Here is a 115,343-nt window from a genome sequence, read left to right as displayed (position 1 = left end):
CTTCGGTTACAGGTGGAAGGCTCGTTCAGCCTGGTTGATCTGATTCAAAGCGTCGAAGAAGAGCAGAATCAAATTATCCGGAACCAGAAATACCCTCTGGATCTCCTGATGGAGGATATCAGAGAAACGCATCCTACCGTTCAAATGTCGGATCTTTTCCGGGTGCTGATCTCCTATCAGAGCTTTGAGTTCTCCACTCAGTATGTCGATCAGTACGAGATGAGCTTTACGGGAAGTGAGCTGGATGACTTGTCCATTCACTTTAGCGATCGCGAACATAGCGGACAGCTTAAGGTAGATATCAACTATCGAACGAACCTCTTTACGGAGAATGAAATCCGGAGAATGTTCGAGGGTTTCTTGCAATTACTCACGGAAGCGTTGAAGAACCCAACCTTAACGATCTCAAAATTGAATATGCTCTCTCACCGGGAGCGCTCGATGTTGAAAGCATTTAATGCTACCGGAGTGGACTACCGGCAGGAGGCGACGGTCCTTCAATTGTTCGAGGAGCAGGCAAGAAGAACCCCCGGGCGTATCGCAGCAGTCTTCAAAGATACCGATGTCACGTATGCGGAACTGAATCAAAGAGCCGACAGACTGGCCGCCCTTCTGGCAGCGGAGGGGGTCAGGGAAGGAGGTATTGTAGGATTGCTGGTCCAACGTTCCCTGGACATGCTCGTATGTATCTTGGCGGTCTGGAAGGCGGGCGGCGCCTACTTGCCTCTTGATCCGGGGTATCCGCCGGAGCGCATCCAATATATTTTGCAAGACAGCGGGACAGACCTGCTGCTTGCGCAGAGCGGCCAGCCGGATAGGATCTCCGGTTATTCGGGCAGGATGCTGAAGGTGGACCATCTGCCATCCGGCCATTGGGAGAAAGCTCCCTGTATGGAGCATTCACCGAGTCAATTGGCTTATTTAATCTATACCTCAGGCTCCACAGGAAATCCAAAGGGAGTAATGATCGAGCATCGGTCTCTTCATAATTTTATCCGCGCGATGCTGGACCGGATCGCCTTTGATGAAAGCAAGACAATGCTATCCTTGACCACAGTATCTTTTGACATCTTCATACTGGAGAACATCGTTCCGCTAATCGCCGGAATGAAGGTGGTGATAGCGGATGAACAAGCACAGGTAGACCCGTCCTTGCTGGCCGATCTGATTACCCGGGAACAAGTGGACATGCTGCAGATCACACCAAGCCGACTGCGGTTGTTGCTGGATCACCGGGAGCATGCAGTCAGCATCAGCCGTCTGTCTGAAATTATGATCGGAGGCGAGGCGCTTACAGAGCAGATGCTGGCTCAGGTTCAACGGTTGACACAAGCAAAAATCTACAATATGTACGGACCCACGGAGACGACTGTCTGGTCTGCCATAGCCGATGTAACCGGCTGTAAGAAGGTTACAATCGGCCAACCGATTCACAATACTCAAATCCATATATTGGATGATTATGGCAACCGGATGGCCGTTGGAGCGGTGGGTGAAATCGGCATTTCCGGGGATGGACTGGCACGAGGGTATTGGAACAGACCGGAACTTACGCAGCAAAAGTTCATCTCATGTTCCTGGGAAGAGGGAGAACAGGAATCCGACCTGTATAGGACAAGAGTATACCGGACAGGTGACCTGGGACGAATCTCAAGGGACGGGGAACTCGAATGTCTGGGCCGAACCGACAATCAGGTGAAAATCAGGGGATTCCGAGTCGAGCTGGGGGAAATTGAAAATACCCTTCGAAGAATGCCCCAGATCAAGGAATGTGCGGTTATCTGCGGTGAACATCAGCCGGGCAAGCCAATGTTGATTGCCTACTTTGTTCCTGAAGGGGAAGGGACAGTCCCGGACTTGAGAGCCTATCTTGCCGAACATTTACCGGAGTATATGATACCCGGACAATATTACGCGCTGGACAGCTTCCCGCTAACGCCTAACGGGAAGTTGGACCGCAACTCGCTACCGTCGGTGGGGGAATTGGAGCCCCTTGAGACCTCGGTGTATGTGGCGCCTATGAACGAGATTGAAGAGAAACTGGTATCCGCGTGGCAGGAGGTGTTGGGAACATCCCGTATCGGCATCCATGACAATTTCTTTGAACTCGGGGGGAACTCGCTTCTGTTGATCCGGCTGCATGAGAAATTAAGCGGATTGTTTCCCGGAAGTGCCCTCAGAGTCGTCGATTTGTTTGATCAGCCCACGGTATCTAAAATAGCAAATTTTATAAAAAATGCAAATAAAAAATTCTGTGGTGCAGGAATGGAACGCATTCTATTCCCGAAGGAGTATTTTACGGAACCCGGAGAACGCAATGAAGAGCTGACGTTTCATTTTGTGCTCTCCGATCAGGACGCTGCACAACTGATAAGCAGAGCGAATCAGTACGGAGTACAGGTTGAGGATATCGCCTTGTCCCTTTATATGTATGTGATCTGCCATATTACGGAGAACCCGGTTGTCCCTATCCAGCTCTGTTCCGGGCAGAATTCCGACATTCGCCAGCTTGAACTGGATTTGAATACATATGGCGAGATCGGAGAGCTGATCTCATCCGTGGGCCATGCCGCGGGCAAGGAAATGCAGGAGGGGGCGTATCCGCTGGCTTGCTTAAAACGACACGCTCACACCGTGGACCGACCGTTCGTGCTGCCTTTGTTTGTTGCAGGGGAAGCTTGTCCATTCACGGTCCGGCAGCATTTTGAAATCATATTAAAGTTCCAGCCGCTTGCCGGAGGCTTTCGGTTTGATCTGTACTATCAGGCCGATAAAATTCGCAGGTCGTCCGCTGAGCATTTTTTTGAATTGTACGTTCAAGCCATGGAAATCGTGCTTCGTCCATCCTAAATGACTACAGAGAGGATCGATCAAAATGCAAAAAACCGCTTTATTGTTCCCGGGACAAGGGTCCCAGTATGTGGGAATGGGAAAATCCCTGCATGATCAATACGCTGTTGCAAGAGAGACCTTTGAAGAAGCCCAGGATGTTCTTGGATTCCATTTGGGTCAGTTATGCTTTGAAGGCGGTTTGGCCGAACTGACGAAGACGGAGAATACCCAGCCGGCCATTCTGACGGCGAGCGTGGCGGCTTACCGGGTATGCATGCAGGCCTTCAATTTGAAGCCGGACTTCGGGGCGGGTCATAGTCTGGGAGAGTTCTCCGCGCTGGTATGTGCCGGAGCGGTGAGTTTTGCAGATGCCCTGCGACTGGTCAGACAGCGCGGTCTGCTGATGCAGGAGGCTGCGATGCATGGAGCCGGAAGAATGGTCGCGGTAACCCGGGTAAGCGGGGAATTAGCCGAGCAGGTATGCGCGTCGATATCAAGACCGGATCATATCGTAGTGGTATCGAATTACAACGAGAAGCAGCAGACGGTCATATCCGGCCATACGGACGCCGTATCCGAAGCATGCCAAATTTTACAGGCCTATGATGCTGCTCTGATTCCCCTGGAGGTCAGCGCCGCTTTTCACAGTCCGCTGATGGAGAATGCCGCGTCCTCGTTTGAACCATTGCTCCGTACCTTTGCATTTCAGCCGACCGGGTATCCGGTTATCTCCAATGTAACTGCGCAGCCTTATGCGGGTACGGAGAATATAGCGGATCAATTGGCCATGCAGATGACCCATGCTGTCCAGTGGACCCGAACTATGGAGTACCTGGATCATGAGAGGGTCGGACTGGCGCTGGAGCTTGGACCCAAGCAGGTGCTGAAGAAAATGATGCTGAAGCATTCTCCTCAGGTCACTGCTCTCTCTCTCGACTTAAAAACGGACTGGTCCATTCTGGAGAAGTATCTTGCTTCGCAGGAAAAGGCGGTACAAGCCGGTAAACCGTCTTTTCTGGGGAAATGCCTTGCCATTGCCGTAAGTACCCAGAACCGGAATTGGAATCAGGAAGAGTACCAGAAGGGCGTTGTGGAGCCGTACAATCGGATCAAATGGCTGCAGGAGCAGATCGAATCCGGTGCAAGGGAGCTTACGGCAGACGATATGAAGGCGGGAATCGACATGCTGCGATCAGTGTTTGCCACCAAGGGGGTTCCCTCCGCCGAGCAAAACGGCCGTTTTCAGCAGTTGATGGATCAAACAGGGACGAGGGCGGCAGTGGAACCTTTCCTTGCGCCTGTTGAGGCGTTGTAAGGAGGCGAAACCGATTGAAGCCATTATTGGATTTGCAAAAGTTCGAGCTGTCCGGCGGACGGATTAAGACGCATATCAATACCGTAGACCATTCTCTCAAGGATATCGCCATTATCGGAATTCACGGGCAATTTGCCTCGGCGGGGAGTATCCAGGAATTTTGGGAAATGCTGCGGGAGGGCCGGGACGGGATAACCGATTTCCCCATGGAGCGCCAAGCGTACCTAAGCGAATATTTACAGGGCCAGGGACTAAGTGAGCGGATGCTGGAAGATTTGGAGTATCACGCCGGCGGCTACCTGAAGGATATCTCCAGCTTTGATTATGAATTGTTCGGTATCTCTCCCAAGGAAGCCGGGTTAATGGATCCGAATCAAAGGTTATTTCTTCAAGCTGCCTGGGCCGCTCTCGAGGATGCGGGCTACGGGGGGGACAAATGCTCAGGCAGCCAAACCGGGGTGTATGCAGGTCATAATAACGACTTTGGCGAGGATTATAAATCCTTCATTCAGGTTCTGGACCGGGACGCTATGGAAATTTCGGCCATAGGCAATCTGAAATCCATTATTCCGAGCCGGATTTCCTATCTCCTGGATTTGAAGGGACCCAGTTGTGTCGTGGATACGGCCTGTTCCTCTGCACTGGTGGCGGTACATCTGGCTTGCCGGGCCCTCCGCAGCGGGGAGTGCGACATGGCTCTGGCTGGAGGCGTGAAGCTGCATCTGCTCCCTATAAAAAGAACCAACGCCCAGGGAATAGGACTTCATATTGTGAACAATGTCGAGGCCCATGACGGAAAGGCCAAAACCTTTGACGATACCTCGGACGGAACGGGACTGGGAGAAGGTGCGGCGGTGATTGTATTAAAGCCTTTGACCAAGGCGCTGGAAGACAAGGATCACATCTACGCCGTTATCAAAGGAAGCGCAATGAACCAGGACGGCCGCTCAATGGGCATTACTGCGCCGAATTCTTCGGCTCAGGAACAATTAATTATGGAAGCCTGGAAAGATGCCGGGATTGATCCGGAATCGGTCAGTTATATTGAAGCGCACGGGACCGGAACGAAACTGGGCGACCCGATCGAGATTCACGGTATTGAACGAGCCTTTGCCCATTTTACGGACAAGAAACAATTTTGCGCGGTGGGATCGGTCAAAACGAATATCGGGCATCTCGACAATGCCGCCGGTATGGCCGGCTTGCTTAAAGCCGTTCTTGCGCTTAAGCATCGGCAGATCCCCCCGACTTTGCGCTTCAACCAACCGAATCGAAATATTTCGTTCGTGGACTCTCCGGTCTTTGTTGCGGATAAATTGCTCGATTGGGACAGCAGGGAAGGGGCGCGGAGATGCGGCGTCAGTTCCTTCGGCTTGAGCGGGACCAACTGCCATATCGTTCTGGAAGAAGCTCCTGCAAGAGAAGAGAGGATGACAGATAGACGGCCTGTGCCGCCGGTCGTTACGTTTTCCGCGAAATCCCGGGAATCGCTCCGGGAATGGATGGAGAGGTACATAGAGTTCGCCCGGGAGAGATCGGATACGGAGGATTATTCGGATTTTGTGTATTCGGCGAATACGGGCAGAGGCCACTATCGCTGCCGACTGGCCGTTATGTCCCGCGATTGGAGCGAGCTGTGCAGCAGGCTTGAGCTGATCCGTGAACACGGTCTGGTAAGTCAACCGGAAGCTGGCTTGTTCTATGGTGAACACAAAGTGATTCCGGCGCAAAAGACGGAGGCGGCCTCCGGCGAAATTACCAGCAGCCAAGCCGAAGAGCTTAGCGCCAAAGCCAGCCGTGCAGTTGGGACGCTGGCAGCTGACTCCGCTGCCGGGCCGGGCATGCTGCTTGAATTATGCGAAGCCTACGTGCAAGGGGCAGAGGTGGACTGGGAAAGCTTATACCTTCATGGCAGGTATCATAAGATTCCGCTGCCGGTGTATCCCTTCAAGCGAGAATCCTGCTGGGTAAGAGCTTCCCGGCCAGCAGTCCCCGCCCCTCTCTCCAAATCCGCGCTGCTGGATGCGTATCCGCTGCTGGATCATTGTCTGGCAGAATCAAACGGAATGGATATTTATTCAACAACCATTCATGTCAGCGCGCATTGGGTGGTCCGCGATCACAAAATCAAGGGGAACTACGTGCTTCCCGGCACGGCCTATCTGGAGATGGTAAAAGAAATCTGGTCTTACAGGTTTGGTGAACGCCCCTTGTATCTCGCCAATCTCACCTTTGTGTCACCGCTCATTCTGGGAGAGAACGAAAGCAGAGAAGTTCACACCTTATGGAAGACGACGGAGCGGCATATCGAGGTTATAATCTCCAGCCGTGCTGATGAGGAATGGACCGTTCATGCTGAAGGGGTAATCGAGCTTGAACCTTGGTCGCAGGCTGACAAGGCAGAGATTATGGCGAGAGCGGATGCGCAACGGTGGTCTCTTATAGCCCCCAAAGATCAGGCATCGGGAGCAACCGGCGAAATCGCGGTGGGAGGAAGATGGAAGAATGTCCGGGAGCTACGGTCAGACGGACAAGCGCATAAGCTGAATATTGAACTTCCCTCTGAATTCGAGGGGGATATGAAGGCCTACCATCTGCATCCGGCTTTGATCGATTGCGCTGTCAACGGAGCGAATGCCTGGCAGAGCGATGACCTCTATTTGCCCTACCGGTACGGAGCCACGCTTATTCGCGGCAACGCGCCGCAACGGTTTCACAGTTATTTGGTGAGAAAGGACAAACCGTCGGCCCATTCGGAGACGATGGTATTTGATATCGTACTGGCGGACGAGTCCGGTGCCCCCTTTATGACGGTTCAGGATTATACGGTGAAAAAGGTTCATCCGAAGGGGTGGACGTCATCGTCTTTGAGGGAGCCTTCTATGTATTATCGCACGGGATGGGTGCCGGCCCAGTTGGACCGGACAGTGTCTGTCCCTGTTCAGACCGGATATCTCGTATTTCTGGATCATAACGGTTTAGGACGGCAACTGTCCTCCAGACTTCAAGCTGAAGGCGCAGAGATTGTTGAAGTCAGCATCGGCCAGGAGAATCGGGAGATTTCCCGGAACCAGTACTTGATTGACGGCAGCCGGGAGAGTTATGAGCAGCTGATGGCCCGGTTGAAGACCCGGGGACTGCAGGCTATCCTCCATTGTCTGACCTTGGATAAGCTTCCTTGGGCGGAAACTGCACAGGACCTGGAGAAAAAACAGCAGGCCGGTCCGTTCAGCCTGTTCTATATCGCCCGTTCCCTCATTCATAACAAATGGCCCGGGGAGCTGGATTTGTTCCTGATTTCAAATCACGTCAATAACGTTACGGGCGAAGAAGCGGTGCTGAATCCTGCGGGTAAAAGCCTCTTTGCTGCAGGTAAAGTTCTCCAGCAGGAGCATTCCCACTTGAATTGCCGTTGCCTCGATATCGAGCTGGATACCTCGCCGGAGTTGATTCTGGCGGAGCTGGCGCCCCGGCAAAGAGAGCGCGAGGCTGCCTACCGGAGCGGATGCCGCTATGCGGAAGAATTAAGGGAGGCACCGCTTCCCGAAGGAGAAGGTGAACCGCTTCGCTATCATTCCGAAGGGGTCTACGTAATTACCGGAGGCACGGGCGGACTCGGGCTTGAGATCGGCAAGCATATGGCCCGGCAAGCGAATGTTCAATTGGCGCTCATTCACCGATCCTTTTTGCCTGAACCTTCGGAGTGGGAGACCCTCCTTCAGGCAAACAGAGACCGCAGGCTGTGCCCCAAAATTGCTTCGCTTCTGGAAATCCGGCAATATGGCGCTTCGGTTACCTGCATTCAGGCGGATGTTAACGACGAGGAAGCCGTTCAAGCGGCTATAAAGGAAATCAGGCATACGCTGGGACCGATACGCGGAGTGATTCATGCGGCCGGCGTTGCAGGGGACGGATTTCTCTTCAGAAAAGAAGAGCATGCCTTCCGGAGCGTGCATGATACGAAGGTGCAGGGCGCCTGGAACCTGTATCAGGCCACTGTCGACGATGATCTGGACTTCTTTGTCATGTTCTCATCCATTTCTTCTTTGGTGGCGACGCCCGGTCAAGCGGACTATACCGCAGCAAATGCCTATCTGGATACGTTGGCGGCCAATCTGAGGAAGCGGGGCAGGAAGGCCCTCAGCATCAACTGGGGGCCGTGGAAGGAAGTCGGAATGGCAGCCGATCACGAGGTCGATACCGATCAGGGGGCTTTTCGAGGAATCGGTACAAGCTTGGGGGTGTCTGCCTTTGACAAAGCCTTGGACTCCGGGTTGGACCGTCTGGCCGCCGCGGAGCTGAATGACAACCCGCTTGAATCCCTAAGTCAGGATCTGCGGATATCCGAACGGCTAAGCAAAAGACTGACCCGAATGAGAAAGCCGGCTTCCGGCACAAATCCCGGTTCTTCCGGATCGGGTCCGGCTCAAACCGCCATCATCCTCCACGGCAGGGATGCCAGGGATATCAATGAGACGGAACGCGGAATAGCCGAAGCGTGGTCCCGTGTACTAGGCGTATACGAGATGGATTTGTACGACAGCTTCTACAACCTGGGCGGCGATTCCATCATGGCTACCAAGCTGCTGAAGGAGCTGAATGCGCGGTTCTCCGGTGCGATTGATATTTCGGACATCTTCACCTACCCGACGATTGCGGAGCTGGCCCAACTGGTGGATGGAAAGAAGGCTACCCAACCCGCTGCCGCCGGCACACTGGCAGAGATTCTGGACAGACTCTCCAAGGGGGAAATAACCGAGGCAGAGGCCGACGAGTACATGAATCAATTGAATTTCTGAAATAACCATGCACACGAGAGAAAGCGGGGAACAGGCTGTGTCCAAATTAAAAAGCTACATATTAAAGCAAGTTGCCGAGCAGCGGATTCCAAGCGCGGACGCCGAAGCTCTGTTGAAGGAAATCCAGGGAACGCCGCGAAAAGCGGAGGAGGACAGCATCGCTATTATCGGGATGTCCGGTCAGTTCCCGAAAGCAAAGAACCTCGGAGAATTCTGGGAGCATATCAAGGAGGGGGAGAATTGCATCGGCGATTTGTCCGATGAGCGAAAACGCGATATTGAGCATATTATCGGCAATCCTTCTTACTTTGAATTCATTTTGGGCGACGAACCTCCGAAACTGGAGCATCCGGACGACCTGTTCGCAAAAGGAGGGTATCTGGATGAGGTGGACAAGTTTGACGCCGCCTTCTTTGGCATACCGCCCCGTGAAGCCAAATTTATGGACCCCCTGCAGCGCCTCTTTCTAGAGACCGCCTGGGCAGCAATCGAAGACGCCGGTTACGGAGGCAGGAGAATCGTAGGGACGCGAACCGGCGTGTTTGTCGGTAAAGACAACACCAGTACTGCGCTGTATAAATATATTACGGCTCCCGATCCGATGCATCTCACCGGCACCTGGGAAGGGATTCTGGCAAGCCGGATCGCTTATATCTTTAATCTGCAGGGTCCGAGCATGGTCATTGACACGGCTTGTTCCTCTGGTTTGGTGAGCATACATACGGCCTGCCAGTCGATCTTGAACCGAGAGTGCGATATGGCGATCGCCGGAGGAATTGCCCAGTCGTTTTTTTATGTGAAGAATGTTAAGGGGCCGATGGATCTGAGCTCGGTAGAGTCTACAGAGGGGCTGGTTCGGACTTTTGATAAAGATTCCAAGGGGACCTTGTGGGGCGAAGGCGTAGGGGCCGTATTGCTAAAGCCGCTCAAGAAAGCGCTGAAGGATGGCGATCAGATTCATGCCGTGATTAAGGGGAGCGCCATTAACAATGATGGAGCTTCCAACGGTATAACCGCGCCCAGCGCTGCGGCTCAGGAGGACGTTATCGTTCGGGCCTGGCAGCGGGCGGATATCGACCCGGAGACCATCAGCTACGTGGAAGCGCACGGAACCGGAACCACATTGGGGGACCCGATCGAGATTAAAGGGTTAACCAATGCCTTCAGTAAATATACGAATAAACGGCAGTTTTGCGGGATTGGGTCCGTGAAGACGAATGTAGGACATTTAGTCGCGGCTTCCGGCGTGGCTTCGCTTATGAAGGTGGTTTTGGCAATGAAACATCGGCAAATGCCGCCGACCATCCATTTTGACGAGCCCAATCCGTTTATTAACTTTGCGGAGACGCCGGTCTATGTCAGCGACAGACTGAAAGACTGGGAGAGCGACGGCACGCCGAGAAGAGCCGGCGTAAGCTCCTTCGGATTCAGCGGCACCAACTGTCATCTGGTTCTGGAAGAGGCCCCTGCGGCTAAACGGGAGCCGGAGTCCGAGGAGTGTGGGCTAACCCACTGCCTCACGATCTCCGCCAAAAGCCGGAATGTTCTGGAGGATTTCCTGCAGCGTTATCTCGATTTTGCACGGACGGAACCGGAGCTGGATCTAGGCGCTCTCTGCTATACGGCGAATACCGGCAGAGGACATTATGCTTACCGAATCGTGCTGATGTTCAAGGATCGTGAGGAATTGGAACAGATGCTCCAGGAACTTGTAGCCGACGGACTGGAGAGGGTCAGCAAAATAGGCGTTCTGTACGGTGCGCATAAGATCGTTCCGGAAATGAAGAAGAACAAACTGGCTCATGAAATCACCGAGGGGGAGAAGAACAAGCTCACCAAGCAGGCAGCCGCGCACCTAGAAGGCTTCAGCCAGCTGAAAGATGCGATCAAAGAGCGGGCGCTGAGTGAGATTGGCCGCCTGTATGTATCGGGAGCGGATGTGGATTGGGACAAGCTGTATGCGGACCGGAGCTGCCGCAGAATCAGTGTTCCCGTGTATCCGTTCGAACGGATCCGCTACTGGGCCGAGCCGAAATTGTCCAAGGTGAGTCTGTCCGCTGCTCCGGCCGGGAGGCTGCATCCGCTCATTCATACGCAGCTGGTGAACACCATGAATCAAAGCGTATACCAGACGCTGTTTACAACGGATACGCAGTGGGTGTTGTCCGACCATAGAATCAAGGGCAAATGCGTAATTCCGGGAACGACTTATCTCGAAATGGCCCGGGCTGTAGGCGAAATTCATTATCCGCAGTCGGCTCTGGAGCTTCGGGACGTCATCTATTTGACGCCGCTTATGGTCCAAGTGGAAGAGACCGCAGAAGTCCATACGATTGTGAGCAAAGAGAAGGGATACTTAGCATTTACTATTGCCAGCAAAACGACGGACGCTGTTCCCGCTTCCGGCGAGGCCCGCTGGTTGATCCATGCGGAAGGGAAGATCGCGTCTATCCGGTCTCATACGCGTACCCGGAGCGGACTGGAGCAAATCGCCACCGAAGCCAACCGGATGAAAGACCCCGGGACGTTGAATTCTTCCGACAACGTATTTACGTTCGGACCAAGATGGGATAATGTACAGGCCATTTACGAGAGCGGCAACGAGGTTCTTGTCGCTCTGAAGCTGGAGGACTCTCTCCACGGCGATCTGAAGGAGTATGGACTTCATCCCGGGCTGATGGACAATGCGGCCAACATGACCAGTCAGAGCATCGGAGAGGGAACGTATCTTCCTCTGAATTATAAGCGGCTCTCTCTCTACGGCAGAATGCCCGCCGAGTTCTACAGCAGCATTCGCCGAAAAGGCAACGAGGCCGGAAGTCTGGAAACCATCACCTTTGACATCTCCCTGATGGATACAAGCGGAAAGATATTTGCTGAAATTTCGGATTACACCATTAAGAAGGCGAAAGAATCCCAGCTTGTGTTCAAAGAGCCGACTGCCGAATCCCATTCTATGTACTGCATGGAATGGACCGAGGATTTGTCCCCTTCGATCGAACGGACCGGCCGGACCGGCGCTGTCGTCCTGCTTAAGGGAAATCAGCCGGTATGCGAAGAGCTTGCGGAGCAGTTCAGAAGCCGCTGTCAGCAACTGATTGAAGTGGAACCGGGATTGCGGTATGAGAAGGTAAGCGATAGCCATTACCGGGTCCCCTTCGATGCCGAGGAATTCGACAGGCTGATGAAGGAACTGGCAGATACGCCGGTAAGTCTGGTCGTTCATGCGTTCAGTCTGGACGGAAAAGAAAGCGGAACGGAGATCGAGGACCCCGACGAATGGCTGGGAAGGGAATTATACAGCCTGTTCCATATAACCAAGGGGATATTGAAGCATAAATGGAAGGGACGGGTTGAGATCGCCCTTCTTGCCCGGCACGTCAACCCGGTTACCGGCAATGAAGACGGTCTTCATCCCACCGCCAAGGCGATGTTCGGATTGGGAACAACCCTCAATCAGGAGTATTCCAACCTGTCCTGCAGATGCATTGATTTCGACCAGGCGACTACGGCGGAAGGGTTGTTCCGCGAACTGTGCCGGAGCGAAGCTCCTTATGAGATCGCGTGCCGGAACGGCAAGAGATACCGGGAAGAGCTGCGCGATTGCCCGGCAGACCCGGACGGACTGGCGGATCTGGAAATCCGGAACAGCGGCGTATACCTCATTACAGGCGGAACGGGCGGGCTCGGCCTGCAGGCTGCCCAATACCTGGCGGGCAAAGGAACAGCCCATATTGCCTTGTTGGCCAGAAGTCCATTGCCTGAACGGAGTCAATGGCAGGCTGTTCTGGATAAGCCGGGAGACGACCCGGCGCGCGCCAAAATTGCGATGCTGCAACATATCGAACAGACAGGATCGACGGTTGAGTTGTGCCAGGCTGATGTCTCGGATTGCGGCGCTTTGTTCCGGACGGTGGCGGAGTTGCGGAGCAAATACGGCCGGATCAACGGGGTTATACATACGGCGGGCGTTGCCGGGGATGGCTTTATTCTGCGCAAAGACATGGACGTATTCCGCAATGTCATCAAACCTAAAATACATGGAACCGTCTACCTGGACCAAGCTTGTGAGCAGGATGATCCGGATTTCTTCGTGCTGTATTCGTCCATTACTTCCGTTACGGGCGGGGTCGGACAGGGAGATTACACGGCGGCGAACGCCTTTCTGAATGCGTATGCGTATGCGATGAGACGGCGGGGACGTAAAGCCCAGTCCATCCTTTGGCCGGCTTGGAGAGAAGTTGGAATGGCCGCAGACTATCAGGTGACCGACGATTATACCTGCTTCGTCTCCATCTCTCCGGAGACCGGAGCCGATCGGTTGGATAAGCTGTTGAGAACTTCCGCTTTGCCGGCCGTTATCCCGGCCGAACTGAACCTTTCCGTGCTTCAGGCAAGCTTGAGCAGCCTAGCGTTGGCCGTCTCTTCCGAGATCCGCTCCAGCATAGACCGAATCGCGAAGGGGGCGGAGACTCGTGAGGTTGAAGAACAGCGGATGCTCGATTTTGCCGAAATTCACCTCGTTGGCAAGGACGCTGAGGAATACAGCCTGCTGGAACAGCAAGTGGGTCTGTTGTACGGCCAAGTTCTGGGGCTGAACGAAGTGGATGTATACGAGACCTTCCATGCGCTTGGAGGAGATTCGATTCTTGCGACACAATTGTTGAAGGCCATTGAGCGGTCCTTCCCGGGCATTGTGGATATATCCGATATCTTCACCTATCCAACGGTCACTCAGCTTGCAGGGTTCATGGAGAAAAGAACGGGACAATCCAGCGAGGCGGGCAGGAAAATGCAAAAGGACGAGAATCTGTCCGACGATGAACTTCTGGATATGCTGGATGGTTTGGAGAAGGGGAGCATTTCAGTTCAGGGAGTTCTTAAAAATCTGAATGGGTGAGGATTGGTGACCGTGAGTACCCTATCAAATCTTAAAGAATACATTCTCGGCAGAGTAAAAGACGGCGGGATCGACAAACAGGCAGCTTTTCGCTTGCTGAAGGATTTACAGGGTCTGAATGCCAAGGGCGGGGAAATCGCGGTGATCGGGATGGCCTGCCGGTACCCGGATGCCGATTCCCCGGAGCAATTCTGGAGTAATTTGCGGGCGGGATTGGACAGTGTAGGGGCCTTCCCCGAGAAGAGGAAGAACCAAATAGAACCTTTCCTCCCCCCGCGGGGAGAAGAGGCAGGCTCACCCTATTTCGAGGCCGGATTTCTGGAGCGAATCGATCAGTTCGATGCGGCTTTCTTTCGTATCGCACCACGCGAAGCTGAACGGATGGACCCTTATCAGAGATTGTTTCTCGAGACGGTGTATCACACTTTCGAGGATGCCGGTTACGGAGGGAACAAGCTGCACGGCTCCGATACGGGCATATTTGTTGGAACCGATCATACGAACAAGGTAAAAGCCGCCTATCTGAACTTCATTCCGCGCCATGACTTCAATGATCTGGTCGGGTCATGGACGAGCATTCTGGCCAGCCGGGTCTCTTATCTGTTGGATCTGAAAGGGCCGAGCATGGTCGTGGATACGGCCTGTTCGTCGGGACTCGTCTCGGTTCATCTGGCATGCAAGGCGCTGCAGAACAAGGAATGCTCCATGGCCGTTGCCGGAGGGATCAACCTGTTCCTGACCCCGATGAATTCGAATCTGGACGATGTCGAAGCGGGAGGAAGCGGTTCGGTTATCCGGGCCTTTGATAAGAGGGCGGAGGGAATCCTATGGGGAGAGGGGGTCAACGCCCTCTTACTTAAGCCTCTTGAACAAGCGCTGGCCGACGGGGACCATATATACGCTGTCGTCAAGGGAAGCGCAATCAACAACAACGGGGCGACGAACGGGATTACCGCCCCGAGCGCAGAGGCTCAGGAGGAGGTCATCGTCAAAGCGTGGGAGGATGCCGGCATCAATCCGGAAACGCTGAATTATGTGGAGACTTTTGCGGCAGGCACCTTATTGGGCGATTCCATTGAGATCAAGGGACTCTCCAATGCTTTTGCCCGATATACGGATAAGCGGCAGTTCTGCGGAGTGGGCTCCGTTAAACCGAATATCGGACACAATGTAGGGGCTTCCGGCATCAGTTCCGTCATGAAGGTTATTATGGCGATGCAGCACCGGCAGCTTCCGCCGTCGATTCATTTTGATGAACCGAATCCGTTTATTCATTTCTGCGAGTCCCCCCTGTATTTGAACGACAATCTGATTCCGTGGGACGTAGGAGCAATTCCGCGGAGAGCAGGCGTCAGCGCCTTCGGTTTTAGCGGGACCAACTGTCATGTCGTTCTGGAAGAGGCCCCCGGGTTGGAGACGGTTCAGCAGGCGGATGAACCGCACTTATTTACGATGTCCGCCCAGAAGGGCTCGCTCCTGATGAAACTGGCCGATACTTATCTGGAATGGCTGGCCGATGGACAGGACACCCCGATCGGAGATATCTGCTATACGGTAAATACGGGCAGAAAGCACAATGAATGCCGGGCCGCTCTGCTGGTTCGCAATATCGGCGAATTGACGAACGGTCTGCGGGAGCTGCTGCGAGCCGGAAACTGTGCCGAAAGCCATACCCGGCAAGCCGACAAGGCGGCGCAGTACCGTATGGGCCAAGAAGCGGACAAGCTGATTGCAGAGTATGTGAAAGGCGGGAAGAGCGACTCCGATAGGCTGGCACGGCTCGGGACCCTCTACGAGTCGGGAGCCGGTATTGACTGGGAGGCCCTCTATCAGGGAGAGAGCAGAAGAAAGGTAAGTCTTCCCGGCTATCCGTATGAGTCCGTGTCCTATTGGCTGCAGGCTCCGCAGCGGGGGAATGCGGAAGCTGCCGCAGCAAGGCCGTCATTGGAGCTCACCCCGGACATCGGCATGCCGGAGCCCGTCCGGTTGTACGGGGAGCCGGATGAGGCCTTTACGGAGACCCAACATCTTGCCGCCGCCGTATGGGGACAAGTGCTCGGCTACCGCGAGCTGAACATCGATGCGAATTACTATGAGCTGGGGGGGAATTCAATCCAGGCGATGAAGATTACCAATATCGCCGGCACCCGATTGGAGACGGAAATTGCAGCCGCCGATCTTGTTCAATATCCGACGGTTCGCTTGTTCGCTTCTTTGCTGGAGAGCAGACGGGCGGACGGACGAGTCTATACCCCGATTGAACCGGCGCCGTTCCAGGCGGTGTATGAGGTCTCTTCGGCGCAAAAACGAATATATTTGCAAGAGCTTCAGGAGCCGGGGAACACCAGGTACAACCTTCCTCTGGCCTTTATATTGCGGGGCAGCCTTGACGAGAAACGGCTTGAGCGGGCCTTCTCGGACGTAATCCGGCGCCATGAAACGCTGAGGACCTCTTTCCATTTGGAGAATGAAAGTCCGGTCCAGCGTATTCATGACGAATTCGATTTCCGCATTCAGCGTCTTCACGCCGAACCCGGATACGGGCAACCGGATGAAATGATTCGTGCCTTTGTACAACCGTTTGATCTCTCCCAGGCGCCGTTGTTTCGGGCGGCGCTGGCTCCATGGGGTGAGGAGGAACATTTGCTCCTTCTCGATATGCACCATATCGTATCCGACGGAGCTTCTATGGAAATCCTCGTCCGGGAGTTTGCCGGCCGGTATATAGGGAAGTCGGCTTGGCCCGAGCTGCGAGCTCAGTACAAAGATTTTAGCGAATGGCAGAACCGCTATCTCTCCTCGCCGGGGATGCAGGAGAAGGAGGCCTATTGGCTAAGCAAATTCGACGGCGAGCTCCCCGTATTGAATCTGCCGCTCGATTATTCCCGGCCTAAGCGTTTTTCCTTCGAGGGGGACCGCGTCCGCTTTCAGACGGACGGCAAGCTGGCCGGGAGGCTGAAACGTCTGGCCGCTGCGGAGAAGACGACTTTATACACGGTTTTGCTGACTGCATTCTATACCCTCCTTCACCGGTACACGGAGCAGGAAGATATCGTCGTCGGCTCTCCGACGGCGGGAAGGCAGCACCCGGATGCCGAGCATCTGATCGGGATGTTTGTCAATACCGTAGCCATTCGCAGCTATCCGTCTGCCCGGAAGACTTTCAGACAGCTGTTGGAGGAAGTAAAGACCAGCGTACGCGAGGCGTTTGAGCACCAGGACTACCAGTTTGAAGCCTTGGTCGATCGCCTGGGCCTCAAAAGGGAGCTGAGCCGCAGCCCTTTATTTGATGTTATGTTTGTTCAGCAGCAAGCGGAGAACCCGGCCTTTGAAGCGGAGAACCTGCGTTTTATCCCTTGTCCGGTTGACTCCCGCACGGCCAAATTCGACCTGGTTCTTCAGACATTAAGCGCGGCGGACGACATTAAGCTGGAACTGGAGTTCTGCAGTCAACTGTTCGCCAGAGAGACTGCCGAGAGAATGGCGGAACATTATCTCCAAATCCTGGAGCACATCGCAGCTGACCCGGATGCTGTTCTGTCCGAGATCAGGCTGTTAAGCAGCGGGGAAGAGAAGCAATTGATGGAGGAATTCGCGGGTTCGGCAGCAGGATACGATGGCGGCTTAACGATTCAGCGGCTCTTCGAGCAGCAGGCCGGGCAGGATCCCGGCAGAATCGCGGTCGTCTTCGGGGAACAGCAAATTGCTTATGGGGAGTTGAACGGCAGAGCAAACCGCTTGGCCCGGAGACTGCGGGAGAGAGGCGTGGCCCCGGATCAGATTGTAGCCCTTATGGTCCGCCCATCTATCGAGATGATTGTTGCCATACTGGGGGTTCTGAAGGCGGGGGGCGCTTATCTGCCCATTGATCCCGATTATCCGGATGACCGAATCCGCTATCTGCTGGAGGACAGCCGGGCCCAATGGATGGTTGCGGACGATGAGAAAGCCGGCACTCCGTTCTTTGCGGGAGACCGGATTCTTCTGCAGGATGCTTCTCTCGAAGAACTCGATGAGAGCAACTTGGACAACCTCTCGCAAGCGGGGGATCTGGCTTATATCATCTATACTTCAGGTTCGACGGGCCGGCCGAAGGGCGTAATGATTGAGCACCGCAATCTGGTTCGCCTTCTCTTCAACGACACGCCCGCTTATGACTTCCATCCGGACGATACATGGACTTTATTCCATTCCTATTGCTTTGATTTTTCGGTATGGGAGATCTTCGGGGCCGTGCTGAACGGAGGGAAGTTGGTCATTGTTCCTAAGGGGACGGCAAGAGATCCGAACCGATTTCTCAAATTGTTAGTCGACCAGCAAGTAACGGTGCTGAATCAGACTCCTACCGCTTTCTATCAGTTGACGGAACGGGCTTGCTCCGAGAATCTGCCCTTGAAGCTGAGATATGTTATCTTCGGCGGGGAAGCGCTGGCGCCTGTTCATTTGAGAAAGTGGAAGCAGAGTTATCCCTTTGTCCGGTATATCAACATGTACGGCATTACGGAAACCACGGTACACGTTACATACAAGGAAATCACGCAAGCGGACATCGACAAGAATATCAGCAATATCGGCAGACCGATCCCTACCCTGCGCTGCTACTTGCTGGACCGCAACCGGAAGCCTGTTCCGATTGGCGTTCCCGGCGAAATGTTCGTGGCGGGGGCCGGATTGGCCAGAGGGTACTTGAACCAACCCGATCTGACGAGCGGGCGGTTCGTTGCCGTCGAGGGAATTCCCGAAGAATTGCTCTATGCTTCCGGGGATTTAGCCCGGTGGACACCGGAGGGCAACCTCGAATATCTGGGCCGAATCGATCATCAGGTGAAAATCCGGGGTTACCGGATCGAGCTCGAAGAAATCCAATCCTGTCTTCTTGAGTACGAAGCTGTCATAGAAGCTTATGTGATGGACAGAAGAACGGAGGCCGGGCATCCTTATCTGTGCGCGTACCTGGTCACCGCCCCGGCATTTGAATTGGGAGAGCTTCGCCAATTCGTCTCCGGCAAGCTGCCGGAATATATGATTCCTGCCTATTGGGTCCCCATGGACAAACTGCCGCTGACCTCCAACGGCAAGCTGGATCGCAGCGCGTTGCCCGAACCTGTGGTCCAACCTACGGCGGGCAAGAATGAGCTTCCTTTACAAAATGAGGCCGAACGTCAGCTCGCTGCCGTCTGGAAATCTATTCTGCGCGTAGAGGATGTGGGCCGCAGCGATCATTTTTTTGAGCTTGGCGGAGATTCCATTCAGGCCATTCAAGTTGTCGCCCGTATGAATCGGGCGGGCTACAAGCTGGATACGGGCGATTTGTTCGCCCATCCGACCATTGAAGCGCTGGCGCTCCGCGTTACCCGGCTGGATCAACTGGCAGATCAAGACGCCGCCGCCGGAGACGTAACGCTGACACCGATCCAGCACTGGTTCTTTGAACAGCAGTTTCAAGAGCAGCATCATTGGAACCAGTCGTTTATGCTCTACCGCAGAGAAGGGTTTGATGAGCATGCGCTGAAGAAGGTTCTGCAGCGGATTGCCGAGCATCATGATTCCCTGAGACTTGTGTTCTTCCGATCCGAGGGAGCTTGGAAGGCCCGATACCGGGAGATCACAGAAACGTTATTCGGGTGGACGGCGATGGACATTTCGGATGTGGAGGCGGACACAGGCGCAGACCGGATTCGGGCGGCGATTGAAGAGCAGGCCAACCGGATTCAGCGAAGCAACGATTTGGGCAAGGGGCCACTGCTGCAAGCGGGATTATTCAAAACAGCTTCAGGCGATCATTTGCTTCTGTCGGTCCATCATCTTGTCGTTGACGGAGTCTCCTGGCGGATCCTTTTGGAAGACCTGGAACACGGTTATGAGCAGGCCGCGGCGGGCAAGGCCATCATTTTGGCGCCGAAGACCGATTCCTTTCAGAAGTGGGCCGAAACGCTTCGGCGCTATTCGGCGGAAGAAGAAGTCCGGACGCAGGCTGAGTATTGGCGGAGCGTCGAGCAAGCGGGTTGGGATTCCGTTCCTTTGGACAAGCCGGCCGCCGCTGCCGCCGTTCGGACCGGCGGAACAGTAAAGTGCGTACTCGATGAGATAATGACCGGTCAGCTGCTCAAGGAAATTCATCATGTCTACCGGACAGAAATCAACGATATCCTGCTCAGTGCGCTTGGTCTCGCCTTTCACCGGTGGGGCGGGATGAGTCGGATCGGGGTCTGCCTGGAGGGACACGGCAGAGAGGAGATCGGCGAAAGACTCAATATCAGCCGCACCGTAGGCTGGTTCACGACCTTGTATCCCGTAGTAATCGGGGTTGAAGAGGGCAGGGGGCTTCAGGATTATATCCTGGAGACCAGACGCACGCTGCGCAAGGTGCCGCAGCACGGAATCGGGTATGGCTTGTTAAAGTACTCCGGGCAAGATGTCGGTCCGAACGGCGAAGACCGGGGCCGGGAACTGCCGCCCATCGTATTTAATTACTTGGGCCAGTTCGATGACGGGTCCGGGGATTATCAATTATCGCCGTATTCCACCGGAAATTGGACCAGTCCCGAATCCCAACGAACCGCTGTGCTTGATATTCATGCAAGGGTCACACAGGGGAGCTTGCAGCTTGAGTTCGGATACAGCCGTGAACAGTACGAGGATTCCACCGTGGAGAAGCTGGCGCGGAATTTCGAGAACGCGATTCGAGAAATTGTGGAACACTGCCTGAGCCAGGAACCTTCGAAGCGGAGCAGCGCCGATTTATTATTCACGGGACTGACCGCGAGCGAGCTGGAGGACGTGAGCCGCCGGACTGCCGATCTAGGAGAGATCGAAAATATCTTTTCTCTGACTCCGATGCAGAAAGGCATTCTGTTCCATTCCCGTCTGAATCCCCGGAGCGCTGTTTATGTGGAACAGCTGACGTTTGATTTGTCCGGGCACATCGATCCGGTTCTTCTGGAGCTTTCGGTCAATCACTTCATCTCCCGGCATGACGCGCTTCGAACGGTCTTTATGAACAGCAAGGGAGGGGATTTCCTCCAGGTCGTGCTGAAATCCAGAGAGCTGAAGCTGAATATTCAGGATATCCGGGATTGTTCGGAAGAGGAGAGAACGAGACGGATCGAGGCGTTCAAAGCAAAGGACCGGGAACGGGGATTCTCGCTGGAGTCAGGTCCGTTAATGCGGCTGACGGGTTTTGTCAGGGAAGACTCGCTGCTTCATATGGTGTGGAGTTTCCATCACATTATTATGGATGGCTGGTGCATGCCTCTTCTGTTTCAGGAAGTGTTCTCCATTCTGGAGGCTCAGTCTTCTGGACAGACCCTGGAGATAGAGCAGGGGGCCTCCTATGGGAAATACCTGGAGTGGCTGGGACATCAGCACCTGGAACAGTCCGGCCGGTTCTGGAACGATTATTTAACCGGATTCGAACAGCCGACACTCCTTCCGTACACGACCGGCGGGTCGGGAAGCGGAGATTACCGGTTGGAGGAGCGAACCTTCCGGTTAGGTAAAGAGGAGTCAAGCCGGCTCTCACAATTCGCGGCAAGGAATCGTTCGACATTAAGCACCTTGATTCAGACGGCATGGGGGATCGTCCTGCAGAAGTACAACCAGACGGATGACTGCGTATTTGGGACTGTGGTATCGGGCAGAACGGCGGATGTAGCCGAAATCGGGCAAATGATCGGGTTGTTCATCAATACGATTCCGGTAAGAGTTCAAACGCGGCCGGAGGAGACTTTTGCCGAGTGCGTGGCCCGGCATCAGCAGCTTGCTCTGTCGGCGGTAGAACATCATCACTATCCGCTCTACGAAGTGCAGGCCGGCCACACGCTTAAGCAGGATTTGATTCAGCATCTGCTAGTGTTCGAGAACTATCCGATCAGCGAGATGGAGTTAGGAGGCGAAGCCGGCTCGTTAAGACTCGGCAACGTTCACGTTCGGGAGCAGACGAATTACGACTTCAATCTGGTGATCTTCCCGGGTACCGAATTAACCGTGAAATTCTGTTATAACGGGAATGTGTATACGGATGAAGCGATTGCGAGGATTCAGGGGCATTTTGAACAGGTCCTTATGCAGCTGATTCGGAACCCGTCCGTTCGTGTTGCGGAGGTGGAGCTCGCTTCCGCCGATGAGAAGCGGACCCTGTTGCAAGCGTTCAATCCCGCTCCTACAGCGTCGGGTCCGATTCAGACGCTTCACCGGCTATTTGAGAAGCAGGCGGAACAGTTCGCCGATAAGCCGGCCGTAGAAACCGGAGAGCAGCGGCTTACCTATGCGCAGCTGAACGCTCGGGCGAACCAGCTTGCCCGTGTGCTGCGGCATAAAGGCGTCGGTCAGGACCAGCTGGTAGGCCTGCTGGTGGAGAGATCGGTGGAGATGATGGTTGGCATCATGGCGATTCTCAAGGCTGGCGGAGCCTACCTGCCCATTGATCCGCACAATCCGGATGAACGGTTGTGTTATTTGCTGGAGGACAGCAAGACTCCAATTATACTGACCCAGACCCGCCACGTCCGGCGTCTGCAGAAGCTGTCATCCTTGAGCCTTATTGATCTGGAAGACGGAGGCCTTTATACCGGCGACAGCACGAACCTCCCGGGAGGAGCGGAACGTGAGAATCTGGCTTATGTGATCTACACCTCGGGTTCAACCGGAAATCCGAAGGGCGTCATGATTGAGCATCATTCCGTTATCAACCGGATCGAATGGATGCACAAGCAGTATCCGATCAGTGCAGATGACGTCATCCTGCAGAAGACACCCTATACTTTTGATGTCTCGGTATGGGAGCTGTTCTGGTGGTTCTTGGCCGGAGCCAAACTGTGCTTCCTGAATCCGGGAGGGGAGAAGAATCCGGCCGATATCGTGGGAGCCGTCAGTAAGCATCAGGTTACCGTGATGCATTTTGTTCCGTCGATGCTGACGCTCTTCCTGGAATATGTGCATGGCCGGGAACTTGGCGGCTTGCTCGCAAGCGTCCGCCGCGTCTTTGCCAGCGGAGAGGCGCTCCATATGCGGCAGGTTCAACAGTTTCACCGCATTCTGCATCAGACCAACGGCACACAGCTTCACAATCTGTACGGACCGACGGAAGCGACAGTCGATGTCTCCTATTATGATTGCACGGATCCGGCGCAGAAGGACCTCGTTCCGATCGGCCGACCGATCGACAATATCCGCCTCTATGTTGTGAACAGCCATTACCAGCTTCTTCCGGTCGGAGTAAGCGGTGAATTGTGCATTTCGGGCGCAGGCGTTGCCAGAGGATACCTCAATCGCCCGGAACTGACAGAAGAGAAGTTCGTCCCCGACCCCTTCTGTGAAGGAGAACGGATGTACCGGACCGGTGACTTAGCAAGGTGGATGCCGGATGGCAATATTGAATATTTAGGGCGCATCGATCACCAGGTGAAGATTAGAGGCTACCGGATCGAGCTTGGCGAAATTGAAGCGCAGCTGCTGAAGCATCCTGACATGACCGAAGCTCTGGTCACCGATCGAACGGATTCCGCAGGCGATAAATATCTATGTGCCTATGTCGTGTGCGGACGGGAGATTACCGTCAAGGAATTCAGGGAGTTCTTGGGCAGAAGCCTGATGGAATATATGATTCCCGCCTATTTCATCCGTTTGGAGCGGATGCCGCTAACGTCCAACGGGAAAATATCCAGAAGAGACCTGCCGGCCCCGGAGGCGGAACAAATCACGGGCTCGGAGTACGAGGAGGCCTCGAACCAGGTGGAAGAGAAACTGGTTGCCATCTGGAAAAGGCTGCTGAACCTGAAGAAGCTGAGCGTTCATGACGATTTCTTTGCGCTGGGCGGCAACTCACTGCAGTTAATCAGCCTGGAAGCGGAGATGAACCGAGAGCATTTATATGCTAATCTGACGGATGTCTATCAGCACCGAACGATTCGCAGACTGGCGGAATTCCTGGCTTCCAGCGTTCCGGTTGACCCGGAATCGCCGGCGGAGCCGGGGCGGTTCATTACGTATCGCGAGCTTCCGGCAATGGAGAACCCGGAACAGCCGGGCATAGAGATGGCGAGCGCGGAAGGCGTGAGCGATAACCGTCTTTTGCCGGCGGTAGAGAACGGCGGTATGAAGCGTCTGCGGATCCGCCTGCAGAACAAAATCATTTGCTATACGCACAACTCCTATCTGCTCTGTATCCTGCTCGGGTATGATAATATGCTCCCTTGGTTCTATGAGAATTATGTTCAGCTGTATTACAGCCCCAGCAAGCGGCTTCGGATCAAAGATTCCGAGGAAATTTGGCTCGATTTTTACGGAGGCTGGAATGAACCTCGGCGATTCTTCGATTATAAGTACTACCAGAGAGAGTTTCTTGCCGATCAGGATATCATTCGTTTTATCGAAGGACGAATCGACCGGAACCAGTATTTTCACACCTATCTGGACGAGTTCTATACGATTCAGCAAGGCAGGGAGCATTTTGTTCATGATATCTTCGTATACGGGTATGACCGAGAGAAGCGGCTCGTCCATGTTATCGGCTTCAATGCCAAGCGTGAATTTGTGGCCTACGAGCTGGATTACGACCGTTTCCGCATAGCCTTTGAGGAAGGGGTACGGCTATCCAGAACGCTGGACGAGAACGGCGGTGACTATTACGGTCTGGAGATCAAGTGCATCGTAGATGATTCGTATACGCACTCCTACCGGTTGGACCAGCTGCTGGATCAGCTCCACGACTACCTTCATTCGGTCAATACGGCCAGAAAGCGCAAGATTGATGAATATTTGTATTGTCTCAGCGACAATGTGTTCGGGAGGGATACCTACGCCTATATTCTGGATCACCTGAAGCATGTGCGGGAGCAGGAGGGGGTGCCGGATTACCGGGCCTTCCATACGCTCTATGAGCATAAGAAAGGGCTGTCCGAGAGAATCCAGTATTTGGCCGGACTCTATCCGGAACTGCCGCAGTTGAAGCCAATGGCCGAGCAGTTCGAGAAGCTGACACAGTCCTTCAATCTGGCCAGACTGTCTGCACTTCGGTATTTGGTTATTAAAGATATCGGGCTTGTGGACAGCATGATCGCTCTGGTCTCACGCGGCCAAGAGGAAGAAGGCGTTATTCTGACCGAGCTGTACCGTCTGCTGGACGCGTTCCACAAAGAAAGAGCCATAGCAGCGCTCTAACCCGCAGGAATGACAGCTGCCCCTGCGCCTCGAATACGACTGGAGGGGGGGGCAGCTCTCTTGTGTACAAGGAGGACGACCGGAATGATACCCGTTCACTTATTCTGCATTCCCTATGCCGGCGGCTCGGCCGCCAGCTATTACAAATGGAAGAGCCGATTATCGGATCGCCTTCGGCTTCACCCGCTGGAGATGGCAGGGAGGGGTCTGAAGAGCAAGCAGCCTTTCTATGAAAGCTTGGATCATGCGGCTACCGAGCTCTGTGAAGAAGTCATCCGAACGATCGGACAGGAAGAGGAGTATATCCTGTTTGGACACAGCATGGGAAGTTTGCTGGCTTTTGAGCTCTACTATAAGTTAAGGTCGGCTGGCTACAAAGAGCCCGTCCACCTGTTTGTATCGGGGGGCAAGGCTCCGCATTTTGATCGCCGTCCAATAGTTCACGACAAGCCGCTTGAGGAATTTAGAGAATATGTGCTTGGATATGACGAGGCTTCCCGGGTTGTATTTGAGGATGAACAGCTGCTGAAGTATTTCGAGCCTGTGCTGAGATCAGATTTCAAGCTGGTCGAGCTGTACCGTTTCTCGGCAAAAGCCCGCAGGGTAGGCTGCCCCATGACCGTGTTCACCGGAACCCGGGATCAGAGCTTGACGAGGGAGGAAGTGCTTGCCTGGAAGGAGCATGGCGGCTGTGGGGTCCGGATTCATTCGGTGGACGGCGGCCACTTCTTCATTAATGATCACAGTGACTCCATTATCCAACAGATTAATGAGGCGGCTAGTCCGCTCGACATCGGATAACGGCTGCTGCCGGCAAAATAAAGCCGCCTTCCCTGGCCGGGAGGCGGCTTTATTGGCGCGCTGCGCTAAGGGCGGCGCTTCAGCGAAGCGCCGTTCGTCCCGATGACTTCTCTGTACCAGTGGAACGATTTTTTGCGGTATCGTTCCAGGGTGCCGGAGCCGTCATCGTGCCGGTCAACATAAATGAAGCCGTAGCGCTTCTTGAGCTGGGCTGTCGAGAAGCTGACGCAGTCAATGCAGCCCCATGCCGTGTAACCCAGGACTTCCACGCCGTCCTGAATGGCTTCCCATACCTGAATCAAATGATCGTTCATGTATTCGATCCGGTAATCATCTTCTACCGTCGGCATCCCGTCCTGAACGATCAGCTTGTCGGCTGCTCCCAGTCCGTTCTCTACAATGAAGAGCGGCTTCTGGTAGCGGTCATAGAACTGGTTGAGCGCATACCGCAGACCCTGCGGATCGATCTGCCAGCCCCATTCGCTGGCTTCCAGATACGGATTGGCCACGCCGCCGAAGATGTTGCCTTCTCCCTTCCGGTGCTGGGAGGGGTCGGCGGCCTGACAGATACTCATGTAATAGCTGAACGACAGAAAGTCCACCGTATGCCGCAGCGTCTCTTCGTCGTCGGGCTCCATTGCGATGCGGATGCCGTTCTCGCGGAAGAAGCGCTGCATGTAGCCGGGATAGCGGCCGCGTAAGTGCACGTCGGCAAAGAATTGGTTCTTGTGCTCATATTCCATCGCGGCAATGACATCATCCGGAGCCGGAGTAATGGGGTAAGCAGGCAGGCTGAGCACCATGCAGCCGATCTTCGCATCCGGAATTATTTGGTGACAGAGCTGAACCGCACGGGCGCTGGCCACGAGTTCGTGATGGATAGCCTGGTAGAGATCCTGGCGGCTCAGCCGGTCCTTGGGCGTCGAGATGCCGCCGCTCATGAACGGCGCTTCCAGGATTGAATTGATCTCGTTGAAGGTCAGCCAGTATTTCACTTTCTCCCGGTAGCGAGTGAACACGGTCTCGGCATACCGGGTATAGAAACCGATCATCCTGCGGTTGACCCAGCCGTCATAGGTGCGGGACAGGTGCAGCGGGGTCTCGTAGTGGGAGAGGGTAACCATCGGCTGAATCCCGTATTTCAGACATTCATCGAACAGATCGTCATAGAATTGCAGGCCCGCCTCGTTAGGTTCGGCCTCGTCTCCCTTGGGGAAGATGCGCGACCAGGCGATGGAAGTGCGGAACACCTTGAATCCCATCTCCGCGAGCAGCCGGATGTCTTCCGGGTAACGGTGATAGAAGTCGATAGCAATCAGCTTCATATTCTTTGGGGTGGGCGCTTCGGTAACCGGACCGACAATCCCCTGCGGAGTTACGTCCTGGGTGGACAGTCCTTTGCCCCCTTCCTGATAAGCGCCTTCTACCTGATTCGCAGCGACGGCTCCGCCCCACAGGAAGCCTTCGGGAAAAGCATAAGAAGATTCATTCGCGTGCACAGCGTTCACTCCGTTTCTTAAGAGGATGGTTAGCTATAGACTGGACGAACGGCAAGAACTTCATACGGCCGGCAAGTGCGGCGGCTATTTCAGCAGACGCTTGATCCACTTCAGCTTCTTCGCGCTGTACGGAGGAAAGAGCAGCGGCAGCCCTACCCGGGTGCTTTTGCGCAGTACGCTTCTCTCCCGGGAGAATGTCAGGAAGCTGTAGCGTCCGTGGTATTGTCCCATTCCGGAAGGACCGACTCCGCCGAAGGGCAGCTTCGGATTGGCCAGGTGGGTAATCGTATCGTTGATGCTGACGCCTCCGGATGGCGCGGCGTCCAGAACCCGTTTCTCGGTCTGGCGATTCCCGGTGAAGAGGTAGAGAGCGAGCGGTTTCGGTCTTCGGCGGATTTCGGCCAGCAGCTGGTCCAGATCGGTATAGGTCAGCACAGGCAAAAGGGGGCCAAAAAGCTCGTCCTCCATGGAAGGCGAACGAAAGTCCGCTTCGATCAGGGTCGGACCGATATACCGGGCCTCCCGGTCCGTGTCTCCGCCTGCAAGCACGGCGGAGCGTTCCCGTTCCAGCAGGCCGTTTAGCCGGGTCCAGTGCCGGTCGTTCACAATCCGGCCGAAATCGGGGCTCTGCTCCGGCCGCTCGCCGTAGAATTCCCGGAGGGTCTGCTGAATCCGGGCGATCAATTCGTCCTTGACGGAAGCATGGACGGCAACGTAATCGGGAGCGACGCAGGTCTGGCCGGCGTTGGTCATCTTCCCCCAGACAATCCGCTTGGCGGCGGCATCGAGTCTGGCCGTCTCATCAACGATGGCCGGGCTCTTGCCGCCGAGCTCCAGGGCCACAGGAGTCAGGCGCTTCGCGGCCGCTTGCATGACCACCCGGCCCACCGGCACGCTGCCGGTGAAGAAGATAAAGTCGAACGGCGCATCCAGCAGGGCGGTCACGGTATCCACTCCGCCGCTGACAACCCGGATATAAGCCGGGTCGAACGTCTCTCCGATAAGAGAACCCAGGACCTGCTCGGTGCGGGGCGTCATCTCCGAAGGCTTGAGCACGGCGCAGTTGCCGGCGGCAATCGCTCCGATCAGCGGCTCGATGAGCAGTTGAAACGGATAATTGTAAGGGCCGATAATCAGCGCCGTGCCGTAAGGTTCGTGGCGAATCCGGCTGCTGGAGAGAAAGAGCCGGAGCGGGGTCGCGACCCGGCGGGTTCGGGCCCATTGGGGCAGATGGCGGATCGTATCTCGGATACTGCTTAAGGTAAAGCCGATCTCGGTGGTGTAGGCTTCGAACTCCGATTTGCCAAGGTCCAGCCGCAGCGCCTCCGCCAGATCCCGTTCATGCCGAAGGATGGCCTCGCGCAGCTTCTGAAGCTGCCGGACCCGGAACCCGACGGGCAGAGTCTGTCCCGATTCAAAATACTGCCGATGCTCCTGAAGCATCCGCCCGGTATCCGGGATGCCAATGCCGGCGGAATTCATATCCATCATTCTCCTTGGACGCTGATTCAGCGTCATCATTAGTCTTCACGCTTCAATATAATTCATGGGGGTTCCGGCGTCCAGCAAGGAAGAGAGCCGCTTTATCGTCCTGGGGGCGCCCCTTCAGGCCGACCCCGGTCCGGCTCCGCCCCCGCCTTAGGTCCAGTCGCAAAAACCGTCCTCGGTCTGTTTTGGAAGAGACGCCTTTCACCTAGAATAAAGACATAAGGAAGACAGCAACGAAAGGCGGTGAGAGACATGAACAAGAATAGAGGTAACGGATTTGCAGTGGTTCTGATCGCGATCGGCGCGATTCTGCTGCTGGGTGCGCTGGGGCCCTTGATTCACGGGTTGTTCCGGCTGGTGTTCCCGATCCTGCTCGTGCTGATTGGGTACTACGCCGTGAACAGAGGCCACAAGCTGATCGGATTCGCAGTGATGTTCGTCGGGATTCTGTCCCTGATTAACAAGCTGGCCTGGCTGATTGGCCCGCTGCTGGGCATTGCGCTGCTGGTATGGGGGATTTCGGTTCTCCGCGGCAGCCGTCCCCGCCGGTACTAAGCGTATACAAGGAAAGATGAATGGTCCCCGGCTCAGCCGGGAGAAGCAAGGAGGGAGCGGCAAAACATGAGCGTGTTTCGACGAATGCGGGATATCACCGTAGCTAATTTGAATGAACGGCTGGAGCAGGCGCAGGACCCGGTCAAGCTGATTGATCAGTTTCTGCATTCGACCCGTCAGGAGATCAGTGAGGTCGAAGCCCTGTACAATCAGTATTCCCAACATACGAAGCAGCTGCAGTCGCAGGTGAATCAGGCGGCGGCGATGCGGGACAAGCGCGAAGAGCAGGCGATGCTTGCCCTGAAGGCGGGCGAGGAGAATCTGGCCAAGCTGGCGCTTCAGGAGAAGATCATCCATGAGGAGAAGCTGGAGCAGTACAGCGGTCTGCTGGATCAGAGCCGACAGTCGCTGATGGAGCTGGAAGGACAATTAAGCGAGCTTAAGCTGGAATACCAGACCGTATACAGCAAGCGCCAATATTATGCGGCCCGGATGGAGAGTCTGCGGCTGCAGCAGCGGATGAATGCCCGCTCCGCCGCCCTCGGCGGGAACGGAGATGTGCCCAAGATGTTCGGCCAGCTGGAAGACCGGCTCGCCGATTGGGAACTGGAAGCCAAGAGCCTGCGCGATCTGCGCCGGATGGGCCAGGAATATGCGACCGCAGCCGGCGAGACGGTAGCGACGGTGCTGGAACGCGAGATGGCGAAGCTGAAGGAGAAACTGAACCGGAATGGAAAGGAGTAGCGCTATGACCCGATTGTACCGATCGAACCGGGACCGGGTAATGACCGGACTTGCCGGGGGATTGGCGGAAATCGTCGGCATGGACTCTACGCTGCTGCGAATTCTGCTGCTCATTGCGATTCCGTTCACGGGCGGCGCCGTCATCCCGGTCTACTTCATCGCCGCACTGATTATTCCGCGGGAGTATCATTACCCCGGCGATCCCTATGCAGGTCCGCCCAGAGGAGACCGTTACGGTTATCCCGGCGGCTACCCGGGCGGCTATCCCGGCGGTTACCCGCACAGCGGCCCCCGCAGCTGCGGAAGCCGCGGACCGGCGGCGCAGCCGGGACCGGGCGGCTACGGCTACAGCCATGCGGGCAGACCGGAGGCGGCCGATTCCACCCTGGATGAAATGATGAAAGACATTGAGAAGAAAGCCCTCCGCAAGGAAGTTGAAGACTTAAAACGCAGATTGGCCCAATATGAGAATTCGAAGGGAGAACGTTAATTATGGGAGTATTTCAACGCATTAAGGATATGACAAAGGCATCGGTCAACGATTTGCTGGATAAAGTGGAAGATCCGATTGTGATGCTGAATCAGTATCTGCGCGACATGGAGGCCGAGATTCATGAGGCCGAGGTGACGGTCGCCAAGCAGATGGCGAATGAGCGCCGGATGAAGCAGCGTGTGGAAGAAGCTGCGAAGCTGGCCGGACAGCGCACGTCGCAGGCCGAACTGGCACTGAAGAACGGCCAGGAGGAAGTCGCGCGGAAGCTGCTGGAAGAGAAGATTTATTTTGACCAGAAGTATGCGGAATACAGTGACCTGCACGTCCAGGCCGATACGCACGCCAAGGAATTGGTGCAGCAGCTTCATGATATGAAGGATGAATTCTACAAGCTGCGCAACAAGCGCAACGAGCTCGTATCCCGCGCCCAGATGGCCAAGGCCAAGAAGCAGATGTCGCAGATCAGCAGCGTGCACAGCATTGAGAGCGGCAGTGCGTCGCTTGGCTTCCACCGGATGGAAGAGAAGATCATGCAGATGGAAGCGGAAGCCGATGTCATGCGTGCCCCGTACCAACCGCAGAGCGCAGCGGCTTACAGCCCGCTGGATGCCCAGAAGCAGCTCAAGGTGGAAGAGCAGCTGAATGCGCTGAAGAATAAGCTCGGCGGCGGCTCCTCCGCTCCGGAAGCCGCTTCGGATAAAGCGGCGGAGTAATCGTCCGAAAGTCGGACGCCGTCCAAGCAATTCGGCAGCGCCGGCCACTAAGGTCCGGGAGCCTGCTGCAAAAAATCGGTTCCAAGCGGAACCCGGGATATGCTATTCTTAAACAGGGAAAGCCATGCGGTATGGACCACATATCGTAATGGCTTTTCCGGCTGTTTGGTCCGGTCGCCATTTGGGACGGGCGGCTATGCACACGACGCGAAGAGGAGGCGGGGGAAATGGAGAAACGGAACCGGATGCTGGCGATCCTGTTCATCGGGGCCGGGGTTCTGCTCATATTCGGCAGATGGCTCGGGTTCCTGTCCATTGTAGCGCTGCTTCTCCTGCTGGCGGGCGTGTACCGGACAACCAACGGCGATGTGAAGAAGGGATACCGGCTGCTTGGAGCAGGCGCTATTCTGCTCGTGCTGGACCATCTTGTCCTGGTTCTGGGCGTGGTGCTGCTCTCGCTTGGCCTGTTCATCGTCCGGTCCCGGCGGCTGATGCAGGGGAGAAGGCATGTCCAGAAGCAGAACTTCTCTTCAGGCTTCGACTGGGACCGCCATCCGTGGATGATGGGCAACCTCAGCGCCTGGCATGTGCTGGGCCAGACCGACATTGACCTGTCGCTGGCCATGGCGGAGGAACGCGAGACCGTGATGCTGTTCCAGGGCATCTTCGGCGATACCGATCTGCATCTGGCGGAAGGCTACGGAATCGAGATTGAGGCCTTCGTGCTGTTCGGTTCGATTGATCTGGGGACCCAGCGCGACACGGGGATGATGAACCGGCTGAACTGGAAATCCGCGAATTATGACACGAGCGAATACCGGGTCAAGATTTGTATTTCTTATCTGATGGGCGATCTGGATATTACACTGCCTTGAGACGGCAGGGCGGGAGAGGAGAGCGGTCTGGGATGAACGAACGCAAGCCTTCCAGCATCATATCGCGCAGTATGCGCGAGGGAGCTCTTCTGTCCTTCGCGCTGCTGCTCATTGTGCTGTATATGCTCTATACATACGGTTATTTCAAGCCCTTCGCCGATTGGGAGATCGGCGTCCGCACCGTGGCGGGGCTGCTCCTGCTGCCGCTCGCCCTCGGAGCCGGCTGGGGCTTCTATCAGGGCTTCCGCATGAAGCGGCGGCTGGACCGGCTGAGGGAGACGCTGCTTCTCTGGGAGAAGGGCAATCTGCGGCTATCCATGCCGCCGCTCGGCGACGATGAGCTGGGCCGGCTCGGCGAACAGCTGGAGACGATCAGCGGCAAATGGGAGGACCAGGTCACGACGCTGCAGCGGCTGTCGACGAACAACGCCCAGCTCGCCGAGCAGGCGCGGATGACGGCCATCGTCGAGGAACGGCAGCGGCTGGCGCGGGAGCTGCACGACGCCGTGTCGCAGCAGCTGTTCGCAATTTCGATGACGGCGACGGCCGTGGGCCGGACGCTGGAGAAGGATTTTGACAAGGCGCAGCGGCAGATTGCTCTGATTGAGGAGATGGCGGCGGTGGCGCAGTCGGAGATGCGGGCGCTGCTGCTGCATCTGCGGCCCGTCTATCTGGACGGGAAGGGGCTGGAGCAGGGCATCCGGGAGCTGATCAAGGAACTGAAGGTCAAGGTGCCGATGGATATTGTATTCGAGATGGATCCGGGCATTCAGCTGCTGAAGGGCGTGGAGAACCACCTGTTCCGGATTGTGCAGGAAGCCATCTCCAATACGCTCAGGCATGCGAAGGCCACCCGGATGGAGATTCGGATTCACCGGCGCGGGGACACGGTGCGGATGACGCTGCGCGACGACGGCGTCGGCTTCGAGCTGGATGAGGAGAAGCAGACTTCCTATGGGCTCTCCAACATGCGGGAGCGCATGACGGAGACCGGCGGCTCGATTCAGTTCATTACCGCGCCCGGACGCGGCACCCGCATCGAAGTCGTCGTTCCTCTGTTGGCCGAAGAGCCGGAGGGAACGGCAGCGCCCGCGGGGGGCGGACGGACGGAGGAACATGGAGCCCAATAGCAGAAGCGGGACGGACCGGCTGCGGTCAATCAGACAGGGAGGAGACGAGAGAGCGATGGAGAGCGACAAGCTCATCAAAGTGCTGCTGGTGGACGATCACGAGATGGTCCGCATTGGACTGGCGGCGGTGCTGGGCACGGAAGACGGCATCGAGGTGGTCGGCGAAGCGGGCAGCGGCGAGGAAGGCATCCGGCTGGCGCAGGAGTACAAGCCGGATGTGGTGCTGATGGACCTGGTGATGGAGGGCATGGACGGCATCGAAACGACGCGGCAGCTGATGAAGCTGTATCCCGAATGCAAGGTGATTGTGCTGACGAGCTATCTGGACGATGAGAAGATGTATCCGGTGATTGAAGCCGGCGCGTTCAGCTATCTGCTCAAAACCTCCCGCGCCGCCGAGGTGGCGGACGCCATCCGGGCCGCAGCACGGGGACAATCCGTGCTGGAATCGCAGGTGGCCTCGAAGATGATGAACCGGTTCCGGCATCATGCCCATGAGGAGATTCCGCTGCACCAGGAGCTGACGGACCGGGAGATGGAAGTGCTGAAGCTGCTGGCCCAGGGCAAGTCCAATCAGGACATTGCGGACCAGCTGATCATCGGCATCAAGACGGTGAAGTTCCATGTCACCAATATTTTGGCCAAACTGAATGTCGAGGACCGCACGCAGGCGGCGATCTACGCTTATAAGAACGGACTGGCGGAGTAAGGAGCCTGTCCGTTTTTCTTTGGACCCGTCTTACGCGTATGGGGAATAGAATCTCCCAATTCCGGGCATCCTGACTGATAGATTGATAGCAGCGGATGGGGGAGAAGAAGAATGAACAAGGCGGAGCGGAAGGGTACAGGACGGGAAGCAGGCAGAGGGAAGAACCGGGCGAAGCAGGACCGCAGAAGCGGCGCGGTCTCCGGAGCCGTCTGGCTGATGCTGGCGGTGCTGGTTGCCGCCGCCTTCTGGGGGATCGGCCCGGGAAGCCGGGCCGGGGCTGAATCCGGCGGGGCGGAGCGGGAAGCCGCGGGACTCCCGGCGGCTCTGGAGCGGCTTGCGGCGCTCGGCCGCAGCGCGGCGGCGGAGGGCGCTCCGCTCCGCCTCGTAGTGAAATGGCAGGGTGAGTACGATGGTCCGGCCGGGGACCGGGCCGCCGCTTCCCTGGCGGCGGCGCTGAACCTGCGGCTGGTGTCGCAGGGCGAAGAGGATGGACACCGGACGCTGCGCTGCGGAAGCGCGGAGGACGGCGTCCGGGTCAGCCTCTTCTGGAGCGAGCTTGCGGGCGGCAGCCACTACGCAATCGTGACGCTGGAGACCCGCGACCTGGCGGCAGCGCCCGGCCTGCCTGCGGCTGCCGCCGAAGCCGGGGCCGCCATGGCCGCAGCCGGCGTCCGGGCCGAGTGGAACGCCGCCATCCAGGGCGAGTCCCGGAAACAGGGGACTCCGGAAGAGGCGGCGGCCGGAGCCGAGGGCGTTCTGGCGAAGCTGCTGCCCGGCTCCGAGGCATTGGAACAGTATGAGGACGCCGCCACGGTCAGCCGTTCCTACCGCGTTCCGGGTCTCGAGCGGACGGTTCCCGGCAGCAAGGGCGAGCTTGCCGCCCAGATCGCCGTTCACCGGAGCAGCGGCGACGGACGGGAGCGCGTCACGATCGGGCTGCCGCTGATTACGGTGGAGTATTGAACCCGGCCGCGGCCGGAGTATCAGCCCAACTATAAGCCGCTATAAGAAAGAGTAATTGAAAAGTACTGAAATCCGACGCAAACTGTCAGGTATCCCATAGCATACACCGGATGATTATGATAAAATGACATCACGCCAGTATGGCGAATGAGAATGGATTTCAATACACTATATTACATAGAGAGATGAGGAGCCATGGCTGATAACGTAACCTTTGACGCACCGCAAGCGCCCGGTGCCGTATTTTTTATTTTTGGCGCCACCGGCGATTTGGCTCGCCGGAAGCTGTTTCCGGCTATTTACAGCCTGTATCGGGAAGGCAAGCTGACAGAGGACTTCGCCGTCATCGGCGTGGCCCGGCGTCCCCGCACTCCGTCCGAATTCCATGAGGATGTGATGGAGAGCATCCGCGAGTTCAGCCGCTACCCTGTGGCGGATGAAGAGGAATGGGCGCGCTTCGTCGATCATTTTGAATACAAATCGCTGGACATTAACAATATCGACGGCTTCCGCGAGCTGCGCGAGCAGACCGAAGCGATCGAGCGCAAGTTCGGAATTGCCGGAGGACGGCTGTTCTACCTGGCGCTGGCGCCGGAGCTGTTCGGCGGCGTCTCCTTCAATCTGAAGGCGGGCGGCATGCTCGACGGTCCGGGCTGGAACCGGCTCGTTATCGAGAAGCCGTTCGGCTACAACCTGGAATCGGCGCGGGAGCTCAACGAGCAGATCAACCAGGTGTTCAAGGAAGAGGAGATCTACCGGATCGACCACTACCTGGGCAAGGAAATGGTGCAGAATATCGAAGTGATCCGCTTCGCCAACGCGTTCTTCGAACCGCTCTGGAACAAGCAGCATATTGCGAACATCCAGATCACGCTAGGGGAGACGGTCGGCGTTGAAGAGCGCGGCGGGTATTACGACCATTCCGGAGCGCTGCGCGATATGGCCCAGAATCATATGCTCCAATTGCTGACCATGATCGCCATGGAGCCGCCGAGCCGTCTGCTGGCGGAGGACATCCGCGACGAGAAGGTGAAGGTGCTCCGTTCCCTGCGGCCGTTCTCGAGCAGCGATGAGGTGCGCAAGAACGTCGTTCGCGGCCAATACACCCAGGGGCTCTTCAAGGGCAAGACGCTGCCGGCTTACCGGCAGGAGGATAAGGTGAATCCGGAATCGACGACCGAGACGTATTTTGCGGCCCGTGTCTTCGTGGACAACTTCCGCTGGGCGGGCGTGCCGTTCTACATCCGCACCGGCAAGCGTCTTCCGGTCAAGACGACCGAGGTGGTCGTGGAGTTCAAACGGATGCCGACGAATGTGTACCTGGGCCAAAAGCATAATCTCGAGCCGAACCTGCTCGTCATTCGGGTCAACCCGATGGAAGGCATTTATGTGAAGATCAATGCCAAGAAGCCGGGCTCGGAATCCGAGATTCAGCCGCTGGCGATGGATTTCTGCCAGAGCTGCATGGTCGGCATTAACTCGCCGGAAGCCTATGAACGCCTGCTGCACGATGCCGTCCGCGGCGACTCGACCTACTTCACCCGCTGGGATGAAGTCTCATCGGCCTGGTCTTTCGTCGATAAGATCGCCGAGGCCTGGCAGGAGAGCGCCGGCGACCTGGCTTCCTATCCGGCAGGCACCTGGGGCCCTGTGGAAGCGGACCAGCTGCTTGCGCAGGACGGATTTCACTGGTGGCCGGTCAACGGTCAGGAAGAGGATAACGTCGTCTGGCGCGTGAACAGCTGACGGCAGGGCAGCAAGCGAGGATCAACAAGGATAGAAACCGGCACTCAGCAAGCGGAACCAATGACGAAATCAACAAGCGGCCATCTCCCGGAAGGGGGATGGTTTTTTTGCACAACAGGATTGAGAGAAGATTGACAACCTTTCTTAACCCGCTGCTCCCGGAAATCGCGTAATCTGAGAGAAACCCATATTACGGGAAGGAGAGGCGGCGCATGAAGAAGGGATGTCTGGCTGCGGCGGCGGTGATGCTGCTGACAAGCTGCGGACAAGGAGGGGCGGCGGAGCCCCGGAGGGGAGAAGCGCCGGCCACGCAGCAGGCGGTAAAAATCCGCCAGGCGGCGGCACCGCCAACCTCTGCGGCACCGTCGACCTCTGCGGCTCCGCCAACCTCTGCGGCACCGTCGACCTCTGCGGCTCCGCTGACCTCCGCGATTTCGCCAACCTCTGCGGCTTCCCCGGCACCGCGGTTCGAGGGAAGGAAGCCGGACGCGGAGTTGGCGGAAGCGGACGGCGGCGCGGGGGAGGGCGCTCTGCCGGAGACGGGGTCCGCAGACCCGGTCCGTTCCTTGCGCTGGTCGCTGCCGGACGAGACCGGCTGGCGGCTCGACTCGGCCGGACACGGCATGTTCAGCGCGGACAACAAGCTGTATCGGACCAAGGACGGCGGGGCCTCCTGGCGGCTGACCGCAGATTCGGCCGAAGGCAGTCTGCTGGGCGGACCGGCTTCCGGCCTGATGTTCGTCAGCCCGGATACAGGCTGGATGACGGTCGATACGCCCAGGGAAGGGGCGAGCGGCCTGTACGGCACGCAGGACGGCGGCATCCACTGGGAGCAGGCCAGTCTGGACCTGCCGGCCGGAACGGGCTATACGGAGGAGCTGCCGGTCTTTTTTGGATCAACATCCTATGGTCTGCTTCGGCTTAAGAACGACGGGACCGGGCAAGAGGCGAAGCTGTTCTACCTGACGGCGGACGGCGGAGCGCACTGGGAGGCAGAGACGGAGCGGGAAGGAAGCTTGCGCGAACTGCACTGGCGGGTGACGGACCAGGCTTCAGACAGCGGAGCTCCGGCCTCGGATGCAGAAGGGCAGGAGGGCCGAATATGGACGGTTCAAATTGGCGGGCAAAGCTGGAGCGGCAGCGGGTCAGGCTGGACAGCGGCTGACTGAACTTTTGAATGTTACCGGAAGGTCTCCGGGCGCCCTCCGGGGGGTAGCTAATCCCGGCAAGGATTTGCTATACTGAAAAGGATGCCCGCCTAAGCCGATTAACGGCCGAAGGCAGGGCCAACGTTAACGGCGCCTTGGCCGCCGGAAAGGAACCAGGCGATGAACCGCAGACCGATCTGATAGAGGGCGCCCAAGAACCGGATGTTATCGTACCTGCGCCGCTCTACATTGTTGCCAATACATGAAATGAAGGGAAATGTACAATGAGCCAAGGAATGGACTCCCTGCTGCAGAAGGAAGTGGATAAGCGCAGAACGTTCGCGATTATCTCCCATCCCGATGCCGGCAAAACCACGCTGACCGAGAAGCTGCTGCTCTTCGGCGGCGCTATCCGTCTGGCGGGAACCGTCAAGGCCCGCAAGGCGAGCAAGCACGCCACCAGCGACTGGATGGAGATCGAGAAGCAGCGCGGCATCTCGGTCACCTCTTCCGTCATGCAGTTCGACTACAACGGACACCGCATCAATATTCTGGATACTCCGGGGCACCAGGACTTCTCGGAGGATACGTACCGCACCTTGACGGCCGCCGACAGCGCGGTCATGCTGATCGACGTTGCGAAAGGCGTCGAAGCCCAGACGATCAAGCTGTTCCAGGTATGCGCCAAGCGCGGCATCCCGATCTTCACCTTCATCAACAAGCTGGACCGCGAAGGCCGCAGCCCGTTCGATCTGATGGAGGAGCTGGAGCAGGTGCTGGGCATCCGCTCGGTGCCGATGAACTGGCCGATCGGCTCGGGCCGCGAGCTGAGCGGTGTGTACGACCGGATGAAGAACCAGGTCGAGCTGTTCCAGGGCGACGACCATTCGGTCATCCAGGTGCAGAAGGTGGACGACTACCATGATCCGGTGATCCGGGAAATGGCAGGCGACTACCTGCACGATCAGCTCTGCCAGGACCTCGAGCTCTTGGACGTAGCCGGAGATCCGTTCGACTATGAGAAGGTGCTGCGCGGCGAGCTGACGCCGGTCTTCTTCGGCAGCGCAATCAACAACTTCGGCGTCCAGACGTTCCTGGAGAACTTCCTGCAGCTTGCGCCGAAGCCGGAGCCGCGCAAGAGCACGGCGGGCCCGATTGAGCCGCTCAATGAGAAGTTCACGGGCTATGTCTTCAAAATCCAGGCGAACATGAACCCGGCCCACCGGGACCGGATCGCCTTCCTTCGGATTGTCTCCGGCCAATTCCAGCGGGGCATGAGCGTCAAGCATGTCCGCGCCGGCAAGGAGATTAAGCTGTCGCAGCCGCAGCAGTTCCTGGCCCAGGACCGCGATATCGTCGAGGAGGCGTATCCCGGGGACATCATCGGCCTGTTCGACCCGGGCATCTTCCGGATCGGCGACACGCTGAGCCAGGCGGGGGATATCGAATTCGACGAGCTGCCGACGTTCTCGCCGGAGATTTTTGCCAAAGTCAGCATCAAGAACGCCTTGAAATCGAAGCAGTTCCAGAAGGGCATCGACCAGCTGACGGAGGAGGGCATGATTCAGGTCTTCCGCACGGTCAGCTTCGACGACATTATTCTCGGCGTGGTCGGACAGCTTCAGTTCGAGGTGTTCGAGTACCGGATGAAGGGTGAATACGGCGTCGATGTGCAGCTTCAGCGGATGCCGTACCAGTTCGCGCGCTGGTTCATCGACGAGAGCAAGCCTGACCCGGGCAAGTTCCGGATCAATTCCACGCTGGTTACCGACAAGAAGGGGAACCATGTGGTGCTGTTCGAGAATGAATATGCGATGCGGACGGCGATCGACAAGAACCCGAGTGCGAAGTTTCTCTCGACCGCGCCCTAAGGCGCGGCTGCCGCTGGCGCCTTAGGGCGCCGGCGTTTTTTGTAAGCAGACAGGTGCGATAGACACGGTTAGAGGGGGAAGAAGAAATGAGACTGCCGGAGAATCTGCGGCCGGACTGCGAACGCTGCCTGGGATTATGCTGCGCGGCGCTGCCTTTTGCGCGGTCTGCGGATTTTGCTTTTGACAAAATGGCGGGCGCTCCCTGTCCCCACCTGACGGCCGAATGCCGGTGCGGCATTCATGCGGAGCTGCGGGAGCGGGGGATGAAGGGCTGCACCGTCTACGAATGCTTCGGTGCGGGACAGAAGCTGACCCAGGTCACGTACAAGGGTCGTTCCTGGCAGGACCACCCCGAGCAGCGGGAAGAGATGTTCGCCGTCTTCACGGTCCTGCAGCAGCTTCATGAAATGCTGGCGCTGCTGACGGAAGCGGGCTGGCGCGCGGAGGGCCTTCTCGCGGAAGAAGCGGCCGCAGAGCGGGAGCGGCTGGCGCTGCTGGCAGAGCTTGCGCCTGCGGAGCTGCTGGCGCTTGCAATCGGGCCGCTGCGCGTACAGGTCGGCGGACTGCTGCGCCGGGTCAGCGCTGAGGTGCGGGCCCGGGCCGACGCCGGCCGGGAGATGAGCGGGCCGCCGCACCGCAGGAGCGGCGCTGCCGCAGCCCGCGGTGCGGCGGGCGGCAAGCGGCCGGGCGGAGGCGGAAGCGCCGCCGGCCGGGACCGGATCGGCGCCAAGCTGCGGGGCGCCGATATGGCCGGGGCGGATCTCCGCGGCACGCTGCTGATCGCCGCCGACCTGCGCGGTGCGAACCTCCGGTCGGCCGATCTGCTGGGGGCCGACCTCCGGGACGCCGACCTGTGCGGCGCGGATCTGCGCGGAGCGCTGTTCCTGACCCAGCCGCAGCTGAACGCCGCCCGGGGAGACGGGGCGGCGCGCCTGCCGGAGCATCTGCGCCGGCCGGACCACTGGCCCTTGGCGTGAAGAATAACCGACTACAGCCCGGCCGGACGACTCGTCCGCCGGGCTGCTGTCTTCCGGGCCTTCTGCTGCCGCCGGCCGCCGGTTATCTCGTCAGCGGACCGGGCTCGATGTCCTTGACCTTCTCCTCCAGCATGGCAAGCACAGTTGCCTGCTTGGGGGGATCGATCTCTTTCCAGATCAGCTCAAAGACGACTCCAAGACCGGGCAGAGCGGCTTCGGGACCGTCTACCGAGCCCTCAATCATCCGGCGCAGATCGGACTGGGACTGACCATGGATCTTGTGGATGACAGCCTGGCGCAAATCAAGCGTTACGGACATGGCGGTACCTCCCGGAGATAGGGGTCCCGTCCGGCTGCGGCTTGCCGGAGCGCATCGGTACGTGCCGGGATGCGGGGTATCCGCAGGGCGGGCCTTCCGTAATATGCCCTTTGCAACGGCGGCGCATTCAATCGGGGTGGCTCCGTATGCTATACTGTGACCTAGAAGCTCGGACAACGGGAGGATTCACGACAATGGCCAAGAAGCAGTTTGCAATTATCGGCATGGGAAGATTCGGCTCGAGCGTCGCCAAGGCGCTCAGCAGCATGGGGTACGATGTGCTCGCGATTGACGCCGACGAACAGCGGACCCAGGAGATATCCGGCATTGTCACCCATGCCGTGTCGGCCGATTCCACGGATGAGGAAGCGCTGCGCGCGCTCGATATCCATCATTTTGACGTGGTGGTTGTAGCGATTGGAGAGAATATTCAGGCCAGCATTCTGACAACGCTGATTCTGAAGGACCTGGGGGTGCGGACCATTCTGGTCAAGGCCCAGAGCGAGCTGCACGGCAAGGTCGTGGGCAAGATCGGAGCCGACAAGGTCATCTATCCCGAACGGGATATGGGCCTGCGGGTTGCGCATCATCTGGCGTCGCCGAATATCCTCGATTACATTGAATTATCGCCGGATTACAGCATTCTCGATATGAAGGCCGCCGGGTCGCTTCTCGGGCGCAATCTGAAGGAATTGGATATTCGGGCCAAATACGGCTGCAACGTGATGGCGATCCGTCACGGCGACGAGATGAATATTGCGCCGAGGGCCGAGGATCGGCTGCAGGAAGGCGATGTGCTCGTCATTGTCGGGCATAAGGACAATTTGGCGCGGCTTGAGGCGGCTTACAGCCGGGAAGAGCCGGCCCGAAGCGGCTGGAGGAGCCGCTTCTAGACACCGGGGCGGAACCGGCAGCGGCGAGCCGCGAGCGCTAAAATACAGGCGAACGAAAGGTGAAATGGATGGAGATCATGTCGGTACAGAATGCCCGGGTCAAGGAATGGGCGTCGCTGCAGGAGAAGAAACACCGGGACAAGAGCGGCACATATATCATTGAAGGCGTCCATCTGGTGCAGGAGGCGCTGCTGGCGCAGGCGGAGGTGGAGGTGCTGGCCTATTCGTCCGAGACCGGAATGCCCGCCGAGCTGAAGCCGCTGCTTCAGGATGTACCGGGAATGGAAGTCGTCGGCGTGTCGGCGGCGGTCATTGCCAAGTGCAGCAGCACCAATACGCCGCAGCCGGTCTTCGCGGTCGTGCGGAAGAAGCCGCGGGGCGCGGAGGCGCTGCTGGCAATGAAGGACGCCCTGGTCATCGTACTGGACGGCGTGCAGGACCCGGGCAATGTCGGCACCATTATCCGCAGCGCGGACGCGGCCGGCGCTGCCGGCGTCGTGCTGGGGCGCGGCTGTGCCGATCTCTACAACCCGAAGACCATCCGTTCGACGATGGGCTCGCTGTTCCATCTGCCGATTGCCGAGGCGGAGCTGGCGGAGTTGCTGCCCGAGGCGCAGCGGCGCGGAACGCTGCTGCTCAGCACTTCGCTGCAGGGAGCTGAGTCCTGCTACAGCCATGATTTTCGCGGCAGCCAGTGGCTGGTCATCGGCAGCGAAGGACGCGGCATCTCGCCGGAGACGGCGGCGCTGGTGGACAAGAGCCTGCTCATCCCGATGAAAGGCCGGGCCGAATCGCTGAACGCGGCGATGGCAGCCACGATTCTGCTGTTCGAGGGAATGCGGCAGCGGGAGATCCATCGGTAAATAAACCCGTCCCACCTGAACAGCGAATAGAGTGAGCTTGTAGGACAACCAAGCTAATTACAACGGAAGCAGAGCAGCGCAGACCAACTCAACGGGTAGAGTCTGCGTTTTTTTGCATTCCAACCAAACAGATGAATGTGCATGTTCACCAAGAGTGAATAACAAAAGGAGTGTGAATGGTTAATGAAAAAAATAGGATTAATATTAATTACAGGATGTCTCAGCCTGCTAATCGCAGGAGTCAGCTCTGCGGCGTCTTCAGTTCATCCGATTACCCTGGTTCAGAAATCCGTTGATTTTCGGCCGGTTCTCGCTCAAAGTGACAGTCAGTTCCATGACGGGCTGTTATTGGCAGAACAATCGAACGGATCGTTGGTATACTATAATCAAGCCAACCCGTTCCTTCTTTATTGACCCCTTCGGTAAAGTTATTCATACATTTGATCAAAAGTATGATTCTGAATATGTTTTTATGGACGGATTGGCTTCTGCCTATGAACCGGGAAGCGGGAAAACGGGATTTATTCACTCTTCCGGCCAACTTGTCATTCCTTATCGGTACACCTATGCCAAGGGATTCTCGGAAGAAATGGCATCTGTACAAAATTCCGCCGGCAAGTTTGGGTTTATCGACACCAAAGGGAAAACAGTCATTTCATTTAAGTATAGCAATGCCGGCAACTTCTCCGAAGGACTGGCGGCTGTTCAGAATGCACAGGGGAAGTGGGGATACGTGAACCGGAAAGGAGAACTCGCCGTTCCTTTTCAATTCAGCGCAGCTGGTAATTTCAGTAACGGATTGGCCTATGTGGCGAATTCAAGAGGAAAATACAGCTATATTGACCGTACAGGGACAACGAGAATCGCAACCCTTTCGTACAGCAGAGTCTTTGATTTTCATGATGGTGTTGCTCTCGTAAGTATGAAAACGAAGACCGGAGCAGAAAAGTTCGGTTATATGGATTCCGGCGGCAAGCTTCTCACCAAGGTGGAATTCGACTATGCCTCTTCTTCTTTCAATGGGAAGGCTGCGGTGGGAGTGAAGTCTATGGATAAAGGAATTGCAGTAATTCTGACACAGAGTCATTGATATTCCGCTTGTAATTTAACAGGACAGGAGAAGAACGATGGATCTGCAAGAAGTGTGTAACTGTATCTGTCTGCCGGATTCCATGACGGGAAAAGTGCTCGCCTGGGCAGGCCGATTCGACGAGACCGCAGCAGCGCCCTTGTCCAGAGCTCTATATGACCCCGCTGCCTGGGAAGAGGGAGTTAAAGATATAGCTCGGATTCTGGGAGAAGATCCGGATGGGAGCAAAATGCTGAGCTTTATGCTCTTGCGTGCAGCAGAGGCCTATAAGGAATATGAACAAAGAGGAATCGGAAAAGAAATTTATACGGATACGATGAAGTTCTGTACCCGATTCGTTGAGGAGCACTACAAGGTCTATGGGACCTATGCGTTCACGTGGGGCTGGTGGTTCCCGAGGCAGATTTCCCTTCGTGAATTCCGAATCGGCGCGCTGGAATATGAGATGACCGAGCAGGAAGGCAAGAAAGTGATACATATCCATATCCCCGCGGATGCCGATCTGGGGCGCGAGAGTCTTCGACAGTCCTATGCGGACGCCAGGGCGTTCTTTGCCAACTATTATCCGGAGTATGGAATGTCGGATATAGTGTGCGATTCCTGGCTGCTCTCTCCTGTTCTCGCCAAGCTGCTGCCGGAGAACTCGAAGATCGCCGGCTTTCAGAGAGCGTTCGACTTGCTGCGTGTAGATCCCGCCAACGATAGCTCTATCAGATGGGTCTATGGAAGAACGGATATTCCGCCGGACCAACTTCCCGAACTTACTTCCTTACAGAAGAAGATGAAAGTTCTGTTGGCGGAAGGCGGCAGCGTGGGCGCAGCCTACGGAAGATTGCAGCCAGACCCCTGGAAGGGATGACAGGCTGCGCCTTCGCATTGGAACCGTCCTCAGTCGATCGTATAAATCAGCCATTCCCCGTTCCCGTCGGCGCGAAGGGCGTACAGCATCTTCACCTCATCGACAATTCCGGTGGAGGTATCCATCCGGCTTCCGGCGACGGTAATATTCCATTGATGATAGTCCGGCACCTCTTCAATGGCCTCCAATTCGGTGAAGCGATAGCGGAACTGCTCGCCGTAGTAAGACTCCATGCTGTCTGCGAGCGCTTCATTCACGAATCCCGAGCGGAAGCGCGCGTGGTTAAGCTCGGTCAAGGCCGAGAGATTGTTCTTCAGAGCGGCGAGCACCGGGGCGTCCTTCTGCGGAATGGAGCCGGAATAGGCTTGGAAGTCGATCCATATTCCGGATTGAAAAGAAGGCTGAGGCTTGATCTCTGCATTCGAACCGTTGGAACGGCAGGCGGTCAGAAGAACAATCATCAACAGAATGGGGATTGCTGCAATTCTGGACATAGGCTCTCTCCTTTTGTTATCCGATTCCTATATGGTTACGCTTTCTTATATCCAAAAGTTTCCCTTCTTATGGCTTATGGCAGTTGTATGGCAGTTGTATAATGGATACAGATCCGCCCAATACGGAACAGAAGGAGGCCGCACCATGAGAACAGGCCAAGAATTGCAGGAAGAAATCCGCAGGACCGAGGTGCCGCACGGCTGTCTGGCCGTATGGTTCCTGGGGCAGGAGAGCGTTGTGGCAAAAGGGGACGGACTCACGATTTATATCGATCCCTATGTGTCCGAGGACCCCGACCGCACCTTTCCGCCGCCGCTTGAAGCGGAGCGGGTTACAGACGCCGACCTGGTGCTGATTACGCATGAACACAGCGATCATCTGGACAGGAAGGCAATTCCGGTCATCGCCCGCAACAACCCGGAAGCCCGCTTCCTGGCTCCTTCCTGCTGTCGGAAGGAACTGCTGGAGCTTGGCGTGAACCCGGACCGCCTCGAAGCTGCGGTGCCGGACGCCTGGGCCGGGTATGGGCCGAAGCTGCGCATTCACCCGCTGGCTGCGGCCCACGAGAGCTTGGAATACAGTGAAGACGGGCTGCCCCGCTATGTCGGCTACATTCTGGAACTGAACGGCGTGACGCTCTACCATGCCGGCGACACGGTGCTGTTCCCGGAACTGGTGGAGAAGGTCGGCGCGCACCGGATTGATCTGGCGATGCTGCCGATTAACGGACGCGATTATTTCCGCAACAGCCGGGATATTGTCGGAAATATGAATTACCGGGAGGCGGCCGAGTTCGCGGCCGTGTCCGGGTTCGATACGATGGTGCCGCTGCATTATGATCTGTATGCCGGGAATGCGGAGAACCCGGGGTATTTTGTGGACTATATGTACAAGCATTACCCGGAGAACAAGCTGCATGTCATGGCCCGGGGCGAGCGGTTCGTCTACGTGTCGCCGGGAGCGTTCTGAGGACGGGAGACGGCGGGGGTTTACGCAGAGACACAGCGGCGGGTATGATAGAGAACGTGTCTGAGGTCAACGAGAGGAACGAAGCATCATGAAGACGGAGCATCGGAGCCGTGACGATAGAAGGCAGGGACACCCGTTTCTGGCCCGCAAAAAACAAGAGCTCGGCGTATCCCTGAACCCGGTTCAGGCCGAAGCCGCGCTGCATACGGAAGGGCCGCTGCTGCTGCTGGCATCGCCGGGCTCGGGCAAGACGACGACGCTGATGATGCGCATCGGCTATCTGATGGAAGAGAAGGGCGTGCATCCGGCCCGCATCAAGGCGGTGACGTTCAGCCGGGCCTCGGCGGCGGATATGAAGGAGCGGTTCGCCGCGCTGTTCCCGCGCCTGGCGCCGCCCGAGTTCTCGACGATCCACAGTCTCGCGTTCGAGGCGGCCCGAAATTACCTCCACCGGACCGGAACGGCGTACACGCTCATTGAAGGACGCGTCGAGCCGGAGGAAGAGACGGCGGAAGCCGGAGGTAGCAGCGGGAGCGGCGCCGGACCGGCCGGACCCGGGGAGCTTCCGCTGCATAAACGCATCATCCTGAGAAGGCTGTATGCGGAAGCGGCGAACGGACGGATCACGGACGATCAGCTCGATGAGCTGACGACGTATATCAGCTACATCAAGAACAAAATGATTCCGGAAGAGCGCTGGGCCGATACGCCTTGCGCCGTACCGGAAGCGGCCGGAATTCTGCGGGCGTACGAAGCGTTCAAGCAGAGCGGGGAGCGGCTGCTGATCGACTACGACGATATGCTGACGATCGGGAACCGGGCGCTGGATGAAGACCCCGAGCTCCTGCGCCGGTTTCAGCGGCGCTACGACTATCTTCTGGCCGATGAGAGCCAGGATACGTCCCTCATTCAGCATGTCTTTCTGGAGAAGCTGGCGCGGCCGCACCGCAACCTCTGTCTGGTGGCGGATGATGACCAGTCGATCTACAGCTGGCGGGGCGCCGAGCCGTCTTATCTGCAGCGCTTCGGGCAGCTCTACCCCGACGCGCGGATTCTGTTCATGGAGCAGAATTACCGGTCGGACCGGCGGATTGTGGAGACGGCGGCCTCCTTCATTGCCCGGAACCGGCACCGCTATCCGAAGACGATGTTCACGGACAAGGCGGAAGGGGAATCGGTACGGATCACGGTACTTCCGAGTTACGCCGAACAGGCCCCCGGGCTGGTGGAGCGGATTCGCCGCCTGACGGGCGAGAAGGGGTTCGCGGATGCCGCGGTTCTCTATCGCAACAATGATTCCGCCGTTGCGCTGGTCAACGCCTTCGACCGGGCGGGCATTCCGTTCCGCATGAAGGACACGGACAGCGGCTTCTTCAGGCATTGGGTCGTTGAGGATATTCTGAATTTCATGAGATTCAGCTTCGCGCCGCACCGGGCCGATCTGCTGGAACGCATTCATCTTCGGCTGAATGCCTATATTACCCGCAAGCAGATGGCGGTGCTGTCGGAGATTCCGACGCCGAGCGGCGCTTCGGTATTCGACACGCTGCTGGAGCAGGTGGAGCTGGCCGATTACCAGCCGAAGCGGATCGAGGAATGCCGCCGCGCCTTCGCTCGGATGAGCGGCATGCCGCCCCGGGAAGTGATTCGGCTGATCCGCCGCGGGCTCGGCTACGAGAAGGCGCTTGAACAGATGTGCGAGAAGCTGGGCTTCCGCCGCGAGACGCTGATCGGCATTCTGAACACGCTGGAAGAGATCGCCGATACGCTGGAATCGATGGAGGCGTTCGCCGCCCGGCTGAAGCATCTGGACCGGGTCATGCGGGAAGCCCGTCTCCGCCGCACGGAGGCCGTGCTGACGCTCTCGACGCTGCACGGGGCCAAAGGGCTGGAGTTCGATGCCGTCTACATGGTTGATCTGACCGACGGCATTCTCCCGGCGCCGCAGGACCGGCGCGGCACGGAGGAAGAGCGGGAGCTGGCGATGGAGGAATCGGCCCGGCTGTTCTATGTCGGAATGACCCGGGCGCGGAAGCGGCTGGAGCTGCTGACATACCGCGAGCGGGACGGGGAGACGGCGGCGGAATCGCCGTTCCTTGGGGCGCTCCGGCCTCTGCCAGGAGTCGAAGCGAGCGGACCTCCGGTCCGCAGCGGGCAAGTCGGAATCGGACGGGACGAGACCGGACCGGACGGAGGCGCAGTCCGAACGGTTCGCATCGGCGGGAGCGGAGGCGGCTATTCCCGCTCCATTAGCGGAACGGGAGCGGGCGCGCAGCGGATGAGCGGGAGCCGTACTGGCGGACGAGCGGATGGAAGTCCGCGTTCCGCTTCTCCCGGAAGCGGCCGCGCCGGGCGTGCGCAGGTGGTGCCTCCCCGGGCAGCCGGGGCAGGCGCGCCGGATGCAATCCGCGACCGCTCCGCTCTGGCGAAGGGGGCGGCGGTCCGCCATGCCAAGTTCGGGCGCGGCGTCATTGCCGCTGTAGAGGAGGACCGGCTGACCATTGACTTCAGCGGCGGGGAGAAGAAGCTGCTGATTGCCGCCTGTCTGGAGCTGGGCCTGCTGTCTCCTGCGGGCGACTAGGGCTAGATCGGGCGGCGAAGGAAGGGGCTATCGGCCGGGAAATAGAGTAGACAAGAACAGAAGAAGCGGCGGGGCCGGTAGCCTCGCCGCTTCATGTTGTGTCGCCCTGAATCAGCTCGACATCGACCGTCGCGCTCCGGGCAGGGATCTCCTCCTTCTCGATCAGACCGATGACCGTGCGGGCAAGCAGTCCGCCGATGGCGCCGATTGGCTGGCGGATAGTAGTCAGCCGGGGCGTCTGGAGCATCTGCGTGAAGCTGTGGCCGTCGTAGCCGACAATGGCCAGTTCCTTCGGAACGGCGATGCCGAGTCCGGCCGCGTGGACGCAGAGCGCGTAGGCGGCAATGTCATTGCTGCAGAACACGCCGTCGTACCGGCGCAGTTCCTGGAGCGGCAGCCGCTCTTGCATGAACTGCCGGAAGTATTCATAACCGAGGCCGTTGTGGTCGGCTTCAATCACTTCGCCGGTTACCGAGTCTCCGTGGGCCCGGCAGACGGCGGCGAAGGCGTCCCGCCGCCGGTTCGAGAGCAGCTCAAGCCCGAGCGGGCCGGACAGGTGCAGCAGCCGGCGGCGGCCCTTGGCGATCAAATGCTCCGTCGCAAGCTCGCCGCCGCGGTAATTGTCGGAGCCGACGCTCGGCACGCCGGGGGCGATCACGCGGTCGAACGACACGATCGGCAGCCTGGCGCGGGCGTAGCTACCGGCATCCGGAGTATGGCTGCACATGACGATGCCGTCCACTCGGTTCTGCCGGAGCATGCCGATGTACTGTTCCTCCATGCCGGGGTTGTCCAGCGAATTGCAGACCAGCAGCTTGTAGCCGCTATGGGTCGCTTCCCGCTCGACGGCCTTCAGCAGGTCCCCAAAGAAGGGATGGCTGGAATCGGGCACGATCATCCCGAGAAAGAACGACTGGCTCTTCTGCAGAGCCCGTGCGATGCCGTTCGGCTGATAGTCGAGCTTGCGCATCGCCGATTCCACAGCTCTTCGGGTCCCAGACCCGATATACCCCCGATTGTTCAGCACCCGGGATACGGTGGTTACGGAGACCCCCGCCTCGCGGGCGACATCCTTGATGCTGGTCATGCCTTTATCCTCCTACGTTCATGTGGTAACGTTCAGCATACAAGGGCAGCTTATTTCGGCAATCTCTGCGGAGTTAACTTTACAGCTTCCTAAAACGGAATAATACCGCAGGGGGCAGTTCATACCAATCAAATCGTTTGCCGCTGTCTTCATCTATTTGGAAAGAGGGTTCTTCCCATCCATCCAGCACAAAACCAGTACTTAAAAACAACTGTACATAATACGATAAAGGTCTATGGAAAATGAGATGGGATACCGGTTGCCCCTTTATTCCTATAGTCTCGGTCGGCTCCGGGGTCAAGTATTTGGAGATTTGCACACTGTTTCTGGTTACAATCTCTCCATTGATGTCTTCCGTTTCGTGTATCTTCCTTGTGTTCGGCGCTTGAAAACAAGGGTGCGGTATAGAAAATACAAAAACGCCGTTTCTCTTTAACAATTGCTGCAACGCTCTCGTTAAATGGGTTAGATCAGCAATATCCATTAAAGCCATATTGGCTACCGCTCCATCGTATCGTCCAATCCCAAGTTCAATTAAGGAATCATAATTCGTAGCATCAACCACTTGATATTGAATTCGGTTCAAGTAATCGGTTGACCTTAACAAGGCTCTTTCGATCATTGTTGCACTATAATCAAAAGCAACAACTTCTGCGCCCAAATCGGCTAATCTCCGTGAGAAATTCCCATTTCCACAAGCAATATCAAGAATCATTTGACCCTCCGTTACCTTTAATAGTTCTTCTGTTGATGGTCGGACAATCTCCCGATGGAATCGGTTACTCTGTTCACCCATGTAATCATCCCAGAACTCTGCAATTCCTTCCCATCTGGTTCGGGATTCATTCGTCAATTCTTTCCACTCGTTCAAATCCCCGTCCCCTTTCAACGACCATTGAATGGTTCCTCAAAGCATCCTTAAGCGATGAGGTTTGCTTACTTGTGGTAACGTTTCCTTTATCATACTCGAATAGAGAGAATCTAATCTATAGTAATCTGGCATATTCAGTATGAAAACGATTGACATATATTTTGCCGGAAGGCTAAAATGATAGCGTTACCAGACGACGCAAAGGAGTGAATCGGACATGATCCGGAACGAAATTATGCTCATCACCTATGCCGACAGCATGGGCCGGAACTTGAAGGAGACGGGCGAGCTGCTTCGGGCGCATTTCAGGGGAGCCGTCGGCGGCGTGCATCTGCTTCCGTTCTATCCGTCCTCGGCCGACCGCGGATTTGCCCCGATGACGTATCGGGAAGTGGACGCGCCGTTCGGTACCTGGGCCGATGTGGAAGAGCTGTCCCGGGATTTCTACCTGATGTTCGATTTCATGATTAACCATATTTCGCGGAGTTCGGCGTACTTCCAGGACTTCGTGCGCCATAAAGACAGTTCCCCCTACAAAGATCTGTTCATCCGATACAAGGACTTCTGGCCGGGCGGGGAGCCGACGCAGGCGGATGTCGATCTCATCTACAAGCGGAAGCCGCGTGCGCCGTATATCGAGGTGACCTTCGCGGACGGAACGACGGAGAAGGTCTGGTGCACCTTCGACGAGGAACAGATCGACCTCCGGCTGGATACAGAGACGGGACAGCGGTTCGTCCGGGAGAATCTGGAGTTTCTGGCCGGGAAGGGGGCGTCCCTGATCCGGCTGGACGCTTTTGCCTATGCCACCAAGAGAATTGGAACCAACTGCTTCTTCGTGGAACCGGATATCTGGGAGATGCTGGACGGGGCTAAAGATATTCTGAAGCCTTACGGCGTCGATGTGCTGCCGGAGATACACGAGCATTATACGATTCAGACCCGGCTCGCGGAGAAGGATCACTGGGTATACGATTTTGCCCTGCCGATGCTCGTTCTGCATGCGCTGTACAGCGGCCGCAGCGACCGGCTGATCCGCTGGCTGGAGATTTGCCCCCGCAAGCAGTTCACCACGCTCGACACGCATGACGGAATCGGGGTCGTGGATGTGCGCGACCTGCTGACGGACGAGGAGATTGAAGAGACGAAGAACCAGTTGTTCACGAAGGGTGCCAACGTCAAGAAGGTGTACAATACGGTAGCTTACAACAATCTGGATATTTACCAGCTGAACTGCACGTACTATTCAGCGCTGGGCGACGACGACGACGCTTACGTGCTGGCCCGGGCGATCCAGTTCTTCGCTCCCGGCATTCCGCAGGTCTATTATGTCGGTCTGCTGGCCGGACGCAATGACATCGAGCTGCTGGAGGAGACGAAGGTCGGACGGAACATCAACCGCCACTACTACAGCAAGGAAGAGGTTGCGGACAATCTCGAGCGTCCCGTGCTGAAACGCCTGCTTACGCTGATGCGGTTCCGCAACGCCTATCCGGCGTTCGGCGGTGAAATCGAGATCGCCGGCGGTGAAACGCCGGAAACGCTGGAGATCGTCCGCCGCCAGGGAGACGCCGCCGCCGTGCTGCGCGCCGATCTGGCCGCCCATACGTTCACCGTGACGTACCGGGATGAGGCGACCGGAGAGATGAAGGAGCTGGCGGGAGTATAGAACGGCAAAAACATACAACAAGCGGGCTGTCCTCCAATGAAAGGCTCCCCATACAGCAACAGGTTTTTATTATTTCACCTGTATACTATATGGGGAGCATATCAATGCTAGGATGGCCCTTTCTGTACACGAATACAGCGGAAACAGCATTCACAGCGCGTCTATAGAGGCAAAGACTCTTTAAAAAAGTCTCTTAGTGTCAACGGAGATCGCCTAATCAGATCAGTTAAAGCGTTACTGGTTTGCGCAAAGTCCCCGTTACGGCTCGCACGGAATAAACCCAAGGTGATTGCAATGCGCACTTCCGAATAATCTTGGGCAGCCAGATACGCCCGATAAGCTTCGTCCGTTACGACCTTTCGATAGATAGGCCGGCCGACGATATCCGATATCATCGCCGCAACGCCCTCCATATCAATCGCTTCAGAGGCCGTTAGATTCGGAGATGGCCCATCCCAGTTCTTCTCGGTTAAGATCACTGCAGCAGCTTGGGCCAAATCCGAGTGCGTTGTCCAGGCAATCGGACCGTCCTCGGGAACAATTAACTCGCCCGTTTTGACGGCCTCACCTATTAATCCAGTCAAGGAGGAGGCGTAAAAACCGTTGCGAAGGGACGTGTGGCGAATACTCGACTCTCTAAGCAAAACTTCTGTCGCTGCATGGTGAACCATAGGCGGAAAATACGATGTCGCAGAAGAGCCCATATGACTCGTGTATAGAACCCGTCCGGCGCCGGATTTCTTTGCTGTGTCAATCGCATTTTGGTGCTGACGGATCCCATCATCTCCCAAAATACCGGTTGAAACAAGGAGCACCTGCGACGCATCTTCAAAAGCATTCAGCAAGCTCTCCGTGTGGGCGAAATCGCCATGACGAACACGTACGCCGCGCTCCTTTAAATCCTGCGCCTGGCTGACATCGCGAACACTGACACCAATCCGCTCGGCCGGAATGCGCTTAAGCAACTGCTCGACCACGCCCCTGCCCAACTTCCCGTTCGCTCCGGTAACGATAATCATGTTACTCACCCTTTCTCTTTTGTAAAAAGTTTCTAACTATACGGATTTGTGTAACCATATATCGCATAAGTAAAAGATAAGGGGTTAGTGCCCAGTCAACAATCCGCAAAGGACCGGTTTTGTTGCGTTCCCGACACAATGGCCGTTTTGTTTATTTTTGAGACCCGAAGAAAGCGTGGTGTAGCATGCCGGTAAATCCAAGCGACCCCCGTGTAAAGAGAACCCGCCAGTTGTTTATTCAAGCCTTTAACGATCTGCTCGACGAAAAGAGAAACATCTATTCCATTTCTGTTCACGACATTGCGAATCGAGCGGCCGTCAACCGCGCAACCTTTTATGCCCATTTTGAAGACAAATTCGCTTTTCTCGCATATTGGATGACAGAGAAGTTTCAACTCATTCTCCAAAAAAGACTGTCGGATGATGCCGCCTTCAATTCGGACAATCTGTATATCCTTGTTCAGACCGTGTTTCAATTTCTAGTACGATTTCGACAGTATCTCACGCCGGGAGACAAACAATTTGAACCGCTGCTGGAGAATGCCATGCAAAAGGAATTGTATCGTCTCCTGCTCCAATGGCTAAAATCGGGGCCTAAACAGAAGGACCCTCAAGAAAAGCTGGAAGCTACGGCTCTTGTGGTCAGTTGGGGCATATTCGGATCGGCCCTGCAGTGGAGCAGGGAGGTTCAAGACCGCACGCTGGAGTCGATGGTGGAAGAGGTTATCGAGGTGGTAACGGTTAATTTAGGTGTTTTTTGGGAGCAGGCAACCGGATGAGCTTGAACGTGAATGGCCACAATCTCCTGCTATCTGCGAAGTCACACCTAGAAAGCCTAATCTGCTTAAGCACCTTCCGGGAAAGGCTTGCCGTTACTTATGGTACGGTTCACCTCGATGGCTGAAGCGGTAAGTGTTCAATTACAACAAAAAAGTTCACCAGGGGTAAACGGAATTTACTGCTTCAAAATAAAGCCCTGTCCACATATCGGATTGGGCTTCATGGAAACTAACTTTGTCTTGTAAAATTCAATTTTTTTGCTATGTAATGCTTAGATTGTATAGGGATATTATTGCCAAATAAATTGTAGTGTGAGTTATTTCAAACCAAAGAACCGGTCATCCGCTCGGAAATCGAATTAAACTTTGATTACATTGGCTTTACGGGGGATTACTACGACAGAATACAAATAAAATGAACAAAAAGTGCTGTATCGGAAATATTAGAAATAATTTTAAAAAATAGGAAATCATATGCTAATCTTCTGACATTTTCTTTGCTCTGTCCTTAACCTAAAAATTCCCTTATATGTCAATAACCTCAGTACGCTAAACATTTGAAATAAATTCCAAAAGAAGGCGCCCTCTCTCAAATCAGGAAAGATGCCTTCTTGTTATACGCATTTCTAATTCTTCTAATTTATCGTCCAAGTAATTCAAAACATTATGTTTATTATCCTTAATAGCCTTAAAATCTTGACTTGTAATACTTAGAATATATTTCTCTAATCTTGCATACTCAATTTGACTAGCTCGTGCATGCTTTAATTCATCCCCAGAAAAATTTTCTCTTGAAAAGATAATTCCCACCTTACAATTATCTACCTTATGAAGACCACCAGCTAGCTTATCAACCCAAATACTAGGTACATTATTGTCTTCGTTCTTGCACTCACATAAAATTCTCCTACCTATAACTTGAAGGATAGGAATCTCAATATACTTTAAATATGGACGCAGGGTTACCGTTATATCTATTTGGTTCGTTTGGGTATGTACGGTTGGATCAACACGAAAAAAGGTTATAAACGATAGCATTAAACAGCTTAATTCCTCTAGCGATTTTCCCTTCTCTTCAGTTGATACTCCCTCTTTAAAACTCTCGATAAACCTATCATAGGCTTTGTTAAAAGCATACCAATCAGGTTTAAAAATTTGATTTTCTATTTCTTTCTGACCACTTTTAGTGGTTAAAAATGAAGCTACATTAAGGCGAGGTTGTTGTTTTTTATTTGGTTTTAGCGATTTATACGCTTCATTGCGTGAGATCGATTCTTTAATAATCGGTTTTTCTGGATTCGGTGCCATGATTAGATTAAAAGTCAAATGTATAAATTCATCATGTTCATATGGATTAAAAACTAACTGGCATTCTGAACACTTAATTACTTGGGGAATTAAATCCAGTGAATTTGCTATTTTCACTAATTCATTTTCACAATCTGGACAGTATATTTCGTAGTTTATGCTTAAAATATGAAGCTCAACTGCAGAAATACTGAACATTTCATTTGCCTCATCGTAGCTAACTCCCATGTCTACAGCGAATCTTGCCGGTCTAATTCTCTCTCTCTTCATACCCGATAAACTATTTAACCAATAATCAAGTTTTCCAATTATCAGAGTACTAAAGCCAAAATCACTCAAATGAATCAATGAGGGAAAGAACATGTTCGTAGTCCTCCTTTAATACATAATGAGTAAACTCAATTTTATAAAAGCCTTTGTATGCTGCGATACGAGTTCCTAGTTTAATAACTTTTTCATGTTCTTCAGTCGTTATTTCCTCCAGATCCACCTCTCCGTCTTCCTCATTAGCTTCTGGTTCAATAGAAACTAACTCAGAAGTGTCCTCTATAACCCTAAACCATACCACCCAAATTGCATCTATAAGTCTAACTTCGTTTATTGTTTCGCGAGTATCAAAAAAGATGTCAGATGTTTGAATAGGCTTACTTTTTTCTTCTGTTCGCGCATTGATTCGTCCCCCCCTGTCATCACGAAAATCAAACTTATTTACGTAACCAACCTTACCTTCTACATAACTCTCGATGACAGATTCGTTTTGAACAATAAGCGCTCTTTCAAGAAGCCCCATTATTCTATCGCGTAAATTTATTGGTTGAATATCACTAGGTAATCCTAATTTTTCTGCTATATCCTTTGTAAATTCATTAATAATATCATTGTATTCTTGAACTTGTGGCTGAAATTGCAATTCAATAAAGTTGGTTAACTGACGTTCAATTTTAAACATCTTATTTTTAATTCTTTCAGCACCCCCATCAAGATATCCAATACCGAAGTCTGTCGTGAGGCGTTCCATATACTTCTTAGCTATGTAGTTTACATTAATGGACTTTTCAGTTATATCAGCAACTATCTTAATCTGCGATTGAGATCTAATTCTTAATAAAAGCATATTATTTTCTAAATCCAATTCGCAGCACACATAGGTGTTTACTGGAGTAAAGACTGGTTCTTTATCAACGAACTTCTGCAAAAAATTCTTTTCAATATAACCTACATATATTTTTTTAATTTTATTATTATCATCACCAACGAGTTCATATTCAAACCTCGACAAGGCTACTCCTTCTGGGAGGTTAATCCTATCAATATTATTAAAAACAGTTTGGCCTCTATCCTGTAGATATTGATCTAAGTATTCCTTGCTTTGAAGATTGTCAGCGGTCTCTTCATCAATTTCAATAAAAAAATTATGCTTATTCTTTCCATACCATAATTGCTCTTTTATAAATATCTTTAATTGATCTTCGCTTATTTTCCCTTCCTCGACAGCTATTTCAATATTTCGAATAAGGTTGTTTTTAAGTCCTCGAGAATCAATCTCATGCTTTTTAGCAAATGCGCGTAACAAACCTGCGTTGATATATGACTTTATATCATCCCTAATTAAAAAAGGCATTTATGCTCACCTCATATTATATATGTCAATACTTTTAGTATAGGACAAGTAGTAAATCCTGTCATTAACAATGCATACTGCTTAATAAAAAACTTGCCCCTACTTATGATATGGTTCACCGTATCATATCCTAATCCGGGTATGGAAAAATATAACAGTCCGCTTTTGACCAGTATAAAAACGATTGGCATATCTTTTGCCGGAAGGCTAAAATGATAGCGTTACCAGACCCGGATAATCTCGAGCGTCTCGTGCTGAAACGCCTGCTTACGCTGATGCGGTTCCGCAACGCCTATCCGGCGTTCGGCGGTGAAATCGAGATCGCCGGCGGTGAGACGCCGGAAACGCTGGAGATCGTCCGCCGCCAGGGAGACGCCGCCGCCGTGCTGCGCGCCGATCTGGCCGCCCATACGTTCACCGTGACGTACCGGGATGAGGCGACCGGAGAGATGAAGGAGCTGGCGGGAGTATAGAACGGCAAAAACATACAACAAGCGGGCTGTCCTCCAAGGGCAGCCCGCTTGTTGCATCAGGGAGACGGAGAGGCGGAACCTCTCCCGGAGGGATTCCTATCTCCCGGCCTTTCTCCTCGTCGCCTCAATCACCTCACGCACCTCCCGGACCGTATCGGCCAGGTCGCGGCCGTCGCGGTTCCAGACTGCGGCGTCGGCCTCCCGCAGATAAGGCTCGGCGGTCTCCTCCTCCAGCGCTTTGCGGAGACGGCTTGCCGTCTCATCGGCAGAGCCGCCGCGCGCTTCCAGCCGCCGCCGCAGGCTGGCGGGATCGGCCCCGATATAGATCGCGAACGCTTGGAGCGGGAATAATGTTTTGACAGCACGGACGCCGTTGGCCTCCAGAATCACGACGGCATCCGTGGGGCCCGCCGCCCGTTCAGCCAGCTCTGAGCGCGGGGTCCCATAATATTCGCCGTTATAGGTCGTATACTCAACAAAGCCATTCTGCTCCGCCAGACGGATGAAATCGGTGCGGTTCATAAAATGGTAATGTACGCCGTTCCGCTCGCCCGGCCGTGGCGGCCGGCTCGTCGCCGTGATGATGCGCTCCAAATCGCCGTCTTCCAGCAGCGCGCGCTGAATTTCAGTCTTGCCGGAAGCGGACGGTCCGTATAAAATAAACATCTGACCCATACACACACCTTCTTCATTCTGCGGATAATCCCGTGAATTTTACTTGCTGAAACGCGATATGCTATGATGAATGGATTGGAGATTTGCGGTTGCCGCCCCCCCCGTTTACGGGGGGTTTTTATGAATGCAGACCGGCTGGCTGAGGGGAGAGAACCCATGACTGATCTTATTAACGCATGGATTGACGGGCTGCTGCAAGCGCTGGGGCTGACGGGGCCCGCCATCCTGTACATCACGGTGCCGCTGGCATTTCTCCAAAGTCTGGTTGGAATTATACCGCTGCTCGTTCTGATTATGCTGCATGTGTCCGTCTTCGACATTATCGGGGGAATGCTGATCAGTCTGGCCGCGGCGAGCGCCGGAGGGATTGCCGTCTATGCGCTGGGCCGACGCTATCTGTTCCACTGGTTCGACCGGAGATGGGGAAGCAGGCTGAAGCGGTACGACAAGTGGCAGCGGTACCTGGAACGCTACGGCATCTGGACCGTGGTGCTGCTGCGGACCGTTCCGATTATTCCGAATAATATGATTAATCTGATGTGCGCCGTCTCGCCGATTCGGGCGCGTTCTTTTATTTGGGGGACGATTCTTGGCAATTTATCCTTCATTTGGCTGTTCGGCATTCTCACTTCTTCGCTGATTCTTCCTCCCGGGCAGTGGGGCCTTTATTTGACGGGTTACGGGCTTTTTGCGGCCGCGCTGATCGGTATTTTCATTCACCGTCACTGGAGCCACATCCAGGAGGATAAGCGGAGCCGGATGGTCTGATCCGGAGCCTGCCCGAATACCCATACTTATAAGGCGGCTTGACCGCGGGTAGGCGGGAGGACGATAGCAATGGGCAGAGTGAAAAAATGGGGCGGACGCCGATTCCGGCTTCCGCCTCTTGAGGCGTGGCGCCTGCCGGTCCGGCGGCGCAGCCGGGGCGGCGGCTGGAAGCGCGGCGGCCCGCCGAGGAGCGGGGCCGTCCGCCTGCTCGCCGCCTGGCTCGGTTCGCCGCGGCGGCGGACGTTCCGGCCGGTCCGAAGCGCCGGTCCGCTGCGGACGGCTCCGGCCGGGCCGGTGCCATCCGCCGTCCCGCGGCGGCGCCTCACGGCCCGGAGCGCCGCCCCGGTTCGGGCACAGCGCGCCGGAACGGGCGGCCCGGCGAAGCCGCGGCGGCGGCTGCTGCGCATCCTGGTTGTCGTATCGCTGGTGCTGCTCATCGGCGTTCTTCAGGGGCTGCGCTATGTGGAGCGGCATATGAAGCCGCCCATCCTGCATCTGGCCCAGATCCGGGTGAAGCAGATCGCGACGGAGTCCATCAACAAGGCGATAACGTCTCAAGTGGTAACGGGAGGAGATGCCGGCAAGCTGATCGACTGGAAGAGCGACCGGAACGGCAAGATCACCGGCTTCATGCTCAATTATGCCGAGCATATGCGGATTACCTCCGAAGCGGCCGAGGTTATCCAGTCCACCCTGCAAAGTCTGCACAACCGGACCGAGCATATTCCGCTCGGGCAGGCGCTCGGCAGTCCGCTGATCGCTTCATTCGGGCCCGACATTCCCGTGAAGATCGAGCCGCAGGGAGCGGTCAAGGTGGAGCTGAACACCCGGCAGCAGAATGCGGGCATCAATATGATTCTGGTGGAGGTCTATATTCATATCATCACGGAGGTGGCGGTCGTCATTCCGTTCGATATGGAGCCCCAGACCGTGGATACAGAAATCCCGGTCTCTTACCTCATGGTTGTCGGAGATGTTCCGATGTATTACTACGACAACCAGGGGCGTCCCGTCGGGGAGAACAGCGCCCAGGCCCCGGGCATTGCTCTTCCTGCGCCTTCGGGCGGCAGTGCGGTTCCGGCGGGCGGCGGCGAGGGAAGCGCCGGCAGCGAGCGAAGCGACGAAGGCGGTGGACCGGCTGTAAGCAGTCCTCCGGCTCCGCAGAAACCGGAGGCTTCCGCAGCGGACAGCGGTGCAGATACGGGAGCCGGCGGCGGGGAATAGGAGAAGGGGACGAACCGCAATATACAGGCGGCAGCCCGGACGAACGATGCGTCCGGGCTGCCGCCTGTATTCGGTTCCTCAGCGTTCGGCCATCCGCTGCTGCTTCTTCGTTCTCAGCGCTCTGCGCTCCGTCGTCTCCCACTGGCGCAGCAGCGGGTACGGGTCGAAGGCCCATTCGGACAGGCCGCGGTCCCGGTAGATGCCGTAATGCAGATGCGGAGGGAATTTGCCCTGTGTGCCCGGCTGGCCGTAACCCGAACTGCCGGCCCAGCCGAGCTGTCGGCCGGGTTCAACGAAGCTGCCGACCTCCAGACTCTTGTCGAAGCCGGAGAGATGGGCGTAATAATGGTACCGGTTCTCAATGTCGCGGATGCCGATCCGCCATCCGCCGAAGCGGTTCCAGCCCTTGGTCTCGACGATGCCGTAGCAGGTGCTGCGGACCGTGACGCCGTAAGGGGTGAACAGATCGGTTCCCTCGTGGATGCGGGCGCCTCCCCAGCTTCTGCCGGTTCCCCAGGTGCTCCGGTAGGAGTAGGTGCTTCCGAGCGGGAGCGGGAAGGCGCTGCCCGAGAGATTCAGGCGGCCGTAATGGGCGTAGAGCGATGCGAACTGCGTGACCCGCTGCGTCGCCCGTCCGTTGCGGTAATATTCCCAGACGGCGATCGGGAAATCGCCGTTCGTCGCTCCGTAGCGGCGGATATGGCGGGACAGGCTGTAGAGCACATCGAGGTCGCTCGCGGGATCGGCCCGTCCGTCGCCGGAGCCGTCCAGGCCGAAGCCTCCGAAGAACGCGATGGAGGCGGGCGAGGTATCGGCCTGATCGGGATTCAGCGGGCCGCACCAGAGCGGCGCCGGAACCGAGATCGCCGTCAGCCGTCCCGGGGAGACGGCTGTCCGCCCGTCGCTTCCGGTCCGCGTCAAGCTGCGTTCGTACTGGTCGAACGCCGCCAGACGGAACCACGGAATGCCGGTAGCGGCCTCCAGCTGGTCGAACAGGGCCTTGCGGGCCCGGAACGGGTCCTCTTTGGCGCTGCCGCGAAGATCGGCCGCCGCCCGGGAGCTGCTTGCCGGGCCGGCAGCGGCTGCGGGGGAGGGACAGGCTTCCGTCCACAGAAGCGCCGCCGCGGACAGAGCGATCAGACTGCGCCGCAGCGTGCGGAAGCTTACGGGTAACAACATGGCAGGGTCCTCCTTCTGTCTGGCATCCATTCAGGCGGCCGCCGCGCCCGGCGGCCCACGTATAGGCATAGGTTGGTTCCGGCGCGCGCTTTTTATCCGTGGACCAAAAAGGAGGCATTTCCCTACAGCCCATGATATAATTGAGGCGATCATGGACCCTTAAGCGACCCGCTTGGATAGGGAAGGCGAATATCAGAGGAATCGGAGGTAAAGACTTTGACCACAAAAGGAACGAAACAGCCGAAGCCGGACTGGATTCGGATCAAGCTGACGACCGGCGACAATTATCAGGAAATCAAGGATATGATGCGGTCCAAGACTTTACATACCGTCTGCGAAGAAGCGCGCTGTCCGAATATTTATGAATGCTGGGCCAACCGGACGGCAACCTTTATGATACTGGGCGATATTTGTACCCGGGCCTGCCGGTTCTGCGCCGTTAACACCGGCCTGCCGACAGAGCTGGATCTGCAGGAGCCCGAGCGCGTGGCCGAAGCCGCCGAGAAGATGGGGCTGCGTCATTGCGTGGTTACAAGCGTGGCCCGGGACGATCTGAAGGACGGCGGCGCTTCCATATTTGCCGCTACGGTTCACGCCATCCGCTCGCGCCTGCCGCTGTGCAGCGTCGAGGTTCTGATTCCCGACTTCCTGGGAGACCGGGACAGTCTGCAGATCGTGATGGAGTCGAAGCCGGACATTCTGAACCACAACATCGAGACGGTGGAACGGCTGTCCGACCGGGTTCGGGCCAAGGCCAAATACCGGCGTTCCCTGGAGCTGCTGCAGCGGGCCAAGGAGATGAAGCCCGAGATCCCGACCAAATCCAGCATTATGCTGGGCGTCGGCGAAGAGTGGGATGAGATTCTTCAGGCGATGGACGATCTGCGGGCGGTGGACTGCGACATCCTGACGCTCGGCCAGTATCTCCAGCCTTCCCCCAAGCATCTGAATGTGGAGAAATACATCTCGCCGGAGGAATTCGCCCGGCTCAAGGAAGAAGGATTGAAGCGCGGCTTCAGCCATGTGGAAGCCGGCCCGCTTGTGCGCAGCTCGTATCATGCGCATGAGCAGGTGAAATCGGCCACCAAGACGCGCGAGGAGCGCGCCGTTCGGGGCTGATGACCCATTTTAGACAGTGGAAAGGCAGGCGAGGCTTGCTTGATCGTTATCGGCGGCAAGGGCTACGAGCTCGTAGCGGATCATAAAGACGGCTGGAATCCGGAGGCGTTTCGCGGGAGATACAGCGAAATTCTGGATCGCTATGATTATATCGTCGGAGACTGGGGCTACAGCCAGCTTCGGCTGAAGGGGTTCTACCGGGACAACCATCCCAAGGCGAACCGGGATACCTCGATTTCGGGATTAATGGACTATATCAATGAATACTGCAATTTCGGCTGCGCCTACTTCGTGCTGCAGAAGCTGAAGGAAGCGCCGGTCGGCCCGGATATTCTCATCAAGGAGCCGGCGGGAGCCGAGCCGGGGATCGGGGCGGCAGCTGCACCGGAGGCGGCGATCCGCGCCGAGATTCCGCGCGATCTGCTCTCGCGCCAGGCGGCGGCCCAGATTTCCGCTTCCCGGGAGACGCCGGTGCGCGAACTGCGCGAGCATATTACGAAGGAACGGCCGCACAAGGACCGTTCCCGGGAGCAGCGTGGGTCCCAAGGTGGCGCCGGCCGCAGCGGGAACAAGTCCGCGCCGCCGGCGCGCGGTTCCCAGGGAGGAATGAGACCGCCGCGCGGTCAGGGCCAGCCGGGAGGCGGACCGGGGCAGCAGAACCCCCGTCAGGGGCAGGAGCCGCCGACCACCGGCGGACAAGCCGGTCCGGGTCCGGAAGGTGCGGCTGCGGGCAACCGCAAGCCGTTCCAGCGCCGCTCCGGCGGCCAGGACCCGCAGCGCGAGCCGAAGAAGCGCCCGCCGCACCCCGGCGCGGGCAGCCGTGAAGGCTCCCGCGAAGCTTCCGGCGCTGCCGGAGCACCGGGAGCGGGCGAACGGCCCGGCGGACGCGAGCGCGGCGAGCGCAGCAAGCCCGCAGGCGGAGGCGACGCCGCTTCGCAGAACCGGCCGAGAACGCCGGAGACTCCGGGAAGCCCGGAATAACAAGCAACCCCCTGCACGCGATGTGCAGGGGGTTTTTGGCAGGAAGGGCTATGCCTCTATTTGGTGCTCAGCGTCAGCTTCTGAGCTGCGGCGTCGTACTTCCAGGAGACCGACGGAAATGCCTGATGGAACGCATCGACCCGAATGAAGGTCTCGTTGTCGGCGATCATCGCCTGCTTCGCCGTGACGCTGAACCCGTAGGCCTTGCCAGCTCCGTTGGTGACGACGACCTTGCGGTTCTTGGCGTCCCAGCTCAGGTCGGATTCCGCCAGAGAAGAGAGAACAGCGGCGGAAGCGTAGACGGCGTTGTTCTGCTTGATGAGCCCGACATTGCCGGCAAAGGCTTTGCCGTTGACGTCCAGCACCCGCCGGTCGCCCTTCAGTTCAATCGTCTTCATCCCGGCGAGCTGAAGCGCGGTGACGAGCTGGGCCGTCTTGTTGGTGACATTGAAATCGGGCATCAGCCCTTCGTGATTGAAATCGACCTTGTTCGGCGTCAGATAGCGCTCGGTTGTCAGCTTAAGCTCGCCGCCGTCGGTCAGATCGAACAGGCTCTGAATCCGGGCTTTGCCATAAGTGCGGGAGCCGACCACGGTAGCGAGATGATTGTCGTGAAGCGCGCCTGTAAGCGCTTCGGAAGCGGAAGCGGTATAGCCGTTGGTCAGAATGACAACGGGAACGCCGATTTTGCTGCCGTCAGTAATGGTAACCGGCGTCAGCGTGCCGCTGTTGTCCGCCGTGTACATCATCAGACCTTTGTCCATGAACTGCTTCACAATATTGTAGGCGGAATCCATGTAGCCTCCCGGGTTATCGCGCAGATCCAGAACCATCGACTTCATGCCGGCTTGGCGCATCGCTTTGAGCGCTGCGGCGAATTCCTCGTCGGAATTCTGCGTGAAGCCGTTGAGCGAGATATAAGCGGTTTTGGAAGCGAGCATGGAGGAGGTCACCGAAGGATAATTAATCTCCTTGCGGGCGATGACCACCGACTTCTGGGCGCTGCCGCGCTTGACCAGCAGCGTCAGCTTCGTCCCGGAGGTGCCGGACAAGGCATCGCCCTCCGCTTGGGCGACCGGAATTCCGTTGATCTTCAACAGCACGTCGCCGCGCTTGAGGCCTGCCGTATCGGCAGGAGAGCCGGGCAGGATCGACTCGACATAGATGTCCGAAGAGGTGGCCGACAGCGTCACGCCGATGCCGACGTATTCCAAGGCGAGCTGATGCTCCAGATCGGCGGTCTCTTCCTTATCGAAATACTGGCTGTAAGGGTCGTCCAAGGAATCGACCATGCCGTCGATGGCGGCCCGGATCAGGCTCTGACGGTCGACGGCCGTGAGGTTGTAGGTTTCGATATACTCCATCACTTCATTGATAATGTCGGTATCGGACGAAGCCTTGGCCGCTGCCGCAGCCGAAGATGAAGGAGCGGCAGCATCGGCCGCTAGGGCAGCAGGCGCCAGTGCCAGAGAGAAGGACAGAATGCCGCCGAAGAGGGCGGAGGTCAATTTTTTCATGGGGAACCTTCCTTTACGGATTGATGAATGCGCTAATGATCTGACGGGAGCCAGTAGATGTCGTCAATGGTCCATGTGCCGTCAGCTTGGCGGGAGAGAACCAGCATCCCGTGCCTCTGAACCGTTGTTCCGGCATCTTTGTCCGTAAAGCCCAGTTCAACATAGACGGCCGCTGTACCCAGGCTATAATAATAGATATGGGATGCCGTCAGGTCGAACGCAAGGTTGCTCGTCCCAAAGGCTTCGGTAAAGCTTCTCTTCAAGGATTCCCGGAAGGTGTCGCTCTTGGCGGTGAAGACCTTAAGAAGACCGTTGGTATCCTCGTTATTCAAATATTGATAATAGCTCTGAACCGTCGCGTCGATGAGACTGCGGTCGCTCGCGGGAATCTCGGGCGAAGCCGAAGCCTGCTCTTGGGTTAGCAGCACCTCGGAATTCTGAAGCGTCAGCTTATAAATCTTCCAATACCCGTCCACCTTCTTCAATTCGTACACGTACGTGTCCCTGTAATCCGGCTGATAGCTCCCACTGACACGGGTCGTCGTCTCTACAGTCTGTACCGTCGCTTCGTCGTTTTGAATCCGGAGCACTTCAAGACTGTTGACGGTATAGTTCAGGTTGTAGGCTGCAAAAAACTCCTCCACCGTCTCAAGCTCGGCTTCCATCGGCGAACCCTCCACCACCTTCATGCGAAGCAGCTTCGGAATTCTTGTATTGTACGCCCCGACGAACATGCGGACCTGCGCGGCGACCAGGGCGGATTCTTCGCGGTCGCTTCGCGCCTCCGTGATCCGGACAGCCGAGCCGTTCCAGGTTACGGTGCCGCCGGTCGCTTCCCCGACCAGGCGCAGCGGGATGTAGACGGTACCGCCGCGGTTGACGGGCGCTTGCGCCAGTCTGTGGACCGTACCGTTCACGACGGCGCAGTTGCTGCCGACGGCCAGAGCGAGCTGCACTTCACCGGAGGTACCGGTAAGCTTGCCGGAGGCGGGGTTCCAGCCGATCTTTAGACCGAGCTGCTCGAACAGTCCCCGGAAGGGAACCATAACGGTCCCGTCCTGCATATAAGGCCGGCCCGATGCGAAGATGACCGGCTTGCCGTCAATATACACGGAAATGGTCTTCGAGGGGGCGGCTGCCGCCGGAGCGGCCGACGCCGCTGCCGGCGCTCCGGCGAGCAGGGCGCACGTCAGAAGTGCGGCGGCCGGGTAGCCTTTAAACTTCAAATGTTCTCTCTCCTTCTATAATCTATTTATGTTGTCAAAAATAGGATCATTATATCACTAGAGCGATCTTCCTGTCCATGAGACTTCAGACGAGGAAGGATTCGCGCACCCGGTTCCAGAAGGGAAACGGCCGGTAGCGGGCAAAGCTGACCTGCTGGCTGGATACCTGACAGCGTACCGAGACCAGGTCGTCCACCGGAATATTGAGGTGATCCACGGTCAGCATAAGACGCTGCTCCTTGCGCGAGAAGATGTCGCAATGATGATGCTTGGGGAGCAGCAGCGGCGAGCCCATGGTCCGGAAGACCCGGTTGTTGATCGAGGCGATTTCGGCGATCTGCAGCGCTTCAATGGACGGGTGAACCATCGCTCCGCCCAGACTCTTGTTGTAGGCGGTACTCCCGGAAGGTGTGGAGAGACAGAGCCCGTCGCCCCGGAACATCTCAAACGTCACATCATTGATATCCACCTGGATGACGACGGTTCCGTCCACGCCCTTGAGCGTGAATTCATTCAGGGCAATATGGGCCGAGGACCCGGTCTTCTTGTGGATCTCCAGCTCCAGCAGCGGATATCTGACGATTCGCGGCTTGTTCGGGTTCTTCCCGGTTCCGCTCATGTAATCGACCAGCAGCGGCAGCTCGTCCGCCTTCCAGTCGGCATAGAAGCCGAGATGGCCGGTATGCACGCCGACGAAGGCAAGGCTGGAAATCCGGTCGATAAACATGTGGAAGGCATGCAGCATGGTGCCGTCTCCTCCGATCGACACGACGATCTCGGGGTTGTCGGCGTCCAGCTGCATGCCGCGTTCCGAGGCCAGCTTTTGGAACTGTCGGCTAAGCTCGACCGAAAGGTCGTCGCCGCGGTCCAGCACATAATATCTCAACGTAGATTGGCTCCTTTGGCAATTGTCTTATACCGATCATAATCAATCCGGCGTCTGAACACAATGTACCTGAAGCCGAAAAAGCCTTCGCTCCCGGGCGGCGCGCTCCCTCCGTCTAATGCCGTCCTATTCGCCGCGCTGCCCCGCGGACGATCCCGATAGCCCCCGCGGCTGCGAGCGCGGCGGCCGCTGCGCCCGCCCCCAGCAGCACGGCGGCTGCGGCCGAGCCCGCCGCGCCTCCGGCCGTAAGCCCGGCCGCAGCAGGCGACCAGACCGGAGCCGCGCCGCGAAGCGGCTCCCAGAGCAGCAGCGCGAGCGAAGCCGCGAGCAGCCCGTGGGCGAACCGCGCGGCCAGGAAGGGCAGATAGCGGAGGCCGGAGCCGCTCAGGATGCTTGCCACCTGGGCATGGACCGACAGTCCGCCCCAGGACAGCACGAAGGCAGCCGCCGCTACGCGGTAGGGAAGGGCGGCCTGCGCTTCGCCGGCCAACCGCGTTCCCAGCGTGACCTCAAAGACGCCGCCGGTCACGGCTTCCGCCAGGCCGGAGGGAAAGCCGAGCAAATGAAGCAGCGATCCCGCCGCTCCGACCAGCAGCTTCAGAACGCCTGCCAGGTCCATCAGGGTCATCAGGACGTTGAAGAATACAACCAGTCCTCCAACGACCATAATAAGCTGAAGAGAGGACGCGACCGCGCCGCTCAGCAGCTCGCCGAAGCTGCGCCCGTCCTTGAGCCGCGCTTCCCGCATGGCGGCGAGGGCCTGCCGCAGCCGTCCCCGCGAGCCGGCAGCGGATCGTTCACTCCCGCCGGCGCCGTGCGCCGGCTCTGCGCGGCGGGGCCCGGCAGCTGGCGTCCGGCTGGCCCGGTCCCGTCTTCCGTGGAATCGCATCAGGAGGCCGATGAGCAGGCCGCCGCCGTAATGAGCGGCCGCCAGCAGCACTCCGAGCGAAGCATCCCGGAAGAAGCCGACGGAGACGGCTCCGAGCAGAAAGATCGGATCGGAGGAGGTGGTGAAGGCCACCAGGCGCTCTCCCTCCTCCCGGGTCACCAGTCCCTGCTCGCGGAGCTTGGCCGTCAGACGGGCTCCTACGGGATAGCCCGACACATAGCCCATGGCTGCCGCGAAGCCCCCGCTACCGGGGATGCGGAAGAGGGGACGCATCAGGGGGTCGAGCAAGGCCCCGAACAGATGCACGACGCCGAGGCCCAGCATCAGCTCGGACATGACGAAGAAGGGAAAGAGCGAAGGGAACAGCACTTCCCACCAGACGGCGACCCCGCGCAGAGCCGAAGCCAGCGAAGCGCCGGGGAAGGCCAGCAGCAGCAGCATGCAGGCGGAGAGGACGGCTGCCAGCAGGGCCGTCCCGAATTTCTTGAGCTTCATCGTACACGCCTCCCGTCCAGATGGTTAGTTCTATGCGCGGGAAGGGACAAACAGCACAGAAATTCATCGGGGAAGCGCTTGCAAAGGCGGGTGCTTTTTAACAAGATTTGTGATAAAATAAAAATAAGTCAACCGGACTTTAGGCCGCTTGAATTTTCAGGGATGGAGTGATGGTGATGAGTGTTGTTGCCGGTGTCCTTGTTTGCGCTTTTGTGTATGTCATCCGGGCCTCCCTTGTCTCCCCCGGCGATGAGGATTGGCGAACTTATTGAATAGCTCGGACGCTGAACCGCGTGTTTGGCGTCTTTTTTGTTCATTGGGCATTAAGTCCCTCCTTTGGTATAATAGGAAGGTCTGAAGAACGACAGAAGAAAGGCGGACCTATCGGATGAATTCGGCATCAAGTATATATGACAATCTGGGCGGTGCGCAGCGGCTGCAGGAGCTGGTGGAGGCCTTCTATGCCCGTGTCCAGCGACATCCCGATCTCGCACCGCTGTTCCCTGCCGATATCCGGCCCGTCATGGAGAAGCAGTTTCAGTTCCTGAGCCAGTTCTTCGGCGGACCCGCGCTGTTCTCGGAAGCCCACGGTCATCCGATGATGCGGGCCAGGCATCTGCATGTGCCCATAACCGAAGCGCGGGCGGAGGACTGGCTCGGATGCATGGCCGGCGCCCTCGGCGACATCGGGGTTGAAGAGCCGCTGCGCTCTTTTATCGTCGCGCGGCTCTCCGGACCGGCGCGGCATTTTGTTAACCGTCCGGACGAATAGGTTCTGACGAGGAAAGGAATGAGGTCATGACGGCCATGGAACCCCTGTACAGCATTACCGTCGAGTGCTGCCAATGCGAGCGGGAATTCACCACTTCGCGGGTCAGACCGAGCCTGAAGCGGGCGTACCGCCAGGATGCGGACTTCTGCTGCTATTACAAAGAAGAGAACCCGGATTATTATGTGGTGCGGGTGTGCCCCCACTGCGGATTCGCATCCACGGAGAATTCGGCGGACAAGCTGGCGGACTGGCAGCGCCAGGCGTTCCGCGATCAGATCGGAAGCCGGTGGTCGTACCGCAGATTCGAGGGCAAGCGCAGCTGGGAAGAGGCGCTGGAGACCTACAAGCTGGCGCTTGTGTGCGCCCAGTGCATCCGGGACAAAGACAAGATTATAGCCAGTCTGCTTCATCATATCGCCTGGCTGCATCGTTACCGGGACGACGCCGTTCAGGAGCAGCGGTTCCTCCGGTTCGCACTGGATTCCTATGTTCAAGTGTTCGAGAATGACGATGCGCAGGGCAATGACGCGCGGCTGATGTTCCTGATCGGGGAGTTGAACCGGAGAATCGGAGAATTCGGCGAAGCGGTGAAGTGGTTCTCGCGCGTGGTCAATGACCAGCGCATTATGGATTCGGCCATGATTCGCGCTTGCAGAGAGCAGTGGGCCCTTCTGCGGGAGCAGATGCGGGGCATGGAGAGCAACCCGAATCAGGTGCCTGGCTAGAACGGGAGGCGCGCGAAGGCGCCGGGAGAGGGGAAGGCGGCGGCCGCAAGCGGCGCTAGAAGAAGACGCGCTTCCTGCCGGGGCCTCACGGCCCCGGTTTTTTTGAACCCGGAAGCTTAGCGTACGGCCTGATCGAACAGCAGATAATCGCCGTCCGTATCCACGACAACCGGCCGGGCGCTGCAGCAGGGAAAGACCAGCAGCTTCTTCTTGCCTTCGCGGATCGCAATCAACTCTTTGGGCTTCATCGGCAAAAGCACATTCTCCCGGCCGCAGAACGGACAGGAAGGTACATAGACATCGCCCAGGAGAATGTCGTAAGGCCAGGCATGACTGAATGGAATCATGGCTGTTCCTTGTTTTTTTTGGCCAGTTCGGCTATCTTTTGCAACAGAACGTGCTGGGGCATATGCATAAGATGCTCAATCGGCACACCAAGCTCTTTGGCGAGCGCTATAGCCGTTTCCGGCGAAATCTGAAGTGGACGCATGGGTGTAACCTCCCTTAAGAATAAGGATGTGTACTTCACTTTACCACGGATGAAGCCGTTCGCAAAATCAAATTGACACAAAGGAATGTGATGAACCATGAAACAACCCCTGTCGCTCACCTGGAATCTGGATTCTTTGTATCCCGGCGGGTCCGCTTCTTCCGAATTTGAACAGTTTCTGTCCGCTCTTGAAGCCGATGCGGCCAAGCTGGCCGATGAAATCCGGAATGCCGGCGTTCCCCGGAACGCCGAAGAGACACAAGCGCTTGACGGCATAATCGGGCTGCTGCAGAGCTGTTCGGGACGTCTGACGCAGGCGGCGGAATTCGCCGAGTGTCTGGGCGCGCAGAATCAGCAGGACAAAGGAGCGGTCCGCCTGACGAGCCGGGTCTCCGGCTTGCGGGCCCGATACGAAGGAGCGGTCTCGCAGTTCGAGAATCTGCTCCGCCAGACCGCAGACGACGTATGGTCGGCCTGGATCGCCCGCCCCGAGATCGCTCCGCTCGCCTTCGTGCTGAGCGAGAGCCGGGAGCAGGCCCGGGAGAAGATGAGCCCCGAGCTGGAGAGCCTGGCGCTGGAGCTGGCGGTCGACGGTTACCACGGCTGGAGCGAGCATTACGAGACCATCGTCGGAGATATCCGGATTCCGTTTGAAGACAAGGACGGGACCGTGAGACAGCTCTCCGCCGGGCAGGCGTTCAACAAGCTCTCCGACGGCGACGCCGGAGTGCGCAAGGAAATGTTCCGCAAGTGGGAAGAGGCTTGGGGCGAAGCGGCCGATTACTGCGCCGATACCCTGAACCATCTGGCCGGCTTCCGGCTGAAGCTCTACGAGCGCCGGGGCTGGGACGACATCCTGAAGGAGCCGCTTGGCCTGAACCGGATGAGCCGGACGACGCTGGACCGGATGTGGGAAGTCATTGCGGCGAACAAAGGGATGCTGGTCTCCTACCTGGAACGCAAGGCGAAGCTGCTCGGCTTGGAATCGCTGGGCTGGGAAGATGTCGACGCGCCGGTCCGCAGCGTATCCCGCACGATTCCCTATGAGGAAGCGGCGCATGAGATCGTCGCCCAGTTCCGCAAGTTCAGCCCCCGAATGGCGGACTTTGCCGAACTGGCCTTCAACGAGGACTGGATCGAGGTGGAAGACCGCGCCGGGAAGCGCCCCGGGGGATTCTGCGTCTCGTTCCCGGAGAGCGGCGAGTCCCGGATCTTCATGACCTACAGCGGCACGCCGTCCAATGTGGCGACACTGGCGCATGAATTGGGCCATGCCTATCATTCGTACCTCTTGAAGGATCAGCCGGTGCTGAACCAGAACTACGCGATGAACGTGGCCGAGACGGCCTCGACGTTCGCGGAAGTGATCGTGGCTGATGCCCAGGTGAAGGCGGCCGGCAGCCGGGAAGAGAAAATTGCCCTGCTGGAGGAGAAGATTCAGAACAGCGTAGCCTTCTTCATGAATATCCATGCCCGCTTCCTGTTCGAGACCCGATTCTACGCCAAACGGCGGGAAGGCCTCGTAAGCGCGGAAGAATTGAACGCTCTGATGGAAGAAGCGCAGAAGGAAGCCTTCAACGGCGTGCTGTCCGGCTACCACCCGCATTTCTGGGCCTCGAAGCTGCATTTCTACATTACCGGAGTGCCGTTCTACAACTTCCCTTATACGGTGGGCTATATGTTCAGCACGGGGTTGTACCGGCTCGCTCTGCAGGAAGGCCCTGCTTTCGCGGACAAGTACGATGCGCTGCTTCGGGATACCGGCGTCATGACGCTGGAAGACCTCGTAGCCAAGCATCTGGGCGTCGATTTGACCCGGCCGGATTTCTGGCAGGGCGCTGCCGACCTGATTGCGGAGGATATTGCCGAATTCCTGCGGATGACGGAAGATGCCCGCTAAAATTTTGCACGTTCACGAATAACACGAAGGGGACCCCGGTCTTGCACCGGGGTCTTTTTTGCTGTTCATTTGTCGGAACTCCTCGATTGCAGAGGAGCTAAAAGGAGAGGAATACGGGATTTCGTTCTCTATTAGTAATAATAAACCATTTTTGTTGAATGCTGTTGTAAGGACTGTTAGCCTACTCTATAATGAGTCTCGGGACTTATATAAGCGATTCATACGAATTCAAGGGGGAAAAACGATGCTCGCAATAGAGCAGCTTTCACTGGCAAGACAGTTGGATCTGGTATTCAAGGAATTGGACGAGGAATTGGGCGGGATGTCCTCCGGCACGGTGTTTGTGCAAATACGCAATAATGTCGTCGGCAAGTTCGGCATCCGCCATAATCCGCTGCCTGGACGAGGCGGGAATTTCGATTCCGGAGAGGAAGGATTGAACGGAATTCAGCGGGCTTCCTTCCGGGCGCTGGCGCTGGAATCCCTCAAGCTGAAACAGCGCTGGACCCACGGAGAAATCCAGTATGATTTCTCGCTCCGGCAGGGCATGCTGACGGTCGACGCCACACTGGAGTCGAATTATAACATGGCTAATCTGCTGATTCGCCAGCCTCGCGAAGGGCAGCGCGGCGCCGCGAATCCTTCCTGCGGGTAACGGAGAGAGGGAGGAAAGAGGTTCCCGCTCGCGCTAAAAGGCCTTTCGTCCTCCGCGTGAGGGGAGAACGAAAGGCCGGAATGCCGGCGGCGGTCCGCCGAAGCGGGCCCGCCGCTGAGTACAGATGAATTACAGATTCGAACGACCGGAGAGCTGCTGCTCTGCCAGCTGTACAAGACGTTTGGTGATGTAACCTCCCAGAGAACCGGTTTCGCGGGAAGTGTAGTTGCCGTAATAACCGTCCTGCGGGATGGTTACGCCCAGCTCCTGAGCGGCTTCATATTTCAGCTGCTGCAGAGCGGCGTTCGCTTGAGGCACGACCAGGTTATTGGAGCGGCTGCTGCGACCTTGACCTGCTTGACCCATGATTGTCACCTCCTTCGTCCGTTGTGAAGATAGTATGAGCGCAGGAGGGAGGAATCATGCACGGGTCAAGAGACTGCATCGGGTTCCAATTTATGTTAGATGTTAGATATTAGATGGCTTCCGGTTCGATAAGTTCGAGCATCGTGGAGAGCTCCAGCGTCTGCCCGGGATCCAGAGCAATCAGTCCGGTAAAATCGGCATCGTCCGATACATTCGGGGCATCGGGCAGCCAGGTATACGGCTCAATGCACAGGTACTGATCGGCAGGACCCTTGGTGTACAGCACCCAATGACGGAAATAGCGCCGGTCTGCCGTATAGCGCAGGCCGTATCCGTCTTCCCGGAGCAACAGGGCTTCCGCCGGCTGATCGTCCCCGATCCGCAGCGGAGTATCAAAGTTGGTCCCCGAGAGGCTCGAACCGCCGTTGTTCAGAGCTTCCAGTTCGCCCAAGGGCAGCAGGCGTCCGCTGGGAAGCAGATCCGGGCTCTGTTCGTAGATGCCCGAGACGGGAAGCTTCAGATGCCAGCGCTCCGGTTCGCCGTCGATCAGGAACCAGGTGTGATAGCCCATCCCAAAGGGAACGCTCCGCTTGCCGGCGTGCGTGACCCGAAGCGTCTGGGTAAGCGAAGCGCCCTGAAGACGGAGGGTCATCTCCAGCACAAGCGGCTCGGGGAACTGCCGAATCCAGTTCGGATCGTTCTCGGTGCGCAGTTCCGCCGTCAGAGCGCAGCCGTCCTCATCTTCCTGGATGTCGCTGACACACCAGGACTGGGTGCGGTGCAGACCGTGGATATGGTGGCCGCCCGTGCCGTTGCGGTCGAACTGATACTCGTCTTCTCCGAACGCGAAGCGGCCGTCCCGGATCCGTCCGGGCGGGATGAGTAGCGGCACGCCGAAATGGTAAGGCTTCTGCATATAGAAGTCCAGGTCGCTCTCCTCCGGCCTGCGCAGCACCTCGCGCTGCCGCCGCAGATCCCGAATGGAGATTACATGGTTGCCAAGACGCGGCAGCAGTGTAACTTCCAGCTCGGAACTGTGCAGAATATAGGTGTCATAACCGTTCCACTGCCCTTTGGTTACCTGTTTCATCGCTCTTCATGCTCCTTTGGTTTCGTTCTCCCTATCATACCAGATTTAGACGGGACGGGAAGCCCGCTTGCGCTCGGGAGGGTTTGACAAAAGAAAAATGCAGTTCTATGATGAGTATAACTTCACCATTAGCACAATGCGATGACGGGGACAAGTAAGCGAGGCCAGGCAAGCCTCCAGAAAGCCGGTGGATGATGCGAACCGGCGGCGCTTCTTCGCCGAATGGACCCCTGAGCGCCGAGTCGAACGGAGAGAGATTTCCTGCGTAGACCGGCCGGCTCTTCCCCGTTACGGAAGCTGAAGGCCGCTTCGGTCCGCTGCTCTGATTGTTGGGGCGAGCAGGAGCCGGCGGCGAATAAGGGTGGCACCACGGTCTCACGTCCCTTTGCGGGAGTGAGGCTTTTTTGCGTTCCGGTCCAAGGCCGGATACGAACGACGAAAGGATGATCACGATGAAGAAAGTACTGTCCGGCATCCAGCCGAGCGGCAAATTGACTCTCGGCAATTACATTGGGGCCATGAAAAATTTCGTCAAGCTTCAGGATGACCACGACTGCTATTTTATGGTCCCGGATCTTCACGCCATTACGGTTTCCCAGGAACCGGAAGCGCTGCGTGAACAGTCCCAGGCCGTTGCGGCGCTCTTCATTGCGGCTGGCATTGACCCTGAACGCTCGCGCATCTTCATGCAGTCGCATGTGCCCCAGCATGCCGAGCTTGGATGGATGATGACAACGCTCACCGCAATGGGCGAGCTGGAGCGGATGACCCAGTTCAAGGACAAGGCGTCCGGCAAGGACTCCGTAGGAGCCGGCCTGTTCGTCTATCCGTCCTTGATGGCTGCGGACATCCTGCTCTACAACGCCGACCTAGTTCCCGTGGGCGAAGACCAGAAACAGCATTTGGAGCTGACCCGGGATCTGGCCGGACGGTTCAATCACCGGTTCGGCGATTTCTTCACGGTTCCCGAGCCTTACATTCCTGAAGTGGGAGCGCGGATTATGTCGCTGGACGACGGCACGAAGAAGATGAGCAAGAGCAACCCGAACCCGGGCAGCTATATCTCGCTCCTGGACCCGCCCGATGTTATCCGCAAGAAGATCAGCCGGGCGACGACCGACTCCGGCCGGGAGATCGTCTATGATCCTGCCAACAAGCCGGAAGTGAGCAACCTGATGACCATCTACGCGGAGTGCACCGGACTCAGCTTGACGCAAATTGCCAGCGAGTATGAGGGCCAGATGTACGGCGGATTCAAGAAGAATCTGGCGGAAGCGGTGGTCTCCGTACTTGAGCCGATGCAGCAGCGGTATTCCGAGATCCGCAGCTCAGGCGCGCTGCTCGATATTCTCGCAAGCGGAGCGGAACGGGCGCGGGCCGATGCCGAAGCGACCGTAGCCGGCGTCAAGGAGCGCATGGGCTTCCTGCCCAGACGCTAGCCTCTCCGCCGTCTGGCCTTGATAATGAAGCCCCATCCGATATTCAGAATACAGACGGCTCCGAGCAGCAGAGCGGCCCATACCGAATACGCCAGCGCAATCGACGCCGCCGTAAGCAGGGCGATGGAAGAAACAGCGAACCAGAGCGACAATCCTTTTCCCACAGCGATTCCTCATTTCGGATCATAATGGCGGAATTTGAATTTCTCCCGCTACTATGAAGTGTAACAGACAGAGGCCCCCGTTCTCTACGCCTGCGCAGAGAACGGGGGCCTTGTTCATTGAGCGGCTCTCCTAGGAGCCGGGGCTGACGGCGAAGCGTTCGTCCAGCTTCTCGCTGCTCAGCCAGCCGACATACGTCTGCATCGGCCGGTAATGGCGATCCATGACTACAACGGCAACGAACGGAAACTGCTTGCGGTGCAAATAACGGACATCGCCCCAGCGCACAATATAGCCGGAGGGCACCTCTTCAACTTCCGCTACGGCGTATGAAGTGAAGTACAGAAAGGCCCGCACATCGGGGTGCTTCCGCGATTCCTCAATGGCCGGATGCTTCATGCCTTTCGAGTGCTTGATCCATTCCAGCCGTCCGCCTGCGAGTACGCCGATGTCATAGCTTCCGTCACGCCGGCATTTGACGATGTTCCAGCGATGGAGCGAGATGGTCGGTATGGCCATATAACGATCGCCCGGCCCGTGGTCGTCCCGTCTGCTGATCCGCCGGGTCAGCCGGATATGAATCGCCGTCCGCCACATATAATACAGAGCGATTACACTGTAGAGCGTTACGAAGAGCGGGGCCGGCGGCACGAGGCCCGTGACCCACAAGGCAATGGCTGCCACATGGCTGCCGAAGATGAACGGGTCGAAGATATGGATAATATTGAGGGCAATCCAGCGCTCCGTGAACGGCCGCGCCGCCTGGGTCCCATAGGTATTGAAGATATCCGTGAAGACATGCACGACCACCGCCACCAGACTCCACAAGGCCAGATGAAGAATTTCATGGGAATGGCCAATGAATCCGAACAAGGGGGTCAGAACCAGAGTGATCAGCGCGGGCCACAGGAGCAGGAACGGCAGGGAATGGGTGATGCCCCGGTGATTCCGAATGTACACCGCATTATTCTTCAGGCGCAGCGCCGTATCGGCATCGGGGGCCTGGGAACCGATAAGGGTCCCCAGCATGACCGCCGCCGCCAGCTTGTGATCCGAAGCAACGGCGGGATCAACGAACGACAGACCGGCGAGTCCGAAGCCCATGACAAAGTGAGTCGCGGTATCCATTTGGCAAAACTCCTTCTGAGTAGTTAAGGTTCACATGTTCCCTATTAATAACTACCCCATTTTTAATCCGCTTATAAGGCAATCGTCAAATTATTGTCTTCACGTAATTGTCAAATTCATGAACAAAGAAGGCGGTCTCTGTCAAAAGCATCGGCTGTTTGATATGATAAAGTTAACAGCGAGAGGCCGTTATTTTCAAAAATTCATGATAATTGTTATACCAAGGAGGAACCTGAACGTGGATAATCAATGGAGATACCAAGCCTCTTCCGATTCCGCGGCGGTGTCCGCCAAGCTGCCGCCGGAGAACGCCACATGGCGTGATTTCATCACTCTGACCAAGCCGGGCATCATCCGCTCGAATCTCATCGCCGCCTTTGCCGGCTTCTGGCTGGCTTCCGGCTGGCATGTACAGTACGGCCAACTGATTGTAACGCTGATCGGCACGATGCTGGTTATGGCTTCGGCCTGCGTATTCAACAACTATTTTGACCGGGATCTCGATACTAAAATGGACCGGACGAAGAAGCGCGGCCTGCCGGCCGGCAGGCTGAAGCCCCAGGTCGTCCGCCTGTACGGCGCTGCTCTGGGCGCAGCCGGGCTGGCTACGCTCTTTCTCGGGTCCGGCGTGCTCGCCGGTCTGTTCGGCATCTTGGGCATGTTCGTCTACGTCGTCGTCTATACGCTGTGGCTGAAGCGGACGTCCACCTGGAGCACTTCCGTCGGTGCAATCTCCGGCGCGATGCCTCCGGTCATCGGTTATGTCGCCGTTACGGGCAAGGTGGACCTCGGAGCGTGGCTGCTGTTCGCTATGCTGTTCCTGTGGCAGCCTCCGCACTTCTGGGCGCTCGGCATCCGGCGCAAGGAAGAATACCGCGCTGCGGGATTTCCTCTGCTGCCTGTTGTCAAGGGCGTGCGCCGCACGAAGCTGCAGATGATTCCGTATGTGGCGCTTCTTCTGCCGGTTCCCGTGCTGATGTACGCCTACGGATACGCCGGCATTTACTACCTGATCATTACTCTCCTGCTGTCTCTGGCCTGGCTGTACCTGACACTGAAAGGGCTCGGCGCCAAGGACGACGATGCCTGGGCCAAGCAGAACTTCTTCTTCTCCATTAATTACCTGACGCTGAGTCTGATCGCCCTTGTCCTCAATACCACTCCCCTGTAAGCGGGAGCGGAAGGCGCCCGGATCTAAAGGCCTGTCCCGTTTCGCGGTTCCCGCGAATGCCGGAGACAGGCCTTTGTATGTTCAACTATAGGGCGGAGCCTCCGGGTAGATGAGGAATTCCTCAAGTCCGGCTTTTTCCAGTTGAATAAGATTATATTCGTCGGGCGTTCCCTCCACCCCGGCATATCCGCGGCGGGTATAGATATGTTCGGCATCCGGGAAGACATCCCGGAGCATGCTGCGGATTTTGCGGCCGGAACTGTCGTTATCCAAATAGAGGTATACGTCGCGCGAGCCGACCGCACGGCGCAGCCCCTCGAGCTTGAGCGAATTAAGCGTACCGAATGTGCACAGAATCTCGATCTCGGGCCGGAGTACGCGGCGCAGCCGGCTTCGGTCGTTCTTGCCTTCTACAATAATGACGATGGACATACTCCTGGAACACCTCCGTCTTCGGGGCGGATGGAACTTCCGCGGGTTTTGTCCTTTATTGTACCCAAGCTTGCCCGTAATCGCCAACGGGCTGAACGCCGCTGATCATTCCCCGGGAAATGTCGGGATGTGACTCCGTGCGCTTCGCTGCTTGGGTCTCCACGCCAAAAAGGGCCCTGGCCCGGCACGATTCGTGCGGGACCAGGCTTTTTTTGGCGGAAAGACTTGGGTAAATCTATACCCAGAACGTTCTCAGGATGATTACCAGCAGGATATAGAGCACCAGGATAACACCGGTCGAAGTGTAGAGCGAAGCTACGGGAGCCGGCGAAGGAGTGGGGCAGCAAGGGTTCGACATGCAAGTTCACCTCTTTCGTCTGCAGTGGGTGTTTACATCCTTATCATATGGAAATGGCGGAGAGGTGTTTGTGCCGCTGCCCAATTTGCCGCTCAAGTTTTAGGCGGGTCGTCCATCGGGGCCGGCCAAGAAGAAGTCGCGTCCGCACGCCGCGGCCCGCGGCAGCAGCATAAGCGCCGTCATGACCAGCAGGAAGGCCAGAAAATACGGGGAGACATAAGCTCGGAGCTGGCCGGCGGCTACGGGGCCGGCGAAGGAGCCGAGCGACATGGCAATGGACTGGAGCGAGAAGATGCGCCCCATGCGCCCTTCCGTTCCCAGCGAAATAAAGAAGGTAGCCAGGGCCGGGAACAAAATGCCTTTGGCGCAGCCCAGCAGAAACAGCACGGCCCCGGCAGGAAGGGCCGGAACGGCCGCCAGCGCGAAGAAGCAGGCCGCGAGTCCAAGCAGGGCGGATGCCATTCTCGGCGCAGGAGAGAAGCGGTTAAGGAACAGCAGGCTGAGAGTAACCAGCGCGCCTGCGCTCATCAGCGACAGCAGAACGCCGGTGGACACCATGCCGTCTCCGGCTCCCATCTGCGACAGGGGAAGCTCGAAGAACAGCATACCCTGGGAGCAGGAGATCAGAAAAGGCAGCAACAGGACGCGCAGCGGAACGGGAAGACGTCCTTCCCGTTCTTCGGGGTCTGGGGGCAAGATGGCGGCGGCAGATTCGGGACCGTTACCGGCGGCAGCCGCGCCTGAAGACGCATCTCCCGCTTCGGAGTGCGCAAGAGGCTGCGGAACTCTTCGGGCGGGGATGCTGAAATAGGCCAGCACACCGGTGGCGGCCATGAGCCAGCCCAGGCTCTGGAACGTTCCCGAGAAACCTGCGCGGGATACAATGTAGGCGCCCGCCGCCGGCGAGACGACGGAAGCCAGGGTATGGACGATGCCGTGGCCGGACATGTAGCGACCCTGCTTCTCCCGGTCGCTCGAGAGGGAAGCGAGCAGCGTCATGCAGGCGGGCGAGAGGAACGCCAGGGCGAACCCGCTGGCTGCCCGCAGCAGGAGCAGATGCCACGGCAGGCTGGCATGCGCCTGAACCAGCAGAATAAGGCCGGCGGCGATGAGGCTGGCGACGATATAGCGGCGGCCGCCGCGCCGGTCGATCAGTACGCCGGCGAGCAGATTGCCGGGCAAATGGGTCAGCGAATACATGCCCATCATCCAGCCGATCAGCGCCGGACCCGCGCCCAGCGAGACGGCAAACGGCGTCAGAATCGGATACTGGGCGTGGATATCGAAGAAGGCGAAGAACAGGAACAGATAGAGCCACAGGGCGGTTCTCATCGGCATGAACGCTCCTTTCGGGCCGGATTCTTCCGGCTGATACTTGTACTGTACGTGGGACGGGGCCGGGTTATGTCCGGACATCGGGCTGCCTGCGTCCTGAAAAGCTACAGTGTTGTTACTCTTTCAAGAGCCAATGAATTATAGGGTTCGATGTTGTATAATAGGAACAATGACATGAATTGAATGGAATGGGGGCTGTTTCGAGTTTGTTCGACACACAAGTATGGTCACAGTTCCTGCGCGAGAACTGGATTATTATAGCCGTCGCGCTTGTGCTGCTGTTCGCAGTTATCAATCTGGTCAAAACAATGCTGAAATGGGCAATCGTCATCCTTATTGTGGCGGGGCTGTTCATCTACAGCGGAATTACGATAGATCAAATCGGCGGAGCCGTCAGCAAGGTGACGGACGGCACGGTCGATACGCTGAAGACCGAGGCCCAGGAAGTTATGCTGAAGGAGGCGCGCGATGCCGTCTATACGTCCAACGGGGACGGAACCTTCGTCATTACGACTCCGAACCTGAAAGTAACGGGAGCGGCGGGAGACGATAAAGTGAATGTGACGTTCCGGGGCGTCAGTCTCGGCAAATGGAACGTTACCGATACGCTGAAAGGCTTCATTGACGAAGCGCGGAAGCATCCGGCTCCGGCCGGCTCCTGATGAGAGGGGCATCGGGTTCATGCTGAACGAAGCGCTGTCGAGTCTCAGGGCAGGCAACTGGGTCACGGTTGTTCTCGTGGCCATTGTGCTGCTGTCCGTCCTGCAGGGTGCCTTCCGCGGCTTCAGCCGGTCTGCGGGAAGACTGCTCGGTCTCCTGGGCTCGGGACTGCTGACGGCGGCCTCTCTGGCGGGAGCGCTGATCTCCGCAGCGCTGCTGTCCCCGCTGGTCAAGACGTGGGCGGAAGGGCGCACGGCTCCGGCCGGCGAGCTGTCCGGCTGGCAGGTTGTCTATTACACGTCACTGTCGTCGCTGTCGGCTTCGCCGCTGCTGCGCTTTCTGCTGCTGACGGCGGTGTGCAGCATGGCGATCCGTCTGCTGCTTGCCCTGCTGCGTGTGCCGCAGCCGGGCCGCGGCCGCCGCTTCGGCGCCGCGCCTGCACGGCGCACGCTGGCCGGAACGCTGGGCGGCGCGGGCATCGGGCTGTGCATCGGCGCGGTTCGCGGCGCAGTTGTCGTCGCGCTGCTCTATGTCGCGGCCGGCCTCGGTCCGGATACCGGCTTCGCCCGGTATGTGGAATCTTCGCCGGTCTACCGGCAGAGCGCGGATGCGCTCATCGAGCCGCTGGGCGGACGGGCGGTCCGTCAGGGCCTGCCGGTCCTGACGAGAACGTTCGCCTCCGAGATGGACGGGATTCTCCGGCGCAAGTACGATCTTGTGGACCGGGACATCTCGGCTTCCATCGCGGAAGCGGCGGGCCAGATCGCCGGCAAGGGAAAGAATGACGAAGAGAAGGCGCGGCTTCTGTACGATTGGGTCGGCAGCCGAATTGCCTACGATCACGCCAAAGCGGAGAATTACGAGAAGAACGGAATCTGGAAGGAGCAGACGCCGCAGGATACCTTCGATACACGCGAAGGCGTCTGTATTGACTATGCCCGTCTGTATGCCGTCATGGCCCGCTCCCAGAACTTGCAGGTGCGGGTTGTTACCGGCCGCGGCTATGACGGCCGCGGCGGGTACGGACCCCATGCCTGGAATGAAGTCTACCTGGCGGAGCAGCAGCGTTGGGTCCCGCTCGACCCGACCTGGGCTCAGAGCGGGAACTGGTTCGATCCGCAGGATTTTGACAAGACCCATGTTCAGGAGAGCGTGCTGTGAGGCCCGCAGAATAGAATGGAGACATTTCAATACTTGGGAACAAAGGAGAGGGGAAAGTGAGCTTTTTCCGGAAGCAGGGCAACTCGCCGGACGAGGCCCCGGCCAAGAATACGCAGGGATTGCGGATTAATATTTTCTTCTTCAGCACGTTTGTCATTTTCTGCGTCATCATCATCCGGCTGGCCGTGCTCCAGTTCGTGGAGGGTCCGACTCTGACGGAAGTGGAGACGAACCGGGAGGTCAAGAAGGTTCCGCTGGCGGCGCTGCGCGGCACGATCTTCTCGGCGGACGGAGCGAAGCTGGCCTATTCCACGCCGGTGCAGTCGCTCTATATCACGCTGACGACGGAATATACGGCCAAGAAGACGGACAAGAAGACGAAGAAGGTCGATTATACGCCGGAAGCGAAGGCGAATGTGCAGAAGCTGGCTGCCGATCTGGTGGCGGTCTTCAATAAATACGGCGATAAGCAGGATACGCCGATAACCGAGAAGGATGTCATTGAGTCGCTGGATATGAACTACAAGAAGTTCAACGGCTATACGCCGAGACGGGTCAAGGCGGGGCTTAATGACAAGGAGGTCGCCTACTTCCTGGAACATAAGAACGAGTTCCCGGGACTGGAGATCGTCGAGGAGAATGCGCGCCATTATGACACCGACCAGACCGCAGTCCAGGCGGTCGGATACGTCAAGCTGTTCAAGAACTCGAACAGTCAGAACATCTACAAGAATGTTCTCACTGCCATGAAGAAGGTCGATGCCGATCCGGGTCTCTCGTATAAAGACGACGAGCTCGTCGGTTTCGACGGGCTGGAGCTTCAATATCAGCGCGAGCTTCGCGGCAAGAACGGCTACCAGGAGGTCGCCGTAAATCCGCAGAATATGGCGGAGAATATTGAGGGAACCGTTCCGCCGGTCAAAGGCAATAATGTCTATTCCACGATTAACAAGAGCATCCAGCAGAAGACCCAGCAGGCGATCACGGATCAGATCAAGTGGCTGCACACGAATCCGGTGCAGGGCGAGCTGCATCCAAACGCCACAACCGGCTACGCGGTAGCCATGGAAGTCGATACGGGCAATATCGTAGCGATGGCGAGCATGCCGGATTATGATACGAACGCGTGGGCCAGCGGGACAATGAGTACAGCCGTGTATAAGCAGATTGAGACCTATTTCCAGAACGGCACGATTACTCCAAATGCTTCGGGCCGCTCCGGGCATGGGTTCCAGTCCTTAGTTCTGCTGGGTTCAACCATCAAACCGCTCAGCGTACTGGTGGGTCTAAATGAGGGACTCATCACGACTTCTACTGTATATAACGACACGGGCATTACTGAATTCGGCAAAGCCGGTCATGAGACGAAGGTGCGAAACTCCTCCAATCATGCCTATGGTTCCCTGTATCCGAGAACGGCCATCGAAAAATCCTCCAACGTCTTTATGGTGGATGAGATCGCGAAGAAGCTGTATCGAAAGTACAATAACGATCAGGACAGCCTCAATGTCTGGGATAAATATATGAAGCAATTTGGCTTGGGCGTCGAAACCGGGGTTGACCTTCCCAATGAGAGCAGGGGCAAGATCGATTACTTTGATTTAAAGTCGGCAGGCAGCGTACAGGCCGCCATCGTGTATGCCTCTTTTGGTCAGCAGGCCAAGTATACCGCTCTTCAGCTTGCCCAGTACACGGCGACCTTGGCTAATAAAGGGGTCCGGATTAAACCGAATATGGTCAGCAAGATCACGGATACCAACGGGAACGTGGTGAAGACATTCGGGCGGACCGTCCTTAACACCGTTGAAATGAAAGATTCCTACTGGAATGAAGTTAAGGTTGGGATGAACACGAAAGTGGATGCGTTCAATGGTTTTCCTTATGATTTTGCTCGAAAAACCGGGACCTCTCAGCAGGAATATTGGTCCAAGGGTCATAAGCAGGTCATCGACAACGGCGTCTTCATCGCCTATGCCCCGCGTGAGAATCCGAAGCTGGCTGTAGCCGTGATTATCCCCGAAGGGGGATTCGGATCGAGCAGCGCCGCCCCGGTGGCGCGGAAGATTTTTGACGCATATGACTGGGAATACGGGCTGGACGGCGTGCCGAAGAAGACGCTGCAGACGAGCAAGGCTGCGGCGGAAGGCGGCGAAGGCGCAGCAACGGCCGGAACTGACGCCGGCGGCGGAACGCACTAGACGACACCTACAGAAGAAACGGAGTGGAGCCATTTGAATACCGACTACCGCCTGCTGGCGCTGGATATGGATGGAACGCTGCTGAATGACGAGCAGATTATAACGCCCGAGACGGTCGCCTGGATTACCCGGGCGGTGGAGAAGGGGGTGCATGTGTGCCTCTCGACCGGCCGCTCCTTCCAGAACGCCTACCCCTATGCCGAGCAGCTTGGGCTGAAGACGCCGATGGTGACGGTGAACGGCAGCGAAGTCTGGCGCGCTCCCCATGAGATCTACCGCCGCTCGCTGATGGACCCGGCGCTTGTCGAGCAGATGCATGCGCTGGCGGTCCGGCATGGAATCTGGTTCTGGGCGTATTCGACGGAAAGGGTGCACAACCGGGAGAACTGGGTGAATGACATCCTGGAGAAGGAATGGCTGAAGTTCGGCTACTATACCGAAGACGACGGCATCCGCCACCAAGTGCTTCTCGCGCTGGAGGATATGGGGGGGCTGGAAATTACAAATTCTTCGCCGTATAATCTGGAGATTAACCCGCTCGGCATCAACAAGGCGGCGGGAATCCAGGAGGTCTGCGGTCTGCTCGGCATCGGGATGTCGCAGGTCATTGCGGTCGGAGACAGTCTGAACGACCTTGCGGTCATTCAGCAGGCCGGACTTGGCGTAGCCATGGGCAATGCCCAGGAGACCGTCAAGCAGGAAGCGGACGCTGTGGTCGCGGGCAACAACGAGGACGGCATTGCTGAAGTGGTGCGCAGGTTTATTTTTGGAAACGGGGAGTGACGAGTGATGACCGTACTGGGCTGGTTATTGATTATTGCACTGTTCCTGGTGGGCCTCGCGGGTGCGGTCTATCCGATCCTGCCGGGCGCGCTGGCGATTTATTTTGCCTTCTTCGTCTATGGCTGGTTCTTCTCGTTCGGTTCGTTCGGACCGGTGTTCTGGACGGTGCAGACCGTCATCGTCGCAGCGCTGTTCATCGCGGATTATGTGGTCGGGGCTTGGGGCGTCAAAAAATTCGGAGGCTCCCGCGCCTCCGTCATCGGCAGTACGATCGGCATCATTGCCGGGCCGTTCGTAATTCCGGCCTTCGGCCTGATTCTGGGTCCCCTGATCGGCGCCCTGGTCGGCGAGCTGCTGGCCGGTTCGGATATTAAGAAGGCGCTTAAGGTCGGCTGGGGTTCGCTCCTTGGCCTGCTGACCAGCACGGTGGTCAAAATCCTCCTGCAGCTCGCCATGATTATTCTGTTCTTCATCTGGATCTGGCGCTTCTGAATTCCGGCCATGTTCCGCGGGGCACCCTCCGGCTCCCTTGTCACAAGGGAGCTATTTTAATGTAAAGAAGGCGAAACGTTTGTCCAAGAAGGAATCCTTTATCAAAGGCACCCTGATTCTGGCGGCCGCTGCGCTCGTCGCGCGGGCGCTCGGCATCTTCCAGCGCGTGCCGCTGGAGCATATCTTCGACGATACCGGCAACGCCGCATTCGTCCAGGCGAACAATGTATATCTGACGCTGCTGACGCTGGCGACCGCCGGCATTCCCAGTACGCTCAGCAAAATGGTGTCCGAGCGCTACGCGCTGAACCGGCCCGGAGAGGCGCGCCAGGTCTACCGGGCGGCGCTCTACTTCGGCGCCGGGATCGGCGTGGTCATGAGCGCGATTCTGTACATAGCCGCTCCGGTGTATGCCCGGCATACCGGCGTGCCGGAGAGTACGTCCGCCATCCGGGCGATTGCGCCCGCGCTGCTGCTCTTCCCGACCATCGCGATGATGCGCGGCTATTTCCAGGGCCGCAACAACATGGCGGCCGGCGGGATTTCGCAGATTGTGGAGCAGATTGCCCGCGTGGCTACGGCCATTCTGCTTGCCTTCATTCTGATGCGCCAGGGCTACAGCAATTCGGTGATGGCCGCAGGGGCCTCGTTCGGCAGCGTACTCGGAAGCGTGGCCGCTTTTGGCGTGATGATCTATTTTGCCGTGAAACTCCGGCGCGAGGATGCCGCCGACCGGCTGAGGTACGGGCAGGAGGAAGCCAAGCTTCCTATGCTGGGCATCTATAAAAATATTTTCAGCCTGTCGATTCCGATTGTTCTGGCTTCCATGACGATTCAGGCGGTCTATATGATCGACTCGTCGCTCGTGGTGCCGCTGCTGGAAGGGCAGGTTGGCCAAGCGGATGCGCAGGGGCTGTTGTCGATCCTGGGGCAGAAAGCCCAGAGCATCGCCGGGATTCCACCCGTGCTGGCGATTGCGCTCAGCACGTCGCTGATTCCGGTCATCTCTGCGGCCTATGCCCGCCGGGACGAGAAGCATCTGAAGCGCCAGATGACGATGGCGCTGCGCATCGCGGTACTGACCGGGACGCCGATCGTGCTCCCGCTGGTCATCGCCGCTTATGCGGTCAACGGCCTGCTGTTCAAGACCCCGGAAGGCAGCGGCATTGTGGCGCTGCTGACACTGGGCACGATATTTCAAATTTCGATGACGACCTCGAACTCCATCCTGCTCGGAATGGGCAAATCGCGGATTTCCATGTTCTACGTGCTGGCCGGCATTACCGTCAAGCTGGTCGGAAGCATCGTACTGAGCCGGTTCATCGGCATTTACGGCATTATTCTCGCTACGGCGCTCTGCTTTATTGTCATCACCCTGCTCAATCTGCGGCTCCTCAAATCGATCGTTCCCTTCGAGATTATGGGAGGGCGCTGGGGCCGCTACGGTGCGGCGGTGCTGGCCGCGGCAGCGGTCGGCTTCGGTCTGAACGAGCTGGGGCTGCTGCTGACCGGAGCCATGCCCGACCGGATCGCCTACCTTATCACCTGTCTGCTGGTGGGAGGCGGGGTCGTTCTCGTCTATCTGGTGCTGCTGATTGTGCTCGGCGCGCTGAGCCGCCAGGAGCTGGAGAGCTATCCCGGCAAGGTGCAGCGTCTCCTCCGGCCGCTCATGAAGCTTCAACCGGCGCGGGTACGGGGAGAGTAGACATGCAGGGCCGGGAAGGGAAGGAAAGGGAAGGAAGACAGTCCGACAGAGTTGACTTCCTTCCTCCGTTTTGCTTCACTAGAGGGAATCCCATTCCAGACGAAAGGAAGATGACGTATGAAGGCCATTCAATCTCCCGAGGAGTTTCGTTCGGCGATCGTGTCGCCCCGTCTGACCATAGTGGTATTCAAAGCCGACTGGTGCGGAGACTGCAAGTTCATTGATCCCTTCATGCCGGAGGTCGAGGCCGCCTATGCCGATAAGCTGACGCTGGTCGAAGTGGACGTGGAGGCTGTAGGCGATGTCAGCCAGGAGCAGAACATTCTGGGCATTCCGAGCTTTGTGGCCTACACGGAAGGCCGGGAGCTGGTGCGCTTCGTCAACAAGCTGCGCAAATCGCGGGAAGAGATCGAGAGCTTCCTGGACCGCGCGGTCGAAGTATATGAAGCCGTAGAGAAGGCCTGACCGTCCCGGCGGGTCTGATCTTTGCCGGAAGCAGGCGAACGGCGGATGGTGCCCATCCGCCAAAAGGTATGAACGGGGGCCTTCGGGCCCCCGTTTTGCTGTGTTCAGGGGACCGATAGAACCCGGAAGCGCGGCGCTCCGGTCCCGGAGAACATTCAAATTTCAGATTTGCCGGATGCCGGTCCCGAGATTATCGGTTATAATGGAAACGCATTAGATTTGTCGTAATTTCTCGAATCAATGAAACCTTGAACAGGCGGGATGAACCATGACGTTGAGGCAGTTGAGCAGCTGGAGCGGACTGACCTGCCTGATAATAATCGCCGCGCTGGTGGGCCATGCAGCGGGCGGAGAAGGAAGCGGGGAGACGCTGATCTCCGGTGCGGGCTTGGCCGCTAGTGTGCTGGCGGCGCTGCTGGCGGCCGTTTCCGCTGCGGCGGTGCGGGGCTGGAACGCCCCGGACCGCCGTTCTCTGCGGAAGCGGGCCCGCCTGGCGCTCAGCCTCGCGGCCGCGCAGGGCATCCTCGCGGCGCTTCTTGGCGCCGCAGAGCCGCCGTCGGCCGTCCAGGCGCTGCTTCCGGTGCTGCTGCTGGCTGCGTTCACGGCCACGCTGCATTTGAACCTTAGGCTGCGCAGACTTGTCCGGGAAGAGCGCGGCGCAGGCGAGCCCGGCGCTTCCGCTGGCCATGCGTGTGCAGCCGGGCCGGGGGTTCCGGCCGCGCTTCCCCGCCCGTTCCGCAACCTGGTGCGGGGAACAGCCGTATACGCCTATGTCGCCGTCTATATCGGCGCTTACGTCCAATCCGCCAGCACGCCGTCCGGCTGTGCCGGCTGGCCGTTCTGCGGAGGACAGGCGATCCCCGAAGGGTCCGGAGATAACCGGATGGTATGGATTCACCTCGCCGCACAGCTGCTGCTGCTCCTGCTGGCTGCGCTGGTAGGCCATCTGGCGTTCTGGAACTACGGCCAGGGCCGCCCCGGGCTGCGAAGACTTGGACTGGCGGCTGCCTTGCTAAGCCTCATGCAGCTGCTGGCTCTCGCAGCTTCCGCGTTCGCGGCAGACGAAGGATTGCACCGTCTGGCTCTGGCAGGCCAGGCTCTTCTGCTGGCCGGGTGGTTCGGCGTGATCGCCTGCCTGGATGAGCGGGCGTCAACGGGCCGTTTCGGCTGACCCGAAGCGGCGGATAGAGAAGGATTTGAGGAGGAACCATATTGGGATACGCGAATGTGCGACAATGGATTGAACAGCTGCAGAAGGACAAGGACCTGGCGATTATCGATGCGCCGGTCGATCCGTATCTGGAGCTGGCTGAAATACACCGCCGGGTAATTGCGGAAGAAGGCCCGGCTCTGCTGTTCACGAACGTGAAGGGAACGCCGTTCCCGGTGGCCACTAACCTGTTCGGCACGGTAAGACGCGTGGATCAGGCGTTCGGACCCCGGCCGGAGGCCTTGATGAAGGGGATGATGGGCGCGGTCGAGACGCTGCTGCCGCCTACGCCCATGGCGGTCTGGAAGGAGAAGGGGCTGCTGTGGGATCTCCTGAAGGTGGGCATCAAGAATGTGCCGCAGGGAGAAGCGCCGGTGCTCGGCGTCTGCCGGAACCAGGACCCGCTGAAGGATCTGCCGCGGGTAACCAGCTGGCAGGAGGACGGAGGGCCGTTCGTGACCCTGCCTCTGGTCTACACGGAGAGCCCGTCCAACCCGAAAGATCACAATTTGGGCATGTACCGCATCCAGATCTACGACGACAGCACGACCGGCGTACACTGGCAGATTCACAAAGGCGGCGGCTTCCACCACCACGAAGCGGAGCTTCGGAACGAGGCGCTGCCCGTATCGGTCTTTGTCGGCGGCCCGCCGGCGCTCGTGGCTACGGCAATCGCGCCGGTGCCGGAGCGCATGCCGGAGCTGCTGCTGGCCTCCCTGGTTCTTGGCGGCCGGCTGCCGATGGTCAAGGACCCGATGGGCGGACACCGGATTCCGGCGGAAGCCGAGTTTGCGATCCGCGGCCTGGTGCCGCCGCATGAACGCCGGCCTGAAGGTCCGTTCGGCGACCACTACGGCTATTACTCGCTGAAGCATGATTTTCCGGTCATGCATGTGCAGCGCATGTGGCACCGCAAGGACGCCATCTACCCGGCGACGATCGTCGGCAAGCCGCGCCAGGAAGATTATTACCTCGGCGATTTCCTCCAGCGGCTGCTGTCTCCGGCCTACCCGCTAGTGATGCCGTCGGTGCACTCGCTCTGGGCGTATTCCGAATCGGGCTCGCACACGCTGGCGTCCGCGGTAGTCCGGGAGAGCTATTCCCGCGAGGCGCTGGTCTCGGCCTTCCGCATTCTGGGCGAAGGCCAGCTGTCGCTGACCAAGTTCCTCGTTCTGACGAACCAGCCGGTTGATCTCGCCGATTGGCCGCATCTGCTGGAGACGGTGCTGGAACGCTTCGATCCGGCGGTCGATCTGTTCATCTTCAACAAGACGTCGCATGATACGCTGGACTACACCGGCCAGAAGATGAACCACGGCAGCAAGGGCGTCATGATGGGCGTCGGCGCCAAGATCCGTGAGCTGCCGCGGGTCTTTGAAGGCGGGAACCTGCCGGGCATCGCGGACGCCAAGGTGTACTGCGGCGGCTGCCTCGTCGTCTCGGGACCGTCCTACACCGAGGACCCCGACCTGCCCGAGCGGCTGATTCCGGCGCTTCAGGCCGGGGAGACCGAATGGCCGCTCGTTATCCTGGTCGACAACGCCGCCGAGACGGTCCGGACACAGACCTCTTTCCTCTGGACGGTGTTCACGCGGTTTAACCCAGCGACCGACATCTACGCGGAGTCGACCGTGCGGCATCATCACATCGGCTACAAGCTGCCGATCGTCATCGACGCGCGCATGAAGCCGGGTTATCCGGACGAGCTGTTCCCGCGGGAGGACATCGTGGAGACCGTCGACCGGAGATGGAAGGAGTATTTTCCGAACGGACGGAACGCTTAGGGCGCCGATTCGGGCAAGATAAGCTGATTGCTTCACCGCCTCTACCCCCACTACGAACCGTTAAGGAGGAAGACCGATGCTGCGCATACTGCTGGGTGAAGCCCCGCGCGTGAACGAGGGCCCGCTGGCCGATGCCATCAACGCGATGGCCGAACAGGCGGCGGCGCTCCGCAAGGAGATGAACCGCCAGGGAGACCGGAACCATGAATCCCGGGAGATCGAGATCTGGACCCGGGGGCTGATTACGTCTCTGGACGAGCTGGAGCAGAGCTGGTTCGCCGCCGCTCATTTCCGCCGCTCGGTCCGGGCGGGATTCGTGGACGAAATGACGCCCGACGAGCAGGGCGAGTACGCACGTTATGTGTATTTTTACAAGAACGGGTTCATCCGGGTCTTCTCCCTGCTGGACAAGCTTGGTACGGTGCTGAACAGCCGGTATGATCTCTGCACTTCGGCGCTCAAGCCGCATTTCTCGTATTTCACGGTGCTTCGGCAGCTCCGGACGCGCAAGGAGCTTGCCGACCTGTCCGACGAGCTGGAAGGCATCCGGAAGGAATACCGCGATGCGCTGCAGAAGTTGCGGAAACGCCGGAACGCCGAGATTCACTATATGAACTCGGAAATGCAGGACGATTTGTGGCAGCGGCACCAGGGACTTGAGGAACGGATTGCGTTGGAGGATCTGGACGGCCATCTGGAGGATCTGCGGCAAGGGCTTGAGATGGTCTGCCGGACCTTGGCAGCCGCCTACCGGTATATGGGGAACCAGCGGCATAGCTGAAATTTCCTTTTGACAAAATCCGCGGCCTTCTCTATACTAAGATCACCAATTTCATACACCAATCTTATCAAGAGCGGCGGAGGGATAGGCCCGATGAAGCCCGGCAACCGATCTTCGGACAACAAGCGCACAAGGCGCGGTTGGAAGAAGGTGTCATGGTGCTAATTCCTGCACAGGACGGACATTCCGGAACGTGCGCAGATGAGAGAGGGCTGGAGCTATTCTGAATGGAACAACAGCCTCTTGCGATTCTGGCGACGGAATCCGCAAGAGGCTTTTTTTGAGGTGCGGCATGGAGCAAGAGGAGGAGCAGGATGATTGAGTTAAAAGGGTTAACCAAAGTATACGGACGGGGCGCAGCCGCCCAGACCGCGCTCTCGGGCGTGGATTTGTCGATTCGCCAGGGGGAAATCTTCGGAGTGATCGGACATTCGGGCGCCGGCAAAAGCACGCTGATCCGCTGCATCAATCTGCTGGAGCGGCCGACGGAAGGAGAGGTTCGCGTCGGCGGAATCGACTTGACTAAGCTCGGCAGACGCGAGCTGCAGGAGCGGCGCCGCAAGATCGGCATGATCTTTCAGCATTTCAACCTCCTGTCGTCAGCGACCGTCTATGACAATATTGCGTTCCCGCTGCGGCTGACCCGCACGCCCGGCAAGGCCGTGGAGACGAAGGTGAACGAGCTGCTGAGTCTGGTCGGTCTCGCCGAACACGCGGACAAGTATCCCGCCCAGCTCTCGGGCGGACAGAAGCAGCGGGTCGGCATCGCCCGGGCGCTGGCCAGCGAACCGGATGTGCTGCTCTGCGACGAGGCGACCTCGGCGCTGGACCCGCAGACGACGGATTCCATTCTGGCGCTGCTGCTGGACATCAACAAGCGGTTCGGACTGACGATTGTCCTGATTACGCATGAGATGCACGTGATCCAGAGCATCTGCGACCGGGTCGCCGTTATCCACGGCGGCGGCATCGTGGAGCAGGGCGAAGTGGCGAAAGTATTCCTGAAGCCGCAGCATGACGTAACCCGGGAATTCATCCGCAGCGAAGCGCGCGACGGAGGACCGCTCCAGGCGGCCATCGCCGCCGGAGGAGCGGACGGTTCCAAGGCGGCGAAGATTACGTTCATCGGCTCGCGGACCTATGAGTCCACGCTGTCGAGAACGGCGTCCAGGACCGGGGTGCATTTTGCCATTCTGCAGGGGACGATCGGTACCATTAAGGAAGAGCCTTACGGTCAGCTGACCGTGCGCTTCGAGGGACCGGCGGAAGCCATCGGAGAGACGATGGCCGAATTGACCCGGCAGGGTCTGGATGTGGAGGTGCTGAACTGATGGGAGAGCTGGATTTTTCGCTGGTGGATTGGCATGAAATGTGGGTAGGCACGCTGGATACGCTCAAGATGATGGGAGCCTCTGCGGTTTTTACAATAATTCTTGGTTTACCGCTCGGAATTGTGCTATATTTATGGGGACGATCTTCTTCACCGGCCATTCGGGCGGTCTACACGCTGCTCTCGGTACTGGTGAACATTCTGCGGTCCGTGCCGTTCATCATTCTCGTGATTGCGCTGATTCCTGTCAGCCGGGCGATTGTGGGCACTGCCATTGGGGTGCTCGGCGTGATTCCCGCTCTCGTGATCGGAGCGGCGCCTTTCTTCGCGAGACTGGTCGAGACTTCGCTGCGTGAAGTGGACCGGGGCGTCATTGAAGCGGCGCAGGGGATGGGCGCCTCCACGCCGCAGATTGTCTTCCGTGTTCTGCTGCCGGAAGCGCGGCCGTCTCTTCTGGCCGGCATTACCATTACGGTAGTTACATTGGTCAGCTATACGGCAATGTCCGGCATGGTCGGAGGCGGCGGGCTCGGCGATCTGGCTATCCGTTACGGCTATCAGCGCTATGAAGAAGAAGTCATGCTCGTTGCGATCGCACTGCTGGTCATCCTGGTGCAGCTGCTTCAGATGATCGGCGACCGGCTCGTCCGGCATTATACCCGTAGATAAGGTTCAACTTATATATAGAGATCCTTATTGAATTAACCTAGGAGAAGAGGGGAATTATTCATGAAGAAAATCTCGTTGTCACTGCTCAGTCTCGTTCTGCTTGTCGTTCTGGCCGCCTGCGGCAACAACAATGCCGGCAACAACAAGGAGGCCAGCACATCGCCGGCCGCCGGTTCGTCGTCCAGTCCAAGCACGGCTCCAAGCACCGAGCCGGTCAAGCTCGTGATCGGCGCCACTTCCGTGCCGCATGCCGAAATTCTGGAAGCCATTGCGCCGCAGCTTGAAGCCGAGGGCGTGAAGCTGGAGATCAAGGAATTCACCGACTACGTGCTGCCGAACACACAGCTGGCCGAGAAAGAGCTGGACGCGAACTTCTTCCAGCACAAGCCTTATCTGGACGACCAGAACCAGAAGAACGGAACCGATCTGGTGCCGGTGGTAGCCGTCCATGTCGAGCCGTTCGGCGCTTACTCCAAGAAGATTAAATCCGTGGACGAACTGAAGGACGGAGCCAAGGTCGCCATCCCGAACGATGCCACCAACGGCGGCCGCGCGCTGATTCTGCTGGCGAAGAACGGTCTGATCAAGCTGAAGGACGACACCAATATTCTGTCCACGAAATCCGATATTACCGAGAATCCGAAGAACCTGAAGATTGTCGAGCTCGAGGCCGCTACACTGCCGCGCATGCTGGATGAAGTGGATCTCGCGCTCATTAACACCAACTACGCGCTGGATGCCAAGCTGAATCCGACCAAGGATGCCCTGTTCATCGAATCCGGCGATTCGCCGTACGCCAACCTGCTGGTGGCTCGCCCGGACAACAAGGATTCCGATGCCATCCAGAAGCTGGCCAAGGCCCTGACTTCGCCGGAAGCGAAGAAGTTTATTGAAGACAAATACCAGGGCGCCATTATTCCTGCGTTCTAATCCAGGTCTATCATCCGTTCATACGGCTTGAATCGTCCCGTCCGCTCTGAAGAGCGGCGGGATTTTTGCTGTTGGGGAAGAAGGACTCTCCCTCCTGAAGCGGTTCTGGCCGCCGTTTCAAATCCTTCACCTTCAGCCCGTTCTTCTTCGCTTGGGGGTGCCAGAAGCCGTAGGTGGCGGCGAGACGCCAGGCAACGCGGGGGAAGTTCGGAGAGAGGTAGACGGATTCTCCGGCTGCCCCCGTCCGGACTGCGGAAGCGAGAGCCTCCAGCGCCTGCCCCAGATCCTTCAGCGGGCCGCGTCCGAGAGGAACTTTCTCCAGGGAACCGAGCATTTCACCCGCGCCGAACCCCACCGCCATTCCGAAGCGAAAGCCGCAGCGCCCGCACCAATTGCGCACAATGGAGACTGCAGTTCGGCACTGGCCTCCTTCATAGAAGCCGTTGTTCACAAGGACATAGACCGGAAGAGGGCGAGAGCCCGGAGCTTCCGCCGGCGGTGTGCCCTGCCGCTTCACCCAGGCTTCCATTCCGACCATCATGCGCAGAAAGTGGGAAGGGATGCCGTCAAAATACAGCGGGAACGCCAGCACAAGCGCATCCGCCGTGTACAGTTCCCGGTACTGCTCTTCTCCGAACGGCTTCGGGCCCACCCGGTACAGCGGCAGCTCGCAGCCGCCGTCTTCCAGAAGAGGGGCCAGCTTCTCCAGCAAAATGCCCGAATTGCTCTTGCCGCCCTTGGGGCTGCCGTTGACTCTCGCGATTCTCATGCCCAAGCCTCCCGTAAGTCTTCTATGCGGTCATAGAAGAGAATGGATGTATCGGTTGCGCCCATATTGACTGCGTTGGCCTGAACGAGAGCGCGGGCGGCGGCAATCTCGTCCGCGGTCATGTCCTCGGCATAGAAGTGAACCGTGAACCGGAAGCGCGTCTCATAGCGGCGCGCATGATGCGTCTCGCCGTTCCGGACCGCAAAATAAGGAAGCACATAGGAGAGCGTCCGGTTCAACGCGTTGGCGACGAACGGGCTGTAGCTTCCGTAGACATTGCGGCTGACCAGCACCAGCTCGCCGCAGTCGGCCAGGCGCCGGCCGAGATGCCGGTAGTTATCCTTGAGTACACAAGTGCCCGGGGTCCGCACCCAGCAGCCGAAGCAGCCGACGCAGTGGCGCATGGTGCCGTCATCGTTCAGAATCTCCGAATCCTGCCCGGCATTCTCCTGATCCAGCCACCCCGCCGTCTGTGCTGCGGTCAAATCATGTACGATCAGTCTCATTGGCTCTGTCCTCCCGATTGCAATATGACCTGCCAAATCTCCCGCCAATTGCCGGCGTAATGAATAGGGCGCGCGGTAATCAGCGAAGCGATGCCGTGAGCCGATGACCAGACGGCCATCAGCATGCTCGCATCGCGCTCCGGGGGAAGTCCCGTCTTCCGGAAGGCCCTCCGTGCGGTACCCCGGAACACCTCGAACGGCGGATAGGCCGCATGCACATCCGTTTCGCCGTTCACGTGAATATCAATGCCGGAATGGTAGAACAAGAAGGGGAAGTAGGCCGGATGCTCTTCAAAAAAGGCAATATACGCTGTCCCTACCCGTTCCAGCTCGCTGTCCGGTTCCTCTGCGGCTTCCACCGCGCTGCGCAGCCTGTCGGCGAACTGCTGCGTGACGTGCTCTGCCATGGCGGACAGCAGATCGTCCTTATCCTTGAAATGGCTGTAAGGAGCGGCATGGCTGACGCCGCACCGCGCCGCGATCCGGCGCAGCGAGAAGCCGCCGATGCCCTGCTCGTTGATCAGCTCGATGCCGTTCTCGATCAGCGTATTGCGCAGATCGCCGTGATGATAACTTCCTTCCTTCACTCTGAAGCCTCCTCAATCTTGACATTGTCAAGATACAGGAATATTTTAGCACTGTCAATGACTTATCTGTGCGCCGTAGGGCTGCATGGAGAAGAAATGATTTTATGATATAATGACCCTTGCAGCGGACGGACACCGGCATGAGAACGCAAAAAAGCCGGCATCCCGCGTGCGGGACACCGGCCTGAGGACCGGGCTTGCTTTAGAATACTTGAACGACGTCCTCAATACCCTCGACTTCTTCCATCAGGGCGCGTTCGATACCGGCCTTCAGCGTGATCGTGGAACTTGGGCAGCTGCCGCAGGCTCCCATCAGCTTCAGCTTCACAATTCCGTCCTCTACATCGATCAGTTCGACGTCGCCGCCGTCGCGTTGCAGGAACGGACGCAATTTATCCAGAACTTCCAGCACTTCATCGTACTTGGAGATTGTATTCTCATTCATTTCTCAATCGCTCCTTTCGTACGTTTATTATAGTACAAAAGCTTAAAAAATAAAATGGTTACCCATTCAAGGAGAATAATATGAGACCGATTATTGAATTTTGTGTCAACAATATCGGGCACGGGACCGAAGAATTGATGGACAAGCTGGAGCAGAACCCCGATTTCGACGTCGTCGAGTACGGCTGCCTCGGCAATTGCGACCAGTGCCGCGTCGATTTCTTCGCAATGGTGAACGGCGAGATCGTCGCCGCCGGCTCCGTGCCGGAGCTTGAACAGGCGATTCAGGATAAGATCCGGGAAGCCGAAGCCTGGCTGGAGCTCGATCTGGACTAGAACGGGAGCGGCTACGGGCAAGGGCGGCTTCGCCTATCCGAAATGCCGCTTCGACATCCAGAGCACGCCGCTCTTGAGGATGCGCGGAACGCGGCCCATCATGGAGCGGGAACCGAGCAGGCCGAAGCCTTCGCTCTTGCCGAGGGAGCCGAGCGTACCCTTCAGCCGGATTTTGCCCAGACGCGGGGTCTCGTTCTTCCAGAGCGCGCGCAGCACCTGCGCAACCTGCTCGCCCTGCGCGCCCGCCGCCTGTGCGCTCGGCGCAAACGGAAGACTGGCGCAGTCCCCGATGACGTACACCTCCGGATAATCCGGCACCTCGTAATACTCGCCCAGCAGTATGCGCCCGCCGCGGTCCTTGGGCAGATTCAGCATCTGCACCGGCTTGACCGGCTGAATGCCGCCCGTCCATACCGTAACGTCGCCGAGAATGGCTTCGCTCCCGTTATAGACGGCGCCGTCCTCCACATGCGAGACGGAGATCCGTCCCCGGGTCTGCACCTGATGCTCGTTGAACCATTCCTCGACATATTGGGAGAGCTTGGCCGGAAAAGCGGACAGAACCCGCTCGCCGCGGTCCAGAATCGTGATGTTGAGGTCCGGCCGGCTCTCGCGCAGCTCGGCCGCAATCTCCACCCCGCTCAATCCCCCGCCGACTATGTTCACGTTTCCGTACGGTCTGATGTTGTTCAGCCGCCGGTAGGTCTCGCGCGTGCCGGCCATGCTCTGAATGCTGCACGTATGCTCGGGAGCGCCGGGTATCCCGTGGTGGTTGTCAGTGCAGCCGAGGGCAATGGCGAGCTGGTCATAGGGAACCTGCTCGCCGTCTGCCAGCAGCACCTGCTTGCCGGCGAGGTCGATGGATTCGACCTCGCCGTAGCGGACGCTGAGCCGCGGATGCTCCGGGAATGCGATCCGCAGGCTGTGGTCGGCCACGGTGCCTGCGGCAAGCGCATAGTATTCGGTCTTGATGCCCTGATAGGGCATCCGGTCAATCAGGACAATCTGAAGATCGTGCGGAAGATGGCTCTGTAGCAGTTCCTGGATAAGGGCAAGGCCGCCGTAGCCGCCGCCTAGAACAAGCAGTGTACGCATGCTGACCGAACATCCTTTCGAAATCGATTATTCTGATTCGCAAGCAAGCTTACTCATAGACTTTGATTTCGTTATAGAACGTGTCCCGTTCAACCGGGATTTTGCCTGCGCCCTTGACGAGCCAGATCAGTTCCTTGCGGGTAAGACCCTCCGGCGTCAGCGCTCCGGCCGAATGGCTGATGCGCTCTTTGAGGATGGTGCCGTGTACGTCAGAGGCGCCGAAGCTGAGGGCCACCTGGGTAAGCTGCGGACCGATGTTGATGAAGTAAGCCTTGATATGGTCGAAGTTGTCGAGCATCAGCCGGCTCACGGCAATGGTCTTGAGGTCCTCGAAGGCGGAGTTGCGCCGCATGATGCCTGCGTTCTTGTTCTTGGGCTGCATGGACAGCGGAATGAACACCATGAAGCCGCCGGTCTCGTCCTGCAGCTCGCGGATCTGCAGCATATGCTTGATCCGGTCCTCGCGGGATTCAATCGACCCGTAGAGCATGGTAGTGTGGGTCTTCATGCCGAGCCGGTGCGCCTGGCGGTGCACTTCCAGATATTCAGCCACGCCGGCTTTGTCGACGTGCATTTTTTCCCGGTAATGATCGGACAGAATTTCAGCGCCGCCGCCGGTGAGGGACTTTAGTCCCGCCGCCTGGAGCTTCTCCAGCACTTCGCAGATGCTCAGGCCGCTAATTCGGGTGAAAAAGTCGATCTCCGCGGCCGTGTAGGCCTTCAGCGTCACATCCGGGAAGCGGTCGTGCAGCGCCTGCAGCGAATCGACATAATATTGAAACGGAACATGCGGGTTATGCCCGCCGACAATATGGAATTCGCGCACGCCGGGATGAATATGCTGCTCGACGTACTGGATCATCTCTTCGCCGGAGAGCGTATACGCTCCCTCTTCGCCTTCATCCTTGCGGAAATTGCAGAACGCGCAGCGGGATTCGCACACGTTGGTGAAGTAGAGACTCATATTCTCGATAAAATACACCTTGTCGCCGTTCTTGCGGCGGTTCACTTCATTGGCCAGCTGGCCGATCGTGAGCAGATCGTTGCTCTCATACAGATAGACGCCGTCCTCCAGACTGAGCCGGACGCCGCTGTGCACCTTCTCGATGATCTCCGCCATGCGGGCATCCGTGCTTGGTGTAATCAGTGTGGACATATCTTCTTCCTCCTGAAGGTAGTGCGTGACAAATTATCGAACAATGTTGACGCCCTCCCTATTATACTCTTCCTCCAGTCAAGCGGGCAACCGCGAGAGACGGGGAGCCGGAGGAGTAAGAAGCGAAGAACAGATTAGGAGGATAGGCTAGGAGAATACTATCCGATGTTTGACGACCCAGACAGTCCGCTGACCCGGGAAGACCTGAACCGGCCGGCAGGGCGGAAGGCTTGAGGGGCCAAGGAAAGTGGAGTATACTTCAATTTAGAGACGTTCTAAATTGAAGGAGGGCAAGACCATGATTACCATCAGCGAGGCTGCGGCCGATCAACTGAAAGAAATGCTCGCGGCCCAGGAAGTGCCGAACATGTTCCTCCGCCTTGGCGTATCGGCTGGCGGATGCAGCGGCTTCTCCTATGCCATGGGCTTTGATGACCATACAAGCGACCAAGACGAATTCATGGAGATCCAGGGAATGAAGATAGCCGTTGCCAAGGACGACCTCCGCATGCTCGACGGCGTCGAGATTGATTACGAGGCAGCCGGCATGACCGGAGGCTTCACGATCAATAACCCGAACGCCATCGCCACCTGCGGCTGCGGACAGAGCTTCCGCACCCGGAAGGAAGAAGAATCGCTGGCGCAGCCGTGCGAGGATTGAGCGTTATATCAACACTTTTTGTTTCGTTGATTTGAACGGTAGCCGATAGCGTAGCTTCTCCTGTACGTTAACAACCCTGAACGCCGTTTTAGGGTTGTGGATTATGACCTCTATTAAGCCATAGTCACTTTGACTAAGCGTAGTAGGGGTCGTTTTTGTGCCTTATAATGGATTCTGTCCGCTGCGGTTTTTACGTTATAGCGGGTATCCTGTACGGCATTTATTATTAAAAGGGCTCTAGCAGCTATAGCGGAGATTAACCCGGCGACCGCCCATAAATGAATGCTTTAGGGCCGGATCTATCCTGTTAGGAGGATTCAATACTATGCAAGGTATATATGTCGGAATATTAATTACACTCTTACTGCTTTTCATCACTTCGATAGTAATTGCAGTGATTTTATATAAGATGAACAGGGAACTGTTAACGGCCGTGTACCGGTTAGTGGATGTCACGAAAGAAAATAAGGTTCTACGAAGCGAGTAAGAATAATATCTAGGAGAGTGATTTCATGCTCGTTCCCCAGTTATACCTGAACGGCGCCTGCACCGAGGCGATGGAGCTGTACCGCCAGGCTTTTGGAGCGAAGACAGAATCCGTTATGTACGACCCGCAGGAGGAGCCCGGCACCGTAGTGATTCATGCGGAAATGAATATCCTGGGCAGCCGGATCATGCTCAGCGACTTCGGAGGAACCGGAAGGGCGTCTGCGGAGAGCACGATGGAGATTGTAGCAATTTGCGCGGATGAAGCGGAATTGCGGCAGGCCTATCAGGTGCTGGAGCCGGGCAGCGAGACCGTTACGCCGATAGGACCGACCTTTTACAGTTCCTGTCTGGTTCAGCTCGTGGACCGGTTCGGCGTCAAATGGTGCCTGATGGTCTAGCGCTATGGATACCCACACCCGAATAAAATACTTATTATAGAAGAGAAATATTCACCCGGGCGGAGATTCAGTCGGTCCGGGGCGTCCGGGGGAGGATGCTGATCTTTCTGCGCAGTCGTGATCTTCAAGGATGAGCCGGATGTGGAATAATGGAATAGAGGTGAGGAAGGAATGATCGTTTCTTTTGGCCGAGAGCATATAGACGCCCTTTCGGATTGGGGAGAAACGCTGGTCTCCCGGGGAAAAGTCCATGCCCTCCGTGATTTGGACGGATTCGTATACATATATCCTGATGAGCCTGCCGGCTTCATCCTGTACCGGATCGAAGACCGGGAATGCGAGATTGTGCTGCTGGAGAGCAGGCGGGAAGGACAGGGCGTGGGGGCCGAATTGATCGCCACAGTGCTGGACCGGGCGAGGGAAAAGCATTGTCTCCGGGTATGGCTCATCACCTCCAACGACAATATCAAGGCGATCCGCTATTATCAGAAGCGCGGATTCGATCTGGCTGCGGTTCATCGCCATGCGATTACCGAAGCCCGCAAGCTGAAGCCCTCCATTCCGCTAATCGGTCTGGACGGGATCGAGATTAAGCATGAGATTGAATTCGAATATAAGCTGGAGCCCCTATGAGGAAGCGGTAACGGTCTGCTCCGACGACCAAGGGAGACGCTTGTCGGATTGGGGTACCCCGATCATTTTATATCGCATTGGTCTGTTCTCTCCTTATCGTCTTTCTGTTGGAGAGGCTCCCGCTGCATACGGCCTGGTTCAGAGGGACAAAATTGGTTCTAGAGGCCGGCTGTTTCCTTCAGGCGATCATGCTGTTCCGGCGAAGTTTGGTCAGTCACAGATTGGAGCTGACGGAACATTCGCTCTGCTTCCATGGTCAAGAAGTCCCCGCGCAGCGGATAGACCGGATCGTGATTCAGGGATATTGGGCAGAGAGCGTCGGCATCCGGCTGCGGGGAAGGAGAATGGTTCCGTTCATGCTGCACTTCAGGTTCTGCGAAAGGAATGAAGAAGGGATGCAGCGCCTAAAACGATGGGCGGACAGGAACGGAGTTCCGATCAAGAAGGGGCAGATTTATCGCTGGCTCTGAGAGCCAGCCCCGGCCGTTAGCCCGTCGGTGAGAAGAGGAGCGGAGGAACGAGAAGAAGAAGCGCCCGGTCCGCTGCAGGACCGGGCGCTTTGGTCTGACTAGAACTTGATGATTCCCGCGGAATGCAGGAAGACGAACAGCACCAGCACCGGGGCCACATAGCGCAGCATGAAGAGCCACAGGCGGAACCAGCGGGCGGAGAGGCCGGCCTCGTCGCCGACGCTCTTCCAGAAGTAGCCGGCGAAGAGGGTCACGATCAGCCCGCCCAGCGGCAGAAGCACATTGGAGGCCAGGAAGTCCATCCAATCGAAGAAAGCTTTGCCGCCGAAGTTCAGTCCCGGCGCGGCGCCGAACGACAGCGCCGATGGAATGCCCAGCAGGAAGCAGCCGGCGGTAATCAGCAGCACCGAGCGGGTTCGTCCCCATTGGAGCCGCTCCATTGCATAGGCGACCGGAACTTCCAGCAGCGAGACGGTAGAGGTCAGCGCTGCAATGGCGAGGAGGATGAAGAACAATCCGCCGAAGAGCGAGCCGAAGGGCATCGCCGAGAATGCGGCGGGCAGCGCCATGAAGACCAGCCCGGGTCCCTGCGCATTGTCGATTCCGAAGGAGAACGTCGTCGGGAAAATAATCAGTCCGGCAATCAGCGCATACAGCAGATCGCCGCCTCCGATGGCCAGCGTCGCCGATCCGAGCGACTGCTCTTTTTGCACGTAGGAGCCGTAGGTCAGCATCGCCCCCATCCCGAGCGAGAGCGAGAAGAACGCATGTCCCAGCGCTACCAGCGCGGATTCCGCCGTCAGCTTGGAGAAATCGGGCTTCAGGAAGAAGGAGACTCCGTCCATAGCGCCCGGGAGCGTCAGCGCCCGGATCATCAGAATGACCAGCAGGAGAAGGAGGCCGGGAATCAGCACCTTGTTGAATTTCTCAATGCCTCCCGACACGCCCCGGGCCACGATCCAGGCGGTAAGCGCCAGGACGACAACCTGCCAGAGAATCGGACTGTAGCCCGACGTGAAGCTTGCGAATTGACCGGTGTAATCGGGGTTCGTGAACAGCTTCCCGCTGAAGGCCCGAACCGCGTAATACAACGTCCAGCCGGCGATGATGGCATAGAAGGACATAATCATGAAAGCGCCGATGACGGAGAGCATCCCCATTCCGCCCCAGGCCCGGTTGCCGCCCACCTTGACAAAAGAGCTGGCCGCGCTGCCCCGCCCGCCCCGGCCGATGGTCAGCTCTGCGAGCAGCACCGGCAGGCCGATAGCGACCAGGCAGACAATGAAGAGCAGGAAGAACGCCGCTCCTCCGTACATCCCCGTAATATAAGGGAACTTCCACATATTCCCCAATCCGACCGCGCTGCCGATGGCCGCGAGAATGAAGCCGCTTGAGGAGAATTGGTCCTTGGATTCCAAAGTTCTGGGTTGTTTCGGCATAGAGTTCAGTCTGCCTCCCGACTATAAGATGAAGTTCTTGCTGTCTGTCCGTGACCGCCCTGGAAGGAGCATTGTTCATGTTGGAGAGACATAATATGAACAAGTATATAGGCAGACTGCCAAAACTACAAGATGCAACTTCTGTGAAAAAAGTTTGTCCATCTATGTAATGAGGCATGCAATCTTTGTCCTATCCGGTATCAGACGCCAAAGGTATACTTGGTTAGGCATTGCGGAAATATGGCGAAAGGGACCAGCGCGAACGGAGATTTGGGTAAGTCTTATATAATTAATAAAACGGGCCGCGGGCCAAGGAGGACATCATATGAAGCTTGCCGAGGCGCTTGTACTTCGGGCGGACTGCCAGAAACGGATCGCCCAGCTCAGACAGCGGCTTACCCGGGTCGTCAAGGTTCAGGAAGGCGAGAAGCCGGCCGAAGACCCGGCGGATCTGTTGACCGAGCTGGAACGGTCGCTTCAGGAGCTGACCGGATGGATTCGGGCGATTAACAAGACCAATGCCTTTACGGCATTTGACGACAAGCGGTCAATCGCCGATGCGCTGGCCGAGCGCGACGAGCTGATGCAGCGGCGCAGGCTGCTGGCGGAGGTGCTGGAGAATGCCTCGATCAGGCAGGAGCGCTTTAGCCGTTCGGAGGTCAAGTTCCACCGGACGGTGGATGTGGCCGCCATTCAGAAAGAGGTGGACGCGCTCTCCAAGGCTTTTCGCGAATTTGACTTCCGGATTCAGCAATTGAACTGGACGGTCGAACTGGCCGGAGAGTAGAGGAACGGGCCGCGAAGGTAGTCCGGCCGCCGGCAAAAGCGAGCATACCCCCTCCAACGGGCAGGTTGGACCTCGGAGAGACTCGGGGCGAATGTCTCAGCTATAAGCAATCAGCCCAGAACCGTTACAAGAGTGCGCTTCAGCACAGGAGTACCGTGTAGCAGGTTTATTGTTACGACCTTATGCTGGTTTGCCGGCCCGGACGAGGGCGGGGAAGGGGATTGCAGGCCCGATGGCAGAATTGAACACGGGTGCCCGGTATTCCAGACGATAGTCTGAAGCGCCGGGCACTGTCCGTTAGATGGGGATGCGCGGGCACGCGGCCAAGCGCCTCTTTTTCCAAGGCAAGGACAATCATACAAGAGTGGGACATTCCCCTGTGAGTATGGTATGGCAGAGGCCAAGGAAGGAGAGGAAGAGACATGGCGGGAAGACAGCTCGCAAGCAAATGGCGGAAGACGGCGGCGCTCTTAAGCGATCCGCGCGTTTCGGGGTATATTCCGAAGACGCAGATTTATAGCGGCAGCGCTCTTCGGTTGATGCTGGCCGCCTATGGCGATGTCGTAGTGAAACCGGTTGTAGGCGGAGGCGGACACGGCGTGATCCGGGTATTCCGCGACGGAGGGGGCTACGGGCTTACCTCAAAGAATCGCACGCGGAGATACAGCCGTTTTGGAGAGATGTTCAACGGGCTGCAGCGCATGAAGCTCAGACGCCGTTACTTGATCCAGCAGGGTATTTCCCTTGCCCGGATCGACGGCCGCCCGATTGATTACCGGGTCAAGGTCGTCCGCAGCAACGGGGCCTGGGAATTCCGGTCTATGGTGGGACGTCTGGCGCGCCCGGGTCTGTTCGTGACGAATCTCTGTCAGGGCGGGACCATGCTTAGCTGCCGGGAAGGACTGCGCCGCTCGCTTCCCCGCATCAATTCTGCCGCCAAGCGGCGGGAGATGCGGATTGTGACCGTTACCTGCATTCAGACGCTGGAACGCCATTTTCCGGGAATCGGAGAGCTGGGGTTCGACTATGCGGTGGACCGGAACGGGCGCTTGTGGATCCTGGAGGTTAATACACGTCCGCAATAAAGAGAGAAGAGGCTTGGCGGGTTAACAAAAACCGCAAAGAGTCCGATATTAGAGCTAAAGAATACGTTTGAAAGGTTGTCCGGCGGGTTAATTAAGAATGGATAAGAATGGAATCGATAGATTTGTAAATTTTTTGTGCATATATCCAGACAAATTCTCCTGTGCATAACTATTATCCCCAATATACCCTGCACAACCGGACGGAAATTCCAACTTTTTCACATATTATGCACAGGATTTCCACAATGCGCTGTGGATATCAGAACGCTTGTTCGGATTCTGCTAGTCTGCTATGATAGAAGAGAACCAAATAAAGGAAAGATAGGTGATCGTTATGATGGAATTGTCCGATCAGATGCTGTTGGAATCGTATCATCAAGCGATTGAACTGCAGCTTGAGCATGATTTCATTGCTATGCTTCTGGTTGAAATTCGCAAACGGAACTTACACTCTCCAGAACTTGCGGTACTTCACTAAAATGGTCCAGACCTGTTCGATCAACGAAGATGACGGATCATTACATAAATATAACCGCAGTATGGCAAAATAGGGTATCCTTAACGGATACCCTTTTGTTTGGATCGGCGCTGTCCGGCTCTACAGCTTCATGTTGCTGCTGTGCCCGGGGGACAGCTTCGCGTCCGGATCAATATATACTTTGGCATTGTTGACAGCGGTCGGAGCTTCGCCGAAACCGACGGCGATCAGCTTCAGCTTGCCGGGATAAGTGGAGATGTCGCCGGCGGCGAAGATACCGGGGATGTTGGTCTCCATCCGAGAGTCGACCACAATGGAGTTGTTCTCGATCCCGATGCCCCATTCGGATATCGGTCCCAGAGAAGAGACGAACCCGAAGTTGACGATGACGCTGTCCACTTCAATCTCGCGGGTCTCCTTGGTCTTCACGTCGGAGAGCGTGACGCCGGTAATGAACTCTTCCCCGTGGAGCGCCGTAATCTCGGTTGGAGTAATAACCTGCACGGTGGACTTCATGAGGTTCTCCACGCTGTGCTCGTGGGCGCGGAATTTGTCTCTGCGGTGAATCAGTGTAACCGATTCGGCAACCGGCTCCAGCATAAGCGCCCAGTCCACGGCGGAGTCGCCGCCGCCGCTGATGAGGACTTTCTTGCCTGCGAATGCAGTCAGGTCGCTGACAAAGTAATGCAGGTTGGCCTTCTCGAAGCGAGCCGCTTCGGGAAGCTCCAGGCGGCGAGGCTCGAAAGCGCCTACGCCGGCAGTAATGATGACCGCTTGGCTGTGGTATTCCGCCTTGTCGGTCGTAACGACGAAGTGGCGCTCGTCCTGCTTGACGACGGAGAGAACCTTCTCCTCCAGGCGCACATCCGTCTGGAACAGATTCATCTGGCGGGTCAGATTATCGACGAGTTCCTGGGCACTCACCTTCGGAAATCCGGCGACGTCGTAAATGTATTTCTCGGGATACAGAGCGGCAAGCTGGCCGCCCAGTTGAGGCATGCTTTCAATTAAGGTAACGGATGCCTGGCGCATGCCGCCGTAGAACGCGGCGAACATGCCCGCAGGGCCGCCGCCGATGATGAGCAGGTCGCTCATGGGGGCGCCGGATAGCTGGGATGTCACAGGAAACTACACCTCCGAGTTGATATATTCAAATTGCCATATTGGTCTACCCCCCATTATAAACATACTGGATGCAGGCTGCAAAGTGGCGCTCGGAGATTTTTCCTATAATCTTTGTGGGGATATCTATTTGATTAATAGTAGTTGAAGGTTTACAATGGATATGATATTTTTCGTAATGTTTCAGGTTTTATTGGAATTTATTCTGAATTTATGTGTTTAAATTCACAAAACAGATCTGGACAAACTAAAAGTTATAGACAGAATGATCGAAAATGATCTATTTGGAAGGAGTCGGACCATGAGCAGCATTCCCAAAATCGTAATTCTCGGAGCGGGTTACGGAGGTATATTGACAGCTCAGCGCTTGCAAAAGGCGCTGAATTATAATGAGGCGGATGTGACGCTGGTTAACCGCCATGAGTATCATTATTTTACGACGCATCTACATATGCCGGCTGCCGGAACCGACAGCATTGAGCATTCGCGCGTTCCGATCTCGAAGCTGATCGACGAGTTCAAGATTGATCTTGTCAAATCGTCCGTTCAGGAGATCCGCACCCAGCAGAAGAAAGTCATTCTGGAGGACGGCACGCTGTCCTACGACTATCTGGTTATCGCCCTGGGAGGCGAGCCGGAGACCTTTGGCATTCCGGGCATGGACCAGTACGCCCTGACGATCCGCAGCATCAACTCCGTCCGGCTGATCCGGGAGCATATCGAGTATCAGTTCGCGAAGTACAAGAATGAGAACAACGCGCAGGAGCACATCAATTTTGTCGTCGGCGGAGCCGGCTTCAGCGGCATCGAGTTCGTGGCCGAGCTGGCCGACCGGATTCCGGGCCTGTGCAAGGAATATGATGTGGACCCGAGCCTCGTCAACATCTATAACGTCGAAGCGGCTCCGACGGCCCTTCCGGGCTTTGCGCCGGAGCTGGTCGAGTACGCCATGAACGTGCTGACGAAGAAAGGCGTAACCTTCAAGATCGGCGTTGCCATCAAGGAATGCCTGCCCGGCGGAGTTATTCTTGCTACGGGCGAAGAGATCAAGGCTTCGACCGTGGTCTGGACGGGCGGCATCCGCGGCAATCGTCTGATTGAATCCGCCGGCTTTGAAGCGATGCGCGGCCGTGTCAAGGTGGATGAATTCCTGCGTGCGCCGGGCCATGAGAATACCTTCATTATTGGAGACGGTTCGCTGGTCATCAATCCGGAAGGACGCCCGTATCCGCCGACGGCCCAGATTGCGATGCAGCAGGGCGAGTGCTGCGCGAACAATCTGGTGGCTGCGATCCGCGGCCAGCAGCCGAAGAAGTTCGTCTTCAGCAACAAGGGAACGGTGGCATCCCTCGGCAAAGGACAGGGCATTGCCGTCGTCGGCAACAAGAAGCTGAAGGGCTGGACGGCGGCCCAGCTCAAGAAGGTTGTCGATATCCGCTACCTGTTCACGATCGGCGGCATTCCGCTGGTCTTGAAGAAAGGCAGATTCCTGTAGGATGCGCCACTGCAGCGTTCAGGTGCGCGGGCTGCTGACGCGGGAGGAGCTGGACCGCTATAACGGCCTCATCGAGGCCGGCTCCTATCTGGAGGATCAGGGCCGCCATGATCTGGCCTACACCGTACAGAAGGAGATCGACCTTCTCATTCAGCCGGCCATCGAGCGGCTGAAGGACAAGAGCCGGGCACGGGACCGGGCGACCGAAGAGTTTCTGAAGACGCTTGAAGAAGAGGATTAAGGGACGAAGAAGAAAAGGTGTGTTCCGCGGCGCAGCAGCGCTTGGGAACACACCTTTTTTGGCTTACACCTTCAGCATTTCGTCGAACGACTCGGGCGTCAGCAGATTGCCGACATAGAAGGGGCCGAATTCCCCGTAACGCGCGCTGACTTCGTCGAACCGCATCTCGTACACCAGCTTCTTGAACTGGAGCGCATCTTCGGCGAACAGCGTCACGCCCCATTCCCAGTCATCGAAGCCGACGGAACCGGTAATGATCTGCTTCACCTTGCCGGCATAGCCGCGGCCGATCAGACCGTGCGAGTACATCAGCTCTTTGCGCTTCTCCATGTCGAGCATGTACCAGTTGTCGGCAAGCTCGCGCTTCTTGTTCATCGGGTAGAAGCAGATATGGGCTGCCTTTGGCAGGATCGGCTTCAGGCGGGCTGCCACATGCGGATTTGCCATCGGATCGCCGCCGCCCTCGCCGCTGTTGTAATTGCTCAGTTCAACGATGCTGACGTACGAGTAGGCTTTGGTTGTGAAGGCGGCGAAGGCGGTCTTGTTGAAGGCGGTCTCCAGCCGGTTCAGCTCCTCCAGACTCTCGCGCAGATGCATCATAACCAAATCGGCCTTCTGGCCGACAATCGAATAGAGAGCGGAACTGCCGGTCTTGGCTTCCTCGACCCCGGCCCATTCTCCGATAAACGCATTCAATTCTTCCAGAGCCACAGCGCGTTCCTCGTCGTCGGCCGCCGTCCAGGCGGTCCAATCCAGCGAGCGGAAGTCATGGAGCGCATACCATCCTTCCAGCGTCAAAGCGGCTTCACTCATGTGTATCACTCCTCGAATTCTTGGTAAGCCGTTACTGCCTCATTGTAGCGCAACGAAAGCTTCCAGAGCAAACCCGGTCACATTCTGTTCATGGAAATCCGGTTCAGGAAAAGAACGAGAACGCCGGAGCGCTGCGGTGATCCTTCGGGATTAACCGCCGGAATTGGGCTTTATTCCACATTTCCTGACAGTCGATTTATGTTAGAATAGAAATCTACTGGGTTGATCTCATTCCAACACCGAAGGGGGCTCGCATATTCGATGCAGATCAGTCAAATTCACCATTTCACCGAGCATCACCGATACTGCGTGTCCCGCGAATTCGGGCTCAGCACTGTGGACGAGCGCATGCTCAGCACGGTCTATCAGCCGATGGCCGGGGCGCTGGCGATTTCGCTCTACCGGCTGCTGTTCGGCCATGTGCCGGCCGAATGCATCGGCCATTCCTCGCCGGAGCCGCAGCGGCGGCTCTTTCTGACGCTCGGCATCGAGCCGAACGAGAAAGGCCGGCGGACGCTGATTGACCAGGCCTCGCGCCTGGAGGCCGTCGGCCTGCTGCAGACGAGCCGGATATATATTCCGGAGACGGATGATTATATGTATGAATACGAACTGCTCCCGCCGCTGTCGCCGCCGGATTTTTTTGCGACCCAGCATTTAACCCTGCTGCTGCGCGACCGGATCGGGAAATTCGCCGTGCTCGCGCTGCGCGAACAGTTCTGGAGCCGGCCTCCGGAGGAGTGGAGCCGCCCGGGGATCAGCAAGGAGAACATTTCGCGGCCGTTCTATGATATTTTTGAGCTGAACACGCATGTCATCGACTATGAGCTGGAGCAGGCGCTCACGGAAGTGGCCTCGGTCCGAATACCCCAGCCCGCAGAAGAGAGCAAGCATGCCATCGGATACAGCGACATTATTCTGCGCTTTCCCCGGGAATCGGTTAACCGTGGGCATGTTGAGCGGCTTCGCTTTGATTATAATGCCTTGGGCGCGGTCAATTATGTGGCCCATAAATACCAGCTCGGCGCCCAGGACGTGTGCCGGCTGCTGGACGAGGACGGCGTGTTCGCGCCGGACGGGGAACTGCTGCTCGACGAGCTGCAGCACCGGGCGAGCCAGCATTTTCGCCAGACAATGAAACGGCAGGAGCAGCGGGAGATCGCGGCGGCCAAGGTAGTCGCGCTCCGCGCGGAGGAACCGGTCGTCCAGCAGGAACAGGCGGTCGAGATGGAGTACTATGTCGAGGTGCCGCCGCAGTTCCGGAGTAAGTGCGATATTCACCAATATAATATGATGCTTCGCAACGAACCGTATACCCGGCTCCTGCAGACGTTCTTTCCGGGAGCGGTGCCGAGCGGTCTGATGAATACGTTCGAGAAGATGGAGCACAGCTACCGGATGCCGGCGGAAGTCATCAATGTACTGATTCATTACCTGATGACGATGCTGGCGGCAGACGGGGAGCAGCGTCTGAATTATAATTTTGTAGAGGCGATCGCCTCGAACATGCTGATGAAGCAGGTCAATACGTATGAGAAAGCGGTTCAGTATATCCGCGACCAGTCCAAGGTGAAGGGCAAGGCCAAGGGAGGGACGACCGGACGGCAGTCCCGGTCCTCCTATGCGAAGGGCGGCGCCCGTCCGGGGAAGCCGGAGATCGCCATGGCTGCCGATGACGGCACGGCCGGAGCGGTATCCGAAGAGGAATTCGCGGAGATGATGAAGAAGGCGGCGGAGATCAAAGCCCGCAAGAAGAAAGGAGCGCTCAAGGCCCCTTGACGCGCCCGACGAGAGAAGAATCAATCATGGCCGAAGCGCCATTTTGAAATAGAGGTGGATTTATGGAGTCGATGAGCGAGGTGCTGCGGAGCATGAGCACCCCCGATCTGCGTCAGCGGTCGGTCCGGCTGGAGCAGGAGCTCCTCGGGCACCCGCTGGTGCGGGAGCTGCTGGAGGAGCACCCGGAGCTGGAAGCGTCGCGGCTGCGGCTGCACTTAAGCCGGCTGTATCAATACGTGGAAGAGAGCAAGCACTGCGCGAATTGCCCGGGGCTTGCGAACTGTCCGAATGATTTTCCGGGCCACTACAGCAAGCTGTCGGTGGAGACCGCGCCCGGAGGCCAGCCCGAGCTGTATGAACGGAAGAAGCCGTGCGAGCTGCAGCTGGCGAAGGACGCGCAGGACCGCATCCGCAAGCGGATTACGAGCTTCTATGTGGACGAGCGGGCTTTAAGCGAAGGGTACGACGAGATCGAGATCATGGGCAAGGACCCGCGGCGCATGTCCGCGGTGAACAAGCTCTTCAATTATATTGCCCATGTGCGGGAGAACGGGCTGGGACCCCGGGGGATCTATCTGCACGGCGCGTTCGGCACGGGCAAGACCTTCCTGATGTGCTATCTGCTGCACGAGTTGGCCGTGGCCGGCCATTCGGGCGTCATTGTCTACATGCCCGATTTTGTGGAGGAGCTCAAGACGATGATGCAGGACGGCGCGCGGCTGAAGGAGACGGTCGATGCGATGAAGAACTGCGACCTGCTGATCTTCGACGATATCGGAGCCGAGAACCTGAACCCCTGGGTCCGCGATCACATTCTCGGCGCGATCCTGAATTACCGGATGAACCGGAAGCCGACCTTCTATACGAGCAATTATCCGCTGCCTGAACTGGAGAAGCATCTGAGCTTCACGAGCAAGGACGGCGAAGAGCTCTATAAGGGCCAACGGCTGATGGACCGGATTCGCCCGTTCGTCGAGGCGGTTCCGCTCTATGGCGAGAACCAGCGGGGCCAGCATTCTTCCTAGGCTGCGGGAACCTCTCCGGCAGGACGGATGGCGAGGTTCACACTGTGAGGTTTCACATATCGGGATCAGATATGTTATACTTAATCCGTGTCGGCATTAAGGATTCTGGTTATCCTATTACATGCATCTTTGCATACTTGAACTATAAGGAGGAGCTTGAATATGGCTATTGTTAACGTATCCGACCAATCCTTCAACAACGAAGTGGCTGGTCAAGGTACCGTCGTTGTAGATTTCTGGGCGCCTTGGTGCGGCCCTTGCAAAATGTTGGCTCCTATTCTGGACGAACTGTCCAGCGAACTGGGCGACAGCGTGAAGATTGCCAAGCTGAATGTGGACGAGAACCCGGAGACGGCTTCCCGCTTCGGCGTCATGAGCATTCCAACGCTGATCTTCTTCAAGGACGGCCAGCCGGTCGACAAAGTTGTTGGCCTGAACTCGAAGGAATCCCTGAAGAATATCGTCGCGAAACACCAATAAGTCTGAATCTGCATGTAGAAGCCTGAACATCTTCGCTCAGGCAGCGGCGCCTTCGGTTCTCCAACCGGAGGCGCTTTGTGCGCTATAGGCGACAAGGCAGCGGTTGGAAGATGCGCTCTTCTAACGCGATACAGGAGGGACGCAGCATGGCGGATTACATGGACAATATCCGGAGCAAGCTGGCGCTTTTGCCGGATCTCCCGGGATGCTATCTGATGAAGAACGACGAAGGCACCATTATCTATGTAGGCAAGGCCAAAATTCTGAAGAACCGGGTCCGTTCGTATTTTACGGGCAGCCATAACGGCAAGACCCAGCGGCTCGTCGCGGACATCCGCGATTTTGAATACATCGTCACCGGCAGCAACATGGAAGCGCTCATTCTGGAGTGCAATCTCATCAAGCTGCATATGCCGCGCTATAATGTCCAGCTCAAGGACGACAAGACCTTTCCTTATCTGAAAATTACGAACGAACGCCATCCGCGGCTCGAAGTGACCCGCCGGGTGCTTAAAGATAAAGCTAAATATTTCGGCCCTTATCCGAATGCCTATGCCGCCCATCAGACCAAGAAGCTGCTGGACCGGATGTACCCGCTGCGCAAGTGCAATGCGATGCCCAAGGAAGTCTGTCTCTATTATCATATGGGCCAGTGTCTGGCGCCGTGCGAGAAAGAGGTGGCTAAATCCGAGTACGATGAGATCACCCAGAGCATCGCGGCCTTTCTCGGCGGCGGGCATGAGGCGGTCAAGAAAGACCTCCAGCAGAAGATGCAGGAGGCGGCCGAGGAGCTGTATTTCGAACGGGCGAAGGAACTGCGCGACCAGATCATGCACATTGACGCTCTGATGGAGAAGCAGAATATCAATACCGCCGATACGAAGGACCGGGACGTCTTCGGCTATGCGGTCGACAAGGGCTGGATGTGCGTGCAGATTCTGTACATGCGCCAGGGGAAAATGATCCAACGGCACGCCTCCAGCTTCCCGTTCTATGGCGAAGCCTACAGTGACTTCATGTCCTACGTCACTCAATATTACAGCGACAACCCGGCCCTGCCGCAGGAGATTCTGCTGCCGGACGTCCTCCGTCTGGAGGACGCGGCTTCCGTGCTTCCGCCGGAGACGGCGGAAGGGCCGGGTTCGGCCGGAGCGGAAGAGAGCTCCGGCCAGGGAGCGGCTTCGGCGGATGAAGACGCCGAAGCGGACGGCGGCGCAGAGGAAGCCGCCGGGGAGTCCGCCGCCGCAGCCGAAGCGGCGCGCTCGGCCGCAGCCGGCGTGGTCGACCCCGCCGGCGCAGCGGCCGCCCTGCAGCAGTGGCTGGGCGTCAAGGTGCTGGTGCCGCGCCGCGGACTGAAGACGAAGATGGTCCGCATGGCCTGCGAGAACAGCCGGGTGGCGCTGGACGAGAAGTTCCGGCTCATCGAGCGCGACGAAGAGCGGACGTCGGGCGCGGCCGCCGGCCTGGCCGGGAGTCTCGGGCTGGAGCGGCTCAGCCGGATCGAGGCGTTCGACAACTCGAACATCCAGGGGGCGAATCCGGTGTCGGCGATGGTCGTTTTCATCGACGGCAAGCCGGCCAAGAAGGAATATCGGAAATACAAAGTCCGCACCGTACAGGGTCCCGATGACTACGAGACGATGCGGGAGGTCATTCGCCGCCGGTATGAGCGGGTGCTCAAGGAGAATCTGCCGCAGCCGGACCTGATTGTCGTGGACGGCGGGCGCGGCCAGATCTCGGCGGCGGTCGATATCCTGGAGAACGAGCTGGGTCTGTTCATTCCGGTATGCGGGCTCGTGAAGGACGTCAAGCACAAGACCGCGCAGCTGCTCGTCGGCGATCCGCCTGAGCCGGTCCGGCTTGCCCGGGACAGCGAGGAGTTCTATCTGCTCCAGCGCATCCAGGATGAGGTGCACCGCTTCGCGATCACCTTCCACCGCGAGCAGCGGGGCAAGTCCATGGTCACTTCCCGGCTGGATGCCATTCCGGGAATCGGCGAGAAACGCCGCAAGCTGCTGCTGAAGCATTTTGGCTCGTTGAAGAAGATTCGGGAAGCCTCCGTCGAGGACTTCCGGCCGCTGTCGATCGGCGACAAGCTGGCCCGTCAGATTCTGGACGCCCTCAAGGATGAAGAGACGGTATAGGCAGAGCTACAAGAAACTGTTAAAATCTGCCGCTTCTCCGCGCCTCCGCCTGTGCTACACTAAGACAGCACAGACAAGCGAAACGGAGGAATCAATCCGATGAATAAACGAATGATCCCTATGGCTGCTGCTGTAATTGCCGTCGGG

Annotated in this window: 98 protein-coding genes and 1 riboswitch (2 of these 99 cut by a window edge); of the genes, 64 read left to right on the top strand and 34 right to left on the bottom strand. The window is 57.3% G+C overall.

The window, feature by feature from the left end:
* The 6 genes from F4V43_RS00690 to F4V43_RS00665 form a co-directional block, all read left to right on the top strand.
* A protein-coding gene (locus F4V43_RS00690) for a non-ribosomal peptide synthetase (protein WP_150456310.1) crosses the window boundary here: on the top strand, window positions 1-2,850 show its 3' portion. Its footprint begins 882 nt before the window's first position; 2,850 of the gene's 3,732 nt are visible here — the last part of the coding sequence; its start codon lies beyond the left edge, outside the window; its stop codon occupies window positions 2,848-2,850.
* A 25-nt stretch (window positions 2,851-2,875) separates the two neighbouring features.
* Window positions 2,876-4,147 carry an ACP S-malonyltransferase gene (fabD, locus tag F4V43_RS00685; RefSeq protein ID WP_150456309.1) on the top strand — a complete coding sequence of 424 codons (1,272 nt, stop codon included), beginning with the start codon at window positions 2,876-2,878 and terminating at the stop codon, window positions 4,145-4,147.
* Window positions 4,148-4,161: 14 nt separating this feature from the next.
* Window positions 4,162-8,946, top strand: coding sequence for a type I polyketide synthase (locus F4V43_RS00680; protein ID WP_150456308.1), 4,785 nt, complete (start codon window positions 4,162-4,164; stop codon window positions 8,944-8,946).
* 37 nt (window positions 8,947-8,983) lie between these two features.
* The gene (locus F4V43_RS00675) at window positions 8,984-13,846 is read left to right on the top strand and encodes an SDR family NAD(P)-dependent oxidoreductase (RefSeq protein WP_191089416.1); all 4,863 of its coding nucleotides are present in this window, start codon (window positions 8,984-8,986) and stop codon (window positions 13,844-13,846) included.
* A gap of 12 nt (window positions 13,847-13,858) precedes the next feature.
* The gene (locus F4V43_RS00670; RefSeq protein ID WP_150456306.1) at window positions 13,859-25,006 is read left to right on the top strand and encodes a non-ribosomal peptide synthetase; all 11,148 of its coding nucleotides are present in this window, start codon (window positions 13,859-13,861) and stop codon (window positions 25,004-25,006) included.
* An 84-nt stretch (window positions 25,007-25,090) separates the two neighbouring features.
* Window positions 25,091-25,807: a thioesterase II family protein gene (locus F4V43_RS00665; RefSeq protein ID WP_191089415.1), complete on the top strand. Its 717-nt coding sequence runs from the start codon at window positions 25,091-25,093 to the stop codon at window positions 25,805-25,807.
* 65 nt (window positions 25,808-25,872) lie between these two features.
* On the opposite strand, the gene F4V43_RS00660 is transcribed toward F4V43_RS00665, so the two are convergent.
* A complete protein-coding gene (locus tag F4V43_RS00660; protein ID WP_150456304.1) occupies window positions 25,873-27,306 on the bottom strand; it encodes a glycoside hydrolase family 1 protein in 1,434 nt (477 codons plus the stop codon).
* Window positions 27,307-27,390: 84 nt separating this feature from the next.
* Window positions 27,391-28,788, bottom strand: coding sequence for an aldehyde dehydrogenase (locus F4V43_RS00655; RefSeq protein WP_150456303.1), 1,398 nt, complete (start codon window positions 28,786-28,788; stop codon window positions 27,391-27,393).
* 258 nt (window positions 28,789-29,046) lie between these two features.
* Between F4V43_RS00655 and F4V43_RS00650 the strand changes: the two genes are divergently transcribed.
* From F4V43_RS00650 to F4V43_RS00595, 12 genes are all read left to right on the top strand, one after another.
* The gene (locus tag F4V43_RS00650; protein ID WP_150456302.1) at window positions 29,047-29,349 is read left to right on the top strand and encodes a LiaF transmembrane domain-containing protein; all 303 of its coding nucleotides are present in this window, start codon (window positions 29,047-29,049) and stop codon (window positions 29,347-29,349) included.
* 66 nt (window positions 29,350-29,415) lie between these two features.
* Window positions 29,416-30,093: a PspA/IM30 family protein gene (locus F4V43_RS00645; RefSeq protein WP_150456301.1), complete on the top strand. Its 678-nt coding sequence runs from the start codon at window positions 29,416-29,418 to the stop codon at window positions 30,091-30,093.
* Between the two features lie 4 nt (window positions 30,094-30,097).
* Window positions 30,098-30,583, top strand: coding sequence for a PspC domain-containing protein (locus tag F4V43_RS00640; RefSeq protein WP_150456300.1), 486 nt, complete (start codon window positions 30,098-30,100; stop codon window positions 30,581-30,583).
* Window positions 30,584-30,585: 2 nt separating this feature from the next.
* Window positions 30,586-31,299 carry a PspA/IM30 family protein gene (locus tag F4V43_RS00635; RefSeq protein ID WP_150456299.1) on the top strand — a complete coding sequence of 238 codons (714 nt, stop codon included), beginning with the start codon at window positions 30,586-30,588 and terminating at the stop codon, window positions 31,297-31,299.
* Between the two features lie 227 nt (window positions 31,300-31,526).
* Complete coding sequence (gene liaF / locus F4V43_RS00630; RefSeq protein WP_150456298.1) at window positions 31,527-32,174, top strand: cell wall-active antibiotics response protein LiaF; 648 nt, start codon at window positions 31,527-31,529, stop codon at window positions 32,172-32,174.
* A 32-nt stretch (window positions 32,175-32,206) separates the two neighbouring features.
* Entirely contained in the window at window positions 32,207-33,304 is a 1,098-nt protein-coding gene (locus F4V43_RS00625) for a sensor histidine kinase (protein ID WP_150456297.1), read from the top strand.
* A gap of 55 nt (window positions 33,305-33,359) precedes the next feature.
* Window positions 33,360-34,013, top strand: coding sequence for a response regulator transcription factor (locus tag F4V43_RS00620; RefSeq protein WP_150456324.1), 654 nt, complete (start codon window positions 33,360-33,362; stop codon window positions 34,011-34,013).
* A 111-nt stretch (window positions 34,014-34,124) separates the two neighbouring features.
* The gene (locus F4V43_RS00615) at window positions 34,125-34,976 is read left to right on the top strand and encodes a YwmB family TATA-box binding protein (RefSeq protein ID WP_150456296.1); all 852 of its coding nucleotides are present in this window, start codon (window positions 34,125-34,127) and stop codon (window positions 34,974-34,976) included.
* A gap of 195 nt (window positions 34,977-35,171) precedes the next feature.
* Window positions 35,172-36,722, top strand: coding sequence for a glucose-6-phosphate dehydrogenase (gene zwf, locus F4V43_RS00610; protein WP_150456295.1), 1,551 nt, complete (start codon window positions 35,172-35,174; stop codon window positions 36,720-36,722).
* A 212-nt stretch (window positions 36,723-36,934) separates the two neighbouring features.
* On the top strand, window positions 36,935-37,891 hold the full coding sequence (locus F4V43_RS19540) for a WD40/YVTN/BNR-like repeat-containing protein (RefSeq protein WP_191089414.1): 957 nt from the start codon (window positions 36,935-36,937) through the stop codon (window positions 37,889-37,891).
* 263 nt (window positions 37,892-38,154) lie between these two features.
* On the top strand, window positions 38,155-39,741 hold the full coding sequence (locus tag F4V43_RS00600) for a peptide chain release factor 3 (protein WP_150456294.1): 1,587 nt from the start codon (window positions 38,155-38,157) through the stop codon (window positions 39,739-39,741).
* 86 nt (window positions 39,742-39,827) lie between these two features.
* Window positions 39,828-40,718, top strand: coding sequence for a pentapeptide repeat-containing protein (locus tag F4V43_RS00595; protein WP_150456293.1), 891 nt, complete (start codon window positions 39,828-39,830; stop codon window positions 40,716-40,718).
* An 82-nt stretch (window positions 40,719-40,800) separates the two neighbouring features.
* Here the strand turns inward: F4V43_RS00595 and sspI are convergent, their stop codons facing one another.
* Window positions 40,801-41,037 (bottom strand): small acid-soluble spore protein SspI, encoded by a 237-nt coding sequence (gene sspI / locus F4V43_RS00590; RefSeq protein ID WP_150456292.1) that lies wholly within the window; start codon window positions 41,035-41,037, stop codon window positions 40,801-40,803.
* A gap of 194 nt (window positions 41,038-41,231) precedes the next feature.
* Between sspI and F4V43_RS00585 the strand changes: the two genes are divergently transcribed.
* The 4 genes from F4V43_RS00585 (at window position 41,232) to F4V43_RS00570 (ending at window position 44,742) form a co-directional block, all read left to right on the top strand.
* A complete protein-coding gene (locus F4V43_RS00585; protein ID WP_150456291.1) occupies window positions 41,232-41,930 on the top strand; it encodes a potassium channel family protein in 699 nt (232 codons plus the stop codon).
* 68 nt (window positions 41,931-41,998) lie between these two features.
* Complete coding sequence (locus F4V43_RS00580; RefSeq protein WP_150456323.1) at window positions 41,999-42,793, top strand: TrmH family RNA methyltransferase; 795 nt, start codon at window positions 41,999-42,001, stop codon at window positions 42,791-42,793.
* Between the two features lie 334 nt (window positions 42,794-43,127).
* Entirely contained in the window at window positions 43,128-43,883 is a 756-nt protein-coding gene (locus F4V43_RS00575) for a WG repeat-containing protein (protein WP_150456290.1), read from the top strand.
* 37 nt (window positions 43,884-43,920) lie between these two features.
* Window positions 43,921-44,742 (top strand): acyltransferase domain-containing protein, encoded by an 822-nt coding sequence (locus F4V43_RS00570; protein WP_150456289.1) that lies wholly within the window; start codon window positions 43,921-43,923, stop codon window positions 44,740-44,742.
* Between the two features lie 29 nt (window positions 44,743-44,771).
* On the opposite strand, the gene F4V43_RS00565 is transcribed toward F4V43_RS00570, so the two are convergent.
* Window positions 44,772-45,236 carry a hypothetical protein gene (locus tag F4V43_RS00565; RefSeq protein WP_150456288.1) on the bottom strand — a complete coding sequence of 155 codons (465 nt, stop codon included), beginning with the start codon at window positions 45,234-45,236 and terminating at the stop codon, window positions 44,772-44,774.
* Window positions 45,237-45,381: 145 nt separating this feature from the next.
* Between F4V43_RS00565 and F4V43_RS00560 the strand changes: the two genes are divergently transcribed.
* Together F4V43_RS00560 and F4V43_RS00555 are read left to right on the top strand one after the other, a co-directional pair.
* Window positions 45,382-46,206 (top strand): MBL fold metallo-hydrolase, encoded by an 825-nt coding sequence (locus F4V43_RS00560; protein ID WP_150456287.1) that lies wholly within the window; start codon window positions 45,382-45,384, stop codon window positions 46,204-46,206.
* Between the two features lie 88 nt (window positions 46,207-46,294).
* A complete protein-coding gene (locus tag F4V43_RS00555; RefSeq protein WP_150456286.1) occupies window positions 46,295-48,787 on the top strand; it encodes an ATP-dependent helicase in 2,493 nt (830 codons plus the stop codon).
* Window positions 48,788-48,878: 91 nt separating this feature from the next.
* Here F4V43_RS00555 and F4V43_RS00550 read toward each other — a convergent pair whose 3' ends face one another.
* Window positions 48,879-49,874, bottom strand: a complete 996-nt coding sequence (locus F4V43_RS00550) for a LacI family DNA-binding transcriptional regulator (RefSeq protein WP_150456285.1) — start codon at window positions 49,872-49,874, stop codon at window positions 48,879-48,881.
* 79 nt (window positions 49,875-49,953) lie between these two features.
* On the bottom strand, window positions 49,954-50,745 hold the full coding sequence (locus F4V43_RS00545) for a class I SAM-dependent methyltransferase (RefSeq protein ID WP_223879727.1): 792 nt from the start codon (window positions 50,743-50,745) through the stop codon (window positions 49,954-49,956).
* A gap of 217 nt (window positions 50,746-50,962) precedes the next feature.
* Here F4V43_RS00545 and gtfA point away from each other — a divergent pair, with 217 nt between their 5' ends.
* The gene (gene gtfA / locus F4V43_RS00540) at window positions 50,963-52,414 is read left to right on the top strand and encodes a sucrose phosphorylase (RefSeq protein ID WP_150456284.1); all 1,452 of its coding nucleotides are present in this window, start codon (window positions 50,963-50,965) and stop codon (window positions 52,412-52,414) included.
* 161 nt (window positions 52,415-52,575) lie between these two features.
* Here gtfA and F4V43_RS00535 read toward each other — a convergent pair whose 3' ends face one another.
* On the bottom strand, window positions 52,576-53,433 hold the full coding sequence (locus F4V43_RS00535) for an SDR family oxidoreductase (RefSeq protein ID WP_150456283.1): 858 nt from the start codon (window positions 53,431-53,433) through the stop codon (window positions 52,576-52,578).
* 230 nt (window positions 53,434-53,663) lie between these two features.
* Between F4V43_RS00535 and F4V43_RS00530 the strand changes: the two genes are divergently transcribed.
* Window positions 53,664-54,212, top strand: a complete 549-nt coding sequence (locus tag F4V43_RS00530; protein ID WP_223879726.1) for a TetR/AcrR family transcriptional regulator — start codon at window positions 53,664-53,666, stop codon at window positions 54,210-54,212.
* Window positions 54,213-54,806: 594 nt separating this feature from the next.
* On the opposite strand, the gene F4V43_RS00525 is transcribed toward F4V43_RS00530, so the two are convergent.
* Entirely contained in the window at window positions 54,807-55,883 is a 1,077-nt protein-coding gene (locus F4V43_RS00525; protein WP_150456281.1) for a hypothetical protein, read from the bottom strand.
* The gene (locus tag F4V43_RS00520; RefSeq protein ID WP_150456280.1) at window positions 55,852-57,141 is read right to left on the bottom strand and encodes a hypothetical protein; all 1,290 of its coding nucleotides are present in this window, start codon (window positions 57,139-57,141) and stop codon (window positions 55,852-55,854) included. The genes F4V43_RS00525 and F4V43_RS00520 overlap by 32 nt, the downstream gene beginning before the upstream one ends.
* Before the next feature lie 212 nt (window positions 57,142-57,353).
* Here F4V43_RS00520 and F4V43_RS00515 point away from each other — a divergent pair, with 212 nt between their 5' ends.
* A complete protein-coding gene (locus F4V43_RS00515) occupies window positions 57,354-57,614 on the top strand; it encodes a hypothetical protein (RefSeq protein ID WP_150456279.1) in 261 nt (86 codons plus the stop codon).
* A gap of 96 nt (window positions 57,615-57,710) precedes the next feature.
* On the opposite strand, the gene F4V43_RS00510 is transcribed toward F4V43_RS00515, so the two are convergent.
* Window positions 57,711-58,289, bottom strand: a complete 579-nt coding sequence (locus tag F4V43_RS00510) for a guanylate kinase (RefSeq protein WP_150456278.1) — start codon at window positions 58,287-58,289, stop codon at window positions 57,711-57,713.
* Between the two features lie 156 nt (window positions 58,290-58,445).
* Between F4V43_RS00510 and F4V43_RS00505 the strand changes: the two genes are divergently transcribed.
* Entirely contained in the window at window positions 58,446-59,057 is a 612-nt protein-coding gene (locus tag F4V43_RS00505; protein ID WP_150456277.1) for a TVP38/TMEM64 family protein, read from the top strand.
* Between the two features lie 69 nt (window positions 59,058-59,126).
* Entirely contained in the window at window positions 59,127-60,281 is a 1,155-nt protein-coding gene (gene yunB / locus F4V43_RS00500; RefSeq protein WP_317983761.1) for a sporulation protein YunB, read from the top strand.
* A 78-nt stretch (window positions 60,282-60,359) separates the two neighbouring features.
* On the opposite strand, the gene F4V43_RS00495 is transcribed toward yunB, so the two are convergent.
* Complete coding sequence (locus tag F4V43_RS00495; RefSeq protein WP_150456276.1) at window positions 60,360-61,460, bottom strand: M23 family metallopeptidase; 1,101 nt, start codon at window positions 61,458-61,460, stop codon at window positions 60,360-60,362.
* Between the two features lie 189 nt (window positions 61,461-61,649).
* On the opposite strand from F4V43_RS00495, the gene lipA reads away from it, so the two are divergent.
* Together lipA and F4V43_RS00485 are read left to right on the top strand one after the other, a co-directional pair.
* On the top strand, window positions 61,650-62,579 hold the full coding sequence (lipA, locus tag F4V43_RS00490) for a lipoyl synthase (protein WP_332843012.1): 930 nt from the start codon (window positions 61,650-61,652) through the stop codon (window positions 62,577-62,579).
* Window positions 62,580-62,618: 39 nt separating this feature from the next.
* A complete protein-coding gene (locus F4V43_RS00485) occupies window positions 62,619-63,560 on the top strand; it encodes a YutD family protein (protein WP_150456274.1) in 942 nt (313 codons plus the stop codon).
* Between the two features lie 56 nt (window positions 63,561-63,616).
* Here F4V43_RS00485 and F4V43_RS00480 read toward each other — a convergent pair whose 3' ends face one another.
* The 5 genes from F4V43_RS00480 to F4V43_RS19535 form a co-directional block, all read right to left on the bottom strand.
* Window positions 63,617-65,077 carry a S41 family peptidase gene (locus F4V43_RS00480; RefSeq protein ID WP_150456273.1) on the bottom strand — a complete coding sequence of 487 codons (1,461 nt, stop codon included), beginning with the start codon at window positions 65,075-65,077 and terminating at the stop codon, window positions 63,617-63,619.
* Window positions 65,078-65,109: 32 nt separating this feature from the next.
* Window positions 65,110-66,303 carry a copper amine oxidase N-terminal domain-containing protein gene (locus F4V43_RS00475; protein ID WP_150456272.1) on the bottom strand — a complete coding sequence of 398 codons (1,194 nt, stop codon included), beginning with the start codon at window positions 66,301-66,303 and terminating at the stop codon, window positions 65,110-65,112.
* A gap of 85 nt (window positions 66,304-66,388) precedes the next feature.
* Entirely contained in the window at window positions 66,389-67,189 is an 801-nt protein-coding gene (locus F4V43_RS00470) for an NAD kinase (protein ID WP_150456271.1), read from the bottom strand.
* Window positions 67,190-67,304: 115 nt separating this feature from the next.
* Complete coding sequence (gene ylbJ, locus F4V43_RS00465) at window positions 67,305-68,573, bottom strand: sporulation integral membrane protein YlbJ (protein ID WP_150456270.1); 1,269 nt, start codon at window positions 68,571-68,573, stop codon at window positions 67,305-67,307.
* A 128-nt stretch (window positions 68,574-68,701) separates the two neighbouring features.
* A complete protein-coding gene (locus F4V43_RS19535; protein WP_191089413.1) occupies window positions 68,702-68,890 on the bottom strand; it encodes a hypothetical protein in 189 nt (62 codons plus the stop codon).
* 71 nt (window positions 68,891-68,961) lie between these two features.
* Here F4V43_RS19535 and F4V43_RS00460 point away from each other — a divergent pair, with 71 nt between their 5' ends.
* Window positions 68,962-69,345: a globin gene (locus F4V43_RS00460; protein WP_150456269.1), complete on the top strand. Its 384-nt coding sequence runs from the start codon at window positions 68,962-68,964 to the stop codon at window positions 69,343-69,345.
* Between the two features lie 26 nt (window positions 69,346-69,371).
* The gene (locus F4V43_RS00455) at window positions 69,372-70,070 is read left to right on the top strand and encodes a DUF2225 domain-containing protein (protein WP_150456268.1); all 699 of its coding nucleotides are present in this window, start codon (window positions 69,372-69,374) and stop codon (window positions 70,068-70,070) included.
* Between the two features lie 116 nt (window positions 70,071-70,186).
* Here F4V43_RS00455 and F4V43_RS00450 read toward each other — a convergent pair whose 3' ends face one another.
* Complete coding sequence (locus F4V43_RS00450) at window positions 70,187-70,417, bottom strand: hypothetical protein (RefSeq protein WP_150456267.1); 231 nt, start codon at window positions 70,415-70,417, stop codon at window positions 70,187-70,189.
* Complete coding sequence (locus tag F4V43_RS00445) at window positions 70,414-70,560, bottom strand: YycC family protein (protein ID WP_150456320.1); 147 nt, start codon at window positions 70,558-70,560, stop codon at window positions 70,414-70,416. Before F4V43_RS00445 ends, F4V43_RS00450 begins: the two co-directional genes overlap by 4 nt.
* Before the next feature lie 97 nt (window positions 70,561-70,657).
* Between F4V43_RS00445 and F4V43_RS00440 the strand changes: the two genes are divergently transcribed.
* Together F4V43_RS00440 and F4V43_RS00435 are read left to right on the top strand one after the other, a co-directional pair.
* Window positions 70,658-72,460 carry a M3 family oligoendopeptidase gene (locus tag F4V43_RS00440; protein WP_150456266.1) on the top strand — a complete coding sequence of 601 codons (1,803 nt, stop codon included), beginning with the start codon at window positions 70,658-70,660 and terminating at the stop codon, window positions 72,458-72,460.
* 244 nt (window positions 72,461-72,704) lie between these two features.
* A complete protein-coding gene (locus F4V43_RS00435; protein WP_150456265.1) occupies window positions 72,705-73,115 on the top strand; it encodes an O-methyltransferase in 411 nt (136 codons plus the stop codon).
* A 129-nt stretch (window positions 73,116-73,244) separates the two neighbouring features.
* Here F4V43_RS00435 and F4V43_RS00430 read toward each other — a convergent pair whose 3' ends face one another.
* On the bottom strand, window positions 73,245-73,481 hold the full coding sequence (locus tag F4V43_RS00430) for an alpha/beta-type small acid-soluble spore protein (protein WP_150456264.1): 237 nt from the start codon (window positions 73,479-73,481) through the stop codon (window positions 73,245-73,247).
* 109 nt (window positions 73,482-73,590) lie between these two features.
* Window positions 73,591-74,571, bottom strand: coding sequence for an aldose 1-epimerase (locus tag F4V43_RS00425; protein ID WP_150456263.1), 981 nt, complete (start codon window positions 74,569-74,571; stop codon window positions 73,591-73,593).
* Between the two features lie 452 nt (window positions 74,572-75,023).
* On the opposite strand from F4V43_RS00425, the gene trpS reads away from it, so the two are divergent.
* The gene (gene trpS, locus F4V43_RS00420; RefSeq protein WP_150456262.1) at window positions 75,024-76,010 is read left to right on the top strand and encodes a tryptophan--tRNA ligase; all 987 of its coding nucleotides are present in this window, start codon (window positions 75,024-75,026) and stop codon (window positions 76,008-76,010) included.
* Here trpS and F4V43_RS19530 read toward each other — a convergent pair.
* Both F4V43_RS19530 and F4V43_RS00415 read right to left on the bottom strand, forming a co-directional pair.
* Window positions 76,007-76,174: a hypothetical protein gene (locus F4V43_RS19530; RefSeq protein ID WP_191089412.1), complete on the bottom strand. Its 168-nt coding sequence runs from the start codon at window positions 76,172-76,174 to the stop codon at window positions 76,007-76,009. The genes trpS and F4V43_RS19530 overlap by 4 nt on opposite strands.
* A 130-nt stretch (window positions 76,175-76,304) precedes the next feature.
* A complete protein-coding gene (locus F4V43_RS00415; RefSeq protein WP_150456261.1) occupies window positions 76,305-77,300 on the bottom strand; it encodes a metal-dependent hydrolase in 996 nt (331 codons plus the stop codon).
* 238 nt (window positions 77,301-77,538) lie between these two features.
* Between F4V43_RS00415 and cyoE the strand changes: the two genes are divergently transcribed.
* The gene (cyoE, locus tag F4V43_RS00410; RefSeq protein ID WP_150456260.1) at window positions 77,539-78,471 is read left to right on the top strand and encodes a heme o synthase; all 933 of its coding nucleotides are present in this window, start codon (window positions 77,539-77,541) and stop codon (window positions 78,469-78,471) included.
* Between the two features lie 81 nt (window positions 78,472-78,552).
* On the opposite strand, the gene F4V43_RS00405 is transcribed toward cyoE, so the two are convergent.
* The 3 genes from F4V43_RS00405 to F4V43_RS00400 all read right to left on the bottom strand — a co-directional run bounded on the left by F4V43_RS00405 (window position 78,553) and on the right by F4V43_RS00400 (window position 80,593).
* Window positions 78,553-78,903, bottom strand: a complete 351-nt coding sequence (locus F4V43_RS00405) for a DNA primase (RefSeq protein WP_150456259.1) — start codon at window positions 78,901-78,903, stop codon at window positions 78,553-78,555.
* Between the two features lie 235 nt (window positions 78,904-79,138).
* Entirely contained in the window at window positions 79,139-79,261 is a 123-nt protein-coding gene (locus F4V43_RS19945) for a hypothetical protein (protein ID WP_263406083.1), read from the bottom strand.
* A gap of 99 nt (window positions 79,262-79,360) precedes the next feature.
* Window positions 79,361-80,593: an MFS transporter gene (locus tag F4V43_RS00400; protein ID WP_150456258.1), complete on the bottom strand. Its 1,233-nt coding sequence runs from the start codon at window positions 80,591-80,593 to the stop codon at window positions 79,361-79,363.
* 209 nt (window positions 80,594-80,802) lie between these two features.
* Between F4V43_RS00400 and F4V43_RS00395 the strand changes: the two genes are divergently transcribed.
* From F4V43_RS00395 to F4V43_RS00335, 13 genes are all read left to right on the top strand, one after another.
* On the top strand, window positions 80,803-81,258 hold the full coding sequence (locus F4V43_RS00395) for a hypothetical protein (RefSeq protein ID WP_223879725.1): 456 nt from the start codon (window positions 80,803-80,805) through the stop codon (window positions 81,256-81,258).
* A gap of 19 nt (window positions 81,259-81,277) precedes the next feature.
* Entirely contained in the window at window positions 81,278-82,417 is a 1,140-nt protein-coding gene (locus F4V43_RS00390) for a transglutaminase domain-containing protein (protein ID WP_150456257.1), read from the top strand.
* Window positions 82,418-82,473: 56 nt separating this feature from the next.
* Entirely contained in the window at window positions 82,474-84,615 is a 2,142-nt protein-coding gene (locus F4V43_RS00385; RefSeq protein ID WP_150456256.1) for a peptidoglycan D,D-transpeptidase FtsI family protein, read from the top strand.
* 33 nt (window positions 84,616-84,648) lie between these two features.
* Window positions 84,649-85,398, top strand: coding sequence for a Cof-type HAD-IIB family hydrolase (locus F4V43_RS00380; RefSeq protein ID WP_150456255.1), 750 nt, complete (start codon window positions 84,649-84,651; stop codon window positions 85,396-85,398).
* Window positions 85,399-85,404: 6 nt separating this feature from the next.
* Complete coding sequence (locus tag F4V43_RS00375; RefSeq protein WP_150456318.1) at window positions 85,405-85,890, top strand: DUF456 domain-containing protein; 486 nt, start codon at window positions 85,405-85,407, stop codon at window positions 85,888-85,890.
* Between the two features lie 79 nt (window positions 85,891-85,969).
* A complete protein-coding gene (locus F4V43_RS00370) occupies window positions 85,970-87,595 on the top strand; it encodes a polysaccharide biosynthesis protein (protein WP_150456254.1) in 1,626 nt (541 codons plus the stop codon).
* Window positions 87,596-87,712: 117 nt separating this feature from the next.
* A complete protein-coding gene (locus F4V43_RS00365) occupies window positions 87,713-88,060 on the top strand; it encodes a thioredoxin family protein (protein ID WP_150456253.1) in 348 nt (115 codons plus the stop codon).
* Between the two features lie 268 nt (window positions 88,061-88,328).
* The gene (locus tag F4V43_RS00360) at window positions 88,329-89,231 is read left to right on the top strand and encodes a hypothetical protein (RefSeq protein WP_150456252.1); all 903 of its coding nucleotides are present in this window, start codon (window positions 88,329-88,331) and stop codon (window positions 89,229-89,231) included.
* Between the two features lie 41 nt (window positions 89,232-89,272).
* A complete protein-coding gene (locus F4V43_RS00355) occupies window positions 89,273-91,054 on the top strand; it encodes a UbiD family decarboxylase (protein WP_150456251.1) in 1,782 nt (593 codons plus the stop codon).
* A 76-nt stretch (window positions 91,055-91,130) separates the two neighbouring features.
* Window positions 91,131-91,835, top strand: a complete 705-nt coding sequence (locus tag F4V43_RS00350; protein WP_150456250.1) for a Cthe_2314 family HEPN domain-containing protein — start codon at window positions 91,131-91,133, stop codon at window positions 91,833-91,835.
* Between the two features lie 61 nt (window positions 91,836-91,896).
* Window positions 91,897-92,043, top strand: a riboswitch (SAM riboswitch).
* Between the two features lie 106 nt (window positions 92,044-92,149).
* A complete protein-coding gene (locus tag F4V43_RS00345; protein ID WP_150456249.1) occupies window positions 92,150-93,166 on the top strand; it encodes a methionine ABC transporter ATP-binding protein in 1,017 nt (338 codons plus the stop codon).
* Complete coding sequence (locus F4V43_RS00340) at window positions 93,166-93,834, top strand: methionine ABC transporter permease (protein ID WP_150456248.1); 669 nt, start codon at window positions 93,166-93,168, stop codon at window positions 93,832-93,834. Before F4V43_RS00345 ends, F4V43_RS00340 begins: the two co-directional genes overlap by 1 nt.
* A gap of 60 nt (window positions 93,835-93,894) precedes the next feature.
* The gene (locus F4V43_RS00335; protein ID WP_150456247.1) at window positions 93,895-94,764 is read left to right on the top strand and encodes a MetQ/NlpA family ABC transporter substrate-binding protein; all 870 of its coding nucleotides are present in this window, start codon (window positions 93,895-93,897) and stop codon (window positions 94,762-94,764) included.
* A 10-nt stretch (window positions 94,765-94,774) separates the two neighbouring features.
* Here the strand turns inward: F4V43_RS00335 and F4V43_RS00330 are convergent, their stop codons facing one another.
* The 4 genes from F4V43_RS00330 to F4V43_RS00315 all read right to left on the bottom strand — a co-directional run bounded on the left by F4V43_RS00330 (window position 94,775) and on the right by F4V43_RS00315 (window position 97,071).
* Window positions 94,775-95,533, bottom strand: coding sequence for a flavodoxin family protein (locus F4V43_RS00330; RefSeq protein ID WP_191089411.1), 759 nt, complete (start codon window positions 95,531-95,533; stop codon window positions 94,775-94,777).
* A complete protein-coding gene (locus F4V43_RS00325) occupies window positions 95,530-96,039 on the bottom strand; it encodes a flavodoxin family protein (protein ID WP_150456246.1) in 510 nt (169 codons plus the stop codon). The genes F4V43_RS00330 and F4V43_RS00325 overlap by 4 nt, the downstream gene beginning before the upstream one ends.
* Entirely contained in the window at window positions 96,036-96,626 is a 591-nt protein-coding gene (locus F4V43_RS00320) for a TetR/AcrR family transcriptional regulator (protein ID WP_223879724.1), read from the bottom strand. The genes F4V43_RS00325 and F4V43_RS00320 overlap by 4 nt, the downstream gene beginning before the upstream one ends.
* Window positions 96,627-96,828: 202 nt before the next feature.
* Window positions 96,829-97,071 carry a NifU family protein gene (locus tag F4V43_RS00315; protein ID WP_150456245.1) on the bottom strand — a complete coding sequence of 81 codons (243 nt, stop codon included), beginning with the start codon at window positions 97,069-97,071 and terminating at the stop codon, window positions 96,829-96,831.
* An 80-nt stretch (window positions 97,072-97,151) separates the two neighbouring features.
* Here F4V43_RS00315 and F4V43_RS00310 point away from each other — a divergent pair, with 80 nt between their 5' ends.
* Window positions 97,152-97,406, top strand: a complete 255-nt coding sequence (locus tag F4V43_RS00310; protein ID WP_150456244.1) for a YuzB family protein — start codon at window positions 97,152-97,154, stop codon at window positions 97,404-97,406.
* Window positions 97,407-97,439: 33 nt separating this feature from the next.
* On the opposite strand, the gene F4V43_RS00305 is transcribed toward F4V43_RS00310, so the two are convergent.
* Together F4V43_RS00305 and mqnE are read right to left on the bottom strand one after the other, a co-directional pair.
* Window positions 97,440-98,501, bottom strand: a complete 1,062-nt coding sequence (locus tag F4V43_RS00305; protein WP_150456243.1) for an NAD(P)/FAD-dependent oxidoreductase — start codon at window positions 98,499-98,501, stop codon at window positions 97,440-97,442.
* A 49-nt stretch (window positions 98,502-98,550) separates the two neighbouring features.
* Window positions 98,551-99,657: an aminofutalosine synthase MqnE gene (gene mqnE, locus F4V43_RS00300; protein WP_150456242.1), complete on the bottom strand. Its 1,107-nt coding sequence runs from the start codon at window positions 99,655-99,657 to the stop codon at window positions 98,551-98,553.
* A gap of 298 nt (window positions 99,658-99,955) precedes the next feature.
* Between mqnE and F4V43_RS00295 the strand changes: the two genes are divergently transcribed.
* From F4V43_RS00295 to F4V43_RS00285, 3 genes are all read left to right on the top strand, one after another.
* Window positions 99,956-100,318, top strand: coding sequence for a HesB/IscA family protein (locus F4V43_RS00295; protein WP_150456241.1), 363 nt, complete (start codon window positions 99,956-99,958; stop codon window positions 100,316-100,318).
* A gap of 512 nt (window positions 100,319-100,830) precedes the next feature.
* Window positions 100,831-101,205, top strand: a complete 375-nt coding sequence (locus tag F4V43_RS00290; RefSeq protein WP_150456240.1) for a VOC family protein — start codon at window positions 100,831-100,833, stop codon at window positions 101,203-101,205.
* 171 nt (window positions 101,206-101,376) lie between these two features.
* Window positions 101,377-101,838 carry a GNAT family N-acetyltransferase gene (locus F4V43_RS00285; protein ID WP_150456239.1) on the top strand — a complete coding sequence of 154 codons (462 nt, stop codon included), beginning with the start codon at window positions 101,377-101,379 and terminating at the stop codon, window positions 101,836-101,838.
* A gap of 568 nt (window positions 101,839-102,406) precedes the next feature.
* On the opposite strand, the gene F4V43_RS00280 is transcribed toward F4V43_RS00285, so the two are convergent.
* On the bottom strand, window positions 102,407-103,747 hold the full coding sequence (locus tag F4V43_RS00280; protein ID WP_150456238.1) for a sodium-dependent transporter: 1,341 nt from the start codon (window positions 103,745-103,747) through the stop codon (window positions 102,407-102,409).
* Window positions 103,748-104,072: 325 nt separating this feature from the next.
* On the opposite strand from F4V43_RS00280, the gene F4V43_RS00275 reads away from it, so the two are divergent.
* The 3 genes from F4V43_RS00275 to sda all read left to right on the top strand — a co-directional run bounded on the left by F4V43_RS00275 (window position 104,073) and on the right by sda (window position 106,097).
* A complete protein-coding gene (locus F4V43_RS00275) occupies window positions 104,073-104,534 on the top strand; it encodes a DIP1984 family protein (protein ID WP_150456237.1) in 462 nt (153 codons plus the stop codon).
* Between the two features lie 422 nt (window positions 104,535-104,956).
* Complete coding sequence (locus F4V43_RS00270) at window positions 104,957-105,619, top strand: YheC/YheD family protein (protein WP_150456236.1); 663 nt, start codon at window positions 104,957-104,959, stop codon at window positions 105,617-105,619.
* 334 nt (window positions 105,620-105,953) lie between these two features.
* Window positions 105,954-106,097 (top strand): sporulation histidine kinase inhibitor Sda, encoded by a 144-nt coding sequence (sda, locus tag F4V43_RS00265; protein ID WP_150456235.1) that lies wholly within the window; start codon window positions 105,954-105,956, stop codon window positions 106,095-106,097.
* Window positions 106,098-106,217: 120 nt separating this feature from the next.
* On the opposite strand, the gene F4V43_RS00260 is transcribed toward sda, so the two are convergent.
* Window positions 106,218-107,219 carry an NAD(P)/FAD-dependent oxidoreductase gene (locus tag F4V43_RS00260; RefSeq protein ID WP_150456234.1) on the bottom strand — a complete coding sequence of 334 codons (1,002 nt, stop codon included), beginning with the start codon at window positions 107,217-107,219 and terminating at the stop codon, window positions 106,218-106,220.
* 301 nt (window positions 107,220-107,520) lie between these two features.
* Here F4V43_RS00260 and F4V43_RS00255 point away from each other — a divergent pair, with 301 nt between their 5' ends.
* Together F4V43_RS00255 and F4V43_RS00250 are read left to right on the top strand one after the other, a co-directional pair.
* Window positions 107,521-108,714 (top strand): NAD(P)/FAD-dependent oxidoreductase, encoded by a 1,194-nt coding sequence (locus tag F4V43_RS00255; RefSeq protein WP_150456233.1) that lies wholly within the window; start codon window positions 107,521-107,523, stop codon window positions 108,712-108,714.
* A gap of 1 nt (window position 108,715) precedes the next feature.
* A complete protein-coding gene (locus F4V43_RS00250) occupies window positions 108,716-108,955 on the top strand; it encodes a hypothetical protein (RefSeq protein ID WP_150456232.1) in 240 nt (79 codons plus the stop codon).
* A 63-nt stretch (window positions 108,956-109,018) separates the two neighbouring features.
* On the opposite strand, the gene hemQ is transcribed toward F4V43_RS00250, so the two are convergent.
* Window positions 109,019-109,768: a hydrogen peroxide-dependent heme synthase gene (hemQ, locus tag F4V43_RS00245; protein WP_150456231.1), complete on the bottom strand. Its 750-nt coding sequence runs from the start codon at window positions 109,766-109,768 to the stop codon at window positions 109,019-109,021.
* A 261-nt stretch (window positions 109,769-110,029) separates the two neighbouring features.
* Here hemQ and F4V43_RS00240 point away from each other — a divergent pair, with 261 nt between their 5' ends.
* From F4V43_RS00240 to F4V43_RS00220, 5 genes are all read left to right on the top strand, one after another.
* The gene (locus F4V43_RS00240) at window positions 110,030-111,547 is read left to right on the top strand and encodes a DnaD domain protein (RefSeq protein WP_150456230.1); all 1,518 of its coding nucleotides are present in this window, start codon (window positions 110,030-110,032) and stop codon (window positions 111,545-111,547) included.
* A 62-nt stretch (window positions 111,548-111,609) separates the two neighbouring features.
* Entirely contained in the window at window positions 111,610-112,572 is a 963-nt protein-coding gene (dnaI, locus tag F4V43_RS00235; RefSeq protein ID WP_150456229.1) for a primosomal protein DnaI, read from the top strand.
* 162 nt (window positions 112,573-112,734) lie between these two features.
* Window positions 112,735-113,052, top strand: coding sequence for a thioredoxin (trxA, locus tag F4V43_RS00230; RefSeq protein WP_150456228.1), 318 nt, complete (start codon window positions 112,735-112,737; stop codon window positions 113,050-113,052).
* Window positions 113,053-113,198: 146 nt separating this feature from the next.
* Entirely contained in the window at window positions 113,199-115,196 is a 1,998-nt protein-coding gene (uvrC, locus tag F4V43_RS00225; protein ID WP_150456227.1) for an excinuclease ABC subunit UvrC, read from the top strand.
* A gap of 99 nt (window positions 115,197-115,295) precedes the next feature.
* Window positions 115,296-115,343, top strand: partial view of a CueP family metal-binding protein gene (locus F4V43_RS00220; RefSeq protein ID WP_150456226.1) — the beginning only. Its footprint extends 507 nt past the window's final position; the window shows 48 of its 555 coding nt (coding positions 1-48); its start codon is at window positions 115,296-115,298; the stop codon falls past the right edge of the window.

The organism is Paenibacillus spiritus, from assembly GCF_008710135.1.
In the GTDB taxonomy this organism is placed as follows: domain Bacteria; phylum Bacillota; class Bacilli; order Paenibacillales; family Paenibacillaceae; genus Paenibacillus_AQ; species Paenibacillus_AQ glufosinatiresistens.
The sequence above is the reverse complement of the archived record's forward strand: the minus strand, read 5'-3'. Positions and strand labels throughout refer to the sequence as shown.

Coding starts and splice junctions, on each gene's coding strand:
- F4V43_RS00310 (WP_150456244.1), top strand. CDS start 97,152: ATGAGACCGATTATTGAATTTTGTGTCAACAATATCGGGCACGGGACC.
- F4V43_RS00480 (WP_150456273.1), bottom strand. CDS start 65,077: ATGAAAAAATTGACCTCCGCCCTCTTCGGCGGCATTCTGTCCTTCTCT.
- F4V43_RS00345 (WP_150456249.1), top strand. CDS start 92,150: ATGATTGAGTTAAAAGGGTTAACCAAAGTATACGGACGGGGCGCAGCC.
- F4V43_RS00585 (WP_150456291.1), top strand. CDS start 41,232: ATGGCCAAGAAGCAGTTTGCAATTATCGGCATGGGAAGATTCGGCTCG.
- F4V43_RS00240 (WP_150456230.1), top strand. CDS start 110,030: ATGCAGATCAGTCAAATTCACCATTTCACCGAGCATCACCGATACTGC.
- F4V43_RS00635 (WP_150456299.1), top strand. CDS start 30,586: ATGGGAGTATTTCAACGCATTAAGGATATGACAAAGGCATCGGTCAAC.
- F4V43_RS00415 (WP_150456261.1), bottom strand. CDS start 77,300: ATGGATACCGCGACTCACTTTGTCATGGGCTTCGGACTCGCCGGTCTG.
- F4V43_RS19945 (WP_263406083.1), bottom strand. CDS start 79,261: ATGTCGAACCCTTGCTGCCCCACTCCTTCGCCGGCTCCCGTAGCTTCG.
- sda (WP_150456235.1), top strand. CDS start 105,954: ATGATGGAATTGTCCGATCAGATGCTGTTGGAATCGTATCATCAAGCG.
- F4V43_RS00365 (WP_150456253.1), top strand. CDS start 87,713: ATGAAGGCCATTCAATCTCCCGAGGAGTTTCGTTCGGCGATCGTGTCG.
- F4V43_RS00425 (WP_150456263.1), bottom strand. CDS start 74,571: ATGAAACAGGTAACCAAAGGGCAGTGGAACGGTTATGACACCTATATT.
- F4V43_RS00405 (WP_150456259.1), bottom strand. CDS start 78,903: ATGTCCATCGTCATTATTGTAGAAGGCAAGAACGACCGAAGCCGGCTG.
- F4V43_RS00625 (WP_150456297.1), top strand. CDS start 32,207: ATGAACGAACGCAAGCCTTCCAGCATCATATCGCGCAGTATGCGCGAG.
- F4V43_RS00640 (WP_150456300.1), top strand. CDS start 30,098: ATGACCCGATTGTACCGATCGAACCGGGACCGGGTAATGACCGGACTT.
- F4V43_RS00440 (WP_150456266.1), top strand. CDS start 70,658: ATGAAACAACCCCTGTCGCTCACCTGGAATCTGGATTCTTTGTATCCC.
- liaF (WP_150456298.1), top strand. CDS start 31,527: ATGGAGAAACGGAACCGGATGCTGGCGATCCTGTTCATCGGGGCCGGG.
- sspI (WP_150456292.1), bottom strand. CDS start 41,037: ATGTCCGTAACGCTTGATTTGCGCCAGGCTGTCATCCACAAGATCCAT.
- F4V43_RS00400 (WP_150456258.1), bottom strand. CDS start 80,593: ATGAGAACCGCCCTGTGGCTCTATCTGTTCCTGTTCTTCGCCTTCTTC.
- uvrC (WP_150456227.1), top strand. CDS start 113,199: ATGGCGGATTACATGGACAATATCCGGAGCAAGCTGGCGCTTTTGCCG.
- F4V43_RS00565 (WP_150456288.1), bottom strand. CDS start 45,236: ATGTCCAGAATTGCAGCAATCCCCATTCTGTTGATGATTGTTCTTCTG.
- F4V43_RS00450 (WP_150456267.1), bottom strand. CDS start 70,417: ATGATTCCATTCAGTCATGCCTGGCCTTACGACATTCTCCTGGGCGAT.
- F4V43_RS00350 (WP_150456250.1), top strand. CDS start 91,131: ATGCTGCGCATACTGCTGGGTGAAGCCCCGCGCGTGAACGAGGGCCCG.
- F4V43_RS00570 (WP_150456289.1), top strand. CDS start 43,921: ATGGATCTGCAAGAAGTGTGTAACTGTATCTGTCTGCCGGATTCCATG.
- ylbJ (WP_150456270.1), bottom strand. CDS start 68,573: ATGAAGCTCAAGAAATTCGGGACGGCCCTGCTGGCAGCCGTCCTCTCC.
- F4V43_RS00295 (WP_150456241.1), top strand. CDS start 99,956: ATGATTACCATCAGCGAGGCTGCGGCCGATCAACTGAAAGAAATGCTC.
- F4V43_RS00665 (WP_191089415.1), top strand. CDS start 25,091: ATGATACCCGTTCACTTATTCTGCATTCCCTATGCCGGCGGCTCGGCC.
- F4V43_RS00325 (WP_150456246.1), bottom strand. CDS start 96,039: ATGAGACTGATCGTACATGATTTGACCGCAGCACAGACGGCGGGGTGG.
- F4V43_RS00515 (WP_150456279.1), top strand. CDS start 57,354: ATGATAGCGTTACCAGACCCGGATAATCTCGAGCGTCTCGTGCTGAAA.
- F4V43_RS00270 (WP_150456236.1), top strand. CDS start 104,957: ATGGCGGGAAGACAGCTCGCAAGCAAATGGCGGAAGACGGCGGCGCTC.
- F4V43_RS00375 (WP_150456318.1), top strand. CDS start 85,405: ATGACCGTACTGGGCTGGTTATTGATTATTGCACTGTTCCTGGTGGGC.
- F4V43_RS00360 (WP_150456252.1), top strand. CDS start 88,329: ATGACGTTGAGGCAGTTGAGCAGCTGGAGCGGACTGACCTGCCTGATA.
- F4V43_RS00255 (WP_150456233.1), top strand. CDS start 107,521: ATGAGCAGCATTCCCAAAATCGTAATTCTCGGAGCGGGTTACGGAGGT.
- F4V43_RS00445 (WP_150456320.1), bottom strand. CDS start 70,560: ATGCGTCCACTTCAGATTTCGCCGGAAACGGCTATAGCGCTCGCCAAA.
- F4V43_RS00555 (WP_150456286.1), top strand. CDS start 46,295: ATGAAGACGGAGCATCGGAGCCGTGACGATAGAAGGCAGGGACACCCG.
- hemQ (WP_150456231.1), bottom strand. CDS start 109,768: ATGAGTGAAGCCGCTTTGACGCTGGAAGGATGGTATGCGCTCCATGAC.
- F4V43_RS00520 (WP_150456280.1), bottom strand. CDS start 57,141: ATGCCTTTTTTAATTAGGGATGATATAAAGTCATATATCAACGCAGGT.
- F4V43_RS00390 (WP_150456257.1), top strand. CDS start 81,278: ATGCTGAACGAAGCGCTGTCGAGTCTCAGGGCAGGCAACTGGGTCACG.
- F4V43_RS00655 (WP_150456303.1), bottom strand. CDS start 28,788: ATGAATTCCGCCGGCATTGGCATCCCGGATACCGGGCGGATGCTTCAG.
- F4V43_RS00340 (WP_150456248.1), top strand. CDS start 93,166: ATGGGAGAGCTGGATTTTTCGCTGGTGGATTGGCATGAAATGTGGGTA.
- F4V43_RS00335 (WP_150456247.1), top strand. CDS start 93,895: ATGAAGAAAATCTCGTTGTCACTGCTCAGTCTCGTTCTGCTTGTCGTT.
- dnaI (WP_150456229.1), top strand. CDS start 111,610: ATGGAGTCGATGAGCGAGGTGCTGCGGAGCATGAGCACCCCCGATCTG.
- F4V43_RS00455 (WP_150456268.1), top strand. CDS start 69,372: ATGACGGCCATGGAACCCCTGTACAGCATTACCGTCGAGTGCTGCCAA.
- F4V43_RS00620 (WP_150456324.1), top strand. CDS start 33,360: ATGGAGAGCGACAAGCTCATCAAAGTGCTGCTGGTGGACGATCACGAG.
- F4V43_RS00290 (WP_150456240.1), top strand. CDS start 100,831: ATGCTCGTTCCCCAGTTATACCTGAACGGCGCCTGCACCGAGGCGATG.
- F4V43_RS00645 (WP_150456301.1), top strand. CDS start 29,416: ATGAGCGTGTTTCGACGAATGCGGGATATCACCGTAGCTAATTTGAAT.
- F4V43_RS00315 (WP_150456245.1), bottom strand. CDS start 97,071: ATGAATGAGAATACAATCTCCAAGTACGATGAAGTGCTGGAAGTTCTG.
- fabD (WP_150456309.1), top strand. CDS start 2,876: ATGCAAAAAACCGCTTTATTGTTCCCGGGACAAGGGTCCCAGTATGTG.
- F4V43_RS00595 (WP_150456293.1), top strand. CDS start 39,828: ATGAGACTGCCGGAGAATCTGCGGCCGGACTGCGAACGCTGCCTGGGA.
- yunB (WP_317983761.1), top strand. CDS start 59,127: ATGGGCAGAGTGAAAAAATGGGGCGGACGCCGATTCCGGCTTCCGCCT.
- F4V43_RS00330 (WP_191089411.1), bottom strand. CDS start 95,533: ATGAGAATCGCGAGAGTCAACGGCAGCCCCAAGGGCGGCAAGAGCAAT.
- F4V43_RS00560 (WP_150456287.1), top strand. CDS start 45,382: ATGAGAACAGGCCAAGAATTGCAGGAAGAAATCCGCAGGACCGAGGTG.
- F4V43_RS19540 (WP_191089414.1), top strand. CDS start 36,935: ATGAAGAAGGGATGTCTGGCTGCGGCGGCGGTGATGCTGCTGACAAGC.
- F4V43_RS00250 (WP_150456232.1), top strand. CDS start 108,716: ATGCGCCACTGCAGCGTTCAGGTGCGCGGGCTGCTGACGCGGGAGGAG.
- F4V43_RS00505 (WP_150456277.1), top strand. CDS start 58,446: ATGACTGATCTTATTAACGCATGGATTGACGGGCTGCTGCAAGCGCTG.
- F4V43_RS00550 (WP_150456285.1), bottom strand. CDS start 49,874: ATGACCAGCATCAAGGATGTCGCCCGCGAGGCGGGGGTCTCCGTAACC.
- F4V43_RS00460 (WP_150456269.1), top strand. CDS start 68,962: ATGAATTCGGCATCAAGTATATATGACAATCTGGGCGGTGCGCAGCGG.
- zwf (WP_150456295.1), top strand. CDS start 35,172: ATGGCTGATAACGTAACCTTTGACGCACCGCAAGCGCCCGGTGCCGTA.
- F4V43_RS19535 (WP_191089413.1), bottom strand. CDS start 68,890: ATGAACAAAAAAGACGCCAAACACGCGGTTCAGCGTCCGAGCTATTCA.
- F4V43_RS00575 (WP_150456290.1), top strand. CDS start 43,128: ATGACGGGCTGTTATTGGCAGAACAATCGAACGGATCGTTGGTATACT.
- F4V43_RS00280 (WP_150456238.1), bottom strand. CDS start 103,747: ATGCCGAAACAACCCAGAACTTTGGAATCCAAGGACCAATTCTCCTCA.
- F4V43_RS00430 (WP_150456264.1), bottom strand. CDS start 73,481: ATGGGTCAAGCAGGTCAAGGTCGCAGCAGCCGCTCCAATAACCTGGTC.
- trpS (WP_150456262.1), top strand. CDS start 75,024: ATGAAGAAAGTACTGTCCGGCATCCAGCCGAGCGGCAAATTGACTCTC.
- F4V43_RS00285 (WP_150456239.1), top strand. CDS start 101,377: ATGATCGTTTCTTTTGGCCGAGAGCATATAGACGCCCTTTCGGATTGG.
- F4V43_RS00535 (WP_150456283.1), bottom strand. CDS start 53,433: ATGATTATCGTTACCGGAGCGAACGGGAAGTTGGGCAGGGGCGTGGTC.
- F4V43_RS00305 (WP_150456243.1), bottom strand. CDS start 98,501: ATGCGTACACTGCTTGTTCTAGGCGGCGGCTACGGCGGCCTTGCCCTT.
- trxA (WP_150456228.1), top strand. CDS start 112,735: ATGGCTATTGTTAACGTATCCGACCAATCCTTCAACAACGAAGTGGCT.
- F4V43_RS00650 (WP_150456302.1), top strand. CDS start 29,047: ATGAACAAGAATAGAGGTAACGGATTTGCAGTGGTTCTGATCGCGATC.
- F4V43_RS00275 (WP_150456237.1), top strand. CDS start 104,073: ATGAAGCTTGCCGAGGCGCTTGTACTTCGGGCGGACTGCCAGAAACGG.
- F4V43_RS00580 (WP_150456323.1), top strand. CDS start 41,999: ATGGAGATCATGTCGGTACAGAATGCCCGGGTCAAGGAATGGGCGTCG.
- F4V43_RS00510 (WP_150456278.1), bottom strand. CDS start 58,289: ATGGGTCAGATGTTTATTTTATACGGACCGTCCGCTTCCGGCAAGACT.
- F4V43_RS00615 (WP_150456296.1), top strand. CDS start 34,125: ATGAACAAGGCGGAGCGGAAGGGTACAGGACGGGAAGCAGGCAGAGGG.
- F4V43_RS00435 (WP_150456265.1), top strand. CDS start 72,705: ATGCTCGCAATAGAGCAGCTTTCACTGGCAAGACAGTTGGATCTGGTA.
- F4V43_RS00525 (WP_150456281.1), bottom strand. CDS start 55,883: ATGTTCTTTCCCTCATTGATTCATTTGAGTGATTTTGGCTTTAGTACT.
- F4V43_RS00495 (WP_150456276.1), bottom strand. CDS start 61,460: ATGTTGTTACCCGTAAGCTTCCGCACGCTGCGGCGCAGTCTGATCGCT.
- gtfA (WP_150456284.1), top strand. CDS start 50,963: ATGATCCGGAACGAAATTATGCTCATCACCTATGCCGACAGCATGGGC.
- F4V43_RS00600 (WP_150456294.1), top strand. CDS start 38,155: ATGAGCCAAGGAATGGACTCCCTGCTGCAGAAGGAAGTGGATAAGCGC.
- mqnE (WP_150456242.1), bottom strand. CDS start 99,657: ATGTCCACACTGATTACACCAAGCACGGATGCCCGCATGGCGGAGATC.